This is a genomic window from Bacteroides sp. AF39-16AC (genome assembly GCF_003602735.1).
In the GTDB taxonomy this organism is placed as follows: Bacteria; Bacteroidota; Bacteroidia; order Bacteroidales; family Bacteroidaceae; genus Bacteroides; species Bacteroides uniformis.
Genome location: NZ_QTLN01000012.1, coordinates 1 through 115343 on the forward strand (window position 1 = coordinate 1; position 115343 = coordinate 115343).

Below are 115343 nucleotides of genomic sequence, written 5' to 3' on the forward strand. Positions count from 1 at the left end.
AAACGAACAAAGCCTCCGTATCCTTATCAGACACGGAGGCTTCTTCTGAAAACGGCGACTACCTACTCTCCCACTGTTACGCAGTACCATCGGCGTGACCGGGCTTAACTTCTCTGTTCGGAATGGGAAGAGGTGGAACCCCGGTGCTGTAGTCACCTGAATAAGGCAGACATGATGAGAAAAAAGTAAAGTGTCCATATATTGCTGAACGTATATACCTCCATACACGGAAGGCAAAAAGTGGACGGGCAATTAGTAATGCTCGGCTATGACATCGCTGCCTGTACACCTGCATCCTATCGACGTTGTAGTCTACAACGACCCTGAGAAATCTAATCTTGTGGCTGGCTTCGTACTTAGATGCTTTCAGCACTTATCCAATCCCGACTTAGATACCCGGCAATGCACCTGGCGGCACAACCGGTAAACCAGAGGTCAGTCCAACACGGTCCTCTCGTACTAGTGTCAGAGCCACGCAAATTTCATGCGCCCACGATAGATAGAGACCGAACTGTCTCACGACGTTCTGAACCCAGCTCGCGTGCCACTTTAATGGGCGAACAGCCCAACCCTTGGGACCTTCTCCAGCCCCAGGATGTGACGAGCCGACATCGAGGTGCCAAACCCCTCCGTCGATATGAGCTCTTGGGAGGGATCAGCCTGTTATCCCCGGAGTACCTTTTATCCTTTGAGCGATGTCCTTTCCATACAGAAACACCGGATCACTATGCTCTAGTTTCCTACCTGATCGACTTGTAAGTCTCCCAGTCAAGCGCCCTTATGCCATTACACTCTGCCGACGGTTACCAATCGTCGTGAGGGCACCTTTAGAAGCCTCCGTTACACTTTTGGAGGCGACCACCCCAGTCAAACTACCCACCAAACAGTGTCCCCGCAACAACGGGTTAGAACTCAAATAATCAAAGGGCCGTATTTCAACAGCGGCTCCACGGACACTGGCGTGCCCGCTTCGAAGCCTCCGGCCTATCCTACACATCAATTACCCAAATTCAATGTTAAGCTATAGTAAAGGTTCACGGGGTCTTTTCGTCCCATCGCGGGTAATCGGCATCTTCACCGATACTACAATTTCACTGAGCTCACGGTTGAGACAGCGTCCAGATCATTACACCATTCGTGCAGGTCGGAACTTACCCGACAAGGAATTTCGCTACCTTAGGACCGTTATAGTTACGGCCGCCGTTTACTGGGGCTTCAATTCAATGCTTCTCTTGCGATGACATCTCCTCTTAACCTTCCAGCACCGGGCAGGTGTCAGGCTGTATACTTCATCTTTCAATTTTGCACAGCCCTGTGTTTTTGTTAAACAGTTGCCTGGACCTATTCTCTGCGCCTCGCCGTAAAGCGAGGACCCTTTATCCCGAAGTTACAGGGTCAGTTTGCCTAGTTCCTTAACCGTGAATCACTCAAGCGCCTTAGTATATTCAACCCGACTACGTGTGTCCGTTTGCGGTACGGGTACCTGCAGGATTAAGTTTAGCGGATTTTCTTGGAAGTATGATTACACGCACTATTGGATTGTTCTAAGAACGCTCCATACTGTCAGGTTCGACTCTTGCTCCGGATTTGCCTGGAACAATCAGCATCTACACCCTTCAACGGACTATTCCGTCAGTCCGCGGCGCTGTCACGACTCCGTCTCCACGTCACTCCCACAGGTAGTACCGGAATATTAACCGGTTCTGCCATCGGCCTCGCCGTTCGGCTGAGCCTTAGGACCCGACTTACCCTGATCCGATTAGCGTTGATCAGGAAACCTTAGTCTTTCGGCGAGGGGGTTTCCCACCCCCTTTATCGTTACTTATACCTACATTTGCTTTTCCACACGCTCCAGCAAAGCTCGCGCTTCACCTTCGACGCAGAGTGGAATGCTCCCCTACCGATGATTTCTCATCCCAAAGCTTCGGTAGAATACTTATGCCCGATTATTATCCACGCCAAACTCCTCGACTAGTGAGCTGTTACGCACTCTTTAAATGAATGGCTGCTTCCAAGCCAACATCCTAGCTGTCTTAGCAATCTGACTTCGTTAGTTCAACTTAGTATTCATTTCGGGACCTTAGCTGTTGGTCCGGATTGTTCTCCTTTAGGACATGGACCTTAGCACCCATGCCCTCACTCCTGACATAGAACTGACACGCATTCGGAGTTTGTCAAGACTTGATAGGCGGTGAAGCCCTCGCATCTTATCAGTCGCTCTACCTCATGCCAGTATAAGTCAAGGCTGCACCTAAATGCATTTCGGGGAGTACGAGCTATCTCCAAGTTTGATTAGCCTTTCACCCCCACCCTCAGGTCATCCAGAAGCTTTTCAACGCTTATTGGTTCGGTCCTCCAGATGGTGTTACCCATCCTTCAACCTGCCCAAGGGTAGATCACTTGGTTTCGCGTCTACTCCTTCCGACTATACGCCCTGTTCAGACTCGCTTTCGCTTCGGCTGCAGATCTGAAATCCTTAACCTCGCCGGAAAAAGTAACTCGTAGGTTCATTATGCAAAAGGCACGCCGTCACACCAGAAGGTGCTCCGACCGCTTGTAGGCACATGGTTTCAGGAACTATTTCACTCTTCTGTTCGAAGTGCTTTTCACCTTTCCTTCACAGTACTGGTTCACTATCGGTCTCTCGGGAGTATTTAGCCTTACCGGATGGTCCCGGCAGATTCACGCAGAATTCCTCGTGCTCCGCGCTACTCAGGATACCACTAGGCTTCGCTTGGCTTCGCATACGCAGCTGTCATGCTCTATGGCTGTACTTTCCAGAACATTCTGCTCACCAACTTTCTTGCCACGACGTGGTCCTACAACCCCACACATGCCGTAACATGGGTGGTTTGGGCTGTTCCCCGTTCGCTCGCCACTACTGGGGGAATCATTGTTTATTTTCTTTTCCTGCAGGTACTAAGATGTTTCAGTTCCCTGCGTTAGCCTTCCACATTGTGGAATGGTACCTCTTCAAGGTACCGGGTTGTCCCATTCGGAAATCCGCGGATCAAAGGTCATTTGCACCTACCCGCAGCTTATCGCAGCTTATCACGTCCTTCATCGCCTCCGAGAGCCAAGGCATCCGCCATGTGCCCTTACTTACTTTTTGTCTTACCGATCACGTATGGTCGATATATACTTTCAGCTTTTAACTTTACTTTTTTTGGTCACATCATGTCAAAGAACGGTGTTTCAATTATAAAACAATAATCAAAACGGAGTGGAGAATAACGGATTCGAACCGTTGACCCCCTGCGTGCAAAGCAGGTGCTCTAGCCAGCTGAGCTAATCCCCCTTCTTATAAGTGGAAAACGGAAAGTGGAAAGTGGAAAATCCGGAGAGTTCCCGATTTTCAGTTTTCAATTTTCAGCTTTCAACTTTGAAGTAGTCCCAGGCAGAGTTGAACTGCCGACCTCTACATTATCAGTGTAGCGCTCTAACCAACTGAGCTATAGGACTGTCAGTCAAACCCTCGCCTTACGGCTCGGCTTCTACTTTTCTCGTATATTTTAATAAACAAGTACGCGCAGTACAAGAGGTTCTTATGGAAGCATAACTTCAAGAACCAACGATCGAGTCGAGACGTCACTCCAGAAAGGAGGTGTTCCAGCCGCACCTTCCGGTACGGCTACCTTGTTACGACTTAGCCCCAATCACCAGTTTTACCCTAGGGCGCTCCTTGCGGTTACGCACTTCAGGTACCCCCGGCTTTCATGGCTTGACGGGCGGTGTGTACAAGGCCCGGGAACGTATTCACCGCGCCGTGGCTGATGCGCGATTACTAGCGAATCCAGCTTCATGGAGTCGGGTTGCAGACTCCAATCCGAACTGAGAGAGGCTTTAGGGATTAGCATCACGTCGCCGTGTAGCTGCCTTCTGTACCCCCCATTGTAACACGTGTGTAGCCCCGGACGTAAGGGCCGTGCTGATTTGACGTCATCCCTACCTTCCTCACATCTTACGACGGCAGTCTCGACAGAGTCCCCAGCATAACCTGATGGTAACTATCGATAAGGGTTGCGCTCGTTATGGCACTTAAGCCGACACCTCACGGCACGAGCTGACGACAACCATGCAGCACCTTCACAACTGCCTTGCGGCTGACATGTCTCCACATCATTCAGTTGCAATTCAAGCCCGGGTAAGGTTCCTCGCGTATCATCGAATTAAACCACATGTTCCTCCGCTTGTGCGGGCCCCCGTCAATTCCTTTGAGTTTCACCGTTGCCGGCGTACTCCCCAGGTGGAATACTTAACGCTTTCGCTTGGCCGCTTACTGTATATCGCAAACAGCGAGTATTCATCGTTTACTGTGTGGACTACCAGGGTATCTAATCCTGTTTGATACCCACACTTTCGAGCATCAGCGTCAGTTACAGTCCAGCAGGCTGCCTTCGCAATCGGAGTTCTTCGTGATATCTAAGCATTTCACCGCTACACCACGAATTCCGCCTGCCTCTACTGTACTCAAGACACCCAGTATCAACTGCAATTTTACGGTTGAGCCGCAAACTTTCACAACTGACTTAAGCGTCCGCCTACGCTCCCTTTAAACCCAATAAATCCGGATAACGCTCGGATCCTCCGTATTACCGCGGCTGCTGGCACGGAGTTAGCCGATCCTTATTCATACGGTACATACAAAAAGGCACACGTGCCTCACTTTATTCCCGTATAAAAGAAGTTTACAACCCATAGGGCAGTCATCCTTCACGCTACTTGGCTGGTTCAGACTCTCGTCCATTGACCAATATTCCTCACTGCTGCCTCCCGTAGGAGTTTGGACCGTGTCTCAGTTCCAATGTGGGGGACCTTCCTCTCAGAACCCCTATCCATCGAAGGCTTGGTGGGCCGTTACCCCGCCAACAACCTAATGGAACGCATCCCCATCGATGACCGAAATTCTTTAATAGTTCCACCATGCGGAAGAACTATGCCATCGGGTATTAATCTTTCTTTCGAAAGGCTATCCCCGAGTCATCGGCAGGTTGGATACGTGTTACTCACCCGTGCGCCGGTCGCCATCAAACTTAGCAAGCTAAGTTCATGCTGCCCCTCGACTTGCATGTGTTAAGCCTGTAGCTAGCGTTCATCCTGAGCCAGGATCAAACTCTTCATTGTAAAAGTATCTTGACTGCGCATATTAAAAATTAAAGTGCGACAGCTTAATTATCTGTTCAGGACGCTCGAATTCAAAAAGTTTATCTTTACCTATTTATATAAAACAGGTATTGACGGTTCTTTTGTTTTACCCAGGTACGACGCGCCTTAATCATTAGTTTCCAATTATTAATTTGCGAAGCACCTGCTCTTGTACTACTTGTATTGTTTATGTAAATCTGTTCAAAGATCGCTCGTTTCACGATTGCTGTTCTTTTCAGAAAGCGGATGCAAAGGTAAGAACTTTAAAGCATATCTTCCAAATATTTTCGGAAGTTTTTTTTATTTTTTCTCTTTTCTGTATTTTCAAATCCTTTAAACAAGGATAAGAAAAGCAAAACAAGAAAAGTTCTTTTTCTTTGCGAGTCGGACTGCAAAAATAAGGAGAATTATTAATAAGTTCCAAATGTTTTTCGAAAAATATTTTTATCTCTTTTTATTTCTCTGTGTCACCTTCCACACTTCTGTTTCAGTATTTCAATCTTACCACTTTCCTTCTCTTGGAAAGCGGGTGCAAAGGTATAGGATTTAACAATACAAGCCAAACATATCTATCATTTTTTTTAATAAAAATGAAACTTTTTTGTAACTTACTGATTCATAAATGCATTTCGCATGAACAATTTTGAAGAAAGGAAAAAGAGAGAAAATAACTATACATTATATATATACGTGCGCGCGAAGAGCACGAAGAAAGAGAATAAAAACATTTTATAAGCATGCCGGATTGGGTGGTGGCGGTTCTGTCAGTATAGTCGCCGCATCAAAGCAGGGACATTGTTTCACCCACTCTTCCGGCTCTATCTCCCCGTTATGGTTCAGGTCGGGGCTCAGGTCGCGGTGACCGCAAAGCCGGGAACCGGGATAATCCTTCAGCAGCAGCAACACAAGCACACGCAGGGAGTGCTTTTGAAAAAGGGTGCGTGTATCGGCAGGGCGACCGCACTCGTCAAGACCGCCTTCGTAGCAGACACCGATGCTACCTGCATTCCAACCCCGGACATGGGCACCAGGCAGGGACAAGGGACGCAGGGACTTGATGTCACCGTTCTTGCGGATATAAAAATGATAACCTGCGCCGGAGAAGCCCCGGCGCAGGTGGTCTGTCGTCAAGTCGTGCTCCGTATAGCAGCGGTCGCAGCGGGTGGCGGAACAATGGACGACGATAAGATTGATGAATCTCATGAGAATTAAAAATTAGAAATTAAAAATTAAAAGTGAAGGAAACCCGCTACACTGTCATGGCATGGGCGCTCAGGGCACCAATAAGCGCGGAGGCTACAGCGATTATCACTTTCAGAATCTTATCCCAAACAGATGATTTTGTACTCATAAAATTAAGGATTAATGGTTAAGAATTAATGGTTAAGGATTAGTGATTAAGGATTAAGGGCTAATGATTAATGGTTAATCATTAGGGATTGATTAGCGATAAGCGATTTGCTTGTGTTCATTAACCATTAATCACTAACCCTTAATCATTCCTTCTTTATCCCAGCGGATTTTCGCCCTGGTCGCCGTCGTCGCCGGAGCCGCCTCCGGAACCACCGCCTTGATTGCCGCCGCCGGAGCCGCCCTCCTCGGGCTTGTCGAGCACAAAGCCCACATTCGCCGGGCTGCGGGTCACGGCGGTACTGCCGTTCACCAGCTTCAGCTCCTTGTCGGGGATAAAGCGGATATTCACCTTCGAGATATTGCGCACCGTACATTTGTCCGAGGCCTCCATGCCGGGACAGCGGAACGTCATGTGGAAAGTGCCCAGCTGGTTCAGCTTCACCTTGTCGCCGTTGGCAAGGTTGCCTTGAATCTCCTCCACCAGGGCTTCGATGACGTGCTTCACGTCGCCCTTCGTCATGGCACAGTTTTTCTGAATGGAGGCGGCAAGGACATCGATGTCCACGGTGCCGCAGGTCTTGGGTTTCTGACGGAGATAGTACAACATGGGCGAAGCCGGGTTGCTTACGATTTTACGGCGCTGGAAGCGCTCTACAATTACATCCATAAATTTGAAAAGTTAAGGTTTAAGTTAAGAAAAATGAGTTATAAGAGAGAAGTGGGTAAGGGAAGGGATAGGGCGCCCGAATCAATGATTATTCCTTTTCTTAAGCACATTACAAAGATACAACATTAAGAAGCGGAAGTCAAGTGTTTTGCCATTTTTTTTACTACAAAAAACACGGAGACACAGAGTTTTTCAAGCAATAAGAAAAATCTCCGTGTCTTTGTGTCTCTGTATTCTATAAATTTCCATCCATCACTTTGCATTCCTCGTCAGCCACTCCAATGGTGGTATGTAGTCCACCAGTTTTGTCATGCTTTGGTTATGATGGAAATAGACTTCACCGGTTTTGCCATTACGGTGCTTGGCTATGATGACGATACCCAGGCCATCGGTGGGATAAGTACTCTTCTTATCGACGGTCTTGCCGTAGAGGGCAGGGCGGCAAAGCAGCATTACCATATCCGCATCCTGCTCTATGGCGCCGCTCTCGCGCAGGTTGCTCAGGGTGGGGCGATGGTCTATGCTACCGTCGCTCGCCCGGTTCAGCTGGCTCAGCAGCAGTACGGGGATATCCAGCTCCTTGGCCAGCAGCTTTGCCTTGCGGCTTGCCTGCGCCACTTCCTGCTCGCGGTTACGGTTTTTCTGGTCACTCCTCATGTCACATAGTTGCAGATAGTCCACAATCACCATGTCACAGCGATTCTTGCTCTTCAGCAGGCGGGCGGAAGAACGCACGCGGTCCATGCTCGTCATCGGATGGTCGTCTATCAGTATGGGCAACCGCGACAACTCGGCAGACGCCTCATGCACCTGCCTCACCTCGCCAGGTGTGAGCTGGCCGCTACGCAGGTGTTGCGGGTCTACCCCCTCCGTAGCTGCAAGCAGCCAGCGGTCGCCCAGGCGCTCGCCTTGCATTTCGAGGCTGAAGACTACCACATGACGCCCCGCCATGGCAGCGGCACGGGCCAGGTGGAGGGCAAAGGCCGTCTTCCCCACCGACGGACGGGCAGCAAGGATGTTCAAGTCGCCGCGCTGCCAGCCCGCCGTAACCTGGTCCAGAGCGTCAAAACCCGTAGGGATACCCGTAATGCCGTTGCATCCGTGCTCCATACGCTGCTCCACCTCGGCCAGCGTGTCGTCCATCAGCCGGTCTATGGAGCGAAGGTGGTCGGCTACGCCGCTCTCGTCCTCCAGCCCCTCCAGCAGTCGATGGGCTTCCACCAGGATGTCGTCAATATCCATCGACTCGTCGGCACTGAACGCCAGCAGTTGCTGGAATCCCGTACGCATGATACGCCGCGTGTGCAATTGCCTAAGGATGAGCGCATGATACTCCAGATGAGCACTGGAGCTGACCTTCGAGCTGATGCGTAACAGTTCGTAAGGCCCGCCCACGGCATCGAGTTTGCCACGGGCTGCCAGTTCGTTCTTCAGCGTGATGGTATCTATGGACTTCGCGCTGCGATACATCGATTGCAGGGCGGCAAAAATTTCCAGATTCTTCTCCTCGTAGAACATCTCGGGACGAAGTTTGTCCACCACCAGAGGCATGGCAGCGCGCTCTATCATGCAGGCACCGATGACAGCTTCTTCGAGGTCACTGTCGTGGGAAAAAGTAGTTTCAGTCATCATATTCATTTTCAAAAGATTTGTCCGCCAGATAGGTGGCGGCTTGTTTACAATATTTTTGGTTGTTCAGATGGTCGTAATATTCGTCGATGTTGTCCAGTGCCCGCTGTTTCTCGCCTGCCGTCAATTTTTTCCATTCGCGACGGGCCCGGCCGATGTTTACCTTGGGATGCTCGGTGATGTCATGAAACTTTTCCCAGAAGATGCAGAAGTCCTCTCCCACCCCAGCCACCGGCGCTGCCTTCTTCTTCCGCGGGGCTGCTTTAGGACGGGCATTGCCAGTAAGGAAATCATAATCGGGGATACGGATGTGCATCACGTAGGGGTTGGCCACCCGCTCCACGATGCCGGCGTCGAACATCTTGTTGAAGAAGTAGCGCGTACGGTTGCGGGGCCACCCCAATATCTCCATCCAGCGGGCCAGGGAAAGTACGGACTCGCCACGTACACAGTCGAAAAGGTGTCCCCTGACGTTGCAGGTCACCGTGCTGTAGTTGACGTGTGTCAGCACAAAGACAAAGGCTTCGAAGGCATCGGCGGCTTTCTCTCCGGTTTTCATATTCATTTGTTCCTCAAACAAGGCTTTGGGGAAGAGGAGATAGCCTTTCTTCAGCATCTCCGTTGTCATGGGGCTCATTTCTTTTTCCATTTTTGTCTATTCTTAATTCGATAATGCGACAAAGGTAAGGGACCAGCCAGGGGGATACAAATAAGCAGTTAGAATCGGCTAAAAATTAATGAAATACATAAGGTGGCGAGAGAGGGGTTCACCTCATCCTCCACCACCCTATATAATAATATACTAAAATAATCAGAATGTATTAGAAATACATTCTCTATTTCGCATATTTTTTAGAGACCAGAAGATACGGATTTTTCACGGTCATATCCTTCACGTGGTCGGGCATCCCCCAGTAGCTCAGGAGAATGCCTATCTGTACGGGGGTGAGGTGGGCAGTCCTGGCGGTATAGCCCTGGTCCGTCAGATCCTTCAGCAGGCAAGCGTGTTCCGCAATGGAACGGCGCAGGGCCTTTACGGCCGAGCAGGCATACGCGTAGTTTGGGTAATAGGCCACTGCCACATCTGCAATGCGATGGCATCCCTCGAGCAGCCATTCAAAACTTTGTTCTTTTATCATTTTGCATATATTTATTAATAAAACATGTTGCAAAGTTAGAATGGGAGGGAAAACTGGGAAAGTTCGAGTGGCAATAAGAAAACTTGCTCAAGAAAAATGAATGTGTCAAAACGGTTGATGACACACCCTCACTGTCTTATTGATAAAAGCAACACTTTCATACTATAATAGGGAAGCACACATTTTGCGTATTTCATGTAACTTATCGGTCAGCGATTTTTCTTTAAGAGAGACAGCCATATTATATCTCGCCTGCCTATTAACGAGGAGTTCCGCACTAATCCCTAAGGCTGCTTCTACCATAAGAGCGAAGTCACTGGTTACGTCTCCCTCTCCCTCTTGAAGTACCCCAGCACCGTGGCCGGTGTGAGACAGCAGCGTTCTACGCTTTTCAGGCGGCTCTGAAAAGTATATCGGGAGCATAGCACAAGGCAGAACCAAGTATAGTTCAAGCTACGGTGCAAGCGGTGCTGAAGGTGGTCGAAAAAACGGGAAACACGGGCAAAGAAGCTAGCGATACGCTCGCGGGGAACAAAACGGGAAGGCTGTACGGCAGCATTACGGGAGCGCTTGGCGGTACGTTCCATCTGTGCAAGGGTATACTCCAGTTGCTCGATGTCATTGCGGGTGTTCTCCATGGTTTGTTCCAATTTCTCGCGTCGTGCCTGCTGCTTGGTATATCGTTCTTTTCTGTCAGCGATTCGGTTTTTGAGGTCTTCTGCGGTGAGGTTTATTCCTTTGTTCTGGATTGATTTCATTATAAACGTCTGTTTTATAGTTGTTTGTCTGTATATAAGTTCACGAAAACACATCATCCGTCTGCACCGAATGCATAATGCATAAAGGGCAAACGGATGATATATCAGGAGCAAATGTACGATGAATATTGCAGATAAAGTTCTTAATGACCATTAAGTCTTGTTATAAAACATGATATTATCTACTGCAAATTTGGAGATTATCAGAAAACACGTACCTTTGCAATGTGTTTTTCATAGTATTAGATTTAAGGTTAACAAAAGATTGGCTGTCTGGGATAGATAGCCTTTTTTTTGAGCATATATCAACTGAAAACGACAAGCGTCGATCAATCACAGCAAGCACATGACTATTCTGAAACCGGACGAATTGTAAATCCCCAAAAACGTTCAAAATCAATCAAATCAGCGGCTTCTTTTTCCACTACTTCCAAGAAACAAAAATATTCTCCAGAAAGAATACTACCGCTCCAATAGCATCCGCGAATTCCATTTTTCTCTGCTTTTGCACCTCTACGATAACCTGCCGCCGGAAACACAAGGGTATTGGTGACAGAAGTACCCGGAAGGGTATAAGAACACTTACGTCCACTATTACCACTGTTAGAAAACCAGCTGTTTTCCAAATTCAGCATAGCAGTAATGTTTTTCAATTCCTTCTTGTACACCGGTAATCGCCAATTGCCTCCAAGCTGCACATGGCAGATATCATGCTCTGTACCACTTATATTACTGGATGTAACAGTGAACACATAATCAGCATCAGCCTTACTGGTCATCAGTCCCGAAGCATCCCCCCAGCCGAACACATTCCACTTGGTACCAATAGAGCAGGCGGAATAACCATTCGTAGCACTTTCAATGATACCTGTGGGAGCCACATAAGGAGAATCGACAGTACCTTCAACTGCCGTCTCTTCAGCCGTAGCTATATGAAAAGCAACAGTCGTAGTAGGAGTCTGACTAGATTCCTCTCCCGTTTTCGTAGCAATAAGATTACCGGTAGCCCAATAAATAGGAGTAGCGGAAGACTCTATACTACCGTCCTTATTTATGCCCATATAAAGGGCAACAATCCACTCGTTTTCATAAATACCGATAGAACTTTGCGGAGCATCGACTCTCGTTATGGGAGAAGAAGTGGGCAATATACTGCCACCGTCTTTGTCGGGAAGGACAAGTTCCTTACCGTTAAGCTCTTCTGCAGTCAGAGTATGGAAATATTTCACAACTTTGGGAATACAAAACCAGATGGGTTTGCCACTATACGCATTCAAATCAGTTAATATAACGGCCTTACCGTTGGCAATGGCAGTACCTCCCAAAGCTATCTGCCTGCCTGAAGCATCATCTTTCCAGGTACCGACCTCCAAAGGTAAATCGTTATAATCATAAGTAGACGCACTGATAGTCGTCTTGACCGTAATAGGAGTGAATTCTTCCATATCCGCTACAGCTGTATACATTTTACCGGCAGTAAGGATACATGAAGGTGAAACAATGGCTTTATAGTATTTTCCATCTACCTCGGCTGCAACCGTCAGATTGCTCAGAGTGCCAGGAAGGACATGCAAGTAGACTGTGGCAGACGGATGGTCATCCGAGGAAAGAGTAAAAGAACCACTCAGAGAAAGGGTGCCTTCTGTTTCTGTCGTATATGTAGGCACAAGGTCACCTCCATCACTCGAAGTATGTGTAATATCAACGTTCGCCCGACTGACTAAACCGGAGGAAGCAGCAAACATAACACTACTCACCGATGCGCCGGAAAGAGCCCGGGTAGTGGGAAGCCCCTCAATATCCATGTCCTTGACACTGGTAGAAGATTCCAACGGAAACAGTAAAGTCACCTTCAAAATAGAAGTAAGATGTGAAAAATTAAAGTTCAGCGTATGACTGTCTGCATTGTATGGACTCACAGCGGCCATGTAGACCTTATTTTCATCCGGAGCACCACCCTTCTGGCCCGTCATATCCAATGGGATGGACGTGGCAGCGAAAGCGCTACCTTCCGAAACATTCAGCGACGGATAGACACCATAGTAGGATATACCCTCCGCAGGAGTTATTTTACCCGTAAAGGTAGCCGTGTGGGCATCGGTAGCAAGCTCTGTCAGGGTAAACATAGAAGGGGGCAGTTTTTCCGTTCCGCCAAGTACGGAAAAAGTTTCGGCACCGGTATCCAAAGAGCGCCAGACTATCTTCAGTTTACCACCACTTGTGTCTTCATCGAATCCTAATCTAGTAGTGATACCATTACGAGGCATTTCCGCTCTGGCAGTTACTGTAATCTTACCTTCTCCGGGAGAAGGAGGAATCTCCACCGAAGCAGTATCATCACTGCATCCGGAAGCCCCCCAACTGAAAATTACGGCAAGGAGGTACATAAGAACTTTTTTCTTTTTCATACTAATTTATATTTAAAAAGGATATTATTCTTGTCAATAGATTCACCGTAATGGAAGGAGGCTAAAAATAACAGTGTTTTCATTCTGTTCTGCAACCAGTGTAATTACTTACCAAGTAACGGCAGGCAATATTCCGCACGAAAAGGGAAAGCGTTTCTAAAACGTGTCATTTAGGGTCAACAACGAAGTTCTCAAAAAAAATGGAGACAATAGTGAGGCTTTCTGCTTTCAAGACAAAGGAAGTAGAAATAAGGTGTTGTATGCCTAAGGATATAGAAATACCGAAATAGAGTATGTCGTTCAGAGTCTATTCTATTTTTTACTTGCCAGCTTGTTGTTTTTATAAAAATTGTTTGCCTTTTTAATGAAAATACACCATATTTGCAAAGAAATAGATGCCGTTACTTGGTAAGTAATTACACCGATAACACTTTGGATTATAAAGCACTACTTATCGTTTTATCCCTCCCTATCACATTTTATCACAGAAGAAATCAGCTTGCGGTTGACATCGTCCAGCCGCCCGTACTCGAAGGGTTTCAGATAGGTCTCCGTCACCCGCACGGAGGAGTGCCCCAGTGCTTGGCTGATAAGACCGACGAGCATACCGCGATGGAAGGCAAGCGTGGCCCAGGTATGCCGCGCCGTGTACGAGCTGACTTTGACGCCCGGAAGAAGCCGCCCGGCAAGCAAACACAAACTCCGGTTGAAACGCCGCAGAGCCTGCTGGTATAGGCGATAATCCCCTCCGTACCCACTGCGCCCTCCGGCATCGGTATGCAAGATAGGAAACAAATAGGCAGATGAGGGATTATCGTCCCGATACGCATAAATCAGGCGAAGTGCCTCACGGGGAATACGGAGTGTAATCTGGCGACCGGTCTTATGACGGCAGTATACCAGGCGACCGTCGCGGACATCGCACTTGCGCAGATGGGCCAGGTCGATGAAGGGCATGCCGCGAAGCAGGAACATCAGCAGGAAATAGGCCAGTACACGCTTCTGCGCCACGGTCAGCTCCGCATCCGAGTCCGCATCGTACAGACGCTGCATCTGGCGAGCCGTAAGCGCGCGCTTGGTGCAGGGAACCACCTTGGTATAAACTCCGTCGAAAAGCCGGGGATTGTGGCTGGTGCTGCCAGGGGGAGTCCAGCGATTGTAGACGGCACGAAGCGTGCGTAAGTAGGTGGAAACCGTGTGGAGGCTCAACTGGCGCCCCAAAAGCCATGTCTCGTACTCCTTTAGCCGTCCAGGTGTGAACACCACCGACATCAGAAGCTCTCCCCCATCCGAAAAACGGACAAAGGAATGGAGCGTACAAAGGTAGACGTGCACCGCCGGAAGCTTGCGCTCATCATTCAGTTCCTTGATTACCTGCATCATGTAGAGCGACAGTTCTGCCGAATCCACATCATTCCCGCTCCCACTCTCTTTCTCTTTTAATGTTGAAATCATAAGTGATTGTTTTAAGTCTGCACCCCGACATGGGGCACAAACTCAAAACTAAGGAATATCGATAAGGTTTGCTACAACGGAAGAAAGAAAATTCATTTTCATTCTTTTTACATTAACAATACAAAGCGTGAAAAAATAAACAGGTCTTTTAAACCATGTTATAAGTTGCGGCTTCTATACCCGATAATTTGGAATTCAATGAAAATACCGTATCTTTGCAATGTGTTTTTCATAGTATTAGATTTAAGGTTAACAAAAGATTGGCTGTCTGGGATAGATAGCCTTTTTTTATGCCCGCACCATTCGATTCATCCAATTAGTATCAATTCACTTTATACAACTTTTTAACCCACCAAAAGTGTTTTTAAACCCCAAAAGTTGTAGATTATAAATACTATGTTTATATTTGCAACATGAAAAAAGCGCTCGAGAAAATGTAGTATCTACAACTCGTCTGTGAAGTAGGTGGCGGTTGTGATATAGACAGCGTTCATAAGACAAACAAGCAAGCAATCTACAACAATAAAAATATGAAAGTTAGACTTATGACGAAAGTTAGTGCTGCAACCCTCATTTCAGCAATTGCCTGCAGCATATTCACGGGATGTACCGAAAAAGACCTATACAATCCCGAACGTGGAAAAACAGAACTAAAGCCGGAGAGCGAATACTTTGACTTTGCAACAACAGCCCAGGTAGCTTTTGACGTGAATTATGGAAAAATCGCAGGAGGTGCATTAATAGAGGTCTTTACAAAAGACCCCATCACCTATCAGACAAACAACCTCTACTCCATCAACGGCGAAGCGTTTTTTAAAATCTTTGCAGATGCAGACGGACGCTTCACCGGCAACGTAGAACTGCCCAAAGCGACAGAAAAGGTATATATCATCTCACAAAGCTGGGGAGCCCCCATGTATGTGGAAGCGGATGTGGAAAACGGCAAAGTGGTGGTAGATATGACCGAGGACAATGCCAACACTCGCTCAGCTGCCATGACACGTGCAAAATCCAACCTGACTATCGACCTAAAGGATAGGAAGGAACGGGTATACTCCATCGTTGGATGGGGACAATCTCACGGTGAGATTATTGATAATAATGACATTGTAACTACGGGAAATTTCAATGACGGAACTTTAAAGCAGTTACAACACACACTGTGGAAAGGTTATGACAGCAAACCCAGCAATCTGGACAACAGAGCTTTGGTGAGCGATACAAAGCATGTGAACACCACCATTGCCCAAGCATATATCAACAACCAGGGACAACACGTAACGATTACCGATGCAGAACTGTATCTGACCTTCCTGACCGAACGTGCCGGTTACCTGACTTCCATCGGCTATTATTACTACAAGACCAATGAAATTCCCAACAGCCCTGACAAGGTAGACAAATTCATTATCATTCCCAATGCATCCATTGCAGGAGACGACCCGTATACCGGATGGTCTGGAAGTGGTAACAAATATTCCCGATATGACGCTCCCATACAGAAGAATACAAAAATACAACTTCTGTATCAGGACGAAAACGGTAATGTCTCCACCAAATTCCCGGCAGGATATACCATAGGATATTTCATCATCCCCAATGGATATACCCCCAATAAAGGTATCGACTACTCTATAAATTATATATATTCCAATAAAGAATGGAACAAGATATATGCAGGCCAACAAGCTCGCTTTATCTCCCTCTCCACCAGCAACGGCACGGTAGTCTACGGAGTAGAAGATGGCGATGATACCAGCTACGAAGACATACTGTTCTGTATCGATGCCAACCCCAATGAAGCCATTCAAGACCCGGACCGTCCGGTCATAGACCCGGAAGAGCCTACGGTGACGAGCTCCGAAACAACCTACCGCACGTATGCCTACGAAGACATCTGGCCCAATGGCGGTGACTATGACTTGAACGACGTGATTATCGAACACAAACGGGCCATTTCATTCAACAGCAACAATTATGTGCTGAAGGTGGAAGACACCTTTGTACCCGTACAGCAAAGTGGTGCCGCCACATACTCCAACGCATTTGCCGTGCAATATGTGGCCAGCCAGCGAGGCAGCATAGAACTGCCTGCCGGAGCAGTCGATGAAACAGAGACCTCTTCTGTCATCCTATTCCCCGATGCAAAGTCTGTGCAGGGCAACGAATTTACCGTAACCCGTACATTTGCAGACAACACATTGCCTAAGAAGAATCTGGAGAGCGACTTGAACCCGTTCATCATTGCCCAGTATACAGCCGGAGCCGACAACCGGACAGAAGTGCATCTGCCCAAGAAGAAAGCGACCGGTAAAGCCAACGCAGAGCAAATCGGAGCCGAAGACGATGCCTACTACATCAACAAGGACGGCAAATATCCATTCGCCATCATGCTGCCGGCCACAACCGGCACGGAAGGCCCCATCCGGTTCACTCCGGCAAAGGAAACCGTACGCATCGACCTGGAGTATCCCGATTTCGCCAAATGGGTAGAGTCCAATGGTGCCACCAATAATGACTGGTATCTCTACTACCAGTCGTCCAAAGAGTGAAATCCTACGACATTGCTTAAAGAAGAGCCGCGCAATAGTTGCATTTGCGCGGCTTTTTCATGCATGACCATTACCGTTATGAAATTATTTTTTCTACATTTGCATCCGCTAAAAGGAAACAAAACCGCATCAGGCTGAAAAAAACATGAGGAATACATCACCCGCCGCACCTACCATCCGCTTCCGCCGCTGGAGCAGAAAAGCCTACGCTGCATTTGCCAGCATAGGACGGTGTGTCACCATCGGTTGCCTGCGCAAAAGCGTGGCAGACAGCTCTCTGTCCAAACAGAAGACTGCGGGAACCGCCGGACATGCCGGATGCGGGGAAGAGAGTACCTGGAAAGGAGAAACGGAAGGAAGGGAAACCGACACCGGCATTCCGCTGGGTAGCAGCAGCGTCCTGACAAGTATCCTCACGGAGCCGGGAACGAACCGGCACATTCTTTTTGAAACACAATTCATCCGCCCCTGCGGGAATACGGGCGGACAAGACACATATAGCCTGAAACAAAAGAGAACAAGAGGTACGGATTACCGGAAGCCATGCAGCAGAATGACGAGCTGCACCGCCCCGGCAATCCGTACCTCTGTCTTTATCCATGAACATAACCCAAGAAAGATATGACCCTACAGAAATTAAAGGAACAAGTGCTGCGCGGCAGCCACATCAGTAAGGAAGAAGCCGAATGGCTGGCTGTGCAACCCGACAAGGAAGCGCTATACGAAGCTGCCCACGAGATAACCCGGGCCCGAGCCTCGGAGGAGTTCGACATGTGCTCCATCATTAATGCCAAGTCCGGACGATGCCCGGAAAACTGCAAGTGGTGTGCACAGTCGTCGCACTACAAAACCCAGGCAGACGTGTACGACCTGGTGGACAAAGAAGAATGCCTGCGGCATGCCCTGCATAATGAAGCCCAGGGCGTGGCACGTTTCTCGCTGGTGACCAGTGGACGGAAGCCCTCCTCCAGAAACATGGAGAAACTGTGCGAAGCCGCCCGGCACATGCGCCGGCACTCGTCCATCCAGTTGTGCGCATCACTGGGACTGCTCAACGAAGACGAAATGCGGGCACTGCACGACGCAGGCATCACCCGCTATCACTGCAACCTGGAGACAGCCCCCTCCTACTTTCCCCAACTGTGCAGCACGCACACGCAGGAAGAGAAGCTGCGCACCCTGCAAGCCGCCCGCAACGTAGGCATGGACATCTGCAGCGGCGGCATCATCGGCATGGGCGAGAACATGGAGCAACGCATCGAATTCGCCTTCACACTGCGCGAGCTGGAAGTACAGTCCATCCCCATCAACCTCCTGAGCCCCATCCCCGGCACACCGCTGGAACGGCAGGCACCACTCAGCGAGGAGGAAATACTGACCACCATCGCCCTCTTCCGCTTCATCAACCCGACAGCTTTCCTCCGCTTTGCCGGAGGACGCTCGCAACTGAGCAAGGAGGCCGTGAAGCAAGCGCTGCACATCGGCATCAACTCCGCCATCGTGGGCGACCTGCTGACAACGCTCGGCTCGAAAGTGTCGGAAGACAAGGTGCTGATAGAAGATGCCGGATACCGGTTCTGCGGCTCGCAGTTCGACAGAGAGCACCTATGGCACCCCTATACCTCCACCACCAACCCGCTACCGGTGTACAAGGTGAAGCATGCCGAAGGCGCCACCATCACCCTGGAAAGCGGAGAAACACTCGTAGAGGGAATGTCGTCGTGGTGGTGCGCCGTCCACGGGTACAACCACCCTACACTGAACCGGGCGGCAGAGGAACAGCTGGGCAAGATGTCGCATGTGATGTTCGGAGGGCTGACACACGACCCTGCCATTGAACTGGGCCAGTTGCTGCTACCGCTCGTCCCGCCGTCCATGCAGAAGATATTCTATGCCGACTCGGGCTCGGTGGCAGTAGAGGTGGCCTTGAAAATGGCCGTGCAGTACTGGTATGGCAAGGGAAAGGCGAAGAAGAACAATTTTGTGACTATCCGTTCGGGCTATCACGGGGATACATGGAATGCCATGTCTGTCTGCGACCCGGTGACGGGCATGCATTCGCTGTTCGGGGCATCATTGCCGGTGCGCTATTTCGTGCCGCAGCCGCGCTCGCGCTTCCACGGCGAATGGGATGAACGGGATACGGTGGAACTGCGGAAACTGGTAGAGGAGCATCACGAGGAACTGGCAGCGCTTATCCTCGAACCTGTGGTGCAGGGCGCTGGCGGCATGTGGTTCTACCACCCCCAGTACCTGCGCGAAGCGGCACAGATATGCAAGGAACATGGCCTGCTGCTGATATTCGATGAGATAGCCACGGGCTTCGGACGGACGGGAAAACTCTTTGCCTGGGAGCACGCGGGTGTAGAACCGGACATCATGTGCATAGGAAAGGCCATAACGGGCGGATACATGACGCTGTCCGCCGTACTGACGACGAATGAAGTGGCGGATACCATCTCCAACCATACACCGGAGGTGTTTATGCACGGACCCACCTTTATGGGGAATCCACTGGCATGCGCCGTAGCGTGCGCTTCGGTGAAGCTGCTGACCTCGCCCGAATACGACTGGCAAGGCAAGGTGACTCGCATCAGCCGGCAACTACAAGAAGAGCTTGAACCGGCACGCCGATTACCGCAAGTGACGGATGTACGTGTGCTGGGAGCCATCGGGGTGATTGAGACAAAAAAGCCCGTAGACATGGCGTGGATGCAAAAACGCTTCGTTGAGGAGGGAATCTGGGTACGCCCGTTCGGAAGATTGGTATACCTGATGCCTCCGTTCATTATAGAGCCGGAACAGTTGAGGAAGCTGACGGGAGGGTTGATGAAAATTATAAGAATGTGCTAATATGCTAATGTGCCAATTGGCTGCGCAATGTTTACGCTGCGCTATCACGCCGCAGGTCATTGGCATATTAGCACATTGGCACATTAGCACATTAAAACCACATTGGCACATTTTAAAAGAATTATGAATGCAATAGAATATATGCAGCAAGAGCTGCAAACATTGAAAGAACACAGCAACCTGCGCCGCCTGCCGCAACTGACACACGAGGGACGCACGGTTATAGCCGATGGCCGGCATATGCTGAACCTTTCGTCCAACGACTACCTGGGCCTGGCTGCCGACCGCCAGCTAAAGGAAGAATTCCTGCAGACACTGACACCGGACACCTTCCTGCCGACTTCCTCCTCCTCCCGCCTGCTGACGGGGAACTTCGGGATTTACGAAGAACTGGAGACGGAACTCGCCACACTTTTCGGCACAGAGACAGCACTGGTGCTCAATAGCGGCTATCATGCCAATATGGGGATTCTGCCCGCCGTGAGCGATGCACAAACCCTAATACTGGCAGACAAGCTGGTGCATGCCAGCATCATCGACGGCATCCGCCTATCCACCGCACGCTGCATCCGCTTCCGCCACAACGACCTGGTGCAACTGGAACGCCTGCTGGAACAACACCATGCAACATTCCGGCAATTGATTATCGTCACAGAAAGCATCTTCAGCATGGACGGTGACCAAGCCGACCTCACGGCATTGGTGCGTTTGAAAAAAAGATACTCCAACGTACTGCTCTATGTGGACGAAGCCCATGCATTCGGCGTAAGGGGACTGCGCGGCCTGGGCTGCGCCGAAGAAACCGGATGTATCCGGGATATAGATTTCCTCGTGGGCACCTTCGGCAAGGCGGCTGCGTCTGCCGGTGCATACATCGCCTGCTGCCGGACGATACGCGAGTATCTCGTCAACCGGATGCGAACCCTTATCTTCACCACGGCATTGCCTCCGACAAGTATTGCCTGGACACTGTTTATCGTACGGAAACTTGCCGGAATGCAGGACCACCGCGAGCATCTGGCAAGAATCAGTCGGACACTGCGCGAAGCATTACAAGCCAAGGGGTACGGATGCCCCAGCGCAAGCCATATCGTCCCACTGATTATTGGCCCCAGTGCCGACACCGTGCTGTGCGCAGAGTTGCTGCAGAGGCATGGGTTCTATGCACTGCCGGTACGCCCGCCCACAGTGCCCGAAAGGACATCACGCATCCGCTTTTCGCTGACGGCAGACATACGGGAAGATGAGATTGGAGAACTGATACCCCTTATTCCCCTAAAGGAAGAGAGGAATACTAACGCTATACGATTCTAAAAACAGATGAAACAAAGTTACATTATACACGAGCATCATCCCCGGCTATTGCTGTTCTTTGCCGGCTGGGGAGCCGATGAGACGCCTTTCAAAATGTATCGTCCGGCAGCCAGCGACTTCATGGTGTGCTATGACTACCGCACACTGGATTTTGACGCCTCCGGACTGGAAGAATACCGCGAAATCAACCTCATCGGCTGGTCTATGGGGGTATGGGCGGCTTCGCAGACCGTGCCACAGCTCTCATCGCCAGGTACGTCCGGCGAAGGTATCCATATGGCAAACAGCATCGCCATCAACGGAACGCCCTACCCCATAGACCAGCATATGGGCATTCCACCCGCCATCTACCACGGGACATTGGACGGACTGACTGGGGCTTCACTGCACAAATTCCTCCGCCGCATGTGCGCCAACGGAGCAGCCTTCAAAGCTTTCCTGGAAATCACCCCCCGCCGTCCGCTGGAAGAGTTGAGAGATGAGTTGACGGAGATTGAGAAGATGTACCACACACTGCCTGCTGCCACCTTCCATTGGCAGCAGGCAGTAACGGGAGGCAACGACCGCATCATTCCACCAGCCAACCAGCTGCAAGCCTGGGAAATACTCGGCACCCCCGTATTGCAAACGGAGGATGCCCACTACCAGGAAGAGTTATTCAGACATTACCTGCAAGACCTATGGACAAGCCACTGAACCCGATGGACAAACAACTGATAGCCGCCCGCTTTGCCAAAGCCCGGAATACCTATACCCGGGAGGCCCGCGTGCAGCAACAAGTCGCCGAGAAGATGATGCAGCTCATAAAGGAACCATACACACGTTTCCGCCGTGTCGTAGAGTTTGGCTGCGGAACGGGAAGCTACTCACGTATCCTCCTCCACACCTTGCAACCGGAAGCTCTGCTGCTGAACGACTTGTGCCGGGAAATGGAGGAGTGCGTCAAGGAACTTTGCGACGGCACTACCGTGCAGTTCGTCCCCGGTGATGCCGAAGCCATCGACTTCCCCGGAGAAACCGACCTGATAACCTCGTGCTCCACCCTGCAATGGTTCAACGACCCAGGTGCTTTCTTCACCCGCTGCCACCAAGCACTGGTGGCAGACGGCCTGCTTGCCTTCAGCACCTTCGGCGCCACAAACATGCACGAAATACGCCAACTGACTGGGCACGGGCTGGACTATCTCTCCGTTGAGGAGCTGCAAGCCCTGCTGTCTCCCGGTTTCGATATTCTTCATGCCGAAGAAGAGGTGATATCCTTGCCCTTCCCCACTCCCCAGGCAGTGCTGAAGCATCTGAAGCAAACCGGAGTCACGGGTACGGAAAAAAGGATGTGGACGCGTAGTCGCCTGCAATCCTTCTGCAAAGAATACACAACCCGGTTCAGTGATGCCGCAGGCAACGTAAGCCTGACCTATCACCCTATTTATATCATCGCACGAAAAAAAACAAAATAATGGAAACAAAAAACATCTACTTCATCAGCGGCATTGATACAGATGCCGGAAAAAGCTATTGCACCGCCTGGTACGCCCGTGAGCTTATGCAACGCGGCCTGCGCGTCATCACCCAAAAATTCATCCAGACCGGCAACACCGGTCATTCCGAGGACATCGACCTGCACCGCCGCCTCACCGGAACCGGCTACCTGCCGGAAGACAAAGAGGGGCTGACCATGCCCGAGATATTCTCCTATCCCTGCTCTCCCCACCTCGCCGCCCGCATAGACAAGCGCCCGATAGACTTCGGAAAAATAGAGCGTGCCACCAGGGAACTTTCCCATCGCTATGATACCGTGCTCGTAGAAGGCGCCGGCGGTCTGATGGTTCCCCTTACCGAAGATTTCCTGACGATAGACTACATTGCGGAGAAGCAGTACCCGCTTATCTTTGTCACCTCCGGAAAGCTGGGCAGCATCAACCACACCCTGCTGAGCTTCGAAGCCATCAAGAACCGGGACATCGCGCTCGATACGGTACTCTACAACCTCTATCCCACGGTAGAGGACAAGACTATCCAGGAAGACACGATGAAATACATCAAGCAGTATTTGTCCAAGCACTTTCCCGGAACAAAGTTTGAGGTAGTGCCGGAAATTGTGTAAATTTGCAGCACATAAACGTCCTACTGCACATGGAAGCATTTACATTAGATTCAACTGAAATTATCGTACTCGCTACGGCGGGTGGTCTGTTCCTTATTCAAATTATCTACTACCTCTGTCTCTACAACCGTATTCATGCGCGCAGCCGTGCCGTGAAGCAGGGAGACACGCACTTCACCCAGGAACTGCCCCCCATATCCGTCATCATCTGCGCCCGCGAGGAATCCGAGAATCTGCGCCGCAACCTGGGCGCCGTGCTGGAGCAGGACTATCCCCAATTTGAAGTCATCGTCATTAACGACGGCAACACCGATGAGAGCGAGGATTACCTGACCATCCTCGAGGAGAAATATCCCCATCTCTACCACAGCTTCGTACCCGATTCCTCCCGTTACATCAGCCGCAAGAAGCTGGCCGTGACGCTTGGAATCAAGGCCAGCAAATATGAATGGCTGGTGTTTACCAATGCCAACTGCATGCCCCAAAGCAACCAATGGCTGCGACTGATGGCACGCAACTTCACATCACGTACCCAAGTGGTGCTGGGATACAGCGGCTACGAACGCGGCAAAGGCTGGCTGCACAAACGGACGGCATTCGACAATCTGTTCACTTCCATGCGCTATCTGGGATTTGCCCTGGCAGGCAGCCCCTACATGGGCATCGGGCGTAACCTGGCCTACCGGAAGGAACTCTTCTACCAACAGAAAGGATTCTCCGCACACCTCAACCTGCAACGGGGAGACGACGATTTGTTCATCAACCACGTGGCTACCCCGGAGAACACGCGGGTAGAAACGGATGCCAATGCCATTGTGCGCATGCAGCCGCTTCTGCGTACCAAGGACTGGAAAGAAGAGAAAATAGGCTACGCCTCCACAGCACGGCTGTATCATGGAATGCAACGCTGGCTGGCCGGTTTTGAGACCCTGACCCGCCTGGCATTCCACGCATCCTGGATAGCCGCGATGGTCATCGGCATTCTGCACTTCCACTGGCTGGCAGCAGGCGTCGCTTTTCTTTTGTTCCTGTTCCGTTTCACCATGCAGGCAGTCATTGTCAACAAGACTGCCCACGACCTGGAAGAACAGCGCAGATATTACTTCACACTACCGGCTTTCGACCTATTGCAGCCGATACAGTCTTTACGTTGGAAATGGTACTGTCTGTTCCGCAAGAAAAGCGGTTTTCTGAGAAAGTGATTCTCTTATTCGTAACGGATGGAAGTTGCCGGATGGATGCGTGTAATCAGGAATGATGGGCCCAGCAACATCAGGACCGAAGCCAGCAATGTGCCGGCATTCAGCAGCAGGAACAGCCAGATATTGAAAGATACCGGAACAGTAGCCATGTAATAGGTTTCAGGGTCGAGCTTGAACAAGCCGGACCAGCGCTGCACGAAATAGAACGCAAGGCCGATTATGTTCCCCCAAAGCATGCCTTTCCCAATGAGGAAGACCGAAAACCAAAGGAAGACTTTACGGATGGTAAAGTTATTGGCTCCCAAAGACTTCAGCACGCCTATCATGGAGGTACGCTCTATGATGATAATCAGCAGGCCGGATACCATGGTGAACCCCGCCACTCCAATCATCAGAATGAGAATGACCCAGATGTTGACATCCAAGATGCCCAGCCAGGCAAAGATTTGGGGATTGAGCTGCTCTACATTGCGGACGCAATACTCGGCACCATAGCGGTCGGGATTCTCGTCCGTATCGACAGCTATCTCATAGGTGGTTTCTTCCAGCTTGTCATAATCGCGTATTTCCAGCTCCACACCGCTCACCTGGTCCGGCTCCCAGTTGTTCAGGCGATTCACCAAATAGAGGTCGGTAAGCAGGAATAGGTTGTCGTATTCGGAGAAGTTGGTTTGGTAGATACCTACAATCTTCAGGCGGCGAGCACGCACATCGTCCTGGATGAAGTAGGTGTCTATCTTGTCACCGAGTTTCAATTGCAGCTTGTTGGCAAGAGACTTTGAGATGACTACGCGGTTGGACGAAGCGGAATCGCTGAATTGCGGAAACTCCCCCTCCAGCAGATGGCGGTGGAAAAAGGTGCTGTCATACTCCTGCCCCACACCTTTCAGCACCATTCCCTGAAAGGCATCGGTGGTCTTTATCATCCCCGGCTTGGTGGAGTAGCGTTGTACATGCTTCACTTCGGGATAATCGGAAAGCGCAGCCATCATGCTGTCGCCCACCACCACCGGGCGCGTCTCATAAGAGCGTGCAGCATCCAGGTTGCCTATCTGGATATGGGCACCGAAACCCACGATTTTATCCCTTACCTCGCTCTTGAAGCCGACAATGACGGACACGGCAATAATCATCACCGCCAGTCCGAGAGCAATGCCCACCATGGCAATAAGGACAGCCGGACGGGAAACTTGCTTGCCCGGCTCCGAGTTGCGATAAATGCGCAACGCTATAAAGCGAGATAAGTTCATAAATTAATCCCTAATCCTTCATTTCTCTTCCCGGATAGGCTTCCAATGCTTTTTGCAATACAAACAAGGCGCGGTTCAAGTCGTCTTTCTTCAGTACGTATGCGATACGCACTTCGTTGCGACCGGAACCCGGCGTAGTATAGAATCCGGACGCAGGCGCCATGAATACCGTCTGTCCCTCGTATTCGAACTCCGACAGACACCAGGCACAGAACTTGTCCGAATCATCTACTGGAAGCTTTGCCACCGTATAGAATGCTCCCATCGGGATGGGCGAATATACGCCCGGTATACGGTTCAATCCGTCAATCAGGCATTTACGGCGTTCTACATATTCATCGTATGTGTCGCGCAGATAATCCTCACCGGCATCCAGCGATGCTTCTGCGGCAATCTGGCCAATCAACGGAGGACTGAGACGTGCCTGGCAGAACTTCATGACAGCATCCCGGATTTCCTTGTTCTTCGTTATCAGGGCACCGATGCGGATGCCGCACTCCGAATAGCGCTTGGACACGGAATCAATCAGCACCACATTGTTCTCAATGCCCTCCAGATGGCAGGCAGAGATATAGGGAGAACCCGTATAAATAAATTCACGGTACACCTCGTCCGAGAAGAGGAACAAATCGTACTTCTTCACAAGGTCGCGAATCTGGTTCATTTCACGGCGTGTATAGAGGTAACCCGTAGGATTGTTGGGATTGCAAATCAAAATAGCACGCGTGCGCTCGTTAATCAACTCCTCGAACTTCTCTACCTTGGGCAACGAGAAACCCTCTTCGATGGTCGTGGCAATGGTGCGTATCTTGGCTCCGGCAGAGATGGCAAACGCCATATAATTGGCATAGGCCGGCTCGGGAACAATGATTTCATCCCCCGGATTGAGGCAAGCCAGGAAAGAGAACAACACCGCCTCCGAGCCGCCGGAAGTGATGATGATGTCGTCTGCAGTCAGATTGATATTGTACTTTGCATAGTAACCCACCAACTTCTCGCGGTAACTGCGATATCCCGCACTGGGACTGTATTCCAGAACTTTCCGGTCGATGTTCCGTATCGCTTCAATCGCGACTTCCGGAGTAGGCAGGTCGGGTTGACCGATGTTCAGGTGAAATACATGTATACCCCTCTGCTTGGCAGCATCTGCCAGAGGAGCCAGTTTTCTGATAGGAGATGCGGGCATCTCCATTCCGCGAATAGATATTGTTGGCATGAGGTTTATTTACTATTTGACGATTTATGATTTACTATTTAATAGAGTATTTATAGGTGATATTGCTATCACTTTATCATTAAAGTTGCAAATGTAGCGAATTATTTGAAACCAAAAGGAAGGCAAGACCATAAAAACTTTAAAAAACTTATCTATCGTAAAAACTCTATGATATGTAAACAGAAACTTGTATCTTTGAAAAAGCAAACGAGCCAAGTAGAATCAATTGTAAATAGTAAATAGTCAAATAGTAAATAACACCATGGTCATCAACCTTATAACTTTTGCTTCCATACTGCATAAACAAGCATCAGTCCGTAGCTCCCACGAAGTGATATTGACTGAATTGGAAAAATACTTTACCGTCAACTTCATTGATTACAAAGACATAGACAAGTTATCACCCGATGACTTCAGTATTATATTCATTGCCACCGGAGGTGTGGAACGGCTGGTAATCCAGCATTTCGAATCCCTTCCCCGCCCCGCCATCCTCTTGGCAGACGGCATGCAGAACTCACTGGCCGCCGCTCTCGAAATATCTTCCTGGCTGCGCGGCCGGGGAATGAAAAGCGAGATTCTTCACGGAGAGCTCCCCGAGACCATCAAGCGTATTTTTGTCCTGCACAGCAATTTCGTGGCACAACGCAGCCTTTTCGGCATGCGCATCGGCGTAATGGGCACTCCGTCCAGCTGGCTCGTTGCCAGCAATGTGGATTATCTGCTTGCCAAACGCCGCTGGGGTATCGAGTACACAGACGTCTCATTGGACCGCATTTATGAATACTACGGACAGATAACGGACGACGAGGTGGGCGAAGCATGCGCCGGACTGGCAGGAAAAGCGCTTGCCTGCCGAGAGGCAAGCCCCGAAGACATGATAAAAGCCATGCGGCTGTATCGAGCCATCAAGAGGATTGTAGAGGAAGAGCGACTGAGCGCCATTACCCTCAGCTGCTTCCGCCTGATAGACCAAACGGGAACCACCGGCTGCCTTGCCCTTGCCTTGCTGAACGACGAAGGAATCATTGCCGGATGTGAAGGCGATTTGCAATCCGTCTTCACCATGCTGGCCGTAAAAGTGCTGACGGGGAAAAACTCCTTCATGGCCAATCCTTCCATGATAAATGCCCGTACCAATGAAATCATATTGGCACACTGCACCATCGGCATCGCACAAACGGAGCAGTTCATCATACGCAACCATTTTGAGACGGAAAGCGGCATCGGTATTCAGGGAATCCTGCCGACGGGAGATGTAACCATCGTAAAATGCGGAAGCGAAAGCCTGGACGAATATTACTTGAGCACCGGCACGCTTGTTGAGAATACAAACTACATCAATATGTGCCGCACCCAAGTGCGGATAAAAATGAACTCCCCTGCCGACTATTTCCTCAAGACACCGCTGGGCAACCACCACATCATGCTGTATGGCAATTACGAGGATATATTGGAAGAGTTCCTGCAAGCCAATGCCTGCAAACGGATTGAATGATTACTCGTTCGCATCCGGTATCACCACCTCGAAACGCGTTCCTTTTCCCAACTCTGAGGAGACCGAGATAGAACCATGCAGGCGGTCTACGATGGTCTGGCAAATGCTCAGCCCCAAACCGGCGCCCTGCGTAAAGCTGTCTTCTTTGTAAAAGCGTTCGAAGATATGTTTCTGGGCGTCTTCAGAGATACCGCTTCCCGTGTCTTCGACAAAGATGGTGGTATATCCTTCCCGGTTCGTGACATAGCCGAAGGTGATGCTGCCCGTTACCGTGAATTTCTTGGCATTGTTTATCAGGTTGTTCACGACCTGCTTCAAGCGGACGGAATCGGTGATGACCAATTTGTCTTCCCCTTCCGGAATCTCTATACGCAGCTCTACATCCCGAGGCATACTCAGACGCTGGGATTCATGGACCTCCTGCATGATAAACGCCAGGTTGAATGCTCCGAACTTAAAGTCCATCGTGCCCGATTCTATGCGCGAGAGGTCCAGAATATCGTTTATCAACGCCAGCAGCAATGTACAGTTGATGTTGATTGTTTCGACGAACTGCTTTACCTCTTCCGGAGAAAAAGCGTCCAAATCCTTCAACAAATCCGAGAAGCCGACAATGGCATTCAAAGGGGTGCGTATCTCATGGCTCATATTGGCAAGAAACGCAGATTTGAGCTTGTCGGCCTGCAAGGCACGGTCACGTGCGGCAATCAAGGCCTCTTCCGTATCCTTGTAACGCTGGATGCTCTGGCATACTCCCAATACCATGTATGGGGTATCAACCGTCAGTCCGTCATAAGCGGTACTGCGGAACTCCCACCATTCATAGCTCCCATCCGCACTCTTCAACCGGAAACTCATCCGTGAATTGATTTCATTGCCCAACAGAATGGCATCAAAATTCCTGCGCGTATGCAGCAAGTCTTCCGGATGTATAAGGGTGTCCATCTCATCACGTGCCAACAAGTCCGTATCACCGGTATACCCGAAACGGCGCAGCAATCCACCCGGGAAATGGAAACGGTTCATATGCATGTTGTACTGCCACGGATAAATGGAGCTTTCCTCCACCGCCATATTGAAGAAGCGTCTCTGCATCTCTTCTTCGGAGATATTGCGGCATACAATCGCCATTCCCGTCATCTTTTCATTGGCAAAGATAGGTACTACCTCGCCGGAAACGGGGAAATACGTTCCCTGATGGTTTTCCTGCATGAAGGCTTTCTCCGGAATAGAAATAGGTCTCTTTCCGGTACGTACTTTCTTCAACAAGTCCTGCAGGATGTTTTCTCCATTCATGTAAATCCTGAAAATGGAGCCGGCCATCTGCCCTTCATAGAAACGGGACGTATAGGTTTCGGAAGAAAGTCCCAACATCTGTAACAACGGACGGTTGACAAAATGGATGCGCAGGTCGGTATCATACGTAATCAAGCCGTCGCGAATGGAACAGAAGATATTGTCGAACTCGTCGCGCTGCTCCACCAGGCGGTGCTGTATCAACAAGCGGGTCTGGGCATGTATGCGCTTACGCGACTCCCTGCGGTTGGCACGGAAAAGCCAGGCAACCAGCAGCACCAATGCCCCGACAATCAGCGAATAGAACAGAATGAACCAGACACGGTAACGCTCCATCAACGGTATATTCAAAATGATGCCCTTGCTCTCCGCACGGTTCGTGTCCACACGGAAAAACTGCAACTGTTTGTAATCGAACAGCAACTTGCCCCCAAAGTCCTTTACTTCCAATGAGGCGGGTGACTTGCCCTTCAAAATACTTGCAGCCTGCCGGCCGGCAGCAAAAGCATCCTCTCCGGGAACGGCATCATACACACACAGAACACCGTTCGTCATAGCCAGGTTCTGGCTGGTAAACACGGGGGCCTTCAACTTCAAGGAAAGAAAGGGAATCCATTTGGGAGCAATGACAATATGCTTGTAGGCATTGTAGTCATAGCAAATGGAAGTGATGATAGAGTTCAAGGACTTGGCCTGCACATTCAGCACTTTCAACTCATGCTCCGGATAGTTGCTCTTTATGCGTTCCCAGGATTCCTCCACAGCCTTAACCCCTTTAAGGCTCAGGAAACTGCTGTCGGACAGACAGACCAACTCCCTGCGGGAAGGAAACATGCGGACAGCCGCATCCAGCAAGACATCGAAATCCGTTTTCGAAACATAGCCGGAGACGTTGGGCATTCTTTCAAAGACTCTCTCATCCGGGTATTTGATACCCGAAACCACTACCGGTATCTGATAAGGCAGGGAATCACCGCAATGGGTCAATGTGAAGAAAGCCTCATCGCTGGAGGTCACAATCAAGTCCGTTTTCCGTTGCCTGGCACGCTCGCAGATGCGGCGCATGATGAAGCACTCGGAAGCGAAAGACCAGTAATCGGCATTCAGATATTCAGTAGTGATATTGGCTTTAACTCCCCCCTTGTCCAGTCCGTTCTCCAAATTTTCTGTCAGAAGGCTGTGCCAAGGAGTATTTTTTGTATAGGACTGTATGAAAAGTACATTGTACGTACGTTCCGTAGCCGAAAGTGTTCCCGACATCAACCACAACAAGCCTGCAAACAATGGAAAGAAAAGGCGTTTCATCATAATATAGATTTTGTATACTCAACGCAAAACTCTTATTCGTCACGCAAATATACAAGTTATATTGAGAATGAGCACAGATTATTCAAAAAAAACTCACTCATCGTGCAATGCTTCGGCAGGCTGTACCTTCATGGCCCGTGAAGCCGGATACCAGATTCCTGCAATCACCATCAATGCCATCAATATCCAGACAATAGAAACGCATATGACAAATCTCCCCCAAGTGGCATCCGTGGCTTCCGTAAAAGTGACATCTGCCATAACCATATTGATACATATCATCAAAGCGGGGATGGAAGCAAGTGCCAACAGCAGCAACCCTTCACCCAGCAATTGCCAGCGTATTCTTCCGCGGCTGCTGCCCATGGCCATGCGCAAAGCAATCTCGCTGCGGCGATGGCGGGTACGGAACCAAAAAGTTCCCATCAGCCCGATGAATACATTGAAAACAAAGAATATCACAATGAGCCTTGCGCTGCGGATATACGGGGTGATTCCTTCGGCAGCATCCCGCTCTATCTTCTGGTCCTTATAGCTCTGTATGTCGAAAAGATAGAATGGAGCGACCTGCAGCTGCGACATCATATCCTGATAAAAACGAGCTGCAAAATTATCCGTATCCGCCTCCGGACGTATCCGTAGGGAGATGAACGGGAGGTACTGGTCCTCATAGAACCAACCGGGGAAAGGAGTCAGGACAAAAGGTCCGTAACGGGCATAGTCATCCGTCTTCTGCAAGGCACAGACTGCAAAGACACGGTAACGGAGACCTCCGCTGTAATAATCCAGAAACTCGCGGCCCACCGCCCCGGCACTTGTCTGAAAAAGACTGTCTGCCAAATCACGGGTCACCACGGCAGGCAGAGGACTGGCAGTGGAATTCCAATCCGAGACATTCCCCTGCAACAGCGGAATGCGCATGACGTCGAAATATTCGGGAGACACATAGCGCACTGTAGTCTCGACAACATGCACGCTGTCCGTCGTATACCCCTGGTAAACACGCCCGCGGGTATAAGTATCGGTACCCAGCCACGTGGCAGCACTTTCCACTGCAGGATATTGCCTGATACGCCGGAGCACTTCCTCCATCGGCTTGAACCAGAAGGTCTGCAGGCTGTCTTCCGACGTGCACGGCACTATCTGTGTGGGATTGCAGGAAATCCTTATCTTATAGACATGCTCCAAATCATACCCCTTAGGCTGCCGTTCTGCATGGGCAAAGCCATAGAGTACATCCACACAATACCACATCAATGTAAATACAATCAACAGCTCGGCAAACAGCCAGCCGTTACTGCGGCGCTGGTTCCATATCTGGTGTAAAATAGAATGTATCATACTCGTTACTGTTTTAATTGGGATTCGTTTATCCGCTCATTCTCCGCCAAGAACCTCGGCTATAGGGCGACGGGTGGCATGCCAGGCAGGAATAAACACAGAAAGCAGGTTGAACAACAGACACACCACCAATACAGCCACGAAAACCGCAGGACGGAGGAAGAGCCAGACGCTTACATCAAAATTCGTTCCGGGAGCACCATCGCCAAGCATCCAGTCCTTACCCAGCCATAGGAATATGCACGAAAAGAGAAAACCGAGCAATGCGCCGGCAAATGCCAAGGCCAGGTTCTCGCGGAGCAACTGCACCATCAAGGTAGAACGGCTGGCGCCGTATGCTTTCCTTACCGCAAGCTCAGCCATGCGACGGGACATTTGCGAAGATATAAGTCCGCTGACATTGATAGCGGGCACAATAAGCAATATCAAACCCAGGATGATGCAGGTTACGGCAGGACTCATCGTGTCATTACGGAAGAACTGCCGTTCCGTATAGGTGCTGAGGTCGGGAAGCTCCAGTTCATATTCGACCAGTATCTCGTTGAAGCGGGCAAGCGACTGTTCTATCTGCCGCTTGAGTTCCTCTCTGCCGACACCGGGCTTGACAAGGGCCACAGCCTCGAAATCTCCCCGTAGCCCTTCACTGCCCAGACCGGAATCCCGGGTGGAATAAGGCATCCACAACTCTCCATAGGCAAATGTGAACAGAGAGCTCACATCCTTGGTGACCCCGACAATGCGCTTAGGGCGAAAGTTGACAAAATAATTTTTGCCAATGGCTGCTTCGGCAGACCCGAAAGCTTCGCGAGCAAGCTGTTCGCCTATAACCACGACATCCCGGCAAGCATCGAACTCTTCGGTACTGAAAAGACGGCCCGCCACAAGAGGGATATCGTAGACACGCCAATAGTTCAAATCCACCTGACGAACCGTACGGCGCATTCCCCGCACGGGCGAATCCCCACAGTATCTAAGATAGGTAGGTCCCAGATAGGTGACAAGTTCCGCACCCGGAAGTTCTGCGAAAATAGCGTTGACAGCCCGATAAGACATGCCCGTATTGGAATTGCTGTGGTCGGACTTGCGGTAAGAGTATCCATAAGAGGAATATACCATACTACTGCGGCGCGACTCGGGAGCTAAGTCAGCCGTCTGGATGTCATACACCATGTAAATGACCATGACAAAGGTGATGCTCACTGCCGTACCGATGACGGAAACAGCACTGAAAAAGGGATTCTGGCGGATAAGAGCTAAAATTTGTTTCATAGCTTTCTATTCATCGTGCAATGCTTCGGCAGGCTGCACCTTCATCGCCTTGCGGGCGGGAATACCTATACCGATGACAATCATTAGGGCAATCAGCACAAAGCTGATGGCGGCACATAGCAGCAGGCGGTCCCACTCCAACGTCGTACCGTTCCTCCAGGAGTTCAACTCCAGGTGTGCAAGATTATAATCGATGAGCAATGCAACGGGGGTGACAATTGCCAACAACAATATCCCTTCACTAAGCAGCCGGCTGAAGATGGCACGGTCTGTCGCTCCATGCGCTTTGTGCAGTGCTATCTCCGAACGGCGTTGCTGCGTACGGAACCAGAATGTTCCGAGCAAGCCGAGGAAAATGTTCAGCAGCAGGAATCCCATACCCATCACATAGTTACGGATGTCATTGGTCCATGCCTGCTGGTAGTTGCGACGAATATCCTTGAAAGAACGTATCTCCGAAATGAAGATATTGCCTATGCGGAACTGGCTCTCACTGTCTGCCTTCAGCCTCTCAATGAAGTCATTGTCCTGCCCTTCACGGACGCGGACACAAAGTTCGAGACCGATATAGTAGAAACTCTGCTTCACCATCATGGAATATGAGCTTCGCGCCTGGTCATAATCGTGATAGCGTACATTTTGCAGTGCAGCACCCAGCCGGTAGGTCTTCGTAGTATCACCAAAAAGATAGAACCGCTGGCCTACGAGATCTGTCATCCGGCAGTCGTATTTCCGGTAGAGGTTATCCGAAGCCATAAACTCCCCGCGCTCCAACATTTCAGCCAATTGTTCGGGTGTCTCGCCACGCGTGCCCCGATAGCGGAATACACGGGGAAAGTCCGGTGTCACTAACCTGCGGATGGTCCAACCGGGAGAACGCAAAGTGTCATAGCTTACTTCAGCGCCTGAATTGCTTCCGTTGTAAGGATACGAATTCTGCGAAAGGCTGACCGCTTCTATCTCCGGCCGACGACGCAGACGCTCCAACAACTCGGCTATGTCATCGTGGGTCTGCTGAGAGGTATGCCCGGCTATGTAGTCGGGACTTTTGGGTGTCAGTTCCCCCAACTCTATAAGGTAGCAGTGCTCTATATTAAAGCCTCTCGGCTCCAGATAGGTGGCGGCGCGCGTGTAGAGATAGTCTACCACGTACCACATCACTACACTCACTACCAATAACTCCAACACCAACCATAGGTTTGAGAGCCATTCATTCTTTATCTGTGTAAGAAGTTTCTTAGTCATTTTCTTCAATGATTAATGTTTTGTGATGGAGTTATTTATGCAAACGTCCGCCCAATGCATTTACAATCCCTATTCTTGATGCACGCCATGCGGGAATACCGGAACTTAGTAAGTTTAGCACAAAGCAGAACAACAACGCCCAGCCAAAGGTGGAGCCATGCAGCAATATGCTCGCATCCACTGCCGGAGGACTCAGCGTCTGGCTGAATTCCTGCGCAAACAGCAGTGTATTTCCCAAATAAGCGAATGCTACACTCAGCAACAATCCCATCACCCCTGCCAGCAATGTCACCACCAGATTTTCTGCAATGATTTGCCCCATCAGTTCCAGTCTCGTTGAACCGAATGCCCGGCGCACACCAATCTCTGCCACACGCTGGCGCAGACGGCTCTGCGTCATCGAGCTGAGGTTGATGGCAGGAACAATCAGTAGAATGATGAAGATAATGAGACGCTGCCTGCGTGCCTGGTCCACGTCCGGTTCGATGTTGGCAGCCATTCCTGCGGCATTTTTCTCCTGGTCATAAGGACGGTTACGGTAAATCAACGAATAACCATTCTCGCCAATTACAGTGTCGTACTCCTGACGGCGGCGTTCCGTCTCCTCACGAATAGCAGGAAAATCATCACGGCTTTTCGCCAGAATGGTAACGCTCATCATCCCCATATGCTCATCACTCCATGTGCTTTTCGTTATCTCAGTAGAAGTATAGGGCACCCATACCTGCGCATAGGCAGTGTTGGCCAAAGTAGAAACATCCTTCACTACACCGGACACTGTATAAGGAGCATGGTTCAAAAGGAATTCGCGACCAACAGCCTCCGTTGTCTGGAATAACCTGCGCGCTACACTTTCCGTAATTACCGCTACGGGTAGTCCGGCATCGAATGTAGCCTGGTCATAAGGTTTCCCGGCAACAAAAGAGAAATCAAACACACGCCAGAAAGTATCATCTGTCTGCAACAGGTCGATACCCGTTGCAGGTTGTCCCGGCAGATTCACGGGGGTAGAAATGACCATACAGGTATAAATCGTTACTGCTTCGGGGGTCTTCAGCGATTTGAAGCACTCAAGCGCAGTCTTTATCCCCATCGGTCCGTTGGAACTGTTTCCCTCTCCCCAGCTTTTGTTGGTGATGCTCATATAATGCACATGTAGAAAGCGGTCGCGGTTGCTCTCCGGAGCAAACGGAGCTACCTTCACCTGCTGCATCATCACCACCAGCATGATGAGGAAGATGGCAAGTGCCGTACCGGCTATGCTGACGGCACTAATCATCGGTTGCTGCCGCAACTGTGCCCAGGCTTGTGTGAAGTATTGCTTTATCATATTGATATTTACGATTAGACGATTTACTATTTACGATTGGTGTTACCGCTACTCAACGGCCCACCTTCAGGTTACATGTATTCACTCCGCCTATGCCTCCTTTAGAAATGTCAGCATGCCCGGCAGTTCCGCTCAAAGTGACGTCACCCACACCACTCATTCTGGCAGTCAAATAATCGCAGACTACATGAATATCGGCGCTACCTACTCCGCGCAAAGCAACTTTCAGCTCGTCACACGTCAAATCGGATACATTCACTTCACCCACTCCCTTTACTTCAAATGACACCTCATCCAGTTTCAAGGGCTTCTCACAATTGAACTCCCCTACACCGGTAAACTCCACCTTCTTCAAATCAGGAGCCGAAATCCAAATGGTCACGCCATCTTTCTGATTTCTCATGCTCTTGTTTTTCCTATCCTTGAAGCCTATCAGCAGACAGCCGTCCTTCACTGTGGTTTCTGTATTCTTCACGTGCTTCTCCTTACCTTCAATCTTGAAAGAATAAGTGTCACTCTGTGTAAAATAAATTGTTCCCACAGACGTTATCTCAATGGACGAAAAGGCATCCACTTTGCGCACTTCACTCACTTTGGTATCTTGTGCATAAACACTCAGCATACCTACAAATGTCAATATCAATGCAATGATAATACCTACTATATTAGTTTTCATTTTTCTTCTTTTTTATTGTTAATCCTCTATTGTTTTTCATACTACTCTTCATGCAACGCCTCTGCCGGCTCAATCTTCATAGCCTGCCGTGCCGGAAACCATATTCCAATCACTACCATCAGAGCTATCAGTAACCAAGCCCCTAGAGAACCTGCAAGGAAGCGTATCACACTCCACTCTATCGGCCAAGTGGATATGAGAGAGGTACGTCCTATAGTAAATTCCGCCATCCCCACATTGTAGCATACAACCATGGCAGGCAATGTCACTAACGCCAATAACAGTAACCCCTCACCTATCAGTAAACGAAACACACCGCCACGCGTACTGCCCATCGCCATCCGTAGAGCTATCTCCGAACGGCGGCGGCGAGTACGGAACCAAAAGGTGCCTATTAACCCCAAAAATACATTCACCAGCAGGAAGAGCACCACCACAGCCTGACTGTTCACCTTATCCGTATCGCCATTCATCACCTCGAACTGCAACTGTTGTTCAGTATAGGGAGCGGCATCTGCCACAAACGCATTGTCCGTGTCCAGTTTAGGCGCTATTTCGCGCAGAAACTTCTCCCGATAATCCGGTCCGTCGGCAGCAGGCTTCACGCGGAAAACAATCTGCGACCAATTGTCGGCAAACTCTGCCTTAATCATATTCTCTCCCAAATGATAAAAGAACCAAGGTTCCTCAACTCCATAACGATAGGAACGGAAAGCACCGGTCTTCCCCATCTGCTTGATGATTGTAACAGAATCACCATTACCTAACGGCGTAGTCTGCGAAAACTCCGGCATTTTCTTACGAAAACGTTCAAAAGCGGCATTACTCAGTGTCACATTGTTCCATCCTGCGGGAGTGTCCCGGAACGGGTGACGCGGGTCCTCACTTATCCGGAAAACATCCATATATCCTCCAGTCGTATAAATACAGCGTCCTTGCACCCAGGAAGTATCTTGCACAACCAACGCATTGTAACTATTACTGCCACTCATCGGAAGGCTCCAATAACAAAGGGCAGCTGCCTCTACGGAAGGCTCTTGTTCCAATTTCGCCAATATACCCAGATATTTATCGGCATCAGTCAGACTCGTATCCCGACTTTCTCCACCTACAACGGTGGATAATTTATAGACATGTTCAATATTATAACCCAGCGGACGGTAGAAAGTATATTTCATGCATCCCAGTGAGTCACAGAGGAACCACATCACGATGAATACCAAGAACAATTCAGCCAATACCCAGCCGTTACTGCTGAAGCGTGCCTTTATCATACGTAAGTTATGTATCGTAAATTTCATATCAAGTACCTCCTTCTATTTATCATTCAAAGAATCTACAATAGTGTGCCGTGCCGCTATCCATGCAGGCAGTGCCGCACTCAACAGATTGATGACCACACAGAAAACAAATGCCAGCAGGAATACCCACGGACTAAACAGCGCCTCCATGTTCAAGCTGAGCTCGCCCGACGTACCCACATTCTGATTATTGGTGAACAGCCACATACGCATGGCATATACTGCCAAATAACTGAAAAGCAGTCCCACTACTCCACCCAGTAATGTCAACATCAGATTTTCGTTCAGTATCTGCCGCACAAGCACGCTTTTCGTTCCTCCAAAAGCCTTACGTACACCTAATTCGGTAATACGTTGCTGCATGCGGCTGTTACTCAAGCCACACAAATTGAGTGACGGTACCAACAAAATGATAAATAAAGCTACGGCATATTGAAGATAAAGCATTGTCAAGTCTGGCCCTACATTAGCCCATACGTGGTTGACGTGCGCCACGATATTGTCCGGCTGTTCCATGATGTCTATCTGTTTGTTGCCCAATCCGGCATTAACACGTTCCACCTGCTTGGCAATGCCCTCCCGGATGGCAGGAAAGTCATCAGATGTACGTGCCAATACAGCAATCTGCATGCCTCCCAAATAACTGTGGACTCCGGTAATTTTCAGTTCGTCGGCACTGTACATACCCCACACTTGTGCGTATGCATCCTTAGCAGTGACGGAAACATCTTTCACCACTCCCACGATACGTGCAAGTTCCCGGTTCAGCAGGAATTCCTGTCCCACTACATCTGTACTTCCATACAGTTTCCGCGCTACAGACGCACAGACTACTACAGCCTTGCTTTCTCCAGCACGGTCGGCTTCGCTGAAGCCGCGTCCGGCAAGAAACTGCATGCTGAACACTTTCCAGAAGTCGGGATCTGTCCGCATAGCATCCACTTTCACCCGATTGTTACCGTCAGTCAACGAAGCCAACGACAAACCGGCTGGGGAAAATGCCGTACAGTATTCCACTTCGGGCACCGGCTGCACGCATTCTTTCATAAATGCCGCCGAAGGATTACTCCAATTATTATTGCCGTCCTTTTCCTTGTCGTATACGTGCATAGCGGAAAAGTAAAGACACCGACTGCGGTTCACTTCCGGTTCCAAGTCAGCATATTTTGTCTGCCAAGTAATCACAATAGCCATAATCATGGTGATAGCAAAGGCCGTACCCAATATGGAAATCGTACTTAGCAGCGGATTCTGCTTCAAGATTGTAAAAGCTTGTCTTACGGTTTGCATTTCATTTATTGATAGTTGATAATTAATAGTTGACAGTTGGCTGTTAAGCAGTAATTATTCCACCTGACGTCCGTCGAAGAAGCGGACGGTACGTGAGGTCTGTTTGGCCTGCTCTTCATTGTGGGTCACCATCACGATGGTACGTCCGTCTTCCTTGTTCAGTTGATGCAACAGTTCCATGACTTCGGCACCCATCTTGGAGTCCAGGTTACCGGTGGGCTCATCGGCGAGGATTATCTCCGGGTTGCCGATAATGGCACGGGCAATGGCTACACGCTGGCACTGACCGCCGGAAAGCTGTGTAGGCATGTGACGCATGCGGTGGCTCAAACCGACCTTCTTCAATACCTCTTCCGCCAGATGACGGCGTTCCTTGGCAGACACCTTTCTATACAGCAAAGGCAGCTCCACATTATCCAGCACATTCAGCGAATTAATCAGATGGAAAGACTGGAACACAAAACCCAGCTTCTGGTTACGGAAAGCAGCCAGCTCCTTGTCCTTCATGCCGTCCACTTTCGTACCGGCTATTTCGATGGTGCCGCTGGTAGGTGCATCCAGTAAACCCATAATGTTCAGCAACGTAGATTTTCCACAACCGGAGGGTCCCATGATACTGAGAAATTCTCCCTTGTTCACTTCGAGGTTTACATTTTCCAATGCCACGGTTTCAATCTCGTTTGTACGATAAATCTTGTTGATGCCAGTTAACTTAATCATAATGGTAAGTATTTAATTGTTATTATTCTGTTCCGTTTCTATTCCGCACAATTTCTGTTTCAAGAGGTCAAAAGTTGTGCCAAAACCGTTTATTATTGATTATCTGCTATTTATACATGCAGTAAGGTGTCCGAAAATGAACACTTTGTCCGTTTTCATCTATTCGTCACGCAGAGCTTCCGTAGGTGGAATGCGGCTGATGTTGCGCGCTGGGATATAGATTCCCACCAACACTACCACCAGCAGTATCAGAAAGATGACGAGCGACACGAGCAGATAATGCGAGGTGAAATCCGACACCCAATAGCTCTCTGTACTCTCCACCCAATTCTGTCCTTTGGCCAGCCCTTCTTTCAGTACATATTGCAAATAAAGCAGAAAACCAGTCAGTGAAGCGACCACGGTCAATACCGTGCCTTCGCCCATCAGCAGGCGGACAATGTCACTACGTGTAGCTCCGAACGACAGCATCACTCCCACTTCCTCGCGCCTCGTACGTGTCTGCAACCAGAAGGTACCGATGACACCCAGGCAAAGATTCACCAGGAAGAAAGCCGCCATCGCCAGATTACGGCGGTAAATCGGTGTGGAATTGCTGGCTTCGCTCTCCGTTATAATCTGCTCATAGGAACGGACACTGCGAGCAAACAGATTGCCCCGCCTCATCTCCTTCACCATCCAAGGACGGAAATCGTGCAGAAAACGCTCCATGCTGACACCCTCTTTGAGACGTACCAGGATATGGGCACTTTCAGGGATATAACTTGTATCGATGGTAAGCATCGGCATAAATGCAACGGGGACGGGACGCCACTCGCTATACATCTTCATGGCTCCTATCGTACCGACAACCGGCATGTACAAGGTATCTCCATGGTCTCTGCTTATACAGCGTTTGCCATGCGCGTCTTTGGTATGGAACAACTGTTCGGCAGCATTCTCCGTCAGTACAATGTCATTCGGGGCATAGGCGTAGTCGGACAGCTGTCCGGGTGTCCGCCCCTTACCGGAACGGAAACCATACGTATCGAAAAAGTTCGTATGAGGCAAAAATTGTATCATCATAATAGATAAGGGAATCGTATCCCCTTCGGCAAACAATTGACTATTCGAACTTCCCGAAGAATTGGGATAACAGAATCCCAGCACGGGAGTGGCCGATTCCACACCGTCAAAGTCCTTGACATAACGCACCAAATTATAATAGTTGTCCACCAACGTAGCAGAGTCCTGCGCTTCGGCATCGTATCCCGGTGCCTGGGGCTGCAATGCGCCCAATGAAATGAGGCAAAGCCGCTCCGCATCATAGCCCAACGGGATATTACGATCGTGCGTAACCACAATCACCGGGTCCAATACAACCCAACTGATGATACTCACCAATATCAATTCGGCCAACAACCATCCGTTCTTGCGGCGGCGCGCCCAAAGATTCTTCCATATTAACTTAAACATACCAACCTCCCGTGTCTTATCGTTTTTCATTCAGTGAGTTCACAATCGGTTTCCGCAAGGAATACCACGCCGGTATAAGGGCCGACAACAGATTCAGCACGACGCACAGCGCCAATGCGGCGAGAAAAACCAGCGGAGCAAACAGCATTTCACCCGATACGCGGACCTCCACTCCTTCGGGTACCATATTCGGCCAGCTGTCGAATACCGTAAATATCCACTCGCGTCCCACGTAAAGTGCCAGCCATGCCAGCAGCAAGCCCAATGCTCCGCCCAGTGCGGTCAGCAGCAGGTTTTCCCACATCACTTGTGAAAGCAGTATCTTACGTCCGGCTCCAAACGATTTCCGCACACCCATCTCTGCCAGACGTCCCTCCATACGGCTCGATATCATGCCGCTCAGATTCAGGGCAGGCACCAACAGCAATACGAGCAGGACAAGCAGAAAGTGGCGCACTGTGGCCCAAAGGTCAAACTCCATACTTGCATAAGTCTTGAAGACACTCAACAGATGGGAGGTGGGCTGCTCCCAGAAATCTACTTTCCATTCATCGGGATGCATAAGATTCTCCTTGCGGCAGATTTCCTTTATCTCAGCCCGCAGAGCATCTCCCTGCTTACTGTCCTGCACCAGAAAGGTAGCACTGAAAGCTCCCAGATAGGGAAGGTCGTACTTGGGAGTGCTGTAATCGGGCGACACCGTATAAGGTATATAAAGCTGTGCATAGGATTTAGAGGTGAGGTAACTGGCACTGCGCACCACCCCACAAACCCGATAGTCGATATAGTTCAGGCTGAACGAGCGTCCTACGACCTCTTCCGTCGTACCGAACAAGCGGCGTGCCAAATCATCGGTAATGACAGCAGTGGAAATGCCACTTGCCAGGTCGGATGCCGTGAATGGACTACCTTCCAGGAATTGGAAAGAATATATCTTGAAAAAAGCAGGGTCTGTCAACTTTACCATAACCGGAAAATCACCGCTGCAGTCGGCAGGCTGTATATAACTGTTTTCCGACAAATCATTATGCAGCTCGGCCGAAACGACAAGGGCATTCTCTACGGGATAGAACCAGTCTTGCAGTGCCTTGTAGGAAACAGCCCATTGCATGGTCCTGGTATTGTTGCCGCTTCCCTGCGTGAATTTTGAATTGCTGAGGTAAAGCGTATTCATGCGGTTTGCCTCCGGATAGACGGGCGCAATCTTCGCATAATACACCACCGCCATAATCATTGTCATGGCAATGGCCAGCCCCGTACCCACAATGTAGAGCATGCTGAACAGTTTATTCTGCTTCAACAGCTCCCAGGCTTGTTTCAAGTAAACCTTTATCATTTTAGCTTCAACTTATTCTTGTTCTTATAGTTACTCATATCGCTCACCACCACTTCATCACCCGGTTGCAAGCCACTGACCACTTCTACAAACTCAAAGTTGGAATCGCCCAGCTGCACCTTGCGCTTTACAATTTCCTTGTCGGAATTGCGTACAAAAAGTTCATACTCCCCACGTCCCACATAATAGCTGGCATTGGCTATGCGCATCACGTCTTCCTTCACTGCATTCATCACATAGACGTCGGTTTTCAGACCGGAACGCAGTCGGCGGTTGTTGTCCTCATTCAACTGCACGGTAAAGGAGATGACGCCATTCTTTGAAAGCGGAGTAACACTGCTTACGGAACCTTCCAGCTTTTCGCTGCCAATCTTCACAATGGCCTTGCCGCCGGCAGCCACACGGTCACCGTAAGTATCGGCAATCTCGCCTTCCACCTTGAAGTGGCTCAAGTCGGAGATGACGGCAATCTGGGTCCCTTCAGGAACCTGGGCACCAATCTGATTGTTGATATAAGTAAGGATGGCCTTCCGGGGCGAACGCACCTGCGCATCGTCGAGCGTACGTTTGGTTTCGGCCAGTGTCTTCTGGAACATGCTGAAATCCAGTTCCTGCACTTGGTATTCTGCAGCCAGCACTTCCTTCTCGTTGGCATACTGCTGCTGTAATTGCTCGTATTCCAGTTGTGCTACGTTGTAGCTCAGTTCGGCTTGGCGCACTTTGTCGGTGGTGCCCGAACCGAGGCTATCAAGGTACTGCTCGTTACGCAGTTCCACCTTCATGCGGTCCAGCTTCATGGCGGAGACTTTGATTTTCATCTGAAGGTCGGTCAGTTTGGTCTGGTTGTCAAGTTTCAGCTGTTTCAGCTTGTAGCTGCGCATCTGCTCTTCATCCAGCATCTTTTTGTAGTCGGTTTCGGCACTCTGTAAGTCCAGTTTCAGGATAGGGGTACCGACATCCACACTATCACCACCTTTTCTGTACACTTCCAAAATGCGGGTATTAATAGGTGAATTTATAATTTCCTCGAATGCAGGAACCACTTTTCCGGAGGCACTGACACTGACTTCAATCGTACCCTTGCCTACTTTGGAGAATACAAGGTCTTTCTCCTTCACTCCCGTACGCATCAATGAAATGAGTACACTGACCACTACGATACCTGCCACGCCGATAGCACCGTAGCGGATGATTTTCTTATTGCGTTCTTTATTACGCACTTCTTTCGGAATTTCTCTATCCATATCTTTTAATTTTATTGTTTGCGAACATAACGCTTAATATATACTAAATCCATGCCAAAATCATAACCCCCTGAAAGTAAGCGAAAAGACAAAAAAGAAGGGTGTCCGTTTTCGGACACCCTGTACATTTTCGGATAGCTTCTTTATCTTAATCTCAAGCGGTCTCCCACCTCGGGCACGTATTCCGCATCCTTACGATTCATCTTATAAAGGTTCTTCAGACGAATACCGTACTTTTGGGAAATGGAGTGCATGGAATCGCCGTCCTTCACAATGTAGACAGTATGGGGTTTGGCAGCTTTCTTGCGCTTTTCTTTCAAGTAGATGATGTCTCCCACCTCCAGTGTATATTCTTTATGGAGGTCGTTGTATTTCACCAGTTTCTTCCAGCTGATGTCAAACTCCTTGCCCAACACCTGGAAGGTGTCTCCGTCGCGCGCCACGACATAAGCTATATCGTTGGCAATGTACACCTGATGCGGATTGGCCAGCCAAGGTTTCTTTTTCAGTTCCTTCTCCCAACTGCGGACATCGTGTTTGCTCATGCCACGGCTGTCGTACTTATACAGTTCATAGTCCTCAATAATGGTTATCAGGCGGTTGGCATACGACGGGTCGGTAGCATAGCCGGCCTTCTTCAAGCCGCGCGCCCAACCCTTATAGTCCGTAATCTTCAGTTTGAAAAGAAAAGCATAACGTGCTCCCCGTTTCAGGAAATCGGAATGGTCTTCATAAGAGTCTTTCGGATTGCGATAAGCGCGGAAACATTCATTGCGGGCATCGTCATCATGCCTCACCGTCCGTCCGCGCCAGTTGCCTCCACACTTGATGCCGAAGTGGTTGTTGCTCTTACGCGCCAGCTCGCTGTATCCGGCACCACTCTCCAACAGCCCTTGGGCCAGCGTGATGCTGGCAGGTATCTTATGACGTTGCATCTGCTCCACGGCAAGGGGAGCATACTGTTTGATATACTCATTGTAGCGGGCATTCCGGCGTTGTGCCTGCACTGTTGTAATGGAAATAAAAAGAAATGCTATGATAGCAGTCAGTCTGAAAATCCGTTTCATGCTTAAAATGTTGAGTTCTGCACAAAAGTCCGTAAAAGAATTGAAATAACCAATCTCTTTTCTATCTTTGTAACATTAATTACAATATAACCCTTTGCCTTATGAAAGAATTAAATATCGAAATCGCCGTCAAGATATACGACTATGAAGAACTGGATGCCGCCGACCGCGAACTGATGGATGCCGCCCGCGAGGCTACCAACCGCAGCTATGCCCCTTACTCCCACTTCTCGGTAGGAGCTGCAGCCAGACTGGCAAACGGTATTGTAGTGACCGGCACCAACCAGGAAAACGCCGCCTATCCTTCCGGGCTGTGTGCAGAACGCACCACCCTATTCTATGCCAACTCCCAACATCCCGACCAGGCAGTAACCACCCTCGCCATTGCTGCACGCAACGAGCACGACGAGTTCCTGGAGTCTCCCATCCCGCCCTGCGGCGCCTGCCGGCAAGTGATGCTCGAAACGGAGAAGCGCTTCAAGCAGCCAATGCGGGTGTTGCTGTATGGCAAAAAAGGAATCTACGAGCTGAAGAATGTGGGAGAATTACTGCCACTCTCGTTCGATGCTTCGGCCATGAAGTAACAGAACCAATAAAGTATTAACATCGTGTCTGCAGGAAGTTAATTTCTTGCAAACACGATATTAACTTCTTGCCGACACGATATTAATATCGCAAAAAGCCTTTGTTATTCAGTGGAAATCATTACCTTTGCGCCCACTAACCAATTAATTCCACCGATGAGAATATCCGACTAAAGACAACACATTTCGGTAAACATCACTATCAACATGCTTTTTCAGACTGAACGCTGAGCATCACCTATATAGATGTTTAGCCAATACTGTGTTTGTCTGTACCCCTCCCCTTCGAGAATTTCAATTTCGGGGAATGCTTGCATCTCCCCTATCATTCTTACTTCTAAAAACACAGTAGAAACTTATGAGCTTTATCATTAAAGACCTTAGCTATATCCATGCAGATAAGGAAATCTTGTTTTCACACCTCCACTTGAGTATCAACTCCGGAGATAAAATAGCCCTGACCGGAAATAACGGTTGCGGCAAGTCTACCCTCATGCGCATTTTGGCAGGAGACTTGTCACCAAGTTCGGGAACGGTGCTACGCCCCGAACATCTGTACTACGTGCCCCAGCACTTCGGACAATACGACCGGCAGACAATAGCACAAGCTTTGGGAATCAGCCACAAGCTATCTGCCCTGCATGCCATCCTAAGCGGTGACGCTACCGAAAAGCACTTCAATACGCTCAATGATGACTGGAACGTGGAAGAACGCGCCCAGACTTCTCTCGACAGCTGGGGACTGGACGGTATCCCACTCTCCCGTCCGATGGAAGGACTTAGCGGCGGCGAAAAGACCCGCATCTTCCTGGCAGGCATGGAGTTGCACAACCCAACAGCCATCCTGCTGGACGAACCGACCAACTATCTGGACGCGGATGGACGGGAACGTCTGTATAACTTGATACGACGGACATCGGCTACCGTGCTCGTCATCAGTCACGACCGCACGCTACTGAATCAGTTGCCTGCCATCTGCGAACTCTCCTCCCAGGGATTGACGTATTACAGCGGAAACTACGACTTCTACAAAAAACAGAAGACCCTGCAACAAAACGCCCTCACCCAACAACTAGAAGAGAAGCAGAAAGCCCTGCGCCTTGTACGCAAAGTGGCACGCGAAGTAGAAGAACGGAAGGCCAAACAGAATGTGCGGGGAGAAAAAAACTCCATTAAAAAGGGGATTCCCCGCATCATGATGGGAGCACTGAAAAACAATGCGGAAAACAGCAGTAGCAGACTCAGCAGCATACATGCGGAGAAAGCGGAAAAGCTGCAGACGGAAATGGCAGGCATCAAAAGTTTACTGTCGCAGACGGACAAGCTGAAAACAGACTTCAACACCTCCCATCTGCATACGGGCAAGATTCTGATTACGGCAAGGAACGTCAACTTCCATTATCCCGACCATACAGCCTCCCCCGCAGAAACACCCCACACGGAGACGGCTGCAAAGAGTCTCTGGGCTTCTCCCCTCACCTTCCAGCTAAGAAGCGGCGACCGCCTCAGCCTGAAAGGAAAAAACGGCAGTGGAAAAACAACCCTGCTGAAACTCATCATGGGCGAATTGCACCCCACCGACGGAGTGATGGAGCGTGCCGGCTTCACCTCCGTCTATCTGGACCAAGAATACTCCCTCGTCCGTAATGAGCGCAGCGTACTCCAACAAGCAGAAGCTTTCAACCACCGCCACCTGCCGGAACATGAAGTGAAAACCATCCTCAACCGTTACCTCTTTCCCCGCGACGTGTGGAACAAGCCGTGCGGCAAACTGAGTGGCGGCGAAAAGATGCGCCTCTCCTTCTGCTGCCTGATGATTGCCGACAATACCCCGGATATGTTCATTCTGGACGAACCCACCAACAATCTGGACATCGAGAGCATAGAAATAATAACGGCAACGATACGCGACTACGCCGGCACCGTAATTGCCATCAGCCACGACCGGGAGTTTCTGAAAGACACCGGCATCGAACGGGAGATACTTTTGGAATGAATCAGTAATTTAGGTAACAACAACCGTAATTTGTATACTGCCATTCTCATAAAACCTGCCTATTTTTGCAGCACGTAATCATTTACTAACTAACGAACAACGAATATGAGCAAAAAAGTATTAATCCTCTCCTCCAGTCCCCGCAGGAATGGAAACTCCGACCTCTTGTGCAATGAATTCATGCGCGGTGCCGCAGAGGCCGGACATCAAGTAGAAAAGATTTTCCTGAAAGACAAGCACATCAACTACTGCACGGGATGCAGCGTATGCAGCATGTACGGCAAACCCTGCCCGCAAAAGGACGATGCCGCCGAAGTGGTGGAAAAGATGATTGCCGCCGACGTCATCGTCATGGCAACTCCCGTATACTTCTACACCATGAGCGCGCAGATGAAGACACTGATTGACCGTTGTTGCGCACGCTACCTTGAAATAAAGGACAAGGAGTTCTACTTCATCATCGCCGCCGCCGAAGAAAGTGTCCCCATGATGGAGCGTACCATCGATGGTTTCCGTGGCTTCCTCGACTGCCTGGAAGAGCCCAAAGAATGCGGCACCATTTATGGCGTGGGTGCCTGGAAGGTGGGCGAGATAAACGACAAGCCTTCCATGCACGAAGCCTACGAGATGGGAAAAAAGGTATAAAGAACGAATACTAATCGCTATACAATACATTTATGCTACGTACCATCAGACTGACCCTTGCCGTCATCTTCTTCGCACTCATCACGCTGTTGTTCCTCGACTTCACGGGAACACTGCATGCCTGGTTCGGATGGATGGCGAAAATACAATTCCTGCCGGCCGTGCTGGCACTGAACATCGGTGTAGTGCTGTTTCTTGCAGTGCTGACCTTGGTATTCGGACGCATCTACTGCTCCGTCATCTGCCCGTTGGGAGTATTCCAGGACATTGTTTCCTGGCTCTCCGCCAAACGGAAGAAGAACCGTTTCCGCTACTCGCCTGCACTGAAATGGCTACGCTACGGTGTGCTGGGAGTATTCGTACTTGCCATTATCGGCGGACTGAACTCTTTTGTCGTGCTGCTGGCCCCTTACAGCTCATACGGGCGCATCGTTTCCAGCCTTTTCTCCCCACTCTACCAGTGGGCAAACAACGGACTGGCCTACCTGGCCGAACGTGCTGACAGCTATGCCTTCTATGAAACGGATGTATGGATGAAGAGTCTCCCTACCCTGCTGATTGCCACGGTCACTCTGGTGGTCCTCATCGTGCTGGCATGGCGAGGTGGACGTACCTATTGCAACACCATCTGTCCGGTAGGTACAGTGCTTGGTTTCCTCTCGAAGTATTCCTTGCTGAAACCGGTGATTGACACAAAGAAGTGCAACAACTGCGGACTTTGTGCCCGCAACTGCAAGGCATCGTGCATCAACATCAAGGCACACGAAATAGATTACAGCCGTTGCGTGGCATGTATGGACTGCATCAACAAGTGCAGGAAAGGTGCCATCACTTACACACGCCGCAAGTCGGCCTCCGCTGCAGTCTCCCAGGACTCCCCCGTGGCACCGGAGCAGGTAAACGACGCCCGCCGCGCATTTCTCTCTACAACTGCCGTGTTTGCTGCTACGGCAGCCCTCAAGGCGCAGGAGAAGAAAGTGGACGGTGGACTGGCTGTCATCGAGGACAAAAAAATCCCCGAGCGCGCCACTCCCATCACTCCTCCGGGCTCACTGAGCGCCCGCCACTTTGCACAACACTGCACAGCCTGCCAGCTCTGCATATCGGTATGTCCCAACCAAGTGCTCCGTCCTTCTTCGGACTTGACAAAACTGATGCAGCCGGAAATGTCCTACGAACGCGGTTACTGCCGCCCCGAATGCGCCAAGTGTGCGGAGGTGTGTCCTACCGATGCCATCCATCTGACGAGCCTCGCCGAGAAATCGGCCGTCCAAATCGGTCATGCCGTATGGATTAAGGAGAATTGCATCTGCATCACAGACAAGATGGAATGCGGGAACTGTGCCCGCCATTGTCCGGCCGGTGCCATACAGATGGTTCCTTCAGACCCGGAAGACGAAGCCTCCATCAAGATACCGGTAGTCAACGCCGAACGCTGCACCGGATGCGGAGCATGCGAGAACCTTTGTCCGTCGCGTCCGTTCAGTGCCATTTATGTGGAAGGCCATGTGATGCACAGAACTGTCTAAAGCAGCTTTATCACCCAAATATCCATTTATAATTTCAGTCCTATCACAATGAAAGAAGACAAGAACAAGATAAACCGCCGCGATTTCTTCAAGCTCGCCGGTGCAGGAACGCTTGCCTCGGCAGCAGCCCTGTACGGCTGTTCGGGCAACAAGAACAACGGGGAGAGCGAATCGGCCGCGCTGGGCGAGATACCAACCGACAAGATGACCTACCGTACCAATCCCAACACGGGCGACCGGGTTTCCCTGCTAGGATACGGATGCATGCGATGGCCCACCCGGAAACGTGCCGACGGGAATGGAGACGAAATAGACCAGGAAGCCGTGAACGACCTGATAGACTATGCCATTGCTCACGGAGTGAACTATTTCGACACCTCTCCCGCCTATGTGCAAGGTCTGTCGGAGCGCGCCACAGGCATTGCCTTAAAACGCCATCCACGGGAGAAATTCTTCCTTGCCACAAAGCTGTCCAACTTCAGTCCCAGCACGCACAGCCGCGAAGAGTCCCTTGCCATGTATCACCGCTCCTTCCGCGACCTGCAAGTGGACTACATCGACTACCTCTTGTTGCACGGCATCGGCATGGGCGGCATGGAAGCCCTCCGCTCCCGCTATCTGGACAACGGCATGCTGGACTTCCTGCTGAAAGAGCGTGAAGCCGGACGCATCCGCAACCTCGGATTCTCCTATCATGGAGACATCGAAGTCTTTGACTACCTGCTCTCCCGCCACGACGAACTGAAATGGGACTTCGTACAAATCCAACTGAACTACGTGGACTGGCGACATGCCAAAGAAGTGAATACCCGCAACACGGATGCCGAATACCTATATGCCGAGCTGGTGAAGCGCAACATTCCCGCCGTTATCATGGAGCCGCTGCTGGGCGGACGCCTATCCCGCCTGAACGACCACTTGATGGCACGTCTGAAACAACGCCGTCCGCAGGAGAGCGTAGCTTCCTGGGCCTTCCGATTCGCAGGTACTTTCCCCGATGTGCTGACCGTACTAAGCGGAATGACGTACATGGAGCATCTGCAAGACAACCTGCGTACCTTCTCCCCGCTTGTTCCATGTACGGAAGAGGAGTTTACCTTACTGGAAGATACCGCCCAGCGAATGCTGCAATACCCCACCGTGCCGTGCAACGACTGCAAATACTGTATGCCGTGCCCCTATGGACTGGATATTCCAGCCATCTTGCTGCACTACAACCGCTGCATCAACGAGGGCAACGTGCCGCAGAACAGCCAAGACGAGAATTACCGCGAGGCACGCCGCGCCTTCCTGATAGGCTATGACCGCAGTGTTCCCCGTCTCCGCCAAGCCAACCGCTGCACCGGTTGTGGCCAATGCAACCCACACTGTCCGCAAGGCATCGACATCCCGGCGAAACTGCAGGAGATAGACCGGTTTGTGGAAGCGCTGAAGCAGGAAACCCTTTAACGGAGTTATCTTCCACATCCGTTTTCATTTCGAGGATTACCAATCATATACAGATTCATCTTTTTGTATAACTTTGCAGAAAGAACCATAGATAAACGATGAATAAAAAGATTTTAACCGCAATTTTAATAAGTATCGCCCTTCCGGGTAGTATGCTGTCCGCACCTGCCGACAGCCTCCGGCTGAAAAGCTACAAGCTTGATGAAGTCGTGGTGACCGGGACAAGAAATGAAACAGACATCCGCCACCTGCCAATGACCATCTCCGTAGTGGGCCGCCAGCAACTGGAACAGACCTACCAGCCCTCCATCCTGCCTGCACTGACCGAGCAGGTGCCTGGACTTTTCACCACAAGCCGCGGCATCATGGGCTACGGCGTATCCACGGGAGCCGCAGGAGGCATGAGCCTGCGCGGTATAGGCGCCGGAGTAAACGCAGCCGGAGGACCTACAACCAGCCTGCTGGTGCTGATAGACGGACATCCGCAATACATGGGCCTGATGGGGCATCCCATCGCCGACGCCTACCAGAGCATGATGGCCGAACGGGTGGAAGTGCTGCGCGGTCCCGCCTCCGTCCTCTATGGGTCCAATGCAATGGGCGGGGTTATCAACATCGTCACCCGCAAGATGCAGGAGGACGGGGTGAAAACCAATGCGCAGATAGGATACGGTTCCTACAATACCCTGCAGACGGAAGTCTCCAACCGCGTGAGGAAAGGGCGTTTCAGCAGCGTGGTGACCGGCTCGTACAACCGTACCGACGGACACCGTGACGACATGGAGTTTGAGCAGTATGGCGGATATGCCAAACTGGGATACGACTTCAGCGACACCTGGAAGCTGTGGGGCGACGTGAACATCACCCGCTTCAACGCCTCCAATCCCGGCGAAGCCGACAATCCGTATATAGACAACGACTCGCGCATCACACGCGGCATGACCTCCTTCGCACTGGAAAATCGTTACGACCGCACTTCCGGCGCCGTGAGCTTCTTCTACAACTGGGGCCGGCACAGGATTAATGACGGCTACCATCCCGGAGGAGAGCCCCAGAAGTCGCACTTCAACTCCAAGGACCGGATGCTGGGCATATCGTGGTATCAAAGCGCCACGCTCTTCACCGGCAACCGCCTGACCGTAGGTTTCGATTACCAGCACTTCGGCGGAGAGTCCTGGAACAAGGTTGTCGCCATCGACGAGGCAAAACCCGGACAGCAGATTGGTGACCGCATCCCCGGCGTGGACAAGCAGATGGATGAATTTGCAGGCTATGTGGATTTCAGGCAGGACATCAACAGTTGGCTTTCACTGGACGCCGGTGTCCGCATAGACCACCATTCGCACGTGGGCACGGAATGGATTCCCCAAGGGGGACTGGCTTTCCATCTGCCGCGGCAGGCAGAACTGAAAGCAATGGTGAGCAAAGGATTCCGTAACCCCACCATCCGGGAGATGTACATGTTCCCTCCACAGAACCCCGATTTGAAAGCGGAGAGCCTGATGAACTATGAACTCTCCTTTACGGGGCAGCTTTTGGGAGGGGCCATGTCCTATGGGGTGAACCTCTACTACATCAACGGGGACAACATCATCATGACGGACCCTGCCCTGCGCAAGAACGTCAACTCCGACGAGATAGAGAACTGGGGTGTGGAAACCAACCTCGGATACCGCATCAACCGCCACTGGCAGATAAACGCCAACTACAGCTGGCTGCACATGGAGAATCCGGTACTGGCTGCTCCCGAGCACAAACTTTATGCCGGTGCGGACTTTACGCAAGGACGCTGGAGTCTGTCTACCGGTATACAATACGTGAAGGGGCTTCATACCTCAGTCACCCCGAGCAAGGAGAAGCAGGAAAGCTTCGTACTCTGGAACCTGCGTGCCAACTACCGTCTGTGCAGTTTTGCCGACGTCTTTGTCAAGGGCGAAAACCTGCTGGCGCAACGCTATGAAATCAATGCAGGCTTCCCCATGCCGAAAGCCACGGTGATGGGAGGCGTAAATATCAACTTTTAATACTGTTGCGAAGGAGTATATTCTACTCGATAGATATGGTCGAAGAATGGTGCCCACTCATTGTCCGTGATGCCAATCTGCAGACCGTAGAAGTGTGTACCGGCTTCCCGACAGCGACGAATCTCCTCCATAAAGGCAGGTGAAGAGTGAGGAATCTTGAAGTCGCTGACCCAAAGCACATCAGCATTCATATACTCCTTGCCTTCTTTGAGCAGGCGGAACGTGGCTTCCAGCATACGGGTGGCATCTGTATCCCCGCAAGCTGTCTTTGAGAAGAATTCGAGCAGCCTTGCCCGCTCTTTCCTTACGTCAATCGGATGAATGGAGACGGAAAAGGCTATCAGAAAGCAGTTCCGCCGTTGACGGTCGGCTATCTCCAGGAGCTTTATCAGCAGGGAGTGGGCAATCTTCTCCGGCTTGCCAGCCATGCTTCCCGAGGTGTCTAGACAGACAATCATCGGACCTTTGGGACGGGCAGGCTTGGTTTCGATGCGCCGGGCAGGCTGCATGATTTCCGATTTATAACGGAAGGTCTGGAGCTTGCGAGTAAGGTATTTGTAGACGAACAAATCTTCCAGTTCACTGTCAGCGGAATGGGCAAGCTCAATGGGAAGCAGGGTATTGAGGTCGTTGCCGGTACTGATGCCCAGGATGTCACATTTGGAGGAGTGCTCCATTTTGTAGACGTTTCCCTCGGCAACGCGGATTTGCTCACGTCCTTCGTCGTCTGCCATACGCCCCATCTTGCGGGCCACTTTCACTATCTCGGGGCAAGAGCGCTGGATGCGCACGATTTTCCGTATACGCTCAAAGTCGACAGTATTCCACAAGCCGCTCATCATGCCCCAGGTCTGGAAGAATTCGTCCTTATCCACCCGGTTCTGGCGGATGTACTCGGGGATGTCTTTCAGATTGGAACGGAGCCTGCGCTCGAGGGCATCTTTGCGGAAAGCAATCTCTTTCTCCTTTTCTTCGTGCATCTTCAGTTGGAAGGCGTCTTCCCAGTCGTCCACCATTTTCTCCCAGACTTCATCGTCCGCATATCCTCCTTCTGTACTGAAGTGGCTGCGGTAGAAACGGGAGTCGAAGCCGTACTCCCGGTATTTGTCGGAAATCTGCTGGAGCAAGGCTTGCCAGCCGTCTTTCCGCTTTGCCATGGACCATTCCAGCACGAGTTTCATCCCGGTCCGTTCCGACTGGCTTTTCCGGAGGTTGTACCTCTCCTTCTCCAAGTTCAATTGGATGAACTGAATCATGGTGTCGTAAAAGATACGTGCACAGACCTCATCGCCCAGCACCTGCACCTTGACCATGGAGTCGTTCATCACAGAGAGTAGATAGGCATACAAGGGCTCGGTATCCGTCTCTGCGCACTCTCCGGTGGCAACGAAACGGTCCAGTGCCTGCACATAGAAGGCGGTGTCATATCGGGTGACGGTGGTGTTCATCTTCTTCTTGGTTACTGGAGGATTATTCGTCTCCATATCTCAGTTTGCGCATGTCCACACGCGCCCAGGCTATTTCCTTACGGACGATGGAGACGTATTGAGCTACGCTCTTTTTGTCTTCTTCGGAGACGAAAAGGTTGTCGGACAAATCTCTTACCAGGCGGTCTATGCTGGTGGCGGCGGCGTCCAGTTCCGTCTCGTAGTCACGGTCGGTGACGGAGAGGTTTCCCAGCCAGAGTTGTTGCTCCTCACCTCGTTGCAGACGCCGCATGGGGAAGCGCACACCGTTGATGTAGAGATGCTTGTCGTCGCGGTAGAGGGTGACGCGTTCGGTGCCTTCCTCTTTCACGGCGCCGGTGTCGGCAAAGGCGCGGATGATGGTACGCTTGGGATTGATGGGGTCGGCATACATTACGCCCAAGGTGGGGGCATCTTTGGCGCTGTACTCCTTCAGATTTCTGTAGTCCACGATAAAGATGTAGGTGTTGCCCGTACCATGTTTCTCCACCTGGTAGTAGAAATGTTCCGTTATCAGCAGGTCATCGTCCCTACGGTCGCCGGCAAGGCGGGCTTTGTCGAGGGCTTCGCGCACACGGCTGACTTTCAAATCGGATTTCAGCGAGGAGGCGATACCGGCAATCTGTTTTGTGTGGGACACGAATAAGGCACGGATAACGATGTCACGGATGGCAACGCTCTCATCAGGCTCACTCCATAGGCAGTGGTAGACGGGAAGCAGGTCGGTCATGGAGACTTCCGTGCGGCCGTGGACGAAGGCGGAGGTCTTGAGCAGCTTCACGATGTTCTTCCAGCGGCGGTCGCTGACGTAGACATTGCGGCGCAGGTCGGAGTCTTGCATCTCTACGCTTGTCAGTCCGTGGCGAATGGCTGTGATGCAGGAAAGAACATCGAGAGGCAAGGTTACGCGGCGTATCTCAGCTTGCCATTCGGCATACTCGCGGTCGGAGATTTGCCATTCGCAGGCAGTCGTTTCCGGATGGTCGGCAGAATCGTCCAGCAGCATTTTGTAGAAAGACTCTTCCTGCTTGACGCAGGTGCAGAGAATGCGGATAAGGAAGCGGTCCCATAGGGCTTCCAGTCCCTCGCCTTGAGCGGGCAGTTCGTTACTGGCAGCTACGAGCAGTTTGAGGGGGAGATGCAGTTCCTTGTCGCCATTGCGGAAAAGTTTCTCGTTGATGACGGTCAGCAGAGTGTTCTGTATGGCAGGGCCTGCTTTCCATATTTCGTCCAGAAACACGACATCGGCTGTGGGCAGATAGCCGTCGATGGCACGTTCATACTTGTCGGATTCTTTCAGTCGGCTAATGCTGACAGGACCGAAAATCTCGTCGGGCGTAGAGAAGCGGGACATCAGGTATTCAAAGGCACGGGCATCTGTAAAAGCAGACTTTAGCCGCCTGGCTACCATTGACTTGGCTACTCCCGGAGGTCCCAGGAGCAGGATGCTCTCGCCTGCCAGAGCTGCCAGCAGGGAAAGGTTTATTTCAGTTTCTTTTTCGTATACTCCCCGGTTCATTTCGGAAAGGAGGAGACGAATGCGTTGGGTTATTTCCACAATATGATTTATTTATAGTCAGTACTCATGTATAAAGAAAAGTGTGTAAAGATACAAAATAGTAGGGAAATCAGAGAGAGTCTTATTAAGATTCACTATCTTTGGAAAACAAATACACACAGACACGCACACACACGTTGTGATTTGCTTTCATTTTAGTATCTTTGAACCATTGGAAACAGCACTGTATCAGGTTGAACGCCCCTAAAGAATGTTGTGATTTGCTTTCATTTTAGTATCTTTGAACCATTGGAAACAGCAATCATGCAAGGCAACAACGCTTTGACATCGTTGTGATTTGCTTTCATTTTAGTATCTTTGAACCATTGGAAACAGCATTATTCTACTTTCATATACCCGTTGGAAAGTTGTGATTTGCTTTCATTTTAGTATCTTTGAACCATTGGAAACAGCGCCAGTGCCAAAGCTGAACGGGATAAAATCGTTGTGATTTGCTTTCATTTTAGTATCTTTGAACCATTGGAAACAGCCCGAGAATTGGAAACTGTTTAAGAGCATTCGTTGTGATTTGCTTTCATTTTAGTATCTTTGAACCATTGGAAACAGCCAACGAAGATTTCATCAGTATAAGCGTACAGTTGTGATTTGCTTTCATTTTAGTATCTTTGAACCATTGGAAACAGCTTACCTGTATGAGTTCACACGGCTTGTCGTGTTGTGATTTGCTTTCATTTTAGTATCTTTGAACCATTGGAAACAGCTTGAGCGTATAAACCCCCCTTTTTGTTTCGGTTGTGATTTGCTTTCATTTTAGTATCTTTGAACCATTGGAAACAGCGGTTCACTTGCATTCATACCGCTTTCTGCCGTTGTGATTTGCTTTCATTTTAGTATCTTTGAACCATTGGAAACAGCAGAAACAAAGTGCTATGGCAACAGATTATAGTTGTGATTTGCTTTCATTTTAGTATCTTTGAACCATTGGAAACAGCGTATCCGACTGCCGTAACAGTGAGCGGTGGGTTGTGATTTGCTTTCATTTTAGTATCTTTGAACCATTGGAAACAGCATGTTGGGCATTGGGATATTTGTTCCGGTAGTTGTGATTTGCTTTCATTTTAGTATCTTTGAACCATTGGAAACAGCTCTTTCTTTCCTTTATTGTTTACACCGTACGTTGTGATTTGCTTTCATTTTAGTATCTTTGAACCATTGGAAACAGCGAACCGTGGACAAAAGGTCATTATCAGACAGTTGTGATTTGCTTTCATTTTAGTATCTTTGAACCATTGGAAACAGCTTCAGACAAAATGAGAATATCACTATGCGGTTGTGATTTGCTTTCATTTTAGTATCTTTGAACCATTGGAAACAGCCAAGAGGTTTTAAATCAACAGCATCACCAGGTTGTGATTTGCTTTCATTTTAGTATCTTTGAACCATTGGAAACAGCCTGTATCAGATTTCATGCTTCCGAGAATCAGTTGTGATTTGCTTTCATTTTAGTATCTTTGAACCATTGGAAACAGCCGCCGTTACGCGCATCATGCAGCCGGGGTGTTGTGATTTGCTTTCATTTTAGTATCTTTGAACCATTGGAAACAGCAGATTTGCAGACACGGATTCAGAACCGGTAGTTGTGATTTGCTTTCATTTTAGTATCTTTGAACCATTGGAAACAGCAAACGGAACGAGGAACGCTGCGAAAACCAAGTTGTGATTTGCTTTCATTTTAGTATCTTTGAACCATTGGAAACAGCCTATCATAACGAAAAGAATAGTTACGAAGTGTTGTGATTTGCTTTCATTTTAGTATCTTTGAACCATTGGAAACAGCAAGAAAACAAGGAGCATAAGTAAGAGTAAGTTGTGATTTGCTTTCATTTTAGTATCTTTGAACCATTGGAAACAGCATGCGTTCTCCTTATTCCACATATTTTCCTGTTGTGATTTGCTTTCATTTTAGTATCTTTGAACCATTGGAAACAGCCAGCGAACGGAGTAATACCAGAGTACACTCGTTGTGATTTGCTTTCATTTTAGTATCTTTGAACCATTGGAAACAGCTTAACATATTTTATGCACACCTGCACAGTAGTTGTGATTTGCTTTCATTTTAGTATCTTTGAACCATTGGAAACAGCAAGGTCTACAGTATTTAATCATATCCTTAAGTTGTGATTTGCTTTCATTTTAGTATCTTTGAACCATTGGAAACAGCTCTTCCTATAAAAAGAAGATGTCGAAAGCGGTTGTGATTTGCTTTCATTTTAGTATCTTTGAACCATTGGAAACAGCAAATTAACAATAGATGCTTTGGGAGAATTGTTGTGATTTGCTTTCATTTTAGTATCTTTGAACCATTGGAAACAGCTTCAGTAAGAATGAGAATATCGCTATACGGTTGTGATTTGCTTTCATTTTAGTATCTTTGAACCATTGGAAACAGCGCACGTGGCATATCTGGCTGAACCGCCCCAGTTGTGATTTGCTTTCATTTTAGTATCTTTGAACCATTGGAAACAGCTGTTGTTAATGGTGCGTTTACCACTACTCGTTGTGATTTGCTTTCATTTTAGTATCTTTGAACCATTGGAAACAGCTCCGTTGTGATTTCCAATGTTGCCGTCGTGGTTGTGATTTGCTTTCATTTTAGTATCTTTGAACCATTGGAAACAGCTCATCTTCTTGCTGCCGTAGCTCATCCATGTTGTGATTTGCTTTCATTTTAGTATCTTTGAACCATTGGAAACAGCCCTGCTTCAACTCGTCACGCTGATATACAAGTTGTGATTTGCTTTCATTTTAGTATCTTTGAACCATTGGAAACAGCCGGTGAGTACGAATATGCTGACCAATGTGCGTTGTGATTTGCTTTCATTTTAGTATCTTTGAACCATTGGAAACAGCCGACTTTGCGTGCCCCGGTGGTTGCCATACGTTGTGATTTGCTTTCATTTTAGTATCTTTGAACCATTGGAAACAGCAATGCTTTGTCATCTACTACATCGGTAATCGTTGTGATTTGCTTTCATTTTAGTATCTTTGAACCATTGGAAACAGCAGTGACGGGTACATACGTTGTTAAATCTTAGTTGTGATTTGCTTTCATTTTAGTATCTTTGAACCATTGGAAACAGCCGTATGAGTGGGATATCGGAGTCAATGTCGTTGTGATTTGCTTTCATTTTAGTATCTTTGAACCATTGGAAACAGCCTATGGGGGTGATGTGGACGCACTCCTATCGTTGTGATTTGCTTTCATTTTAGTATCTTTGAACCATTGGAAACAGCCCCGTTACCAACAAGACAATCGGTGGTGAGTTGTGATTTGCTTTCATTTTAGTATCTTTGAACCATTGGAAACAGCCGCTTCAAAGACAGCTACGGCAGCAGTTGAGTTGTGATTTGCTTTCATTTTAGTATCTTTGAACCATTGGAAACAGCTACGAGGTAGAGGCTATTCAGTACGATGGTGTTGTGATTTGCTTTCATTTTAGTATCTTTGAACCATTGGAAACAGCTCATAAGCGATTGATTTGCTGCAAATATACGTTGTGATTTGCTTTCATTTTAGTATCTTTGAACCATTGGAAACAGCTGATTACAAGTAACAATCTAATATTCAAACGATTACACATAGTGTTAGAATATAAAAAAAGAATGCTGCTTCTAAAAAAATCCCGCCATTGCGCGGGATTTTTTTAGAATAATTCTAATTGTTGTCCAGGCGTATTCACATCCACAGTCTTTTTCCCATAAAAAAGTGCTATATTTCCAAATTGCTTGTCCGTAATGCACATAATTCCGACACTTCCATAGTCCGGTAAGAAAGATTTAACTCTTTTTATATGTACCTCCGCATTCTCACAACTCGCACAATGACGAACATATATAGAGAACTGGAACATCGTAAATCCATCCTTTTGCAGATTTTTTCTAAATTCCGCATACGCCTTTTTATCCTTCTTGGTTTCGGTAGGCAAATCAAACAACACTAATACCCACATAATGCGATATTCACTAAACCGGTCCATCACATCTCTGGATAGGATATTTTACGCAACTCACCACTGAAACATTTATACAGAGAAGCCGTAGTCTGCCCAACAGCTACCATCAACGGACTACGTTTTCCCGAAATAACAGTCTCTAATGTAGGAATTGTCAGTAACCTCGCTTTCAATTCTCTCGTCAATTCAACACAATTCGGTTCTGCTTCCTTGAATATATCATATACCAACCTATCCACATAAGGGCGATAAGGTTCCATTATATCATCTGCCAGACAATAAGCATTATAACGATTATGATGATGTATTCCCAAAGTAGGTAGAAGCCCACTTGTCACCAAAGCACGAGCAACAACTGCCCTCAAAATAGCATACCCATAATTTAACAAATTATTAGGAGGAATACCTTCTCTATCCCTTGTAAAGCCTTCTATTTTAAACAAATTCTTCCAATAATAAGCAGCTGCACGAGCCTCCAAATTATCAGAATCTCCACTCTTTACATCTGCAGCCCACACCTTCATACACTTTATTTCTTCTCCAGCACATTCATGCAATACTACCGTCTGATTCTCTATTTTGGCTTTTATTGTTTGCTGCCAAAGTTGTTTCATCAATGGTAGAGACGCACCAAGTTGATGACGAAACCTTTCATTTTGTGTAGTATTCCCATACAAAGGAAGCATTAAACCAACCGGCATACTTTTAGAATCGCAGGTTATGACTGCACAATTATTCTCAAGCAAAGCTTCCAATACTCCCGAAGTAATGGTTATCTGCTTATTGTCCAACACCACTACTCCAATATCTTCTATTGGCTTAGTCACTTCGGACATTCGTTTGAACCCTTCGGGTAAAGCACTGTTCTTCACCACCTCCGGCAATTTAATCACCAACTGGGCATTTTTTAAAGACAAATAGACCGGATTCCCAAAATAAAGTGTTTTCTTAATCATAGCATATAGACTTTACAAGTTATTCATTCATCATTTTCAAGAAAAGGAAGCTCTAAAGTATCATTCTGTTTATCAGAATCCAACAGAAAATTTTCAGGAGAAACAACACTTCTACCCAACTCTTTTTCAGCTTGTTCACGTGCTACTCCGGCTACATTTCCTCCACGTTGTGCTACTTGCTTACTTTTAGTAAATGTATCTGGTTTTTCTTTCTGAGAAATTTCCGTTGTGACACGTTCTCCAAGCATTGTAAATATCAACTCCAAATCAGACATGTGGTCACGAAGATTCTGATTTTTCTTCGTCAGCCCCTTATATATTTTATAATCCGAAGGAGTCAATCCAAACGTTGCTCTAGATATTTCTGCCGTAAGAATGGCATAATCACTTTTTTCCGTGATTCCCCTTTCTTTCCATTCATCCGTCAAATTCTGACGAATGGCGATTCCTCTCAAACGTTTGTCAATCCAATCTTTTGGATAACCTTTTTGCTCATATAGTTCTTTCATGCGCTCTTGAGCCAATTCCGGATTTTCTATTTCCTGTACACGCTCATAACCTACTTGTGCTAACCAAAGCTTGAAAGGTTCAGCTTTAGGAGAAGGAATAGATTGAATGATACGGAATAAAGCCTGCACATTTGCCGCCAACGTTTTTCGTTTTTTTCCTGTATCTGTCACCATTTCTACCTGGGGACAAGTTGTCCCCAGGTAAGTAGCCAGTTCTTCATCCCGTTTTCGCATCTTCTTCAGATAATCCGTAGGATTCACACTATCAGTCAATACACCAACTACATCTACAACAGAGAAATACCATTGCTGTTCTTCCTCGTTCCATACGGAACGGATCTTTTTCTCTTGAAACAACTTTATATTATTCATTTACTCTATACTTAACTTCTATAATACGGCCTAACCTATCAACTTTTACTGGAATACAAATATTCTTTATCATTTCACCATCCCATGATTTTTCTGCTTTATTATTAGAACCTAATTCTTTAGTGGAAATAATAGCATTTGATATACTTTGAGGTATAAAAAAGCATTGATTACCAGAAGATGAAACCATCTTATAAATCCTCCCCCTATCTATCGGTTCATTTATCCTACCAAAATCCCGCTCTTCTTCGGTTGGCAGATATACCAAATCATTAGGAGACAGCCAAAACAATAATTTATCTCCCTTTTCATTTCTGTCCGGTACAGGAACAAGCCCTTGCTTCTCACGCTCTATAACCCAATTTAAAGGAATAGTCTCATACGTTCTGTTTCCATCTTCTGTTATGTAAATAGCAAAGAACAAGTTAGTACCTTTAGCAGCTTCCACCCATTTGGCACCTTTATTGCCAAGTACACCGACTTTAAATTTATTTCCACGCGGTTCATACACCCTCACCTTATATATAGGCTGATGTCCTTTACCATCATTCAGTTGTAAAAGATTACGGTTCATTTCTTCTATACCTTCTGCAGAAAAAGCCAACTCCGCCTTTCCTTCTTTTGATTTCAGATGATTCAGGAGTATTTTCTGTATGCCAGTATCCGTCACCGATGCTATCTTCTTCTCATTGAAAGTTGAGTCCAATGATTTACGTACTGCAACTAAAGGTTCAGTAGTATTTTCCGTAAAATAATAAACAGCGACTTTGGCTATATCCAGCTCTTTCCACAAGAAAGCATTCTCTTTGAAATATTTTTCAATTTTCTTCTTATCATACTTATATGATAACAATTCAAGAACCTTATTTTTTACTCTTTTGTCAACAATCATAGAAGGAGTATCCAAAGCGACAGATAGGCGTACCACCTTTACCTTTCTTAAATTTACCGCTCCAAAAACCGTATCTTTGTGCATCGGTTTACGGATAGCCCAACTATCACCGATTTTCTGTTTCTCATAAACACGAGTCCCATTTGCATCAAAATGTTGATAGATATTGGTTGTTTTATTTATTATACGCAAATTCTGTTTCAAGCTAACTATTATCCCACTCAACGCTTCCCTTGCATCTTGCGTAAAAGTAGTCCATGGTTTCTTTATAATCCATCTATAATTACCATTACCATCCCCCCTACTCTTATCACACAACAGTCTCTGCAAATCATAACGGGAAATTTTCGCATTCCGGCTTGCAGACTCATTATTCAGATAGTTTACATGATTCCGTGTAGCACAAGCTATTACTATTGCATCCATAGCATGATGCCGATGGTCTATACGCTTCTTACTGAATCCTTTCTGATATTCAAGGGGCACTGCTGTTTGAAAAACTTTTTTTCCGTCTTTATTCTCCCAATGTCCAAAACACTGGGTTTCGGTCAAAGCATTTAAACGTTCAAAACGAGGACTTACAATACTATTCCAGACGTCATTCATGCCCCAATCCTTTTTCAGCCTGTCCGTCACGCTTCCTGTACAAACTAATATGTTTTTTGAAACAGCCTCCGGTTCATATTCACCGCTATCATTCTTTTCACGAACGATATTCGACAAAAGTCCTTTGACAACCTTACTGATATACCGGCTATCGTTTAATTGGCGTTCAATAAATTGCTCGGGAATATCATCCATCAACAATTTCTTCATTTTTATGCCCGATTTTGCATATTGTTCTTTTACAAAACGTTCGTAACTATCCACAGAAAAGATTTCTACTGTCTTTCCAAAACCCACTTCCACTTTCTGTCCATGATGATTCTTGATAAACTCATATCCCAGTTGATTATCTTTCAACTTGTTCACAGCAGATTCACATATCACTTTGTTAGAGAATGAATCATCAAAATAGCGGGATTGAGGTATAACATGTTCTATCTCATACGCAGCAGTAAATAATTTAGCCAAAGGTATCAGCTCACCGGTATAAGGTGAACGATATTTCTGTTCCAGCCATAATTTATAACGCAAGAATTCTGATTTCGTCGGTAATTTACTGGTATTGAATTTTTTCAATATCACATCTATATCTTCCGGAATCTGTTCTTCCCCCTTTAAAACTGCATCCTCATAAATCCGCAATATTTCTTGTTGACTTGGTGAATAGGGACGGACATTCTCTACCCCATATTCCGGATTCACAAATTCAGCAAGCAATGCCTTTATACGTAAATTGGCATTTTCATTCTCCAGAATCTGAGTAGTCATTCTTTTTCGCTTGTCCGCAGGATTTTTCATCTCGCGCCCTAACTCAATATGGATTTCATCAATTTTCCCAACCTGTTTCCAAATATCCCTGACAACTCTCAATGTCTCGGTTATCACTTGTTCTACGATAGGATTTCGTAGTGAATGTTGCTTAAAAGCAGCCAGATAAGCATCAATATCAGCAGGGCTTTCCCATTTGGTTATTTCTTTATCTTCGGAATGACGATTATACACTACATAACAAGCCAACCACAACGGAAGCCTCTTAAAACAAGATATATCCGACAAGTTCATCGCCTTTTCTCTAACCTTGACACCTATACTCTCATCACACTCACCTGCTATTATCCTTTCTATTCTTTCCTTGGTTGTACCATCAATCAACGACATATCCCAATACTTTCCGCACCTCATCAAAGGCAACAACTTCTTTATCGCCTTGGCAGAATAAGCGCCATATTCAGACTTGAAAGGAGGAAACTTCTTGAACACTTCCACAAAGGATTCATTCAATCCGTTCTTAACCGCAAAAGTCGCCAATGCTTTCTCTATTTCCTGCTTGTCACTTACAGAATATAAGATATGCCACAAGGCTGTTTCTTTTTCATCAGATAAAAAGTCAATACCAATACCGGCCTTTTCCAAACGGGAAAGAATCGCATGTCTCGTCTCATTACATGGGTAGAACTTATCCTCGACATAATTCCAACGATAATTATTTATTTCCTTTTTCAGTCCAAACGCAGGATATCTCAGAAAAGCTTTCTGATCTATTTCCTTTCGAGAGTTCAGCCAATCAAATAGAGCCACATAATCATCTTCTGTTTTCAAAAACTCCGTTGTCACATCCACATCCAAATGTAAAGTTCCATTTACTTCCCTTTCCTTTTGATATACCCGAATATTGGAAAGGAAATACCATAAACGGAATTCCTGAAAAAGAGGATGTGACTTGGCTATACACTTTAACGGAGCTGTTTTGATTTCACCTGTTTTGCGGTTTACATATTCATTTTCCTCATAAGGGCAATTAGCTATCAATGACTTTTTGGTTTTCAACGGCCTTTGATAAAACAAGACATCATCTATTAACAAATAGATAAAGTCCCGGTTAGCTATATTTCTCCGTTGCACTTCATTACCCGGATACAACGCTTCAATACACCTCATGTATAAATCTCTATCCTGCAATTCTGCATGAAAAGCACATTGCTTCTGCAAAATAAAGTTCAGTTCCTCCTTGTAAAACTTTCGTTCTACTGTTTTCACCAATTTTCCTATTATCTTTTGTTGTGGCTCCTGCAACAAAGCATCATATATATAACTCCCAATCGTTTTATGAGTACCGGTAATGTCCGCTTCGGTCCTTTTCTTTATTAACATCCAATCATCCTCTTTAGGCGCTCTGAAAGAACGCTTCACCTCACCATACTTATCAAGCTTTGGAGTACCGTCCGGATTTAAGTCAGTAGTGACAATAAACTCTTTTACCCGTCCTTCCCAGTCCAATGGGACATTACTGCTTCTACGATATACCCATCCATTCTCCAGATGTACATTATACCATATATCCCGGCCTTTCTTTTCATCAGTCGCTTCCACCGACAAGACTTTCAATGCATAAAATTCAACAGATTTTCCTGCATTGTCTTCCTCCTCTTCTCCTCTAAGCTGATAATAACCACGTTTCTGATTAAAGTTCAAAAGAATCCATGCCAGTTCTTCTTTACTTATCATTTCTGTCAAAGCTTTCTTACGGAGATAATAAACTGTCCAGTCATAAGGGATTTTTTTACCATCAAAAACCAATGAAGGTTGGTGTTTTGCAAAATCCGCCAACATTTCATTAAACGCTGTCTGAAATAAAAAAGAGTATTTTCCCCATCTATCCTTTACCCATGGCAATTTCGGTTCGCTGCCTGACAAGAATTTACCCGTATGCTTTTCAAAATCTATTCCTTTTAAATAGTGTTCCGGCAGGAAGCCAAGAATCTTCAAAACTTTATGCAACCGTTCACGGCGTAGTAATTGTCGCTCTCTCAATCGACGCACCCCTCTAAAACGGGTTCTTTCAGCTGTCTGTGATACAGAATTCCCTTTGTCAAAGTCTCCCAAGATAGCAGCATCCATCGGAATTATTCTACTGCCAGCCATTTCTATCCAAATTCTCTCGGTCTGTTCTTTAATTACAGAGTTTATTACAGCCCATCCTATACTATTGGTTCCCAAATCCAATCCAAGTATCGTTCTCATAGTATTATATTTTGAATATTTTCTTCAAAGGTATTTTTTTTTTCAATATAAGCATTGTATTTCCATATTTATTTTATACATTTGTCATACTAAAATGAAGCAAGTCACAATAAGGATTATTCCGTTGTGAAAACATTAGGTTCCCTCGTCCTTAACGGGGGATTTTTTATTTCCAAAAACTAATTATCATTCCCAATATCCCTCTTTTGCCGAAAACTAAAACTTTCTTCCCCAAACACTACTCTTCGTATCACTATATTTTATACCTTTGTTCACTAAGAATTAATCGTCCCATACCCATTTCTGTTTCGTCCGACAGCTGTCGGACGATAATTAAACAACTGTTGGACGATAATGCAACAGTTGTCGGACGATTAGTTTTTAGGAAGAAGAAAATTAATCCGCTTAGCGACAAAAATAATTCCCCGAAGCGACGAGAACTGTTTATCGCTATAAACAAAAATAAATATCTTATGAGCGCGTATTACGACCTTTACGAAACGCCTTCGCCCGACGGGAAAGAAGACAAGAAATCACTCCATGCACGTATCTGCCCGAAAAGGACTTATACCCAAAAGGAGTTTGTGGAACATATCGCAACTTTCCAACATCTGCCCAAGAATGTGATAGGGGCAGCATTGGATGCCTGCATTGACGAGTTGTGCGACCTCCTTGCCAACGGAAACATCGTGGAGCTGGGAGAACTCGGATTCTTCAGCACTTCACTGAAATGTTTGCGCGAGACCGACGACGAGAAAAAGAAAATCCGCTCCGAATCCGTCCAATTCCAAAACGTACACCTGCGCATCAGCAGCACGTTCCGCAACAACATCAAGAAGAAAATGACGTTGGAACGTGTACACTCCACTACCAAGAAATCGAAAAAAGTAGTAGAGACCACCGAAGAAACAAGAAAAGCCGAACTGGAACTGTTCCTCAAGCAGAATGTATGTATCAACAAGAACGAATACATCCAGCTAAGCGGACTAACCAGACATGCCGCCATAGACGAACTGAACAACTTCATCCGGCAAGGGTTCCTGCGCCGCCGCGGAATGGGAAGGTCAACGGTCTATGTGCGACAAGAAAAAGACACAGCAAACGAAATTTAGGGGGGCAAGCACAGAGACACAGAGACATAGAAATTAATTTGAAAAGAATCTCTGTGCCTTTGTATTTTCGTGTTCATCCCCCCAAAATAATAAAACAACAAACAATGGAAAAATCAACAGAACCCCAACCCTGCACGCAGTGGTTCGTCTTCTTCAAAGACCAACTGCTGCTGAAAAAAGGATATACAGACAAAGGAGAAATAAAATACAGCGTACCCGTCAGTATAGAGCCTCCTCTGACACCGGAAGCCGGAAGTAATATACACGAAGTGTTCCCCCCCAACGGCAAGCAAGTACGTGCATTCGCCTTGGAACAGCCCGTGGCCGAAACCGATGAATGGGTCATGATAGGCCTGCGCGCATCGTACGACTACATCTCGCCGGACGAGTACCGTTCTGCAGGAAAGGCCTTCCAGATACTCTATTGGGACGAGCACAGCCGCTTCTGCCCCGTGTGTGGCACCGCCATGGAGCACCAGACCCCCATCATGAAGAAGTGTCCCAACTGCGGCAATGAGATGTACCCTCCCGTTTCCACCGCCATCATTGTACTGATACGCAAAGGAGACGAAATCCTGCTGGTGCATGCCCGGAACTTCCGAGGAACCTTCTACGGACTGGTGGCAGGCTTCCTCGAAGCCGGCGAGACACTGGAAGAATGTGTGGAACGGGAAGTTTTTGAAGAAACGGGGCTGAAGGTAAAGAACATCACCTACTTCAGCAACCAGCCCTGGCCCTACCCCAGCGGATTGATGGTGGGTTTCATTGCCGACTACGAAAGCGGGGAGATAAAACTGCAGGAAGATGAGCTAACCGCTGCCGCCTTCTATTCCAAAGACAACCTGCCCGAAATTCCACGAAAGCTGAGTATCGCAAGAAGGCTGATAGACTGGTGGATGGAGAACAATTAAAAATTAAAGAATTAAAAAGAGGGGGGAAGAAATTTAAAAAAGCAAATTGCGGAAAACACACACTCACAAACGAACAACTACGAATGAAACGACTCTCATTCACATCAACCAATCGGTGTGTAACCGCAATCTGCATATACTAAACTTCCCTGCAAACGTTTTGTTCATCAACCATCGGGTTTAAGTCTTTATTTAAGTTTTCTTTCAACACAGAAGCAAAAGGAAGAGGCGCAGCCCTCACGGGTTACGCCTCTCCGAACACTATATACACATTTTTTCCTCTTTCCTATCAAATGCCGAGTGACTTGCGCACTGCCTCCACTTTCTTCTCAGCTTCGGCATCGGCGCTGGCATAGCATTTCGGACAACCCATCTCGCCCTTCACCTCGATATAGAACTTGATTTTCGGTTCCGTACCGGAAGGACGGACAGAAATCTTCGTACCGTCTACTGTGAAATACTGGAGTACATTAGAAGTCTCCGGCATATCCAGCTTGCTTACGTTGCCCTGAGCATCGGTAGCCTCCAGCGTCTTATAATCCTTAATCAGGCTGACAGCCGAACCGCCGATTTCCTTCGGGGGATTGGCACGGAAGTTATCCATCATCGCCTTGATTTCTTCGGCACCGCTCTTGCCGGGTTTCACCACGTTCACGGTGGTTTCCTTAGAGAATCCGTATTCTACATAGATTTCCATCAATACGTCATAGAGTGTCTTGCCCTGGTCTTTGGCCCAAGCACAGATTTCGGCCAGCAAGGAGCAGGCAGAAACCGCATCTTTATCACGGACAAAGTCTTCGGCCAGGAAGCCATAGCTTTCTTCACCACCACCGATATACTGCTGCTTGCCTTCGCTCAGACGGATTTCGCGGGCAATCCACTTGAAGCCGGTATAGCAATCGCGCATTTCAATCTTGTTCTTATCTGCCACAGCCTTGATAAGTTCAGTGGTCACGATGGTCTTCACGATGAAGTCATTCGGCTGCATCTTGCCCATTGCAATACGGTTCTTGATGATGTAGTACAAGAAAATGAGACAAGTCTGGTTACCATTAATAAGCACCCACTCGCCCTTATCGTCCTTGCAGGCCATACCGACACGGTCGGCATCCGGGTCACTTGCCATCACGATGTCAGCGTCAATCTTCTTGGCCAGCGCAATGGCCATGGAAAGGGCTTCGGCATTTTCGGGATTCGGAGAAACCACCGTCGGGAAATTGCCGTCCTTCACCATCTGTTCGGGCACGCAGTTGATATTCTCAAATCCCCACTCCTTCAATGAGTCCGGAATAAGCACGCGGCCTGCGCCATGAAGCGGAGTATACACAATGCTGAGGTCTTTCTGGCGACGGATGACTTCGGGGTCGATAGAGATGGAGTGAACCATGTCCAGATAAACCTTATCCACTTCCTTGCCGATAATCTGAATCAAGTCCTTGTTGCCGTTGAACTTGATGTCGGCCACCGTCACCTTGTTCACCTCTTCGATAATGGCAGTATCGTGCGGAGCAAGCACCTGCGCACCGTCATCCCAATAAGCCTTGTAGCCGTTGTATTCTCTGGGATTGTGGCTGGCGGTAATGTTGATACCGCTCTGGCAACCGAAGTGGCGGATGGCGAATGAAACTTCGGGCGTAGGACGAAGGTCATCAAAAAGATATACCTTGATGCCGTTTGCAGAGAAGATGTCGGCAGAAATCTTTGCGAACTTGTCGCTATTGTTGCGGCAGTCGTGCCCCACAACAACGGAAATATCCTTTTTTCCGGCAAAACATTTGTTCAGATAGTTGGACAAGCCCTGTGTTGCGGCACCTACGGTGTAGATGTTCATGCGGTTTGTACCGGCACCCATGATGCCACGCAGACCACCCGTTCCAAACTCCAGGTCTTTGTAAAAACTGTCTATCAATTCGGTTTTATCTGGATTTTCCAACATGCGTTTCACTTCTGCCTGAGTTTCGGCATCATATGCCGGGGTAAGCCATTTTTCGGCCTTCTCAGTCACCTGCTTAATCAGTTCCTGATTTTCCATAAGACTGTTATTGTTTTAAGGGTTAATATAAACTTTTTTGTAAGACACAAATGTAGAAGAATAAGTTCAAATATCCTAATTTTATTCAGGCATTTTATATCTGTCTCCCGTCTGCTTAACGTACTCTTCAAGGAACTCCTTCGGGTATCCCGGGCGGATTACGCCTGCCGGCTGGCCGATGGAATTACGTTCGAATTGACCGTTTTTCATACGTTTGACAACGCCGTCATTATACTTTACGACAAGAAACTCGCCAAGACGTTTCCAGGTATCGAAAGTGCTTTGGGCGGTCATGTTCGTATAGTTGGTTAGGAATGCCTTCGCTTTGGCAGGGTCTTTTTCCAAAAGTTTGGCAGCAGCAGCCTCAACGCCCTCCTGCGCTTCATTGAAAGTTGTCTCCAACTCTGTCTGAGTGGCACGCACGTCGTCTATCATCAAGTCATAGCGGGGATATACCATATTGGCCACCCAATTGAAAATCCAGAAAGCGGAGTTCCAGGAGAAAGTGATGTAATCGGCGCCGTCCACACGGGTGTAGCATACGGGAACCTTGTCCGTACAGCAATATACGGGCGTAAATACCGTCATGTTGGCATCATCCGTGCCAAACCACAGTACTCCACCGATAGGGTCGGGCAACTCGGAACGCATCTGTGCCACGAATACGAAACCACTCTGCTGGGTGGAGATGGGACGCTCATTGAAATATTCCCGGTCGCCCACTTTGAAAGAGAGTGGAGAAAGGCGGTACGGGGTATGATACGGGCCTGCACCGAAATCTTTGCTGATGTCGAGAGGAGTACCTTCATAATGGTCGCGCATGGCATTTTTCACATCCTGCACGGAAACCTTGCGGTTGGGTTTCACAAACAGAGGCATCGGAGTGTTCGTCTCACCTAATATATAAGGTAAGAACTCGTTACCACGGTCGGTAAACATATTGAAATAGCTCCATACACGGGCCTCGCAATAGCGACGGGCACCAAAATCGAGCGGAGCATAGGCATCGGCAAAACTGAAATCCTTGTTCACACCATCAAAGTAACCCTTCTCACGTGCAAAGGAGATGACGTCGGCAGAGTACATGCAGTTTTCCTTGTCATTCATATTGAACTGATGAATGCGGCTCTGGTTGGCATGTGCGGAGATACAATCATCGGGCACGCGGACAGCTACCCATACGGCACCGCGCACACCGGGTCCCTTGCCAATCATCTCCATGATCCATATCTCGTTGGGGTCGGCAATGGTGAAGGACTCGCCACTGCTGTAATAGCCATATTCCTGCACCAGTTCCGTCATCACCTTGATAGCCTCGCGGGCAGTGCGTGAACGTTGCAGTCCGAGATAAATCAAGCTACCGTAGTCGATGATACCGGTGGTATCCACCAGCTCGGGACGTCCGCCGAATGTCGTCTCACCGATAGTGAGCTGGAATTCGTTCATATTGCCGATGACGTTGTACGTCTGACGGGCCTGCGCTATCTGCCCGAGGTATTTGCCGGTATCCCACTCGTGTATGTCAATCAGCGTGCCTTTTTTGTGCATACCGGCAGGATAATGATATAGCTCGCCGAACAAGCCATAGGAATCGGCAGAATAAGAAACGATGGTAGAACCGTCCGCCGAGGCATTCTTGCCTACAATCAGATTGGTGCAAGCCAGTGCATTCGCCACGGCTGCCACAACAAACAAGACGGAAAGAGTCAGTCTTTTACTTTTCATACTTCTAATAAATTAAGGCCTCACCCCCATCCCCTCTCCGAAAGAGAGGGGAGAAGAGAATGATAGCTTGTTACACATATTTTTATTACACTTATTTATTACACTATATATAGCAAAAGTAACTTCCGACCTCCCCTCCCTACGGGGGAGGGGTCGGGGGAGAGGCTTTACCATACAAATTCAAACTGTTCGGTGGTACAGTTGCCACAGCCATCCGTCACCGTCATCTCCACCACATGCTTGCCGCCTTTCTCCACATGTTTCGGGTCGAGCTCGCACACCAGGTTACCACTGATGGAGTTGGGCTTTCCAAACAAGGCATATTTTCCGTCAATCGTACCCCGATAGGTGTTGATGCCGGTTTCCTTGTCCTTGGCCTTGAAGATGATTTTTCCCGTACGTCCCCACTGAGCTTGGTTCACGGGAGTTATCACCGGCGGAACCGTATCCACTGCCACAGTATAAGTCCCCAAATCCCGTATACGCACTTTCATGACACCATCCTCATACTTACCGCCGATGCGGTATTTTCCACCGCGCGCCGTTACGCCCGCCACATAATATTTGGTCATATCCTCTACCGGACGCCGGCGCAAGCCGATACGCAAATCGCAGGCATCGTGCATCGGAATGCGGGTATCGTTCAACTGATAGGTGAAAGCTATATCACCGCTATCAGCCCGCACGGAATAGTTCAACAGGACGTTATCGCAGAGCATTCCTTTCGGAATGACCAATTCTAACCCCGGTTCCTGCAGATAGTTCACCTTGTCCCACTTGAGGGCGTATTTCTCACGATGTTCCACCGGAGCAATTGTCGTCTTCTGCCCCTGCACCGTGAAGCAGACCTTGGAGGTATTTCCCAGCGCATCGCTCAGCGTATAGACAAACCGGTAAGGGCGTTCTTCGTTGATGTCCACCAGTCCACGGTTACCGTTGGATGCATGCAGCATGCGTAAGTGGTTTCCCGGCTCGATGAAAGACTTCATATACTGGCCGTGTGTCCACGAATTGATATAGCGGTTTTCTTCGTACGCAAAGCGGTCTACCGTACTGCGGAAGACTTCCTCGCCGTCCACTTCGAGAATCACCGTTTTCACGCCATATTTATTCTGCACTCCGTCCATATAATCATAAGCACGGATGCCTGCACCAATCAATCCCCAGGCGGTAATGGGTTTCGTAGGATGTGCCGGAAAAGCCCGTCGCGTCTGCTTACCTTCCACCACTCCTTTGCCCGGCTGAGGAAACAACATGATACCTTCGGCACGCGGGGCAGTCTTGTCCTTCACTTTGTCCATGAAGAAAGGCAGTGGGTCTATATATTCGTCCGTAGCCGTCTCTATCATATCCAGATGCAGGTGCGGACCGAAAGAGTATCCGGTGTTTCCGCTCAAAGCTATTATCTGACCGGCTTTCACGGGATATTCGCCCAAGATATGCACCCCGAGATTATTACTGCCTCTATCTCTATCGTCTCCCTCATCTGACACGGGAGCAGGCTCGGGAATTATCTCTACTTCCCAGCTTTCCTTTTCGTACTGAAGAGCCTTCACTCGCTTTGCCACTTCACCCACAAAGGCGCTAAGATGACGGTAGATGGCGGTATAGCCGTTATCATACACCACATCGAGCACATAGCCCGAGCCGTGGGTGACACGGATACGCGAAATATATCCGTCCGCCAGCGCACGTACCGGTTTGCCTATGGCGCCACCGGTCTTGAAATCCAGTCCGCCATGAAAATGGTTGGCACGTATCTCGCCAAAGTTACCGGAGAAAATGATGGGAAAATCAAAAGGCGGGATGAAGGAGGGCTTGTCTGTATCGGTTTCTTGGGCATAGCCGCTTTGCACACTACCAATAAAGAACAAAAGAGAGAAAAATATAGAATATTTCATATTTTGTACAGTCAATATTATTTTAAATGCATGCAAATATAAAAAGAATAGTTCTCTCTACCTACAGAAAGCTACAATTATCATTGATTAAAACATGCATAAAAATTCTGTTGAAGAACATAGATGCACCGATAACACCCAAGCCGGGAAATCGCTATATTGCGCCATGTTTAACCCCCCAATTAAAACTTTAAGGTTATGATTATCGGAGTACCTAAAGAAATCAAGAACAACGAGAACCGCGTGGGCATGACCCCTGCCGGAGTAGCCGAATTGGTGAAAAAAGGTCATACGGTGTATGTGCAGGCCACAGCAGGCGTAAACAGCGGTTTCTCCGACGATGACTACATCGCCGTAGGTGCAAAGACTTTACCGACCATTGAAGACACGTATGCCGCAGCCGACATGATTGTCAAGGTAAAGGAACCTATTGCACCGGAGTACAAACTGATTAAAAAGGAACAAGTGGTATTTACCTATTTCCACTTTGCAGCCGATAAATTGCTGACCGAAGCCATGATTGAAAGTGGTGCCGTCTGCATCGCCTACGAAACCGTGGAAAAAGAAGACCGTTCACTTCCGCTGCTTACCCCCATGAGCGAGGTGGCAGGACGTATGGCTACCCAAGTAGGAGCCCGCTTCCTTGAAAAGCCACAAGGCGGCAAGGGAAAACTGATGGGCGGAGTAACGGGCGTACGTCCCGCACGCGTACTTATCCTTGGAGGTGGTATCGTGGGCACCAATGCCGCACAGATAGCTGCCGGAATGGGTGCCGAGGTACTGATTGCCGACATCAACCTTCCCCGCCTGCGCTACCTGAGTGAAGTGATGCCGAAAAACGTAAAGACACTCTATTCTTCCACCCATAACATCAAGATGGAATTGCCGAACATCGACTTGGTAATCGGTTCCGTCCTCATCCCCGGTGACAAGGCCCCACACCTCATCACCAGCGAAATGCTGAAGATGATGAAACCCGGTACGGTACTCGTAGACGTAGCCATCGACCAGGGCGGTTGTTTCGAAACCTCCCACCCCACCACGCACAGCGACCCTACCTACATTGTGGACGGAATTGTACACTACGCCGTTGCCAATATCCCCGGCGCCGTACCCTTCACCTCCACCATGGCACTGACAAATGCCACCCTGCCCTACACTGTTTCCCTGGCATGTAAAGGCTGGAGACAAGCCTGCAAGGACGACTCGGCTCTGGCGCAAGGATTGAACGTAGTGGAAGGCAAAGTAACATACAAAGCTGTAGCCGACGTCTTCGGGCTGAAATATGAGGCGATTGAGTTATAAGTTATAAGTTATAAGTTATAAGTGATGAGTGATTTGTTGGTATTTTCCTTTCAGCATGGTAGCGCAGCACAATTACCAACAAATCACTCATCACTCATAACTCCCCCCCAACAAAGAATCCTTCTTCCTCGCATACTCCCACCACATAGCGAGCAGTGTGATGCAGAGGTTGAAAATAAACGGAAATTCCTTGGAATTAGTGTGGAACAAGGTCTGAAAGAAGTCTGTAATGAACGGGGACAATAGAATCGCCAGATAATTCATTACCATTACAAAGGCCAGTGCCAAAGTTGTTTTTTCCGGTATAGCCGTATCTACTGTCTCGTCATAAATCAGCGGTTGAATGACACCATATCCCAAACCAACCAACATACATCCCGGTATTATCAGCCATTCTTTAGGCGAAATCCATATCAAAAGCAAACCCGCTGCAATGGACAAAAGGCTGTAAAACTTTGTGTGTTTCCCCATCCACTTCACGATATGCCCCAGGAAGAAACCCGGAGCCATAATGGCAAGGAAGAATAAGGAGATCATCAATCCGGAATTTCCGCTGGAGAAGTGATGGGCCTCCATCAAAAAAGGCAAGTCAAAAGTAACCGCCAGCACTACATACGTAGTGACGCCATAAAACAGCATCAACTGTAGCAGATGGCGGACATGGATGCCGTATTTACCGGGAATCGCACGCTTGGATTCCTCCGGAACAACGGTAGCCGTATCTTCTGTTTTCTGCGGCTGACCGGTATCTCCCTTCAAATACCCGACAAGCAGCAGAGAAACCAACGGAAGCAGATATACCACGAAAGGCAAGTGCCAGTTTACCTCTGCCAGATACCCAGTCACCGCCGTTGCCACAACCAGCGTCACATTGGTGATGGCAGAACTGTAACCAAACTGCTTTACCCTATACTCCCCCGTGAAATAGCGTGAAACCAGACCGGTGGACAACGGAATAATCACCCCCGAACCGATGCCAAGCAAAGCGCTGACCACCATCAACTGCCACATTTTATCCGAAAAAAGATAAAGTACCCCACTGGTGGCAAACATCCAAAGCCCCGCTTTCAGCAGACGCACAAAGTCACGTTTCTCGGCCAGCTTGCCCGCCAACAGCACAAAAGGAATTATCAGCAGCGAAGGCAGGGAGGTAAGCATCTGTATATCCAGTTCTGTGGCATGTGGAAAAATGGTAGTAAGTTGTCCCAAAATAGGTGATACGGCCAATCCCGGCAAGGAAGTCAATGCAGAGACTGACCAAATGCCGACAAGCGTGATAAGGGGGATTGTACCCCTTCCGGTATTGATTTTCATATAGTAGTATATTAATTAAATGAATAATGTGGGAACAACAAACCTACCTTCAGAATGTTCGTTTTTTAAGATTTTACTACGCTGCCCTTTAATAAACGCCAAATAATGCAAAACCCCGGAACTTTCATCCGCAAACCCCGTTGTTGTGGGAAATTCGACGGGGAAAAGCCCCGCCGCCTAAACCTTTAAAAAAATTATTAATATGGAAGATTTGAATTTCAGAAAAGGAGATGCAAAAACTGAAGTATTCGGTTCAAACCGTATGTTACAACCCTCACCCGTAGAAAAGATTCCCGACGGACCTACTACCCCGGAAATCGCCTATCAGATGGTGAAAGACGAGACCTTCGCCCAAACGCAGCCTCGCTTGAATCTGGCTACATTCGTCACTACCTATATGGACGAATATGCAACCAAGCTGATGAACGAAGCCATCAACATCAACTACATTGACGAGACCGAATACCCGCGCATCGCCGTAATGAACGGTAAATGTATCAACATCGTGGCCAACCTCTGGAACTCTCCTGAAAAAGAAACCTGGAAAACCGGCGCACTTGCCATCGGTTCCTCGGAGGCATGTATGCTGGGTGGTGTGGCAGCCTGGTTGCGCTGGCGCAAGAAACGTCAGGCACAAGGCAAACCATTCGACAAACCCAACTTCGTTATTTCAACCGGTTTCCAGGTGGTATGGGAAAAATTCGCCCAATTGTGGCAGATTGAAATGCGTGAAGTGCCTTTGACACTCGACAAGACCACGCTCGACCCCGAAGAAGCCTTGAAAATGTGTGATGAGAACACCATCTGTATCGTGCCTATCCAAGGCGTTACATGGACAGGACTGAACGATGACGTCGAAGCCCTCGACAAAGCCCTCGATGCCTACAATGCGAAGACCGGCTACGACATTCCTATCCACGTAGATGCCGCCAGCGGTGGTTTCATCCTCCCGTTCCTCTATCCCGAAAAGAAATGGGACTTCCGTCTGAAGTGGGTACTCTCCATCAGCGTCAGCGGACACAAATTCGGTCTGGTTTATCCGGGTCTGGGCTGGGTTTGCTGGAAAGGCAAGGAATATCTGCCCGAAGAAATGTCATTCAGCGTAAACTACCTCGGTGCCAACATTACTCAGGTAGGCCTGAACTTCTCCCGTCCTGCCGCACAGATTCTGGGTCAATATTACCAGTTCATCCGTTTGGGATTCCAGGGTTACAAGGAAGTACAGTACAACTCTCTGACCATCGCCAAGTATATCCATGACGAAATCGGCAAGATGGCTCCGTTCGTAAACTATTCCGACGAAGTTGTGAACCCGCTGTTCATCTGGTACTTGAAACCGGAATATGCAAGAGCTGCCAAATGGACTCTGTATGACCTGCAGGACAAGTTGTCACAGCACGGCTGGATGGTACCCGCCTATACACTGCCTTCAAAACTGGAAGACTACGTCGTTATGCGTGTCGTTGTCCGCCAGGGATTCAGCCGCGACATGGCAGACATGCTGTTGGGTGACATCAAGAATGCCATCACCGAACTGGAGAAACTGGACTATCCGACGCCTACCCGTATGGCACAGGAAAAGAACCTGCCGGTGGAAACCAAAATATTCAACCACGGATGCCGTACTCATAAAAAATAAATTAATTTACGATTAAACGATTTACGATGTACGATTAGAGTTTCTCTTGATACGGACTACGTTTAAAGGAGTAATTTCAATCGTAAATCGTACATCGTCTAATCGTACATCACAACGTGTTTATGGAAAAGAAAATATCAATTTCACAAATAAAGGAGGTTGCCCAAGAAGCCTACAATGAGGTGAAGGGCAGCACAGGAGGCAAGAATGCGGATTATATTCCCTACCTTGCCAACATAGACTCCAAACTATTCGGACTCAGCATCTGCCTGATGAACGGGCAGACCATCAATATAGGTGACACAGACTATCGTTTCGGTATAGAGTCCGTCTCGAAGGTACACACAGCCATCCTTATCCTGCGCCAATACGGTGCGCAGAAAGTGCTGGACATGATAGGTGCCGATGCCACGGGACTACCGTTCAACTCCATCATCGCCATCTTGCTGGAAAACGACCACCCTTCCACTCCATTGGTAAATGCCGGTGCCATTTCCGCCTGTTCCATGGTACAGCCAGTGGGAAACTCCGACAAGAAATGGGATGCCATTGTACAGAATGTCACTGAGCTGTGCGGCTCCGCCCCACAACTCATCGACGAACTGTACAAATCGGAAACGGCTACCAACTTCAACAACCGCTCCATTGCCTGGCTGCTGAAAAACTACAACCGCATCTACGATGATCCGGACATGGCTCTCGACCTCTATACTCGCCAGTGTTCTCTCGGCATCACGGCCCAGCAACTGGGCATTGCCGCAGGAACCATCGCCAATAACGGTGTGAACCCCGTCACCAAACAAACGGTGTTCGAAGCCAGCCTGGCACCGAAAATCACGTCGATGATTTCTACCGTAGGCTTCTACGAGCATTCGGGCGACTGGATGTACACCGCCGGCATACCGGCCAAAAGCGGTGTAGGCGGTGGTGTAATGGCCGTATTGCCCGGTGTCATGGGAGTATCGGCCTTCGCTCCTCCCCTAGACGAAGCGGGAAACTCCGTAAAGGCCCAATCGGCAATCAAGTTCATCATGAACAAGCTCGGCCTGGGTGTATTCAACGGTGATAACGTAACGATTACAGAATAAGTTTCTCTTTTTAGTTATGAGTTATAGGTTATGAGTTATTTGTTGGTAGGCACCGTAATCAGCAAATGACTTATAACTCATAACTTATGACTTTATAATGGACTTCATCATGAAAATGGCTCTATCAGAATTTGTATTGCGGGAAAAAGGTATCTATGGCATACTGCATGTCATTATATTGATACTGTCGCTATTTTTAGTTATCAGCATCTCTGTCGACACGTTCAAGGGGATCCCCTTTTACGAACAGTCGGTCTACATGAAAGTACAGTTGTGGATATGCGCCCTGTTCCTGGCAGATTTTGTATTGGAATGGTTCCTGGCAGAGAAGAAGGGTCACTACGTGGCCACGCATTTCATTTTCCTGCTGGTAGCTATACCCTATCAAAACATCATTGCCTATATGGGATGGACTTTCTCACCCGAGATAACCTATATGCTGCGTTTCATCCCATTGGTGCGGGGTGGTTACGCCATGGCTATCGTGGTGGGTTGGCTGACGTACAACCGCGCATCGGGACTGTTCGTTTCCTACCTTACCATGTTGCTGGCCACTGTCTATTTTTCCAGTCTGGCCTTTTATGTCATGGAGCATGGTCCCAATCCTTTAGTTAAAGGATATGGAGACGCCTTATGGTGGGCATTTATGGATGTGACGACGGTGGGTTCCAATATCATAGCAGTCACTCCCACCGGACGGGTACTGTCTGTACTGCTGGCTGCGCTGGGCATGATGATGTTCCCTATCTTTACAGTGTATGTAACGAGCCTAGTCGAACGGCGCAATAAGGAAAAAGAAGAGTTCTACAAGAAAGTTGCACAGAAGCCCGCGCCCAAAGCCGACGCTTCCTGAATAGTTAAAACCGGAACTTTCACTTATCCGTTGGGAACAACTCTCCCCAAGTGTTGTTATAGACGCTGATTTTGAATATATTTTTCATCTAAAACCTTAACTTATGGCAAATATTAAACAAACAGTGAAGCTGGGTGTATTTACCCTGGCAATCATGAATGTGACGGCAGTAGTATCCCTACGTGGACTTCCTGCCGAGGCCGTGTACGGAATGAGTTCGGCCTTCTACTACTTATTTGCAGCCATTGTTTTTCTGATTCCGACGTCACTTGTCGCCGCGGAACTGGCTGCCATGTTTCAAGACAAGCAAGGCGGTGTGTTCCGCTGGGTGGGCGAAGCCTACGGAAAAAAACTGGGCTTCCTTGCCATCTGGGTACAATGGATTGAAAGTACAATCTGGTATCCTACCGTATTGACATTCGGTGCCGTATCCATTGCTTTCATCGGCATGAACGACGTACACGACATGTCACTGGCCAATAACAAGTATTACTCGCTCGTTGTTGTCCTCATCATCTACTGGCTGGCTACGTTCATCTCCATGAAGGGCATGAGCTGGGTAGGTAAAGTGGCAAAGGTCGGCGGCCTGGTCGGGACTATTATCCCTGCCGCACTGCTGATTATCCTGGGTATTATCTACCTTGCCACCGGCGGACACTCCAACCTGGATTTCCACAGCAGCTTCTTCCCCGACTTGACGAACTTCGACAACGTGGTGCTTGCTGCCAGTATCTTCCTCTTCTATGCCGGTATGGAAATGGGCGGTATCCACGTAAAAGACGTGAACAATCCCTCCAAGAATTATCCGAAGGCAGTGTTCATCGGTGCGGCCATTACGGTTATCATCTTCGTGCTCGGTACTTTCTCACTGGGCATCATCATCCCGGCCAAAGACATCAGTCTGACACAGAGTCTGCTTGTAGGCTTCGATAACTATTTCCATTACATCCGCGCCTCCTGGCTGTCACCCATCATCGCCATTGCTCTGGCATTCGGGGTGCTGGCAGGTGTATTGACATGGGTTGCCGGTCCGTCCAAAGGTATCTTTGCCGTAGGAAAAGCAGGCTACATGCCTCCGTTCTTCCAGAAGACAAACAAACTGGGTGTACAGAAGAACATCCTTTATGTACAAGGCGGTGCAGTAACCGTATTGAGCCTTCTGTTCGTAGTCATGCCTTCCGTACAGAGTTTCTACCAGATTCTGTCACAGTTGACCGTAGTCCTCTATCTTATCATGTATATGCTGATGTTCTCCGGAGCCATCGTGCTGCGTTATAAGATGAAGAAGCTGAACCGTCCGTTCCGTATCGGCAAGAATGGCAACGGATTGATGTGGCTCATCGGTGGTCTTGGTTTCTGCGGGTCATTGCTGGCATTCGTATTGAGCTTTATCCCACCCAGCCAGATTTCAACAGGCAGCAACACTGTATGGTTCTCCGTGCTCATCATCGGTGCGCTGATTGTAGTCATTGCCCCATTCATTATTTATGCTTCCAAGAAACCGTCCTGGGTTGACCCGAACAGTAGCTTTGAACCGTTCCATTGGGAAGAGCAACCTGCTGTGCAGACAGCCGGTAAAAGTGCAACAAATATGGCTACCGGTAGCGCCACTGCCAGCAGCAATGGCACAAGTAATTCCGCCACAAGTGGAAATACGGCAAAAGACACAACCAATATCCCCAAAGGATAAAAGGTTATAAGTTGAAACTAAAAAAGGAATATCCCCGAAATCACCGGGAATATTCCTTTTTTATTGTTATATGATACCAGAAGAGGGAATATTCAGAAATCCAATTCCTGCATTCTCTCCCACGCCCTTCTGCTCTCCTCCACCAACTCTTGCATGACCGACGCCACAGACTGCACTCCCTTTCCATGCAGCAAGGCAGATACCTGCCCTATTTCCAGTTCCCCTTCTTCCAAGTCACCTTCAAAAATACCACGTTTGGCACGGCCACGCCCTAAAAGGATACGAAGTTCTTCCTCTGAAGCTCCCACAGCCTCAGCAGCCTCTACGGCGCTGCGAAAGTTATTGCGCACCAGACGCACCGGAGCCAATTTCTTCAAAAGCAGACGGGTATCCCCTTCTTCCAAATGCAAGCAGTAATCCTTAAATACCTCGTTTGCAGAACTCTCTGCCGTCAAGGCAAAGCGTGTACCAATCTGCACACCTTCCGCACCCAGCACCCGGGCAGCCAGCATGGCCTCACCCGTTGCAATGCCACCGGCGGCAATCAGCGGAAGTGTAGTAACTGCACGTACAGCTGGTATCAGGCACAGGGTGGTAGTCTCCTCCCTCCCATTGTGCCCACCGGCTTCGAAGCCTTCGGCAACTATTGCATCAACACCCGCCTCTTCTGCCTTCACGGCAAAACGCGAGGACGAAACAACATGCACCACCGTGATGCCACGCTCGTGCAACCAACCAGTCCATTTCTTCGGGCTGCCGGCAGATGTAAATACAATCTTCACTCCCTCGTCGGCCACAATCTGCATTATCTCTTCTATCTGGGGATACATCAAGGGAATATTCACACCAAAAGCATGATGCGTAGCCTCACGGCATTTCCTGATATGCTCCCGCAACGTTTCGGGATGCATCGAACCTGCGCCGAGCAAGCCCAGCCCTCCCGCATTGCTTACAGCAGCAGCAAGTCTCCAGCCGCTACACCACACCATGCCACCTTGAATTATCGGATATCTTATTCCAAATAGAGAAGTCACTCTGTTCATTATTACTTTTTTTAAAGGTTTACTAATGAAAACAAGAAGAGGAGAAAGAAAGTTCAAAATTTGACAAAAAGTGATAAATTACTGTTGTTCCAAAACAGTTATCGAATCTCCATACGCCTTCAATACTTCCAGCGTACGGGCACGGCGCTTGCGGCCTTTGAAATTCCAAAACTCACGGGTAAAAGGTGTCATCAGGTCTAAACCGGAAATTCCACCGCCACTGGCACCCTGCCAACCGCCCACAGCCATATTATTGGCCCGCTCCGTCACCCGGTAACGCAAACCGGTTGCTTCAATCTGCTCCACCGTCTCACGCGGACCGGCATCAAACGGATGTTTAGCCCAGTTCGTAGGAATCATCAGAATCTTAAGCGCATAGAATTCATCTCCTCGCCAAGTATCCTTGTCTACCTTGATTTTTTTCTGATAAATGGGGTCCCAATTATATTTGGTATTGGCTGTATAAGGACGTAAGGTAAGCACCACTTTTTTCTCGGGCGCTTTCGGCATGACGGGCAATGAATTATCAAAATCCATCCACGACTTGTCCATCACCGCTTTCGGAGTACCCAGAGAATTGTTCATTTCCAATTCCTGCAATACCTCCGGATTCAGTTTTACCTCCCCCTCGCCCTTCAGCAACCGGTTCAGCCTCAACGAGTCCTGAGGGGTCCAGTTTTGGGCATAGCAAGGGAAGGCTACTGCACAGAGCAGCCCCCAAACAAGTATAGATATCTTCACCTGACAGTTTTGATTACTTAATCCCTAAAAACATTTCACCACCACATATATCCGCTGCCACAAAGCGGTTCGTCATAGCAGGGATCAATCGTCCACATAGTCCGTGGATACTTACGGGTTTCCCACCAGCGGCGGTAGCGCGAAGCGGCATCCAGCACCTCTTCGTCCGAAAGGAAATAGATACCTTCATAATTCTCCGCATCCGTATGTACCATCTTGCATCCCATCGAAGCATTGTTCCCGAGGCGGATAGTCTCTACCGTCCACAGGATGCATTCGCCCAAACGCAGCTTGCCACCTGCCGAATAGGATACCGGAGCCAGGGGGAAAGAGGGAATGACCGTCAAGTCCTCGGCATACTTCAGCAATTCCTCTATATCTTCGGAAGTGAACTTGGGCATGTTACTCAATCCATCCGGACTTTGGGTAGAATATTTGCCAGCCTTCAACTGCTTGACAAACAAGTCTACATCCGGATGGTTGTAGTCCAACGTTTCTTTGCTGCAAGAGCCCAAAGAGAGAACAGAAAGAGTAAAGAATACGAGCAGCATAGTCTGCCCGAATATATGTAATTTATTGTATAGAGTCTTCATATTTGTATGGTATTTAAGATTAATAAGTCATGCGCACGCCGCACAACAGATTCAGATTGGTGGGCCGTTCCGTACGCAAGGTTCTTGTCTGCGAGTCCGTATCGAAATGATGGGATACAGACGGCTCTGCAAACAAGGCAAAACGGTTGTTCATTTTATAGCGTACCCCTACTCCGGCAGCAACCGACAACTGTACGGGCTCTGCACCGAAACCATTGTCCGGAGCACCTGCAATGCATTTCTCGGCTGCTCCACCTACCATAGCATAGAAATCCACTTTCGGCGTACTGGCCAGCATCATGTTCAGCCTTACCGGAATTCCCAGCGTATGCAACGTATGGTCACCATCCAAGCAATTATACTGAAGACCGGCTTCCAAGGAGAAATGCTTGTTCAAACAACGTTCCACGCTTACCCCGGCCGTGAACGGCATATGGAAATTCCCTTTCGGCAGGGAAGTGCCGATGCCTGCTTTCAATGCCCAATTACGGGGCTTGGATGGCGATACAGCCACAGACTTTGCCGGTTCTTCCTCAGAAGATGGCAGCATTCTATCTATATCAGCATCCTTATGGCCAGGATTTGAATGGTAGTTCCCGTTTCCGGCCGGAGTTCCGTTACTGTAATAACCGTTTCCCGGCTGCTGCTGGTTTCCGTACACCCGTTGGGTAATCCGGATGGAAACATGGACAGACACGGATTCATCCTCATCGGCCTGCGCCGTCAATCCTGCCGGAATGCCGTTGGCGGGATGCTGTGTACCGGGCTTTTGTGCCATGGGGTTGGCCTGATGGATAGAGGGAAAACTTTCCTGCACCACATCCCCGTTCAAGTTACCTTCCGGCGTCATGGCCGCCACTTGTGTAAAGGCCTCCTTGATTTCCTCTTTCGGAGAGAAATACCAGAAAGCGGCAGAAGCAGCTCCCAGTACAAATACAACAGAGGCGGCTGCGGCTACGCGGTGAAACCTCGGAGAAAGAAAAAGCGGCCTCCTGCCTTTTGCGGCAACCGGTGACGGCAAGTCACGTTGCAACCCTTCCCAGAAGTCCTCCCGCACTGTCATCTCTGCACCGGCAAGACGACTGCGGAACAAACCGGTTATTTCATCATTTTCTCTCATATTCAGTATATTCTTTAATTCTTTTTATCAACAAACACTTAGCACGATGCAACTGCGAGGTAGACGAATGCTCTTTGATGTGGAGGATTTCGGCTATTTCCTTGTGCGATTTCTCCTCAAAGACGTATAAGTTGAATACAGTACGGCATCCATCGGGAAGTTCCGCCACGAACGCCATCAGCATTTCTTCGGAAATACGGCCTCCGGTTTCGGCAATGCCTGCTTCATCCGGAATGTCGGGCAATTGTTCCTCATTCACCACCAGTTGGCTGAAACGTTGCTGTTTCCGCAGGTAGTCTATCGCCTGCGTCACCATTACCCTTGTCACCCAGGTACTCAATGCACATTCGCCACGGAAGGTGAAGTGGGTGAAAATTTTGATGAAGCCATCGTGCAATACGTCATGGGCCGCATCGACATCGCCCGTATAGCGGTAACATACCGCCAGCATCTGCTTGGAGTAGAGGGTGTATAATTCCTTTCGGGCGGAATCCTTTCCTGCCCGGCAGCCCTCAATCAGTTCTATCTCATTTTCCAATGTCAGTGCTCGTTTTACGGACGCCTCTTTGCGTCGTTTGTTAGTTAGACGCAGCATTGCGGAAAATGCTGCTGAATTAATTCTAAAAAGAAGTTAAAGAACGGAGATTATTTATATCTGGCTTTCAAAGCCTGTATTTGCTTGTCCAGCATCTCATCCAGTTTATCAAATTCATGCCAATACAGAAAACCGGGAACCATGTTGACGTAATTGATAAATTTCTTATACTGCACAAGAAACAAGGCCTGGTCCCGAAGACCGTCGCCACCGTCAAAAACATTCGCCCACTCCCTGGACATGGCAGCACTCATAAGAGCATCTGTTTTCGTTGCATAGTAATCACTGACATCCTTTTGTTTCCTGCCCAACTCAAAATAAGTCTGCAATACATCCTGCAACATACGTTTGTCCGGTATATACTGCATCAATGAAGAACCTTTCAGCACATCCAGCGCATCTGTCCTATAAGAAAATTCATCCATATTATTGAAAAACTTGCCATACTTCCACAGAGTATCTGTCGGTATCTTGGATACATCCATATCATGTTCCCTCAACAACAGACTCATGTGTATGTCAATATCCAACAAGTGCTTTATATTACGGAGCTCCTGCCTATTATATTCCAACTCTTCCGTTACCAACTGCATCGTAGCACGCACTTCCTTTTGGCGGGCATTCTCGGTAATCCGGTCATTTCCCCAGAAAGTGACAATGATGCCCGCAGCCACAATACTGAACTGGCGGAAATAATCACCTATGCGCCAACTTTTTATCTTATGGTTCAACCTATTAAAGCTTGTCTTTCCCATATCTTTTCATTCTAAATGATACTTTTTCTCAAGCGCTTGTATTGCCTCGTCTATACGTTTTCCCACACGTTCTACATAGTCCGGCGTAAAATAGTTCCGCGCTACCCTGACAAAGTTCCGTACCGACCTGTCCGACAAGTAAATATCCCACGCCTCATATCCTCCACGATTTATCTGGTCCGTCTGTTCGTCAGTCAATGCCAAATGGAAAGGAACCATAATTTCGTCCTTCATATCGTAATAGCCATTCATAGTCGCCCTAAATCCATCCAATACCTCATAGATTCCGGTCAACTGCAACAGTAGCTCTTTATCTGAAATCTTCTGCATCAACATGGAGTTTTTAAGTATATCCAATGCATTCTGACTATAATAAAAACTGCGGATATGCCCCATAAGAAAGCGGAACTGTATCAATGAATCTTCTGGTATCGTCCGATGCTTTAAGTCATACTCCACCAATAAGCTGGAAAGACGTTCATCCTCTCTAAACTCTGAAACGATACTCTCATAATTCTCCCGGTTGCTTTTCAGTTCATCCCTAATCAGCGACATGGTGGCTTGAATATCTTTCTTCTCGGAGTTTTGAGTAACCAACTCACTACCGGCAAAGGTAATCAGTACACCAATCACCACAATGGAAGTCTGCCGGATGTAGTCTCCCACTTGCCAACCTTTGACAGTTGTTTTTACTTTATTCCATGTTATGTTTTTCATATCTTCCTACGCTATTATCCATTACTCTGAAACACATCATCCGTTATAGCCAAACGCATCATCTATCCGTCCCCAACAGACCATCTGTTTCACCCCAATACACCATCTGTTTTTTCAGGAGTCATTACTCTGCTGGTTATCAAGAGAAAGCCTCTCATAAGTCTGCCGTAATGCAACATTCTTTATGAGAGGCTTTCCTTATTATTCTGCAATAATGCTTTCCGCCTTTGTCAACATGCTTTAAAGCTCATGTCCAATCCTTTCACAGAGTGCGTCAAAGCTCCTACGGAAATAAAATCCACACCGCATTCGGCATAGTCGCGGAGCGTATCAAACGTGATGCCGCCGGAAGATTCCGTTTCATAGCGGCCGCCTACCATCTCTACGGCCTTCTTTGTCATTGCCGGCGTAAAGTTGTCGAACATGATACGGTCTACACCACCCAAATCGAGCACTTGCTGCAATTCGTCGAAGTTGCGCACTTCTATTTCTATCTTGAGGTCCTTGCCTTTTCCCTTGCAATATTCCTTCGCACGGTTGATGGCCTTGTCGATGCCTCCCGCAAAGTCCACATGGTTGTCTTTCAGCAAAATCATATCGAACAAGCCGATACGGTGGTTTACGCCGCCACCGATTTTCACTGCCATTTTCTCGAGGATACGCATGCCCGGAGTAGTCTTGCGGGTATCAAGTACACGGGTATTCGTACCTTTCAGTTGCTCGGCATACTTATGTGTCATGGTGGCAATGCCACTCATGCGCTGCATGATGTTCAGCATCAGACGCTCCGTTTGCAACAAAGACTGTATCTTGCCTTCCACAATCATGGCCACATCGCCCGGCTTTACGGCTGTACCATCATTAATGAACACTTCCACCTTCATGGTAGGATCGAAACGGCGGAACACCTCCTTTGCTATCTCGATACCGGCCAGGATGCCCGGTTCTTTTATCAACAGTTTGGATTTGCCCATTGCCGTAGCAGGAATGCACGAAAGGGTTGTATGGTCTCCATCGCCTATATCTTCGGCGAAAGCCAGGTCTATCAGCCTGTCAATCAATTCTTCTTCCTTATTCATCTGTTTTATCTATCCTTATTTGATGTATGACATATTTGTTCTGTACTTTTCTGAAGAAACAATTCACCCGAAAGTTTCCATTTGCGGTCATCAAGGTACCGATGACGAAACCGGACTCATCGCGCTTCCCCTGATGGTTCACATTAAAACTGCCGACCTTGTGGTTGGAGAAGAAAGCAGCCATTGTGCCCTCTGCCGTCCGCTTGTCGGCGTGGGTCGACTTATTCTGAATGATTAAATCGACCTTGTCACCCAGATACTTGTTGAGCTCCTGAGAGTTTCCTTCCTTGAAGGCTCCAATCACTCCCTCGGGAACATTCTGAGCCAGCAGCACAGACGTCCAAATGAAGAGACCGGTCAACAAAAAGATTACCCGTTTTTTCATTTTCACAAGTATTTATGATAGGCAAAGGTAAGCATTTGTCTCAAAATACAATAAAAAAATGCTAAATTTGTGCGCTAATCAAAACAGAACCAGTATGAAAACTACTCTGCTCGTTGTAGGACGAACTGTAGAACAACACTTTATAACAGCCATCAACGACTATGTGCAACGTACCAAGCGTTATCTCTCATTCGAGATGGAAGTCATCCCCGAACTGAAAAACACCAAGAGTCTCTCCATGGAAGTGCAGAAGGAAAAGGAAGGGGAACTGATATTGAAAGCTCTCCAGCCGGGAGATGTGGTCGTACTGCTGGACGAAGGTGGAAAAGAAATGCGCTCCATAGAGTTTGCAGACTATATGAAGCGCAAGATGAATACCGTGAACAAACGGCTGGTATTTATTATCGGAGGCCCTTACGGATTCTCCCCCAAAGTGTACGAAGCGGCACACGAGAAGATGTCCCTCTCACGCATGACCTTTTCCCATCAGATGGTGCGCCTCATCTTTGTGGAGCAACTCTACCGGGCGATGACCATACTGAACGGGGGGCCGTATCATCATGAATGATGAATTTCAGCTCCGCGACACCTGGAATCCCTTATCCGAGAGTGACATTTCTACGAACCTGGCTCTCGGATTCGGTACATTCAGCGTCAAGGTCTCACGGATGCGCAGGGCTGCCTGCGGATCCTTAGCCACCATATACAGATAGCCTCCCCCACCGGCTCCCGGCAGTTTATATCCTAAGGTATAGTCTTTTATCTGACGGATGATGTCCTCTACGGCAGGAGGATTTGTTCCACTGTCCAGTGCCTTCTTCTGCATCCATGTCTTGCCTACCAGTGTTCCGAAACTCTTGAAGTCATTCCGTTGAATGGCTTCGGCCATATCCAAGGCATGTGCTTTCATCTCTTCTAATAACCCCAGGTGCAGGGAAGAGTTGAGGAACATGGAGCGTACTATTTCTGCAAGGATGCCCTTGGCTGTACGCGTAATGCCCGTATAATACAGCAGATGGCAATCGCGGTATTCCGGATGGGTAAACAAATGCTCGGGCAACCAGCGTACCAATGGCTGCTGGGCAAATCCAGCCTCCGTCTGCAACAGTTTGATGCCTTGCAGTACCCCACCGTATTGGTCTTGCCAACCGCCACCGGTCGTCAGCAACTGTTCCAGGGCAAGCGTACGGCGGCATATTTCGTTCTTATCCCACATCAGTCCGCAAAAGTCACTCAATGACCCCAAGACAGTAGAAGCCAAAATGGAGCTTGTGCCCAGACCGGAACCTGCAGGTATGGCAGAAAGCAATGTAATCTCTATACCTGTGCCGAAGGCTTCCAGTTGTTTTTCCAGCGAAGGATAAGCCGTTTCTGAAAAAGCCGGAACAAACCCGGCCAGCGCCAATGCTGCTTTGGGAATGGAAAAGGGGGAACCTATCATGCAATAGGATTGCAATTCCTCAAAAGTATTCACCACCTCCATGGCTCCCATATCAATGGAGCGCAACACGATGCGATGCTCCGCGCAAGGTTTGATGTACACTTGTAAAGGCGGCTGCCCGTTCAGTTCAATGGCAATATTCACCACACTCCCACCGGCAAACAAGGAGTAAGGCGGAGTGTCCGTCCATCCTCCCGCCATATCTATGCGTACGGGGCTACGCCCCCATACAATCTGGTCACTATACACATTCAGGCGAGGACTACTCTTGCGTTCATACAAATCAGTCAGCAATCCTTCGCGCAACAAGTTGAATGCGGCCTGCTCGTCTGCCTTGAAGTCCCTTCCGTCCAGCTTCTCAATCTGTGCACGCAGCATCCGGTTATGGATACGCTGCATCAGCGAGGCATCTGTCGGCAACACTTCCGGCTTGTCAATGCCGAATTTATGGAATTCACCGGCCACATCCATCAAGTCGAGTTGATAGAATACACTCTTTGCATGGTTGCGTGCCAGCACTTCCCAGTTTCCTTTGCAGAAGCTCTCCCGCTGTGCATACAGCAGACGCAAGTCGGCTTGTGCTGAAATTTCGTCGGCGGACAACCGACGACTTTCCAGCCAGACAGCCTTTCCTTCCGTCAAGCCCGGTTCGGAAACCATCCATCGAAGCACTGTCCCCATCTGCTCTTTATCTTCCACAACCGGGAAGATGGCAGCAGCCTGCAGGTCCTCTTTTCTGCCGGTGATGTCTTCCACCGACAATTCCCGTTCAGCCAGCCATTCCGAAAACGACATTCCAAGGAACAGTGTCTTTTCATCCCGAATATCCCCCTTAAAAGTATCGTCAAAACCATAGGGGCGTACTGCCCAGCGCTGGTCGGCAAGCGGAACTATATCAATGCAGATACCGTCTGGAATGGTCAGCCTCCAGTCATTCTTGGGAACACCCGTGATAATCTGCCGTGCCCCCAGCCGCCAAGAAGCCCCAACAAAGCTATTTTCAATCCAAAGACTGTCGTTCTTCGGAGTAAGGGGGAGATGCACTTCTGCATTCTGCACAAAGATGGCCGGATTGGGCTTCAACTTCCGGTGCATAATCTGGCGCTGGTCGTAGACCTTATTCTGTAAGGTGACGGTTGAAGACAACAGTTCGCGGCTTGTTCCATAATGGTAGAATTCGCCTCCGGGCAAAGGCAATATGGCGACGGAGAGGCTATTCAGCTCTTCATCCTCAATACGGGGATGATTTCCTAAGGACAAGCCAAAGTCAGCATACAAGTCATAGTATTTCAAGTCGGAATATGGCGTATCCACGTCCAAAGCCCCATCTGCCTTCTGCGAACGTTTCATCAGCAAGTCAACGGCCCGGTCGCTCAATAGCCAGATGCCGATATCCATTAAAAAGAGATGTGTCTTGGAGAGGTTTTCCAATTCTTCCAGAGAGGGTTTCTGAAGCATGAAATCCAAGGATTCCGGTTGATTCCGGTCCGAGATAAACACACCATGATGTGTGGCGAGCAACGGGTCTACCCACAGTCCATAGCACACCACATCTGCATCGGGAATCTCTTGAAGCGGCTTTTCCGCACGGATATATACGTCACCACTGGCAATCAGCGTACGCAGTCTTTCGGGAGCCCGCTCCATTATCTTTTCGTAAAGTGGGAGTTGAAGGGATAATAAATTCTGTCCCAGTTTTTGTCCACGCGCCCAGCGAAACACCGGAATCGGGGTCAATATCTTGCCCGACGGTGCATATCCCGGTAAACGACGGCTTTGTCCTCCGGCATGCAGCAGAATACGCTTCTCTATTGGAATGCTTTTCTCTGTTGGAATGCACTTTTCTGTTGGAATACGCTCCTCCGTCCAATACTTCCTATCCCGTTCCTTCTGCCATTCTCTCAAGAGCCAGGTAGTTCCCCCACCCGAGCCAAGTTTCATTCCCACCGGGTCGGAAGTACAAAACCATTCCGTACGGTCTACATTTTCCAGTTCATAGAATGCCGACACCAGATTAGGCGGCAAAGACAATAATTTCTGCATATCAATCGCTGTATTGCTTACTATTTGACAGCAAAGTAAAATAATATTAGGCAATTGACATAGAAAGTTTCAATTTATTTCTTTGGTATCAAGCTTGTGTTCCTTTACGGAAATACGACTGAGTATATAGGCGATTCATAAAGAATGGCTTTTCCAATCAAGTTCATTTTTAAAACAGAGAAAAGAATTGATTAAGAGTTAAGAAATTGTCGAAAGAGACATTATTAAAGATTCTTAGTAAATTTCTCAGTAATAAAAGATAGAAATACACACGAACAGATACAAACAATTTATAGCATGCAATACACGATACTAACAACATGTCGTGCAAGAAGTTAATAACGTGTCCTACAAAAAACAAATATCGTGTCCGCAGGATATTAACTTCCTGCAAACACGATATTAATTCGCTTTTACACAAAACTATACGAGGCTAACTACCTGCTGCAACAACCCCGACAATTCGAAAGTAGCATTCTTAATATCCGAAATCCGGTTCTTGCCTTCTGTCGTAAGAGAAAAACGCATCTGACGCTTATCTTCCTTACCTATCAGACGGGTAATGAGCTTCTTTCCCTCGACAGAGCGAATGACCTTTGAAGTGTTGGAGGCAGACAAACCCAGTGCCTCGGCTATCTCACTGGAGGTAAGCTTAGGAGTATTGAGCAGCGTGCACAACAGCATTCCTTCATTCAGCGATAAATCATACATCTGCGTAAACTGCACCTCGAACTCGGCAATAGCCCGATAAACATCACGGATTTTACATAAAGTCTCCATATCTTGTCCTCCTATATAAATAAGTTCACATTTGCCTTGTCCGCACGTTCCATATAGGTAGCCACGCCGCCGATGGTTACTTCATCCAGAAGTTCTTCGTGCTGGATGCCCATCATATCCATAGACATCTGGCAAGCAATGAATTCCACTCCCTGCGCCAATGCCTGCGAGCGCAACGACTCCAAAGAATCCACTCCCTTGCGCTTCATCAAGAAGCGCATCATGCGGCTGCCCATGCCAAACATATTCATCTGCGACAACTTCAGTTTCAAAGAGCTGGACGGCAGCATCATGCCGAACATCTTGCCGAAGAAGTCCTTCTGCACACTGGGTTTCTGCACTTTCTTCAAGACGTTCAGTCCCCAGAAGGTGAAGAAAATGGTTACTTTCTGTCCCGTTGCCGCTGCTCCGTTTGCTAGTACGAAGGTTGCCAGCGCTTTGTCCAGGTCGTCACTGAACAGAATCAGCGTCTTTCCCCTACCCCCGGCTGCGGAAACATTGGAAGCAGATGTACAAGCCGGAGCACCTTTCTCGATGACTACCGTATAGCGTCCTTTCTCGTCATGCTTCTCTATCAATTTATTTCCCGTCGTATCACACCAGGCAGAAGCATCGCGTGCAAAACCGGCATCGGTTGCCACAATCTCCACACGCTCGCCCACAGCAATGCTATCCATCGCCTTTTTCACCTGCATGATAGGTCCCGGACATTGCAAACCGCAAGCATTTATCTTCAACGTTTCCTTCTTGGACACTGATGCATCCGCAGGAACATCATCAGTAGCAGCCTCTACCGAAGAAGAAGAGCCGCCGCCTGCCGGAGCAGATGGAGACGGCAGAGGTGCTGTTGCCGTGGAGTAGGTCTTATAACCACCTATCAGATTGCGCACATTGCGATAGCCGCGCCCCATCAGGATGCGCAGGGACAGATAACCGCGCAGACCCACAGCACAGAAAAGCACTACCGGCTTGTCTGTAGGTATCTCTGCCAAATGCTCGCGCATTTCGTCCAACGGAATATTGACGGCTCCCGGAATGGTGCCGAAAGAGAATTCCTCGGGCGTACGGGTATCTATCAGCATCACTTTATCCTTCTCTTCTACCAGCTCGCGCCAAGAGATGACAGGCATAGCACCGCTGATAATGTTCGATGCTACATAGCCGCCAATAGCGATGGGGTCTTTGGCCGAGGAGAAAGGAGGCGCATACGTGTGCTCCGTCTCCATCAAGTCGTAGACTGTGCCACCCCGCTTGATGAGTCCGGCTATCTGGTCGATTCGCTTGTCCACTCCCTCGTAACCGATACATTGCGCACCATAGAGTTTACCGGTTTTGGGATGGAAAGTCAGTTTCAAGGTCAAAGGCAGGGCATCCGGATAGTAACCGGCATGAGATGCCGAGTGAGTCACCGAGCTTTGATATTCCATGCCCCACTGCTTCAAGCGTTTGGCTGCAAGGCCCGTAGAGGCTACCGTCATGTCGAATACTTTGGCAATGGAGGTGCCGATAGCTCCTTCGTAGGAAACAGTATTGCCAAACACCATATTATCAGCAACGATACGTCCCTGGCGGTTGGCAGGATTTGCCAGATAATTGAGCCAGGGCTTTCCGGTCAGCGGATGAGGATATTCGATGGCATCGCCCACAGCATAGATGTCTTTTTCGGAAGTCTCCAAGTGTTCGTCTACCCAGATACCGCCCATCTCGCCCAGTTTCAAGCCGGCTTGTTGCGCCAATGCAGTGGCAGGACGCACACCGATGGAGAGTAACACCATATCGGCAGGAATGGCCTTTCCGCTTTTCAGGAATACGGTGATTCCGTTGTCCGTACGCTTGAAGTGGGTTACGCCTTCTTCCAGATAGAGGGAGACACCTTTCTGCAACAGATGCTGATGAATAGGTGCCGCCATAGAGAAGTCGATAGGCGCCATCACCTGATTACCCATTTCGACTACAGACACATGAACACCGGCATGATGCAGGTTCTCCGCCATTTCCAATCCGATGAAACCGGCACCTACCACCACGGCGCGTTTCACCTGCTTGTCCGAGATATAAGCCTTGATATGGTCGGTATCTTCTACATTGCGCAACGTGAAGATGCCTTCGGAATTAATGCCTTCCAAGGGGGGCTTCACGGGGTTAGCACCGGGAGAAAGCAAAAGTTTGTCATAGCTTTCATCGTACTCCTTGCCTTCCGCATTGCGTATGGTAACGGTCTTGTTTTTGGGATGGATGGCGATTACTTCATTCTGCACACGCACATCAATGCGGAAGCGCTTGCCGAAAGATTCGGGTGTCTGTACCAACAGCTTCTCGCGCTCTGCTATCACTCCACCTATATAATAAGGTAAACCACAATTAGCATACGAGATGTAAGGGCCTTTCTCCAATAAAAGGATTTCAGCCATTTCGTCCACTCTTCTCAGTCGGGCGGCTGCCGTGGCTCCACCTGCTACACCGCCAATGATTACATATTTCATAATTCTTCGTTTTTTAAGTTTGATGATGCAAAGAAAAGAGTTATTTTCAATAAAACATAATTTCCAAAGGAAAATATTATTAAAAGACTCATTTTTAATAAGAATAGGCATAAAAAAACGGATTATTACAAGTTTTTACACCTATAATAATCCGTTCAGTATGCAAGTTTTTATAAGCTTACCAACCAAGCCGAGCAAGACCGACAGCACTATACCATGAAGTAGAACGATAAGCGGCATTAGCAGCTTGAGCAGCAGCAGAAGTGGCAGTGGAAGGTATATAATGGCTAACCCCATTTGCCCGCTTCATGGAGAACATACCAACAGACATCGAATAAATCATTGGCGTTTTTTTCCAACAGACAGAAGCTGCATCATATGCTTGCTTCCATTCATCCAAGACAACTTCATCCACAACAAGTTTTTCCATCATTTCTACGAAATCATAATAGCCTACATAATAAGACGATCCTACTTTACGCTGATCATAATCAAAGACCGATGACCGAAGAACTTCTCTATCTGCTGTCACTCCCGACAAAGCATTTGCTGTAGCAGCAGCTAAGTTCTCAAGCTCAGAAGATTTCAGCACATCTATAGCAGTGCCCATTGTCCAATTGCTATTACTTCCTATTTTTCCAGTATAAATTTCATCATAAGCAGCAAAAGTCCCAATAGCCATTTCTACCGCTGCACCTTTCTGAAATATAAATGGAAACATTCTATCATAGGCAGCACCTGGACCTGGATTCTCAGCAGGGAAACCAATATAGTAATCGCAACAATCACGCAACTCATACGCGACTTCCACCGACTGCATAAAGCAAGCATCAAACATAATAAAGTCAAAATGAGGGGCATTCTGTAATACCGATTTCAAGTCCTCAATATTCATATAATGCCCTCCTCCAGTCTTATCATTTCCTATCCAGCGAGTAGAAGGCAATGGAGTAGGTATCCATCCTTCCCCATGCGACCAATAAATCAAACCATAACTTTCCGCTTTATATAAAGAATTCCCAAACACATCATTGAATACCTCTTGCGTCTCAGCGACTCCGCACGAATTTCTATCTTCGTATTCTTTGACTATTGTTTCAACAACAGTACCACCTTTATTTTCAATTTCAATCAAACGAGGAAATCCCGTATCTATATACACCAATAAATGCATATCAGATGTATTATCAATTGAAGCCATCCCAGCTTTCAATTCCTCCAAATCCCCATCCGTAAAGCTAGCCAATGGATTTATACTATTATCCGCTGCCATATATACCAGCACAGTACGTTTCCCATCAACCGGAGGATCAGGCATCGGATCATCACCACGACACGCCGACATGAACAAGGGGAAAACGAAGAAAAAAAGAAGATATAGTTTTGTTTTCATACTTGAAATTTTATTCCTGCGGTTTTGTAAATGTGAAAGCCTCGGGCTTCACCACCTGCAAAACCATATTCTTACTCTTCTTATACTTGCCTTTTACCTTTACAGCCTCTTTTTCCAACTTTTTCCTGTTTTCAGAGAAATAAATCATGCAAGTATAGTCCGGCTTCTTCAGATTGTACTCCAGATAATTCTTGAGCTGGTAAGTGTATAAATCACGCTTGGGCAAAAATCCATTCTTATCCAGCTCTACGCTGTCCAATACCTGGATGTCTGTATAATATACGATGGAGTCATTGAAAGAAGCCGCCACACCAAAAGCATATACAGCCTTTTCCTTATCTTTCATTGTAAAAGCCGAGCACAACGCAAAAACCAAAGCTACGGCACAAAGTATACGAACGTATTTCATTGAGTTATGAGTTATAAGTTATGAATTATCAATGGGGGCAAAGATATAAAAAAAACCGCACGCCTACTAAAGACGTACGGTTTTTTAATTCCTTCTATTTGTCGGAAACTGATATTTCTTATTTATCCCAAATAAGATTTGAGCAATTTACTACGATTACTTTGTCTTAATCTTCTGATTGCTTTTTCCTTAATCTGACGCACACGCTCACGGGTCAAGCCGAATTTGTCGCCGATTTCCTCTAATGTCATTTCCTGCTGTCCGATACCGAAAAACATCTGTATGATTTCTTTTTCCCTATCGGTTAACGTAGAAAGAGCTCTATCAATTTCCCTCGCAAGAGACTCGTTCACCAAAGAGCGGTCGGCCATAGGGGAGTCGTCGTTGACCAGCACATCGAGCAAGCTGTTGTCCTCTCCTTCTACAAAAGGTGCGTCCACCGAAATGTGACGGCCGGACACCTTCAGCGTATCAGAGATTTTGTCAACAGGGATTTCCAGTTCATCGGCAAGCTCTTCAGGAGACGGACGACGTTCGTTTTCCTGCTCGAACTTGGAGAAGGCCTTGCTGATTTTATTCAGCGAGCCTACCTGGTTCAACGGAAGACGTACAATACGCGACTGCTCTGCCAAAGCCTGCAGAATGGACTGACGTATCCACCATACTGCATAACTGATGAACTTGAAACCACGTGTTTCATCGAACTTTTCGGCAGCCTTGATCAGTCCTAAATTACCCTCGTTAATCAAGTCGGGCAAACTCAAACCTTGGTTTTGGTACTGCTTGGCCACAGATACAACGAAACGCAGATTGGCACGTGTCAATTTCTCCAGTGCAACACGGTCACCCTTGCGGATGCGCTGAGCGAGCTCCACTTCCTCTTCAACAGTAATGAGGTCTTCGCGACCGATTTCCTGCAAATACTTGTCAAGAGAAGCGCTCTCTCTGTTAGTGATACTTTTTGTAATTTTAAGTTGTCTCATTCTTATAATACAGATTTGGGTTGCAAAGGTACGACAAATTATTTTGTTACAATAATTTCATCCCAACTTTTTCACCTTATTTATATCTTATCCTATATAACAAAAAGGATGCCGGTATGTATTGTACCGACACCCCCTTTTTCGCTATTGTTAGCTAATATTACAATCTTCTTACCTAACTATCCCTATTTTTTATTCTTGAGTCAAATCAACGGCATACATTGCACGTTTTCCTGACGGGAACATACCGGTGATGAACAAACCTTGCTCAGGAGACTTTCTTGCCTCTTTCATCGCCTTTTCCAAATCGTCCACCGTCTTCATCGGCACTCCGTTGGCTTTCAGAATGATGAAGCCCTTGCGGATACCTGCATCGGCCATCTTGCCATTGGTAACCCCGGTAACTTCCAGACCGTAACCCAGGTTCAACTGCTTCTTCAGCTCGGAAGATACGGGCTTGAAGGCTGCACCCAAGATTTCCATTCCGGCATCCTTCACTACCTTCGTAGTGCCTTGCTCATTCTTCAGCGTGATTTCGAATTCCTTTTCCTTCTTGTCACGAACCACTGTTACCTTCACTTTGTCGCCCGGACGGTGTTTTGCCAGCATTTCCTGCAAATCCGAGAACTTGTGAATCTTCTTGCCGTTCAATGCTATGATTACATCATTTTCCTTCAAGATGCCGGCAGCGGAACCACCTTCAACAACTTCGGCCACATAGATACCCTCTTTCACACCAAGTTCGTCGGCCTTCTTCTTCAGTTCTTCGGTCCAGCGTTCGTCCATCTGCAGGTCTGTGCTCAAATCACTACCCTTGATGCCAAGGAGCGCGCGCTGCACGGTACCAAACTGTTTCAAGTCGGCTACCACCTTTGTCATAATGCTGGTAGGGATGGCAAAACCATAGCCGGAATAAGCACCCGTGGGTGAGTAAAGCATGGCATTGATACCAACCAGCTCGCCTTTGGCATTCACCAACGCACCACCACTATTACCTTGGTTGATGGCAGCATCCGTCTGAATGAAAGACTGGATGTTTGCAGCTTGTCCATTGGAGGCAGAAGAGCCAATGGAACGGGCTTTTGCACTGACGATACCAGCTGTTACGGTAGAGTTCAGGTTGAACGGATTACCTACTGCCAATACCCATTCTCCCACCTTCAACTGGTCGGAGTCACCAACCGGAATTGTCGGGAAGTCATCCCCTTCAATCTTAATCAATGCCAAGTCCGTGCTGGGGTCAGTACCGATGATGCGTCCTTTCAGCTCACGGTCGTCATTCAGTTTCACAGTGATTTCATCAGCACCTTCCACCACGTGATTGTTCGTCACAATATATCCGTCTTTGGAGATGATGACACCCGAACCGAAACCTACACGCGGCTGGGTCTGTATCTGGCGCTGGCGTCCACGACCGTCTCCAAAGAAGAAGTCAAAAATATCCGGCTGTTCTTGCACCGTCTGAGTCTTGCTCAACTGAGTGGCACGTATATGCACTACAGCATGGAGCGAACTCTCCGCTGCTTGTGTCAAATCCACAGGCTGGGCATCCGTTGCATGGAAAGCCGCCGGTAGCAGATTATTGGGGTTCTGTTGGAACAACTCGCTGAATGCGGCAGGCTTTTCCTTATTCAGCATCTTATAAGTGGTCAATCCAGCCACTCCAGAGCTCAGGAGCACGATAGCCGCAACTCCAAGGATGTTTTTTGTTGTCTGTTTCATACTATTCTTCCTATTCTTTAAATTGTTAATATTCAAGTTTCGTTTAACATTACGACGTTAAAATAACGACAAAAAACGTTCAGTTATTCCGCTTGTCACTCTTTTTTGTTCTCTTTTAACAGAGGATATTTAGGGCTTAACAGCGGTTAACGGCAAAGACTGACAAATTAGCATTTATGTACGATTGCTGACTGTTAAAGAACTGACAGATAGGGTATAAAAAGACGCATCACCCGTTGCGGCCGAAACGGATGATGCATTTGGGGTAAACAGATGATGCGTTTATACCAAACAGATGATGTGTTCGGGCTGAACGCATCATCTGTTTTTAGAGGGCAGATAGCACCTTAATAATTCAAGTAATCAATGTCCATGTGGTAGCCCCACTGCGGGAAGTAGAGGTTACCTCCCTCCCACTCCACCTCGCCACGCTGGAAGTCGACGGTCTCGCTGCGGGGATACTGCTTTTCGGGCTGTAGCGGCATGCCGTAATCAGTGTTCACAATCATGCGCCAAGAGTCTATACCACCCAGGAAGAAATATTCTTCGTCGGCATTGCGGGCAAAGGCAGGAATGCCGAATGACTGGTCGACAGGCACCCAACCCACACCCTCGAAGTAGACTTCTGCCCAATCGTGCAGATTCCATGCACGGGGATGCATCATGAAGCCGCTCTGGAAATGTGCGGGAATACCACTGATGCGGCAAAGCGTAATGAACAGCAGGCTGACTTGGCCACAGTCTCCGTGACGGTTGTCCAACACATATTCCGGGATATTCTCAATGGTGGAATATTCGCGTGCAGAAGCCCACGGGAAGTTGTCATTCACCCAACGGAAGATACGTTTGGCTTTCAGGTAGGGGTTGGTTTCACCGGCTGTCAATTTGGCAGCAAGTTCGCGCAAGCGCGGGGAAAAGACGATATGCTTCTCACGCTCGGCAGTATATTCCTTATAAAGGGCGGTCGTCGTATCATAGGGCTGCACATCTTCCGGCTTCAGATTATGCCATTCGCCGTTGGCGGTAAACTCAAAGGTTTCGGAGAATACGGTCGGTTCGCCTTCGACAGCACGTTTCTCCATGTACAATGTACTGTGACGGCACTCGGGCGACGAAAAGGTGTATTGCGGTTCACTGGCCGAAATGAACTCGACATCCTGCTGCCGGGCCTGGTCCTGACGGGGATAGGGCAACCAGCAACGGATGATTTTCCCGGCAGGCACGGCATTGGTATCCACGGTCAACGTGTAGGTGACGCGCATGCGCTTCGGCGCAACAATGGCCTTGCCCTCCTTCTTCACAGCAGAAATGATTTCGGGCAGGTTCTCCATATTCACTTTCTCGCTGCCACTCGGCGAAGTGCCTTCCTTGGCTATCTTGATGTCATAGCAAGTGGAGTCCACACGAAACAGATTAGGTCCGGCATTGCGGAAATAGCGTTTCTCTCCATCCAGCATCATGCACTCCAAAGCTTTGGAGGCTTCCCACTGGCGCATCTGCTCATCGGTCACGTCGGGAATATACTTGCGGATATAGTCCTTCACCTGGGATTCCGTCATACAGAAATCCGTAAGCAGACGTTGGTACAGGTCGTCCTCCCAATTATAGGGCTTGCTCTCGGGCTTCGTGCTGCATGCAGAAGCCATCACAAACAGAGCGACGGTATACAATAGCTTTCTCATAACTTCACCACTCCAATACCCGGCAAATCGGGCAACGTTATCTTACCTTTCACAACCTCCATACCCTTGAAACGGTCGTTCGCAATCAGCAGACTACCGTCCAAGTCGGCAAAGTCCACTGCCGGAGAGAATTGGGAGGCAGCGGTAATGGCACAAGAGGTCTCGGTCATACATCCTACCATCACTTTCATGTCCAATGCACGTGCCAAAGTCACCATCTTCCAGGCTTCGCGCATACCGGTACACTTCATCAGCTTGATGTTGATGCCCGTAAAGGCGCCCTTCAAGCCTGCCACATCCTTCAGACGCTGAATGGACTCATCGGCAAATATGGGTAACGGGCTTTGCTGGGCGACCCATGCGATATCGTCCAGTTGTTCCTTGGGCATCGGTTGCTCTATCATGACAATTCCTTTTTCGTGCAGCCAATGTATCATATCGAGCGCATGATGTTTGTCCTTCCAACCCTGGTTGGCATCAATGGCAATCGGAAGGTCCGTCACCGAACGGATGGTCTCTATCATTTCCTTGTCGTTCTCCCGCCCCAGCTTCACTTTAAGGATATTGAACCGGTCGGCACACTCTTTCGTCTTTTCACGCACCACGTCGGCCGTATCAATGCCGATGGTGAAAGTTGTAGAGGGAGTCTTCTCCTTGTCCAAACCCCATATCTTATACCAAGGGGCTTGCAACAGTTTGCCCACAAGGTCGTGCAAGGCGATGTCCACAGCAGTTTTAGCAGCGGAATCCCCTGCCGAGAGGCTGTCTATATAAGCCAGTATATCTTCCAGCTGAAAGGGGTCTGAGAATTGGCCGATGACATCCTGCACCTTCTTCAGAAAAGCCAGTACACTGTCCATCGTGCCCAGTTCGTGTTGCAGGTACGGGGGCATGGAGGCTTCACCATAACCGATAATGCCATCATATTCTATCTCGACCTGAACGTCGGGAGTGGTAGTACGCGAGTAGGTGGCCACTGTAAAGACATGGCGCAATTTCAGTTCATAGGGGAAGAAACGCAGTTTCATTTTGGGGGTTACACCTGCCCTACTGTTCACGTTGAACAAGGAAGGAGCGTCATTTCCTCCGGCAAATACATGATTGATTGCCATGCCTGAGCCGAGTGCGGCAAAAGCGGCGGTTTTCAGGAAATCTCTTCTGTTTGACATAATTGTGTGTGTATTAAATGTGCCAATATGCTAATGGGCTAATGTGCCAATGGGCTGCGCTATGTATATGCTACGTTATGTTTGCACCGTCACGCCGCAGGTCATTGGCATATTGGCACATTAGCACATTATTACATTGAATAAAATGGATTCGTTTCCGTTGTATTGAGCGACGCCTCCTTATTTATATAAGGTAACACGCGCGTAGCGAACAACAGTCTACCGAGGTTGTATTCATCGAACAGCTCGTCGTCGGGGCTGAAGCTATTGACGCGCACATCGCCTTGCGAATGGATGAAACGCTTGTTGCCGATATACATGCCGACATGTACCACACGTTCCTTGCGTTCCGGCGTCGCCTTGCGCCCGAAGAAAATCAAATCGCCCGGCTGGAGGTTACTGAAATCAGGAGTGATATCGATATGCTCGCCCACGTATGCCTGCTGGGAAGCATCCCGCGGAATGATGATGTCGTGCATGAAAAGAACGGTGCGCATGAAGCCGCTACAATCCACCCCTTTGGAGGAAGTGCCAGCCCAAAGATAAGGGATGCCCATCATGCTATGCGCCGTGGCTATAATGCTGGCGGCATCCTGCTTCAAGGTGGCACGCCATTTCTTCTCAGGCATGGAGATGGATTTGGAGATATATCCCTGACGGCCGTCGGGATAAGCCACCTTATAAAAGGCACCTTTTGTCCCCTCCCACTTCAGGCGGTTTCCGGCAGCAACATCAGAGACGGTCTGCGATGCCTGGCTGGGCTGTGAGTAGACAAAGCCATAATGCGAAGTCACCACTATTTTCTCTGCATTGTTCCAAGCGGTCAGCTCTTCCCGCGTGACGGGATGTATGCCTACTCGGTGTACCCATGCAATGTAGTTGTCCGGTGTCTGGATACGGTACCAGCCGTCGCGCTGCAACACCCGCACCGGCATACCCATCAAGCCTTGCGTCATCATTTCTGAAGAGAAATCCGGGGCTACCCGAAGATTGCACACAGACACATTGACAATGCCATACGTCTTGCCTTCAAGTCCGGCCTCATCCGGAAGCACTTGCAGACAATCCATCACCGCATATCCTTTCTTTGCCAAACCATCCAGCAGAGCCGTCTTTGCCTCTGCCGAAGTGGTGACACCACGCAACATCACATTCTTTCCGGAGAAAGAGTAATCCACATCGAACAAAGCCACGCGCTTGTCCGGTGCAAACTTTTGTTTCAAACTGTCAGCGAGTTGCGCCACTTCTGCAGGTATTGTACGGTCACCCACTTCCGAAGCGACAGCAAAAAGCGGGATTAACAGAAATAAAGAAAAAAGAGAGGATAACTTTTTCATTGGCCAAAAGGATTTGGGGGTTATTACTAATAGCAAAGCTACGAATTTATTCCGAAATAGATACATGTTTTTAAGATAATTAAGGGTAAAGAATGAAGAATGAAGGATTCATCCGTACTGCATCCGCACACTGCACAACAAATTCTTCATCCTTCATTCTTCATTCTTCATTAATATTCCGTATCTTTGTACCCTATAAAGCAGTTGGTCGGTCTGTCGCTTGCGCCTCGTGCGTATGAGGAAAGTCCGGGCAACACAGAGCGTCCCACTTCCTAACAGAAAGCTGTCCGTGAGGGTAGAGTAACGTAGAAGAAAATAACCGCCGTCGCCCTTGGGCTACGGTAAGGGTGAGAAGGTGGGGTAAGAGCCTACCAGTCTTGTGGCGACACAAGGGCTGTGCGTCTTGGGAGTTGTAAGGTCATGTAAACCGACGTTATGAGAGTTGCTCGCTCCATGTCGGAGGGTAGACCGCTAAAGCTTGTATGGTGACATGCGGCTCAGATAAATGACAGACACTTCTTTAATGGAGAATGGATAATGAAGAATGGATAATTCCTAATTAGGCTTTTTCAGAAACAGAAGAACAGAACCCGGCTTACAGACTGACTGCTTTTTTATTGACAATGGATAATCGAGATAATAGCATGAACAAGCGTATTGCTGCCCTTTGGAAATTCCTCACCTACGACATCTGGCGTATTACGGAAGATGAAGTCACGCGAACGACCTTTTCCGTATACAATATCATCAAGACGATTTATCTTTGCATCAACCGCTTCACCAAAGACCGGATAGTAAACAAAGCCTCGGCGCTGACTTACAGTACGCTGCTTGCCATCGTACCTATTCTTGCCATTTTGTTTGCCATAGCCCGCGGTTTCGGATTCGATAATCTGATGGAAAGCCAGATTGTCAACGGTTTCGGCGGTCCTACGGAAACCACGGAAGTCATCCTGCAATTCGTGAATTCGTATTTGTCTCAGACCAAGAGTGGAATATTCATCGGAGTGGGTCTGATTATGTTGCTGTGGACAGTCCTGAATCTAATCAACAATATGGAAATCACCTTCAACCGCATCTGGCAGGTGAAAAAGGCGCGCAGCATGTACCGCAAAATAACGGATTACTTCTCTATGCTTCTGCTGATGCCCATTCTGCTGGTGGTGTCCGGTGGTCTTTCCATCTTCATGAGTACGATGGTGAAGAACCTCGAAGACTTTACCCTGCTGGCTCCCGTCGGCAAGTTTATGGTGCGCCTCATCCCCTTCGTGCTGACCTGGTTCATGTTTACAGCACTGTACGTCTTTATGCCGAATACAAAGGTCAAGCTGAAACACGCACTCATATCCGGTATTCTGGCAGGTACGGCACACCAGGCATTCCAATTCCTTTACATCAGCAGCCAGTTGTGGGTTTCCCGTTACAATGCCATCTATGGTAGTTTTGCCGCCCTTCCGATGTTTCTGCTATGGTTGCAGGTATCCTGGACCATCTGCCTATTCGGTGCCGAACTGACCTACGCCGGACAGAATATCCGGAACTTCAGCTTCGACAAGGATGCGCGCAATATCAGCCGGCGCTACCGCGATTTTATCTCCATCCTGATAATGTCCCTCATAGCCAAGCGCTTTGAACAAGACGCCCAGCCCTATACAGCCGAAGAGATATCCGAAGAGTGCCAGATTCCCATCCGGCTGACACACGAAACCCTTTATGAATTGCAGGAAATCAACCTCCTACATGAAGTGGTGACCGATGAAAAGAGTGAAGACATCGCTTACCAGCCTTCCATGGATATCAACAAAATGAATGTGGCCCTCCTACTGGACAAACTGGACACGCACGGCTCAGAAGATTTCAAAATTGATAAGGAAAATGAATTCAACAACCAATGGGGAGCATTGCTGAAGGCACGGGAGGAATACTACAAGAATGCAAGCAAGGTGCTGCTGAAGGATTTGTAAGCACGCGGAAGTCTTTCCGGAAACTCCGTATCTGCTTTCTTTTTGATTATTTTTTAGACGCGGATGACGCGGATTGGAATATTAAAAAAATCCGCGTCATCTGCGTCATCTGTGTCTAAAAAGTAAATCACCGATATTTCTCAGGCTCCACGGCACGAGTCATATCATAGGCACGGTCACTCTGACGGGATGCCACTAATTGCAGGAAATCGTCCATAGTGCCGTTACCTTATTTATATTGTATCATGCGGCTGATGTACTTACCAATGATATCGAACTCCAGATTCACCACACTGCCCACTTTGAAAGCATGGAAATTGGTATGCTCAAAGGTGTAAGGAATAATGGCCACCTGGAAAGTATCGTCGGTGGGATTGCACACGGTCAGGCTGACACCATTGACCGTTACCGAGCCTTTGTCTACCGTGATGTAGCCGCGCTTTGCCATCTCCTTGTCAAAAGCATACCGGAAAGTAAAGTAATAGCTTCCTTCCGCATCCTTTATATCGATGCAAGTGGCAGTCTGGTCCACATGTCCTTGAACGATATGGCCATCCAGCCGGCCGTTCATCATCATACTACGCTCCACATTCACTTCATCTCCCACCTGCAACAAGCCAAGATTGGAACGGTCCAGCGTTTCCTTCATGGCCGTCACGGTATAGGTATCATCTGTCAGACTGACTACCGTCAGGCAAACACCGTTGTGAGACACACTCTGGTCTATTTTTAATTCACTGACGAATGAACACTTGAAAGTAAAATGTACATTCTCCTGGTCTTTGACCATCGCCACCAATGTGGCACATTCTTCTACTATTCCGGAAAACATGGTTCTATATACTTTTAGGTTATACGCGATTTATTATTAATATGCGCAAAGATACAAAAAGCCCTTCGTATAGGTACAAAAAAAAGGAAGCTTTTCACAAAGCCTCCTTTTTCAGTTTTCAATAGGTATTAGTTTTTTTTTAAGGTAAAAAGATTGTTTTCAGGATAACGATGCAAATATAGGCGCTTTTCGTGATACTAACCAAATTAAAAAACATGTCTTATAACATCTTTTTGAGAAATCATTTAAGTTTATTATCATTTCAAAGCATTTTTCTACACCTGCAATCGTTTTCAATGGACAAATATAAGGCTATTTTCCATGAAACACTGAAATTATCCTAAAATTTTGTTTATTTCTTACCATTTAAGTAGTGTTCGTCTGTCCGCCCACTATGTTTTAACACTTTTGCGTCGATAAAGAACACTATTTCTTCGGCAATATTCGTGATGTGGTCGCCGGAACGCTCCAACTTGCGGAACACGCTCACCAGGTTCAGACAAGAGAGTGCACTCTCCGGATGCCGGCTGATGTAGTCGGCAAGAATGGCAGTGGCCTCAGCATTGATTTCATCCAGCATATTGTCCTTGGCAAACACGGCGGTAGCCAGTTCCTGGCTCTCCTCCTGAAGCGCCTGTTTTGCCTGTTCGAGCATGGAGAGTACCTGGGCTATCATCTCTTCGAGACGGAGTTGCTTGACCAGCTCAGTATCCAAAGCAGGTTCATGGCAGTTGAGGGCAAAGCGGGCAATGCCCTCTGCAAAGTCGCCCAGACGCTCCAGGTTCGTATTGATTTTGAGCATGGCAAGCACAAAGCGCAGGTCGATGGCAACGGGGTTGTAAAGGGCAATGATGTCTTCCACGTCGCTGTCTATTTTCAGTTCGAAAGCATTGACACGACGTTCGCGCACCAATACCTGCTGGGCCAGTTCCCGGTCCAGCGTAAGCACGGCATCACCTGCACGGTCGAGCTGATTATATACCAGGGTCCACATTTCGTCTATTTCCTTTTTCAGCAAGACGAGTTCAGATTCGATAAACTTCACCATAATGTTTCTATTTTAAGATTACTTTTGTACAACTTATTTTTGCTTGTATGGAACAATCCGCTACCCGAAGCGTCCCGTGATGTAGTTCTGCGTCTCCACCTTATCGGGATTCGTAAATATCTTCCGGGTATCTCCAAACTCCACCATCTGCCCCATATAGAAGAAAGCCGTATTATCACTGACACGTGCTGCCTGTTGCATGTTGTGGGTGACGATGACGATAGTGTACTGCTTCTTCAACTCGTGGATAAGCTCTTCCACCTTGGCAGTGGAGATGGGGTCGAGGGCGGATGCCGGCTCATCCATCAGCAGGACTGAAGGAGACACCGCCATGGCACGGGCTATGCAGAGACGTTGCTGCTGACCGCCGGAGAGGGCGTAGGCAGAGACTTTCAGCTTGTCCTTCACCTCGTCCCAAAGGGCGGCGCCTTTCAGAGTTTCTTCCACCCGCTGACGGATGAAGGCGTTATCGGTGATGCCATTCACACGGAGTCCGTAGGCAACGTTCTCGAAGATGCTTTTGGGGAAAGGATTGGGCCGCTGGAACACCATGCCCACGTTCTTGCGGAGTTCGTCCACTTGCACTCCTTTTCCATAGATGTCTTGTCCGTCAATGCGTATCTCGCCGGTCAGACGGGTGTCGGGAATCAAATCGTTCATGCGGTTCAGCAGGCGCAGGAAGGTAGACTTTCCACAGCCCGAGGGGCCGATGAAGGCTATCACAGACTTCTCCTCAATGTCCATGCTGATGCCTTTCAGGGCATGGAAATCGCCATACCAGAAGTTCACGTCACGGGTTTCTATCTTGTTCTTCATACCTATTGTATATGTTTTCAATTCGTCTTAATCTTCTTCTCAAAGTATTTCCGCAGGGCGTTTGCCAACAGATTCACCAGGAGGATAATCAGTATCAGCACCAATGCTGTGCCATAAGCGATGGGAAGCTGCGCTTCCATATCCGTACCGCTGGTAGAGATGACATAGAGGTGATAAGGAAGCGCCATGCACTGGTCGAAGATACCGGTCGGCAGTTGCGGCAGGAAGTAGGCGGCACAGGTGAAAAGGATGGGTGCCGTCTCGCCCGAAACGCGCCCCAGCGCCAGAATCAGTCCGGTGATGATATTGGGCATTCCCATCGGCAGGATGACATGCCAGATGGTCTGGAGCTTGGTGGCTCCCAACGCGCGGCTTCCTTCGCGCATGCTGTCGGGGATGGCTTTCAGTGCTTCTTCCGTGGTGCGGATAACCAAAGGCAGACTCAGCAAGCCCAGTGTCAACGAACCTGCCAGGATGCTGTCTCCAAAATCCATATAGTTGACGAACAGTGCCATGCCGAACAGACCGAACACGATGGAAGGGATGCCGCTCAGATTATTCGTCATCATCCGTATGAAGCGTACTACCCAGCCTTTCGGCACATACTCATTCATATAAATGCCGCTCATCACTCCCACCGGAAAAGCAAACAAGGCACTACCCGCCATCAAACAGAACGTACCTACAATGGCAGGAAGGATTCCGCCGGCAGTCATACCGTTGGTAGGAGCTGTAGTGAGGAACTCCCAATCGATGACTCCTATACCTTTATATATAATGAAACCGAGGATTGCAAAAAGAATCCCCACCACACTCAGGCTCAACAGACGGAACAAGCCGAATGCCATGTTTTGCGAAAGATGCTTCCTATTAACCATATCTATCTTCTTTTATTTTCGTCTTGGCGAAACCGCTTCCACCGTGAAGTTTATCAATAAACTGATGAAGAACAGCACAACACCCAGCAGGAACAATGCTTCGTAGTGAGGTCCGCCGGCAGGCGCCTCGCCCAGTTCGGCGGCAATCGTTGCCGGAATGGTGCGCAGCGGTTCCAAGATGGTATGGGGAATGACGGCGGCGTTGCCTGTCACCATCAGCACAGCCATCGTCTCGCCCACCGCACGGCCGATGCCTAACACCACCCCGGAGGTGATGCCCGAAATGGAGTAAGGAATCACCACCTTATATATAGTTTGCCATTGCGATGCTCCCAGTGCCAAGCTGGCTTCGCGCATGGCGCGGGGACAATTCCTCATCGCGTCTTCTGTCACCGTTATGATGGTGGGCAACGCCATAATGGCAAGCACAATACTGCCCGCCAGCCCGCTCTCGCCTACCGGCAAGTTGAACACCTGCTGCAAAAACGGCACAATGACAATTAAGCCGAAAAAGCCGTAGACCACCGACGGTATGCCACTCAGCAACTCAATGATGGGCTTCAGCAGATTCCTTACCCGGGAATTGGCTACCTCCGACATATAGATTGCCACCGACAGACCAAACGGCAATGCAAAGAGGATGGCAAACAGACTGACCCACAGCGTCCCCGTAATGAGCGGCAAAAAGCCGAACTGCGCAGCAGGTGTTGCCGTGGGAAACCATTCGGCACCGGCAAAGACGTCCTTCACCGAAATGGTGTTGTCTTTCAGCAGATGCACCGAGTCTGGACGGACGATGAACTGCTGCGGTACAAAGGCTATAATGCCAGGCGTACGCTCCACCAGCTCCGTAATGCAGGCACCTGCATTTTCGTAGGAAGCGCCCAACTGCTCTTCCGTATAATACAGTGTGATGTCCTCCAAACGGAAAAGGCGGATAGGAAGGTCCTCCCCTCCCACTTCGTTCCAGTTTGTCAGCTCTTCATCAAAGACATTCTTTATCTGTGCCGGAGTCAGTTCGCCCACCCGGTTCTCCTTATTCAAGGCCAATACATACCCTTCTTCTATCACCTTGCTGCTGAACAAGCCCAGCGCTTCGGAAAAGAGGAACACGACGATAAGTACGATGGTAAGACTCGTCACAAAGCCGCTACAAGCCAGTATACCTTCTACAATCTTCTCAAAAATCTTTTTCATGTTGCCTATTGATTTCTGTATGCAAAGGAACGAGCCGGATGTTAAGGCAGTGTGACTAACGTTTGAAAGAAATGTTTCAAAGGTGTTACAAAACTGTTACAACGACTTAAAGTACACCCCATGTAACACATTTGTAATATCCATTGCCTTAATTTGCATCATGCGTTGAGCCAGATTACATGATGCATACCATCGGTTTACATCATGTGTTTGCCCCAATTGCATTATCTGTTTACCCTATTTGCATCATGTGTTTTATGAAGACAAGAGAATTACTTCTACTCCTCGCACTGACAGCCACCACTGGCATGCAGGCGCAACGCATCAAAGGCAGCGATACCGTGCTCCCCATAGCGCAGCAGACCGCCGAACGCTTTATGACCCTGAACCCCTCTGCCCGTGTCACCGTGACCGGCGGCGGAACCGGTGTCGGTATTTCAGCCCTGCTGGACCAGACCACGGACATCGCCATGGCTTCCCGCGCCATCAAGTTCAGCGAAAAGATGAAAGCCAAAGCCGCCGGAGAAGACTTGGCAGAAGTTCCCATCGCCTACGATGCCCTTGCCGTAGTGGTCCACCCCTCCAACCCAGTGAAACAACTGACCCGCCAACAACTGGAAGATATCTTCCGGGGCAAAATCACCAACTGGCAGCAAGTGGGCGGAGACGACCGCAAAATCGTAGTCTACTCCCGCGAGACTTCCTCCGGTACCTACGAGTTCTTCAAGGAAAGCGTACTGAAAAACAAGAACTACATGAGCAGCAGTCTCTCCATGCCTGCCACGGGAGCCATTATCCAATCCGTCAGCCAAACTCGCGGAGCCATCGGATATGTGGGTCTAGCCTATGTATCGCCGCGTATCAAGACGCTCGCCGTTTCATACGACGGGCAACATTATGCCGCTCCCACGCTGGAGAATGCCATCAATAAGACTTATCCGATAGTACGCCCGCTATACTATTATTATAACCGGAAAAACGCTTCGGTCATAGCCCCTCTGCTCGATTTCATTTTGTCTGCCGCAGGACAGAAAATCATCAAAGAGAGCGGATATATCCCGGTACATAACGAATAAATCTTCATTCTTCATTCTTCATTCTTCATTTTTTTACCCTATCTTTGTCCCCACGATACGAAAATAGTAACATTATGGCAGAAATAAAGAGCGAAGAAACAAGCGAAAAAAAGAGCTTGAACTTCATTGAGCAAATAGTAGAAAACGATTTGAAAGAAGGTAAAAACGGGGGAAAAGTACAAACACGCTTCCCGCCCGAACCGAACGGTTACCTCCACATCGGACACGCCAAGGCCATCTGCCTTGATTTCGGTATTGCCGCTGCACACGGCGGTGTCTGCAACCTGCGTTTCGATGACACCAACCCCACCAAGGAAGATGTGGAATATGTAGAAGCCATCAAGGAAGACATCCAGTGGCTGGGCTACAAATGGGGTAACGAATATTACGCTTCCGACTATTTCCAGCAATTGTGGGACTTCGCTATCCGCCTCATCAAGGAGGGCAAGGCATACATCGACGAACAGACTTCCGAGCAGATTGCCGCCCAGAAAGGAACTCCCACCCAGCCCGGTGTGGAAAGTCCCTACCGCAACCGTCCTATCGAAGAAACACTGGATTTGTTCCAGAAGATGAACAGCGGCGAGATTGAGGAAGGTGCCATGGTGCTCCGCGCCAAGATAGACATGGCAAGCCCCAACATGCACTTCCGCGACCCTATCATCTACCGTGTAGTGAAGCATCCGCACCATCGCACGGGCACCACTTGGAAGGCTTATCCGATGTACGACTTCGCCCACGGGCAAAGCGACTTCTTCGAAGGCGTGACACACTCGCTCTGCACACTGGAGTTTGTGCCCCACCGTCCACTCTACGATCTCTTCGTGGACTGGGTGAAGGAAGGCAAAGACCTCGACGATAACCGCCCCCATCAGTATGAGTTCAACAAACTGAACCTCAGCTATACGCTGATGAGCAAGCGCAACCTGCTGACTCTAGTCAAGGAAGGCTTGGTAAACGGTTGGGACGACCCCCGTATGCCGACTATCTGCGGTTTCCGCCGTAGGGGATACTCTCCGGAGTCCATTCATAAGTTCATCGACAAAATAGGATATACAACCTACGATGCGCTCAATGAATTCGCCCTGCTGGAAAGCGCCGTGCGCGAGGACTTGAACGACCGCGCCACCCGCGTATCTGCCGTACTGAATCCGGTGAAGCTTATCATCACCAACTATCCCGAAGGGCAAGTGGAAGAGATGGAAGCCGTCAACAACCCCGAACATCCCGAAGAAGGCAACCACGTCATCGAATTCAGCCGCGAACTTTGGATGGAGCGCGACGACTTCATGGAAAATGCTCCGAAGAAATATTTCCGCATGACACCGGGACAAGAGGTACGTCTGAAGAACGCGTACATCGTGAAGTGTACCGGCTGCAAGAAGAACGACGCCGGTGAAATCACCGAAGTATATTGCGAATATGACCCTGATACCAAGAGCGGTCTGCCCGGAGCCAACCGTAAGGTGAAAGGCACCATCCATTGGGTAAGTTGTGCCCACTGCCTCGAAGCAGAAGTACGTCTCTACGACCGTCTGTGGAAAGTGGAGAACCCGCGCGATGAGCTTGCCGCCATCCGCGAAGCGAAGAACTGCGACGCACTGACAGCCATGAAAGAAATGATCAACCCCGACTCCCTGAATGTGCTGCCCTGCTGCTACATCGAGAAGTACGCTGCCGGCATGCAGCCCCTCTCCTACCTGCAGTTCCAACGTATCGGTTATTTTAATGTTGACAAAGATTCTACGCCAGAAAAAATGGTATTCAACCGTACTGTAGGTCTGAAAGACGTTTGGGGTAAAATCAATAAATAAGAATATGAGTAAAAAAAACCTGCTGTCCGGAAGAGACAAAGAACTGCAAGAAATGGCAGAACAATATGAAGCTGCCAAAGCAGAGAACAGAACCATCTATCTGGACGCAGACGACTTAGCCGACCTCGCAGACTGGTATGCCGTGCATCATAAATATGCCATGGCTACCGAGGTCGTAGAGTATGGCTTGGGAATACATCCGGATAATACGGCTCTGCTGGTGGAACAGGCATACTTGTTCCTCGACACCCAGCATAAAGAGCAAGCCAAAGATATATTGGAACGGATTGCCGAAGAATCTTCCGAAGTGAAAGTGCTGAAAGCCAACCTACTGTTGGGCGAAGGCAAAGAAGCAGAAGCAGAAGCGATACTCGACAGCATAGACGATAAGGACGACCTGGCCAACATCGTCGATGTATCCTATATGTACATTGACATGGGATTCCCGGAAAAAGCATTGACATGGCTGACGCGCGGACTCGAAAAATATGCCGAAGAAGAAGCCTACCTTGCCGTCACCGGCGACTGTTACTACGCCCAGGGACTGTTTGAAAAAGCCACCTTCTTCTTCAATAAGCTGATTGACAAGAATCCGTATTCGGCTCCTTACTGGTTTGGACTGGCCCGTTGCTACTTTGACCAGCAGATGTTCGACAAAGCAATCGAAGCATGCGAC

The 115343-nt window shown here is 48.5% G+C and carries 85 protein-coding genes, 2 tRNA genes, 3 rRNA genes, 1 other RNA gene, 1 pseudogene and 1 CRISPR repeat array (1 of these 93 running past the window's edge); of the genes and pseudogenes, 28 read left to right on the forward strand and 64 right to left on the reverse strand.

Going from position 1 to position 115343, the window contains the following annotated elements:
- Positions 1-49: 49 nt before the first annotated feature.
- The 14 genes from rrf to DW039_RS11420 form a co-directional block, all read right to left on the reverse strand.
- Positions 50-160: ribosomal RNA gene (gene rrf / locus DW039_RS11355) — 5S ribosomal RNA — on the reverse strand.
- Positions 161-232: 72 nt separating this feature from the next.
- Positions 233-3112: ribosomal RNA gene (locus tag DW039_RS11360) — 23S ribosomal RNA — on the reverse strand.
- A 112-nt stretch (positions 3113-3224) separates the two neighbouring features.
- Positions 3225-3298 (reverse strand) — tRNA-Ala (locus DW039_RS11365).
- A 90-nt stretch (positions 3299-3388) separates the two neighbouring features.
- Positions 3389-3462: transfer RNA gene (locus DW039_RS11370), tRNA-Ile, on the reverse strand.
- Positions 3463-3597: 135 nt separating this feature from the next.
- Positions 3598-5124 (reverse strand): 16S ribosomal RNA (locus DW039_RS11375).
- The 16S, 23S and 5S rRNA genes sit together here with 2 tRNA genes alongside, the layout of an rRNA operon.
- 750 nt (positions 5125-5874) lie before the next feature.
- The gene (locus DW039_RS11380; RefSeq protein ID WP_035448724.1) at positions 5875-6348 is read right to left on the reverse strand and encodes an N-acetylmuramoyl-L-alanine amidase; all 474 of its coding nucleotides are present in this window, start codon (positions 6346-6348) and stop codon (positions 5875-5877) included.
- Positions 6349-6394: 46 nt separating this feature from the next.
- Positions 6395-6496, reverse strand: a complete 102-nt coding sequence (locus DW039_RS20935) for a smalltalk protein (protein ID WP_005837396.1) — start codon at positions 6494-6496, stop codon at positions 6395-6397.
- Between the two features lie 156 nt (positions 6497-6652).
- Positions 6653-7165: an HU family DNA-binding protein gene (locus DW039_RS11385; protein WP_005837397.1), complete on the reverse strand. Its 513-nt coding sequence runs from the start codon at positions 7163-7165 to the stop codon at positions 6653-6655.
- 252 nt (positions 7166-7417) lie between these two features.
- Entirely contained in the window at positions 7418-8797 is a 1380-nt protein-coding gene (dnaB, locus tag DW039_RS11390) for a replicative DNA helicase (protein WP_057256449.1), read from the reverse strand.
- Positions 8787-9443, reverse strand: coding sequence for a hypothetical protein (locus DW039_RS11395; protein ID WP_008664714.1), 657 nt, complete (start codon positions 9441-9443; stop codon positions 8787-8789). The genes dnaB and DW039_RS11395 overlap by 11 nt, the downstream gene beginning before the upstream one ends.
- A 187-nt stretch (positions 9444-9630) precedes the next feature.
- Positions 9631-9933 (reverse strand): DUF4248 domain-containing protein, encoded by a 303-nt coding sequence (locus tag DW039_RS11400; protein WP_005831107.1) that lies wholly within the window; start codon positions 9931-9933, stop codon positions 9631-9633.
- A 320-nt stretch (positions 9934-10253) separates the two neighbouring features.
- A complete protein-coding gene (locus tag DW039_RS11410) occupies positions 10254-10691 on the reverse strand; it encodes a hypothetical protein (protein WP_118264403.1) in 438 nt (145 codons plus the stop codon).
- 350 nt (positions 10692-11041) lie between these two features.
- Positions 11042-13099 (reverse strand): fimbrillin family protein, encoded by a 2058-nt coding sequence (locus DW039_RS11415; RefSeq protein WP_120381959.1) that lies wholly within the window; start codon positions 13097-13099, stop codon positions 11042-11044.
- 459 nt (positions 13100-13558) lie between these two features.
- Positions 13559-14554 carry a tyrosine-type recombinase/integrase gene (locus DW039_RS11420; RefSeq protein WP_098032713.1) on the reverse strand — a complete coding sequence of 332 codons (996 nt, stop codon included), beginning with the start codon at positions 14552-14554 and terminating at the stop codon, positions 13559-13561.
- A 530-nt stretch (positions 14555-15084) separates the two neighbouring features.
- On the opposite strand from DW039_RS11420, the gene DW039_RS11425 reads away from it, so the two are divergent.
- The 8 genes from DW039_RS11425 (at position 15085) to DW039_RS11465 (ending at position 24579) form a co-directional block, all read left to right on the forward strand.
- Positions 15085-17106: an LruC domain-containing protein gene (locus tag DW039_RS11425; RefSeq protein ID WP_120381960.1), complete on the forward strand. Its 2022-nt coding sequence runs from the start codon at positions 15085-15087 to the stop codon at positions 17104-17106.
- A 145-nt stretch (positions 17107-17251) separates the two neighbouring features.
- Positions 17252-17731: a hypothetical protein gene (locus DW039_RS11435; protein WP_005837403.1), complete on the forward strand. Its 480-nt coding sequence runs from the start codon at positions 17252-17254 to the stop codon at positions 17729-17731.
- The gene (gene bioA / locus DW039_RS11440; protein WP_120381961.1) at positions 17728-19959 is read left to right on the forward strand and encodes an adenosylmethionine--8-amino-7-oxononanoate transaminase; all 2232 of its coding nucleotides are present in this window, start codon (positions 17728-17730) and stop codon (positions 19957-19959) included. Before DW039_RS11435 ends, bioA begins: the two co-directional genes overlap by 4 nt.
- A 123-nt stretch (positions 19960-20082) precedes the next feature.
- Positions 20083-21273 (forward strand): 8-amino-7-oxononanoate synthase, encoded by a 1191-nt coding sequence (locus DW039_RS11445; RefSeq protein ID WP_120381962.1) that lies wholly within the window; start codon positions 20083-20085, stop codon positions 21271-21273.
- A gap of 6 nt (positions 21274-21279) precedes the next feature.
- On the forward strand, positions 21280-21969 hold the full coding sequence (locus DW039_RS11450) for a pimeloyl-ACP methyl esterase BioG family protein (protein ID WP_005831127.1): 690 nt from the start codon (positions 21280-21282) through the stop codon (positions 21967-21969).
- Positions 21954-22730 carry a malonyl-ACP O-methyltransferase BioC gene (gene bioC, locus DW039_RS11455; RefSeq protein ID WP_005831129.1) on the forward strand — a complete coding sequence of 259 codons (777 nt, stop codon included), beginning with the start codon at positions 21954-21956 and terminating at the stop codon, positions 22728-22730. Before DW039_RS11450 ends, bioC begins: the two co-directional genes overlap by 16 nt.
- Complete coding sequence (gene bioD / locus DW039_RS11460; RefSeq protein WP_005831133.1) at positions 22730-23377, forward strand: dethiobiotin synthase; 648 nt, start codon at positions 22730-22732, stop codon at positions 23375-23377. Before bioC ends, bioD begins: the two co-directional genes overlap by 1 nt.
- Before the next feature lie 29 nt (positions 23378-23406).
- Entirely contained in the window at positions 23407-24579 is a 1173-nt protein-coding gene (locus DW039_RS11465; RefSeq protein WP_120381963.1) for a glycosyltransferase, read from the forward strand.
- A gap of 5 nt (positions 24580-24584) precedes the next feature.
- Here DW039_RS11465 and DW039_RS11470 read toward each other — a convergent pair whose 3' ends face one another.
- Together DW039_RS11470 and DW039_RS11475 are read right to left on the reverse strand one after the other, a co-directional pair.
- Complete coding sequence (locus DW039_RS11470; RefSeq protein WP_119958268.1) at positions 24585-25829, reverse strand: ABC transporter permease; 1245 nt, start codon at positions 25827-25829, stop codon at positions 24585-24587.
- A 10-nt stretch (positions 25830-25839) separates the two neighbouring features.
- On the reverse strand, positions 25840-27045 hold the full coding sequence (locus DW039_RS11475; RefSeq protein WP_005837410.1) for a pyridoxal phosphate-dependent aminotransferase: 1206 nt from the start codon (positions 27043-27045) through the stop codon (positions 25840-25842).
- Positions 27046-27307: 262 nt separating this feature from the next.
- On the opposite strand from DW039_RS11475, the gene DW039_RS11485 reads away from it, so the two are divergent.
- The gene (locus DW039_RS11485; protein ID WP_005831144.1) at positions 27308-28543 is read left to right on the forward strand and encodes a fucose isomerase; all 1236 of its coding nucleotides are present in this window, start codon (positions 27308-27310) and stop codon (positions 28541-28543) included.
- Here DW039_RS11485 and DW039_RS11490 read toward each other — a convergent pair whose 3' ends face one another.
- The 13 genes from DW039_RS11490 to DW039_RS11550 form a co-directional block, all read right to left on the reverse strand.
- On the reverse strand, positions 28544-31147 hold the full coding sequence (locus DW039_RS11490) for a PAS domain-containing sensor histidine kinase (protein ID WP_120381964.1): 2604 nt from the start codon (positions 31145-31147) through the stop codon (positions 28544-28546). It abuts the gene before it with no gap.
- A 93-nt stretch (positions 31148-31240) separates the two neighbouring features.
- A complete protein-coding gene (locus DW039_RS11495) occupies positions 31241-32488 on the reverse strand; it encodes an ABC transporter permease (RefSeq protein WP_120381965.1) in 1248 nt (415 codons plus the stop codon).
- Between the two features lie 36 nt (positions 32489-32524).
- Positions 32525-33757, reverse strand: coding sequence for an ABC transporter permease (locus DW039_RS11500; RefSeq protein ID WP_055288606.1), 1233 nt, complete (start codon positions 33755-33757; stop codon positions 32525-32527).
- 6 nt (positions 33758-33763) lie between these two features.
- The gene (locus DW039_RS11505; protein ID WP_008664742.1) at positions 33764-35002 is read right to left on the reverse strand and encodes an ABC transporter permease; all 1239 of its coding nucleotides are present in this window, start codon (positions 35000-35002) and stop codon (positions 33764-33766) included.
- A gap of 31 nt (positions 35003-35033) precedes the next feature.
- On the reverse strand, positions 35034-36332 hold the full coding sequence (locus tag DW039_RS11510; protein ID WP_005831154.1) for an ABC transporter permease: 1299 nt from the start codon (positions 36330-36332) through the stop codon (positions 35034-35036).
- A 52-nt stretch (positions 36333-36384) separates the two neighbouring features.
- Entirely contained in the window at positions 36385-37008 is a 624-nt protein-coding gene (locus DW039_RS11515; RefSeq protein ID WP_005837414.1) for a GIN domain-containing protein, read from the reverse strand.
- A 41-nt stretch (positions 37009-37049) separates the two neighbouring features.
- Positions 37050-38309: an FtsX-like permease family protein gene (locus DW039_RS11520; protein WP_005831158.1), complete on the reverse strand. Its 1260-nt coding sequence runs from the start codon at positions 38307-38309 to the stop codon at positions 37050-37052.
- A gap of 15 nt (positions 38310-38324) precedes the next feature.
- On the reverse strand, positions 38325-39599 hold the full coding sequence (locus DW039_RS11525) for an ABC transporter permease (protein WP_009038276.1): 1275 nt from the start codon (positions 39597-39599) through the stop codon (positions 38325-38327).
- Between the two features lie 54 nt (positions 39600-39653).
- The gene (locus DW039_RS11530; RefSeq protein ID WP_005831162.1) at positions 39654-40319 is read right to left on the reverse strand and encodes an ABC transporter ATP-binding protein; all 666 of its coding nucleotides are present in this window, start codon (positions 40317-40319) and stop codon (positions 39654-39656) included.
- A gap of 159 nt (positions 40320-40478) precedes the next feature.
- Positions 40479-41774: an ABC transporter permease gene (locus DW039_RS11535; RefSeq protein ID WP_120381978.1), complete on the reverse strand. Its 1296-nt coding sequence runs from the start codon at positions 41772-41774 to the stop codon at positions 40479-40481.
- 16 nt (positions 41775-41790) lie between these two features.
- Positions 41791-43110: an ABC transporter permease gene (locus DW039_RS11540; protein WP_057282095.1), complete on the reverse strand. Its 1320-nt coding sequence runs from the start codon at positions 43108-43110 to the stop codon at positions 41791-41793.
- Complete coding sequence (locus DW039_RS11545) at positions 43107-44354, reverse strand: efflux RND transporter periplasmic adaptor subunit (protein WP_061411533.1); 1248 nt, start codon at positions 44352-44354, stop codon at positions 43107-43109. Before DW039_RS11545 ends, DW039_RS11540 begins: the two co-directional genes overlap by 4 nt.
- A gap of 143 nt (positions 44355-44497) precedes the next feature.
- A complete protein-coding gene (locus tag DW039_RS11550; RefSeq protein WP_008664751.1) occupies positions 44498-45421 on the reverse strand; it encodes a glucosaminidase domain-containing protein in 924 nt (307 codons plus the stop codon).
- A 101-nt stretch (positions 45422-45522) separates the two neighbouring features.
- Between DW039_RS11550 and cdd the strand changes: the two genes are divergently transcribed.
- The 6 genes from cdd (at position 45523) to DW039_RS11580 (ending at position 53648) form a co-directional block, all read left to right on the forward strand.
- Complete coding sequence (cdd, locus tag DW039_RS11555) at positions 45523-46005, forward strand: cytidine deaminase (protein ID WP_005837423.1); 483 nt, start codon at positions 45523-45525, stop codon at positions 46003-46005.
- Positions 46006-46363: 358 nt separating this feature from the next.
- Positions 46364-48001: an ABC-F family ATP-binding cassette domain-containing protein gene (locus DW039_RS11560; RefSeq protein ID WP_120381966.1), complete on the forward strand. Its 1638-nt coding sequence runs from the start codon at positions 46364-46366 to the stop codon at positions 47999-48001.
- A 105-nt stretch (positions 48002-48106) separates the two neighbouring features.
- On the forward strand, positions 48107-48646 hold the full coding sequence (locus DW039_RS11565) for a flavodoxin family protein (RefSeq protein WP_022400806.1): 540 nt from the start codon (positions 48107-48109) through the stop codon (positions 48644-48646).
- A gap of 32 nt (positions 48647-48678) precedes the next feature.
- On the forward strand, positions 48679-50175 hold the full coding sequence (locus DW039_RS11570) for a 4Fe-4S binding protein (RefSeq protein ID WP_120381967.1): 1497 nt from the start codon (positions 48679-48681) through the stop codon (positions 50173-50175).
- Between the two features lie 48 nt (positions 50176-50223).
- The gene (locus DW039_RS11575; protein ID WP_087333056.1) at positions 50224-51624 is read left to right on the forward strand and encodes an aldo/keto reductase; all 1401 of its coding nucleotides are present in this window, start codon (positions 50224-50226) and stop codon (positions 51622-51624) included.
- A 152-nt stretch (positions 51625-51776) separates the two neighbouring features.
- Positions 51777-53648 (forward strand): TonB-dependent receptor, encoded by a 1872-nt coding sequence (locus tag DW039_RS11580; protein ID WP_371682769.1) that lies wholly within the window; start codon positions 51777-51779, stop codon positions 53646-53648.
- On the opposite strand, the gene DW039_RS11585 is transcribed toward DW039_RS11580, so the two are convergent.
- From DW039_RS11585 to cas9, 6 genes are all read right to left on the reverse strand, one after another.
- Positions 53645-55096 carry a hypothetical protein gene (locus tag DW039_RS11585; protein ID WP_120381979.1) on the reverse strand — a complete coding sequence of 484 codons (1452 nt, stop codon included), beginning with the start codon at positions 55094-55096 and terminating at the stop codon, positions 53645-53647. The genes DW039_RS11580 and DW039_RS11585 overlap by 4 nt on opposite strands.
- Before the next feature lie 22 nt (positions 55097-55118).
- Positions 55119-56672 carry an AAA family ATPase gene (locus tag DW039_RS11590; protein ID WP_117922791.1) on the reverse strand — a complete coding sequence of 518 codons (1554 nt, stop codon included), beginning with the start codon at positions 56670-56672 and terminating at the stop codon, positions 55119-55121.
- 1597 nt (positions 56673-58269) lie between these two features.
- A CRISPR array of direct repeats spans positions 58270-60234; the repeat unit is 47 nt; unit sequence GTTGTGATTTGCTTTCATTTTAGTATCTTTGAACCATTGGAAACAGC.
- A 103-nt stretch (positions 60235-60337) separates the two neighbouring features.
- Positions 60338-60670: a CRISPR-associated endonuclease Cas2 gene (gene cas2 / locus DW039_RS11595; protein ID WP_005832235.1), complete on the reverse strand. Its 333-nt coding sequence runs from the start codon at positions 60668-60670 to the stop codon at positions 60338-60340.
- Entirely contained in the window at positions 60670-61602 is a 933-nt protein-coding gene (cas1, locus tag DW039_RS11600; protein WP_005832238.1) for a type II CRISPR-associated endonuclease Cas1, read from the reverse strand. The genes cas2 and cas1 overlap by 1 nt, the downstream gene beginning before the upstream one ends.
- Positions 61603-61625: 23 nt before the next feature.
- Positions 61626-62483 carry a BRO family protein gene (locus tag DW039_RS11605; RefSeq protein WP_005832239.1) on the reverse strand — a complete coding sequence of 286 codons (858 nt, stop codon included), beginning with the start codon at positions 62481-62483 and terminating at the stop codon, positions 61626-61628.
- Entirely contained in the window at positions 62476-67002 is a 4527-nt protein-coding gene (gene cas9, locus DW039_RS11610; RefSeq protein WP_120381969.1) for a type II CRISPR RNA-guided endonuclease Cas9, read from the reverse strand. The genes DW039_RS11605 and cas9 overlap by 8 nt, the downstream gene beginning before the upstream one ends.
- Positions 67003-67475: 473 nt before the next feature.
- Here cas9 and DW039_RS11615 point away from each other — a divergent pair, with 473 nt between their 5' ends.
- Both DW039_RS11615 and nudC read left to right on the forward strand, forming a co-directional pair.
- Entirely contained in the window at positions 67476-68114 is a 639-nt protein-coding gene (locus DW039_RS11615) for an HU family DNA-binding protein (RefSeq protein WP_005832241.1), read from the forward strand.
- A gap of 104 nt (positions 68115-68218) precedes the next feature.
- Positions 68219-69025: an NAD(+) diphosphatase gene (gene nudC, locus DW039_RS11620; RefSeq protein ID WP_057282090.1), complete on the forward strand. Its 807-nt coding sequence runs from the start codon at positions 68219-68221 to the stop codon at positions 69023-69025.
- 289 nt (positions 69026-69314) lie between these two features.
- Here nudC and DW039_RS11625 read toward each other — a convergent pair whose 3' ends face one another.
- The 3 genes from DW039_RS11625 to DW039_RS11635 form a co-directional block, all read right to left on the reverse strand.
- Entirely contained in the window at positions 69315-71057 is a 1743-nt protein-coding gene (locus DW039_RS11625) for a phospho-sugar mutase (protein WP_117703152.1), read from the reverse strand.
- Positions 71058-71138: 81 nt separating this feature from the next.
- Positions 71139-72782 (reverse strand): C69 family dipeptidase, encoded by a 1644-nt coding sequence (locus tag DW039_RS11630; protein ID WP_057089520.1) that lies wholly within the window; start codon positions 72780-72782, stop codon positions 71139-71141.
- A 167-nt stretch (positions 72783-72949) separates the two neighbouring features.
- The gene (locus DW039_RS11635) at positions 72950-74683 is read right to left on the reverse strand and encodes a M23 family metallopeptidase (RefSeq protein ID WP_227224337.1); all 1734 of its coding nucleotides are present in this window, start codon (positions 74681-74683) and stop codon (positions 72950-72952) included.
- Between the two features lie 198 nt (positions 74684-74881).
- On the opposite strand from DW039_RS11635, the gene ald reads away from it, so the two are divergent.
- Positions 74882-75988: an alanine dehydrogenase gene (ald, locus tag DW039_RS11640; RefSeq protein ID WP_005832248.1), complete on the forward strand. Its 1107-nt coding sequence runs from the start codon at positions 74882-74884 to the stop codon at positions 75986-75988.
- A 90-nt stretch (positions 75989-76078) separates the two neighbouring features.
- Here ald and DW039_RS11645 read toward each other — a convergent pair whose 3' ends face one another.
- Positions 76079-77302: an MFS transporter gene (locus DW039_RS11645; protein WP_117703154.1), complete on the reverse strand. Its 1224-nt coding sequence runs from the start codon at positions 77300-77302 to the stop codon at positions 76079-76081.
- Positions 77303-77504: 202 nt separating this feature from the next.
- On the opposite strand from DW039_RS11645, the gene DW039_RS11650 reads away from it, so the two are divergent.
- The 4 genes from DW039_RS11650 (at position 77505) to gadC (ending at position 82572) form a co-directional block, all read left to right on the forward strand.
- Positions 77505-78941, forward strand: coding sequence for a glutamate decarboxylase (locus DW039_RS11650; protein WP_005831197.1), 1437 nt, complete (start codon positions 77505-77507; stop codon positions 78939-78941).
- A gap of 122 nt (positions 78942-79063) precedes the next feature.
- Entirely contained in the window at positions 79064-80029 is a 966-nt protein-coding gene (gene glsA / locus DW039_RS11655) for a glutaminase A (RefSeq protein WP_005831199.1), read from the forward strand.
- A 109-nt stretch (positions 80030-80138) separates the two neighbouring features.
- Positions 80139-80882: a potassium channel family protein gene (locus DW039_RS11660; protein ID WP_005832258.1), complete on the forward strand. Its 744-nt coding sequence runs from the start codon at positions 80139-80141 to the stop codon at positions 80880-80882.
- 103 nt (positions 80883-80985) lie between these two features.
- Positions 80986-82572, forward strand: coding sequence for a putative glutamine/gamma-aminobutyrate antiporter GadC (gene gadC / locus DW039_RS11665; protein ID WP_005832260.1), 1587 nt, complete (start codon positions 80986-80988; stop codon positions 82570-82572).
- Positions 82573-82664: 92 nt separating this feature from the next.
- Here gadC and DW039_RS11670 read toward each other — a convergent pair whose 3' ends face one another.
- From DW039_RS11670 to DW039_RS11710, 9 genes are all read right to left on the reverse strand, one after another.
- A complete protein-coding gene (locus DW039_RS11670; RefSeq protein ID WP_005831206.1) occupies positions 82665-83615 on the reverse strand; it encodes a nitronate monooxygenase family protein in 951 nt (316 codons plus the stop codon).
- A 78-nt stretch (positions 83616-83693) separates the two neighbouring features.
- Positions 83694-84356 (reverse strand): DUF4858 domain-containing protein, encoded by a 663-nt coding sequence (locus DW039_RS11675; protein WP_016274375.1) that lies wholly within the window; start codon positions 84354-84356, stop codon positions 83694-83696.
- 35 nt (positions 84357-84391) lie between these two features.
- Positions 84392-84949, reverse strand: coding sequence for a DUF4943 family protein (locus tag DW039_RS11680; RefSeq protein WP_009038260.1), 558 nt, complete (start codon positions 84947-84949; stop codon positions 84392-84394).
- A gap of 19 nt (positions 84950-84968) precedes the next feature.
- The gene (locus tag DW039_RS11685; RefSeq protein ID WP_005832266.1) at positions 84969-86069 is read right to left on the reverse strand and encodes an outer membrane beta-barrel protein; all 1101 of its coding nucleotides are present in this window, start codon (positions 86067-86069) and stop codon (positions 84969-84971) included.
- A complete protein-coding gene (locus tag DW039_RS11690) occupies positions 86056-86664 on the reverse strand; it encodes an RNA polymerase sigma factor (protein ID WP_005832268.1) in 609 nt (202 codons plus the stop codon). Before DW039_RS11690 ends, DW039_RS11685 begins: the two co-directional genes overlap by 14 nt.
- 50 nt (positions 86665-86714) lie before the next feature.
- Positions 86715-87419 carry a hypothetical protein gene (locus tag DW039_RS11695; RefSeq protein WP_120381970.1) on the reverse strand — a complete coding sequence of 235 codons (705 nt, stop codon included), beginning with the start codon at positions 87417-87419 and terminating at the stop codon, positions 86715-86717.
- Between the two features lie 6 nt (positions 87420-87425).
- Positions 87426-88136: a hypothetical protein gene (locus DW039_RS11700; RefSeq protein WP_005831218.1), complete on the reverse strand. Its 711-nt coding sequence runs from the start codon at positions 88134-88136 to the stop codon at positions 87426-87428.
- A gap of 230 nt (positions 88137-88366) precedes the next feature.
- Positions 88367-89215: a carboxylating nicotinate-nucleotide diphosphorylase gene (gene nadC / locus DW039_RS11705; protein ID WP_005831220.1), complete on the reverse strand. Its 849-nt coding sequence runs from the start codon at positions 89213-89215 to the stop codon at positions 88367-88369.
- Positions 89208-89600, reverse strand: a complete 393-nt coding sequence (locus tag DW039_RS11710; RefSeq protein WP_005832276.1) for a DUF4783 domain-containing protein — start codon at positions 89598-89600, stop codon at positions 89208-89210. The genes nadC and DW039_RS11710 overlap by 8 nt, the downstream gene beginning before the upstream one ends.
- A gap of 94 nt (positions 89601-89694) precedes the next feature.
- Between DW039_RS11710 and rlmH the strand changes: the two genes are divergently transcribed.
- Positions 89695-90168 carry a 23S rRNA (pseudouridine(1915)-N(3))-methyltransferase RlmH gene (gene rlmH, locus DW039_RS11715; protein ID WP_005831223.1) on the forward strand — a complete coding sequence of 158 codons (474 nt, stop codon included), beginning with the start codon at positions 89695-89697 and terminating at the stop codon, positions 90166-90168.
- 6 nt (positions 90169-90174) lie between these two features.
- Here the strand turns inward: rlmH and DW039_RS11720 are convergent, their stop codons facing one another.
- From DW039_RS11720 to DW039_RS11765, 10 genes are all read right to left on the reverse strand, one after another.
- Positions 90175-93138, reverse strand: coding sequence for a bifunctional fucokinase/fucose-1-phosphate guanylyltransferase (locus tag DW039_RS11720; RefSeq protein ID WP_100054578.1), 2964 nt, complete (start codon positions 93136-93138; stop codon positions 90175-90177).
- Positions 93139-93507: 369 nt separating this feature from the next.
- Complete coding sequence (locus tag DW039_RS11725; protein ID WP_005831273.1) at positions 93508-93864, reverse strand: MarR family transcriptional regulator; 357 nt, start codon at positions 93862-93864, stop codon at positions 93508-93510.
- An 11-nt stretch (positions 93865-93875) separates the two neighbouring features.
- The gene (locus DW039_RS11730) at positions 93876-96347 is read right to left on the reverse strand and encodes an FAD-dependent oxidoreductase (protein WP_120381971.1); all 2472 of its coding nucleotides are present in this window, start codon (positions 96345-96347) and stop codon (positions 93876-93878) included.
- Positions 96348-96525: 178 nt separating this feature from the next.
- Positions 96526-97740 (reverse strand): clostripain-related cysteine peptidase, encoded by a 1215-nt coding sequence (locus DW039_RS11735; protein WP_016274368.1) that lies wholly within the window; start codon positions 97738-97740, stop codon positions 96526-96528.
- 10 nt (positions 97741-97750) lie between these two features.
- Positions 97751-98149: a hypothetical protein gene (locus tag DW039_RS11740; RefSeq protein WP_005832284.1), complete on the reverse strand. Its 399-nt coding sequence runs from the start codon at positions 98147-98149 to the stop codon at positions 97751-97753.
- Between the two features lie 122 nt (positions 98150-98271).
- Positions 98272-99132, reverse strand: a complete 861-nt coding sequence (locus DW039_RS11745) for an RNA polymerase sigma factor RpoD/SigA (RefSeq protein ID WP_002561589.1) — start codon at positions 99130-99132, stop codon at positions 98272-98274.
- A gap of 192 nt (positions 99133-99324) precedes the next feature.
- On the reverse strand, positions 99325-100854 hold the full coding sequence (locus DW039_RS11750) for a Do family serine endopeptidase (RefSeq protein WP_005831283.1): 1530 nt from the start codon (positions 100852-100854) through the stop codon (positions 99325-99327).
- A 347-nt stretch (positions 100855-101201) separates the two neighbouring features.
- Positions 101202-102536, reverse strand: coding sequence for a transglutaminase family protein (locus tag DW039_RS11755; protein WP_120381972.1), 1335 nt, complete (start codon positions 102534-102536; stop codon positions 101202-101204).
- Complete coding sequence (locus tag DW039_RS11760; RefSeq protein WP_009038253.1) at positions 102533-103705, reverse strand: dipeptide epimerase; 1173 nt, start codon at positions 103703-103705, stop codon at positions 102533-102535. The genes DW039_RS11755 and DW039_RS11760 overlap by 4 nt, the downstream gene beginning before the upstream one ends.
- Before the next feature lie 131 nt (positions 103706-103836).
- Entirely contained in the window at positions 103837-105042 is a 1206-nt protein-coding gene (locus tag DW039_RS11765) for an NlpC/P60 family protein (RefSeq protein WP_117589585.1), read from the reverse strand.
- Positions 105043-105242: 200 nt separating this feature from the next.
- On the opposite strand from DW039_RS11765, the gene rnpB reads away from it, so the two are divergent.
- Positions 105243-105656: RNase P RNA component class A (gene rnpB / locus DW039_RS11770), an RNA gene on the forward strand.
- A gap of 30 nt (positions 105657-105686) precedes the next feature.
- Positions 105687-107006, forward strand: a complete 1320-nt coding sequence (locus tag DW039_RS11775; protein ID WP_005832288.1) for a YihY/virulence factor BrkB family protein — start codon at positions 105687-105689, stop codon at positions 107004-107006.
- Between the two features lie 136 nt (positions 107007-107142).
- Here the strand turns inward: DW039_RS11775 and DW039_RS11780 are convergent.
- From DW039_RS11780 to pstC, 6 genes and pseudogenes are all read right to left on the reverse strand, one after another.
- Positions 107143-107223, reverse strand: a pseudogene (locus DW039_RS11780) (NAD(P)H nitroreductase); the annotation flags it as partial.
- 12 nt (positions 107224-107235) lie between these two features.
- On the reverse strand, positions 107236-107838 hold the full coding sequence (locus tag DW039_RS11785) for a riboflavin synthase (RefSeq protein WP_005832292.1): 603 nt from the start codon (positions 107836-107838) through the stop codon (positions 107236-107238).
- 352 nt (positions 107839-108190) lie between these two features.
- The gene (gene phoU, locus DW039_RS11790; RefSeq protein ID WP_120381973.1) at positions 108191-108886 is read right to left on the reverse strand and encodes a phosphate signaling complex protein PhoU; all 696 of its coding nucleotides are present in this window, start codon (positions 108884-108886) and stop codon (positions 108191-108193) included.
- 60 nt (positions 108887-108946) lie between these two features.
- Positions 108947-109702, reverse strand: coding sequence for a phosphate ABC transporter ATP-binding protein PstB (gene pstB, locus DW039_RS11795; protein ID WP_016274364.1), 756 nt, complete (start codon positions 109700-109702; stop codon positions 108947-108949).
- Between the two features lie 17 nt (positions 109703-109719).
- Positions 109720-110580, reverse strand: a complete 861-nt coding sequence (pstA, locus tag DW039_RS11800; RefSeq protein WP_057089507.1) for a phosphate ABC transporter permease PstA — start codon at positions 110578-110580, stop codon at positions 109720-109722.
- 12 nt (positions 110581-110592) lie between these two features.
- On the reverse strand, positions 110593-111777 hold the full coding sequence (gene pstC / locus DW039_RS11805; protein ID WP_005831308.1) for a phosphate ABC transporter permease subunit PstC: 1185 nt from the start codon (positions 111775-111777) through the stop codon (positions 110593-110595).
- Positions 111778-112034: 257 nt separating this feature from the next.
- On the opposite strand from pstC, the gene DW039_RS11810 reads away from it, so the two are divergent.
- The 3 genes from DW039_RS11810 to DW039_RS11820 form a co-directional block, all read left to right on the forward strand.
- Positions 112035-112853 carry a PstS family phosphate ABC transporter substrate-binding protein gene (locus DW039_RS11810; protein WP_117703159.1) on the forward strand — a complete coding sequence of 273 codons (819 nt, stop codon included), beginning with the start codon at positions 112035-112037 and terminating at the stop codon, positions 112851-112853.
- A gap of 74 nt (positions 112854-112927) precedes the next feature.
- A complete protein-coding gene (locus DW039_RS11815; RefSeq protein WP_117703160.1) occupies positions 112928-114667 on the forward strand; it encodes a glutamine--tRNA ligase/YqeY domain fusion protein in 1740 nt (579 codons plus the stop codon).
- Between the two features lie 4 nt (positions 114668-114671).
- Positions 114672-115343, forward strand: partial view of a tetratricopeptide repeat protein gene (locus DW039_RS11820; protein ID WP_120129815.1) — the beginning only. Its footprint extends 741 nt past the window's final position; 672 of the gene's 1413 nt are visible here — the first part of the coding sequence; its start codon is at positions 114672-114674; its stop codon lies off the right edge, out of view.

Excerpts from the sequence above, each read along its gene's own strand:
- DW039_RS11410 (WP_118264403.1), bottom strand. The coding sequence starts at position 10,691 with ATGAAATCAATCCAGAACAAAGGAATAAACCTCACCGCAGAAGACCTC.
- glsA (WP_005831199.1), top strand. The coding sequence starts at position 79,064 with ATGGAAAAGAAAATATCAATTTCACAAATAAAGGAGGTTGCCCAAGAA.
- rlmH (WP_005831223.1), top strand. The coding sequence starts at position 89,695 with ATGAAAACTACTCTGCTCGTTGTAGGACGAACTGTAGAACAACACTTT.
- DW039_RS11450 (WP_005831127.1), top strand. The coding sequence starts at position 21,280 with ATGAAACAAAGTTACATTATACACGAGCATCATCCCCGGCTATTGCTG.
- DW039_RS11510 (WP_005831154.1), bottom strand. The coding sequence starts at position 36,332 with ATGATAAAGCAATACTTCACACAAGCCTGGGCACAGTTGCGGCAGCAA.
- DW039_RS11670 (WP_005831206.1), bottom strand. The coding sequence starts at position 83,615 with ATGAACAGAGTGACTTCTCTATTTGGAATAAGATATCCGATAATTCAA.
- pstB (WP_016274364.1), bottom strand. The coding sequence starts at position 109,702 with ATGAAGAACAAGATAGAAACCCGTGACGTGAACTTCTGGTATGGCGAT.
- DW039_RS11505 (WP_008664742.1), bottom strand. The coding sequence starts at position 35,002 with ATGACTAAGAAACTTCTTACACAGATAAAGAATGAATGGCTCTCAAAC.
- gadC (WP_005832260.1), top strand. The coding sequence starts at position 80,986 with ATGGCAAATATTAAACAAACAGTGAAGCTGGGTGTATTTACCCTGGCA.
- DW039_RS11810 (WP_117703159.1), top strand. The coding sequence starts at position 112,035 with ATGAAGACAAGAGAATTACTTCTACTCCTCGCACTGACAGCCACCACT.
- DW039_RS11775 (WP_005832288.1), top strand. The coding sequence starts at position 105,687 with ATGAACAAGCGTATTGCTGCCCTTTGGAAATTCCTCACCTACGACATC.
- DW039_RS11785 (WP_005832292.1), bottom strand. The coding sequence starts at position 107,838 with ATGTTTTCCGGAATAGTAGAAGAATGTGCCACATTGGTGGCGATGGTC.
- DW039_RS11575 (WP_087333056.1), top strand. The coding sequence starts at position 50,224 with ATGAAAGAAGACAAGAACAAGATAAACCGCCGCGATTTCTTCAAGCTC.
- DW039_RS11685 (WP_005832266.1), bottom strand. The coding sequence starts at position 86,069 with ATGAGAGAAAATGATGAAATAACCGGTTTGTTCCGCAGTCGTCTTGCC.
- DW039_RS11395 (WP_008664714.1), bottom strand. The coding sequence starts at position 9,443 with ATGGAAAAAGAAATGAGCCCCATGACAACGGAGATGCTGAAGAAAGGC.
- nudC (WP_057282090.1), top strand. The coding sequence starts at position 68,219 with ATGGAAAAATCAACAGAACCCCAACCCTGCACGCAGTGGTTCGTCTTC.
- DW039_RS11660 (WP_005832258.1), top strand. The coding sequence starts at position 80,139 with ATGAAAATGGCTCTATCAGAATTTGTATTGCGGGAAAAAGGTATCTAT.
- ald (WP_005832248.1), top strand. The coding sequence starts at position 74,882 with ATGATTATCGGAGTACCTAAAGAAATCAAGAACAACGAGAACCGCGTG.
- DW039_RS11695 (WP_120381970.1), bottom strand. The coding sequence starts at position 87,419 with ATGGGAAAGACAAGCTTTAATAGGTTGAACCATAAGATAAAAAGTTGG.
- DW039_RS11765 (WP_117589585.1), bottom strand. The coding sequence starts at position 105,042 with ATGAAAAAGTTATCCTCTCTTTTTTCTTTATTTCTGTTAATCCCGCTT.
- DW039_RS11400 (WP_005831107.1), bottom strand. The coding sequence starts at position 9,933 with ATGATAAAAGAACAAAGTTTTGAATGGCTGCTCGAGGGATGCCATCGC.
- DW039_RS11650 (WP_005831197.1), top strand. The coding sequence starts at position 77,505 with ATGGAAGATTTGAATTTCAGAAAAGGAGATGCAAAAACTGAAGTATTC.
- DW039_RS11630 (WP_057089520.1), bottom strand. The coding sequence starts at position 72,782 with ATGAAAAGTAAAAGACTGACTCTTTCCGTCTTGTTTGTTGTGGCAGCC.
- DW039_RS11490 (WP_120381964.1), bottom strand. The coding sequence starts at position 31,147 with ATGATGAAACGCCTTTTCTTTCCATTGTTTGCAGGCTTGTTGTGGTTG.
- DW039_RS11415 (WP_120381959.1), bottom strand. The coding sequence starts at position 13,099 with ATGAAAAAGAAAAAAGTTCTTATGTACCTCCTTGCCGTAATTTTCAGT.
- DW039_RS11545 (WP_061411533.1), bottom strand. The coding sequence starts at position 44,354 with ATGGATAGAGAAATTCCGAAAGAAGTGCGTAATAAAGAACGCAATAAG.
- cas9 (WP_120381969.1), bottom strand. The coding sequence starts at position 67,002 with ATGAGAACGATACTTGGATTGGATTTGGGAACCAATAGTATAGGATGG.
- DW039_RS20935 (WP_005837396.1), bottom strand. The coding sequence starts at position 6,496 with ATGAGTACAAAATCATCTGTTTGGGATAAGATTCTGAAAGTGATAATC.
- DW039_RS11530 (WP_005831162.1), bottom strand. The coding sequence starts at position 40,319 with ATGATTAAGTTAACTGGCATCAACAAGATTTATCGTACAAACGAGATT.
- DW039_RS11560 (WP_120381966.1), top strand. The coding sequence starts at position 46,364 with ATGAGCTTTATCATTAAAGACCTTAGCTATATCCATGCAGATAAGGAA.
- DW039_RS11565 (WP_022400806.1), top strand. The coding sequence starts at position 48,107 with ATGAGCAAAAAAGTATTAATCCTCTCCTCCAGTCCCCGCAGGAATGGA.
- DW039_RS11465 (WP_120381963.1), top strand. The coding sequence starts at position 23,407 with ATGGAAGCATTTACATTAGATTCAACTGAAATTATCGTACTCGCTACG.
- DW039_RS11380 (WP_035448724.1), bottom strand. The coding sequence starts at position 6,348 with ATGAGATTCATCAATCTTATCGTCGTCCATTGTTCCGCCACCCGCTGC.
- DW039_RS11815 (WP_117703160.1), top strand. The coding sequence starts at position 112,928 with ATGGCAGAAATAAAGAGCGAAGAAACAAGCGAAAAAAAGAGCTTGAAC.
- DW039_RS11760 (WP_009038253.1), bottom strand. The coding sequence starts at position 103,705 with ATGTCAAACAGAAGAGATTTCCTGAAAACCGCCGCTTTTGCCGCACTC.
- DW039_RS11690 (WP_005832268.1), bottom strand. The coding sequence starts at position 86,664 with ATGCTGCGTCTAACTAACAAACGACGCAAAGAGGCGTCCGTAAAACGA.
- DW039_RS11515 (WP_005837414.1), bottom strand. The coding sequence starts at position 37,008 with ATGAAAACTAATATAGTAGGTATTATCATTGCATTGATATTGACATTT.
- DW039_RS11580 (WP_371682769.1), top strand. The coding sequence starts at position 51,777 with ATGCTGTCCGCACCTGCCGACAGCCTCCGGCTGAAAAGCTACAAGCTT.
- DW039_RS11740 (WP_005832284.1), bottom strand. The coding sequence starts at position 98,149 with ATGAAATACGTTCGTATACTTTGTGCCGTAGCTTTGGTTTTTGCGTTG.
- DW039_RS11525 (WP_009038276.1), bottom strand. The coding sequence starts at position 39,599 with ATGCAAACCGTAAGACAAGCTTTTACAATCTTGAAGCAGAATCCGCTG.
- DW039_RS11645 (WP_117703154.1), bottom strand. The coding sequence starts at position 77,302 with ATGAAAATCAATACCGGAAGGGGTACAATCCCCCTTATCACGCTTGTC.
- DW039_RS11615 (WP_005832241.1), top strand. The coding sequence starts at position 67,476 with ATGAGCGCGTATTACGACCTTTACGAAACGCCTTCGCCCGACGGGAAA.
- DW039_RS11475 (WP_005837410.1), bottom strand. The coding sequence starts at position 27,045 with ATGCCAACAATATCTATTCGCGGAATGGAGATGCCCGCATCTCCTATC.
- dnaB (WP_057256449.1), bottom strand. The coding sequence starts at position 8,797 with ATGATGACTGAAACTACTTTTTCCCACGACAGTGACCTCGAAGAAGCT.
- DW039_RS11750 (WP_005831283.1), bottom strand. The coding sequence starts at position 100,854 with ATGAAACAGACAACAAAAAACATCCTTGGAGTTGCGGCTATCGTGCTC.
- DW039_RS11635 (WP_227224337.1), bottom strand. The coding sequence starts at position 74,683 with ATGAAATATTCTATATTTTTCTCTCTTTTGTTCTTTATTGGTAGTGTG.
- DW039_RS11700 (WP_005831218.1), bottom strand. The coding sequence starts at position 88,136 with ATGAAAAACATAACATGGAATAAAGTAAAAACAACTGTCAAAGGTTGG.
- DW039_RS11625 (WP_117703152.1), bottom strand. The coding sequence starts at position 71,057 with ATGGAAAATCAGGAACTGATTAAGCAGGTGACTGAGAAGGCCGAAAAA.
- DW039_RS11420 (WP_098032713.1), bottom strand. The coding sequence starts at position 14,554 with ATGATTTCAACATTAAAAGAGAAAGAGAGTGGGAGCGGGAATGATGTG.
- pstA (WP_057089507.1), bottom strand. The coding sequence starts at position 110,580 with ATGGTTAATAGGAAGCATCTTTCGCAAAACATGGCATTCGGCTTGTTC.
- DW039_RS11540 (WP_057282095.1), bottom strand. The coding sequence starts at position 43,110 with ATGATAAAGGTTTACTTGAAACAAGCCTGGGAGCTGTTGAAGCAGAAT.
- DW039_RS11745 (WP_002561589.1), bottom strand. The coding sequence starts at position 99,132 with ATGAGACAACTTAAAATTACAAAAAGTATCACTAACAGAGAGAGCGCT.
- cas1 (WP_005832238.1), bottom strand. The coding sequence starts at position 61,602 with ATGATTAAGAAAACACTTTATTTTGGGAATCCGGTCTATTTGTCTTTA.
- DW039_RS11535 (WP_120381978.1), bottom strand. The coding sequence starts at position 41,774 with ATGTTTAAGTTAATATGGAAGAATCTTTGGGCGCGCCGCCGCAAGAAC.
- DW039_RS11435 (WP_005837403.1), top strand. The coding sequence starts at position 17,252 with ATGAGGAATACATCACCCGCCGCACCTACCATCCGCTTCCGCCGCTGG.
- pstC (WP_005831308.1), bottom strand. The coding sequence starts at position 111,777 with ATGAAAAAGATTTTTGAGAAGATTGTAGAAGGTATACTGGCTTGTAGC.
- bioC (WP_005831129.1), top strand. The coding sequence starts at position 21,954 with ATGGACAAGCCACTGAACCCGATGGACAAACAACTGATAGCCGCCCGC.
- DW039_RS11425 (WP_120381960.1), top strand. The coding sequence starts at position 15,085 with ATGAAAGTTAGACTTATGACGAAAGTTAGTGCTGCAACCCTCATTTCA.
- DW039_RS11605 (WP_005832239.1), bottom strand. The coding sequence starts at position 62,483 with ATGAATAATATAAAGTTGTTTCAAGAGAAAAAGATCCGTTCCGTATGG.
- DW039_RS11385 (WP_005837397.1), bottom strand. The coding sequence starts at position 7,165 with ATGGATGTAATTGTAGAGCGCTTCCAGCGCCGTAAAATCGTAAGCAAC.
- DW039_RS11570 (WP_120381967.1), top strand. The coding sequence starts at position 48,679 with ATGCTACGTACCATCAGACTGACCCTTGCCGTCATCTTCTTCGCACTC.
- DW039_RS11710 (WP_005832276.1), bottom strand. The coding sequence starts at position 89,600 with ATGAAAAAACGGGTAATCTTTTTGTTGACCGGTCTCTTCATTTGGACG.
- nadC (WP_005831220.1), bottom strand. The coding sequence starts at position 89,215 with ATGAATAAGGAAGAAGAATTGATTGACAGGCTGATAGACCTGGCTTTC.
- DW039_RS11730 (WP_120381971.1), bottom strand. The coding sequence starts at position 96,347 with ATGAAATATGTAATCATTGGCGGTGTAGCAGGTGGAGCCACGGCAGCC.
- cdd (WP_005837423.1), top strand. The coding sequence starts at position 45,523 with ATGAAAGAATTAAATATCGAAATCGCCGTCAAGATATACGACTATGAA.
- DW039_RS11520 (WP_005831158.1), bottom strand. The coding sequence starts at position 38,309 with ATGAAATTTACGATACATAACTTACGTATGATAAAGGCACGCTTCAGC.
- DW039_RS11495 (WP_120381965.1), bottom strand. The coding sequence starts at position 32,488 with ATGATACATTCTATTTTACACCAGATATGGAACCAGCGCCGCAGTAAC.
- DW039_RS11735 (WP_016274368.1), bottom strand. The coding sequence starts at position 97,740 with ATGAAAACAAAACTATATCTTCTTTTTTTCTTCGTTTTCCCCTTGTTC.
- DW039_RS11585 (WP_120381979.1), bottom strand. The coding sequence starts at position 55,096 with ATGAACACCACCGTCACCCGATATGACACCGCCTTCTATGTGCAGGCA.
- DW039_RS11550 (WP_008664751.1), bottom strand. The coding sequence starts at position 45,421 with ATGAAACGGATTTTCAGACTGACTGCTATCATAGCATTTCTTTTTATT.
- DW039_RS11680 (WP_009038260.1), bottom strand. The coding sequence starts at position 84,949 with ATGAAGACTCTATACAATAAATTACATATATTCGGGCAGACTATGCTG.
- DW039_RS11445 (WP_120381962.1), top strand. The coding sequence starts at position 20,083 with ATGAATGCAATAGAATATATGCAGCAAGAGCTGCAAACATTGAAAGAA.
- DW039_RS11470 (WP_119958268.1), bottom strand. The coding sequence starts at position 25,829 with ATGAACTTATCTCGCTTTATAGCGTTGCGCATTTATCGCAACTCGGAG.
- phoU (WP_120381973.1), bottom strand. The coding sequence starts at position 108,886 with ATGGTGAAGTTTATCGAATCTGAACTCGTCTTGCTGAAAAAGGAAATA.
- DW039_RS11755 (WP_120381972.1), bottom strand. The coding sequence starts at position 102,536 with ATGAGAAAGCTATTGTATACCGTCGCTCTGTTTGTGATGGCTTCTGCA.
- DW039_RS11485 (WP_005831144.1), top strand. The coding sequence starts at position 27,308 with ATGGTCATCAACCTTATAACTTTTGCTTCCATACTGCATAAACAAGCA.
- DW039_RS11500 (WP_055288606.1), bottom strand. The coding sequence starts at position 33,757 with ATGAAACAAATTTTAGCTCTTATCCGCCAGAATCCCTTTTTCAGTGCT.
- bioA (WP_120381961.1), top strand. The coding sequence starts at position 17,728 with ATGACCCTACAGAAATTAAAGGAACAAGTGCTGCGCGGCAGCCACATC.
- bioD (WP_005831133.1), top strand. The coding sequence starts at position 22,730 with ATGGAAACAAAAAACATCTACTTCATCAGCGGCATTGATACAGATGCC.
- DW039_RS11725 (WP_005831273.1), bottom strand. The coding sequence starts at position 93,864 with ATGGAGACTTTATGTAAAATCCGTGATGTTTATCGGGCTATTGCCGAG.
- cas2 (WP_005832235.1), bottom strand. The coding sequence starts at position 60,670 with ATGGACCGGTTTAGTGAATATCGCATTATGTGGGTATTAGTGTTGTTT.